This window comes from Gordonia phthalatica (assembly GCF_001305675.1).
Taxonomy (GTDB): domain Bacteria; phylum Actinomycetota; class Actinomycetes; order Mycobacteriales; family Mycobacteriaceae; genus Gordonia; species Gordonia phthalatica.
The window spans coordinates 1,996,592-2,111,934 of record NZ_CP011853.1; the positions used below are offsets into that span (position 1 = coordinate 1,996,592).

A 115,343-nucleotide genomic window follows, 5' to 3' on the forward strand; every position below is an offset into this window, starting at 1 on the left:
TCGCCTGACGGAACGGGACAAAAGTCCCTGTTCTACTACTGGATGTAGTAGTTAAATGGGCGCCTTGATCGTCTGGTGCAATTCGTCCTCGGACTCCTCCGGGGCGATGAAGACGAGCTCGTCTCCGCCCTCGAGCGGGTCGTCGGATTGGGGGACGATCACGCGGCGGCCGCGGATGATCGCGACGAGTGCCACGTCGCGCGGCAGCTTCAGCCGTCGGACGGCCTTGCCCGCAAGGGGAGTGTCGTCCGGGAGGGTCAGTTCGACGAGGTTCGCCTGGCCCTGACGGAAGGTCATCAGACGGACCAGGTCGCCGACCGTCACCGCCTCCTCGACGAGTGAGGCGAGCATGCGGGGCGTCGACACCGCGACGTCGATGCCCCAGTCCTCGTTGAACAGCCATTCGTTGCGGGGGTCGTTGACGCGCGCCACGACGCGGCTGACGGCGAACTCGGTGGTGGCGAGCAGGCTGACGACCAGGTTGGCCTTGTCGTCACCGGTCGCCGCGATCATCACGTCGAAGGTCTGCAGGCCGGCGGCCTCCAGATCGGACAGCTCGCAGGCGTCCGCGTGCACCCAGTTGGCGCCGGGGACGGCGACCGGGTCGATGTGCGTCCGGTTCTTCTCGAACAGGGTCACGTCGTGCTCGTTGACGAGGAGTTCACGGGCGATGGCCCGACCGACGGCGCCTGCTCCGGCGATGGCGACTTTCACGATCACTCCCGAGGCATCTCGGCGCCGGCGATGGCGCGCGCGTGGGCGGCATTGTTCCCCAGGACGGCGACGTACAGGACGTCCTCATCCTGGATCACCGTTCGTTGATCCGGGAGCACGATCTGGCCCATCCGGGACAGGAAGGCGACGCGGGCGCCGGTCAGCTCCTGGAAGTGTGCGGCGTCGGATCCGATCCACGACTCGTGGAACTCGATGACGGCCATCACCAGTTCGCCCGACGGGTCGTGCCACACCGGGGTGCTCGACGTCTCGCCGAGCGCCGCGACGAACCGCTGCGTGGTCCAGGGGACGGTGGCGACGGTCGGGATGCCGAGGCGCTCGAAGACGGCGGCGCGCTTGGCGTCGTAGATGCGGGCGACGACGCGATCGACGTCGAACGTCTCGCGGGCCACGCGCGCGGCGATGATGTTGGAGTTGTCGCCGGACGAGACCGCCGCGAAGGCGTCGCAGTCTCTGATCCCGGCCTCGCTGAGGACGTCGCGGTCGAAGCCGACGCCGGTGACGGTCCGGCCGACGAACTCGTCGCCGAGCCGCCGGAAGGCCGTCTCGTCGCGGTCGATCACGACCACGTCGTGACCGAGGTTCGACATGGCCCTCGCCAGTGCAGACCCGACTCGGCCGCAACCCATGATGATGACGCGCACGGTGTTCGACGTTACTGCAGGACGGGCAGTAATCGCACCCCGGTGGTGGGGCGGGGGTCTGTGGTCTTAGTGTTGCTGAGTGTCCACGATGTCGAAGGTGTCGGTCGCGACCAAGAGGCTCCTGCTCGGAAGGCCCTTCCGCAGTGATCGCCTCGGTCATACGCTCCTGCCGAAACGAATCGCGCTCCCGGTGTTCGCCTCCGACGCGATGTCGTCGGTCGCCTACGCGCCCCAGGAGATCTTCCTGGTGCTCTCCATCGCCGGCATCAGCGCCTACACCCTCGCACCCTGGGTCGCCGTGGCCGTCGCCGTGGTCATGGTGGTGGTGGTCGCGAGCTATCGGCAGAACGTCCACGCGTACCCGTCCGGCGGCGGCGACTACGAGGTCGCGACCGTCAACCTCGGCTCCAACGCCGGTCTCACGGTCGCGTCGGCCCTGCTCGTCGACTACGTCCTGACCGTCGCGGTGTCGGTGACCTCGGCCGCGGAGAACATCGGCTCCGCGATCCCGCTGGTGCACTCCAACAAGGTGTGGTTCTGCGTCATCGGCATCGCGCTCCTGGCGGCGGTGAACCTGCGCGGCATCAAGGAGTCCGGTGCCGTCCTGGCGCTGCCGACCTATGCGTTCATCGTCGGCGTCCTGCTCATGCTGGGCTGGGGAGCGGTGCAGATCTTCGTGCTCGGCGACTCGGTCGAGGCCGAGACCTCCGGGTACGGCATCGTCGCCGAGCATCCCGACATGATGGGGCTGGCGATGGCCTTCCTCGTCGCGCGATCGTTCTCGTCCGGCTGTGCGGCCCTGACCGGTGTGGAGGCCATCAGCAACGGCGTGCCGGCGTTCCGGAAGCCGAAGTCGCGCAACGCGGCGACGACCCTGCTCCTGCTCGGCTCGTTCTCGATCGCGCTCCTGCTCGGCATCGTGATGCTGGCGCAGAAGATCGGCGCCAAGTACGTGATGAACCCGGTGCAGGATCTGACCGGGCTGCCCGACGGGTACCAGCAGAAGTCGATCCTGGCGCAGCTGGCGGAGGCCGTCTTCCGCGGCTTCCCGCCCGGATTCTACTTCATCGCCGTCGTCACCGCCCTCATCCTGTTGCTCGCCGCCAACACCGCGTTCAACGGCTTCCCGGTGCTGGGCTCGGTCCTGGCGCAGGACCGCTACCTGCCGCGCCAGCTCCACACCCGCGGCGACCGCCTGGCCTTCTCCAACGGCATCGTCTTCCTCGCCCTGGCCGCGAGCGCCTTCGTCATCGCCTTCGGCGCCGAGGTCACCTCGCTGATCCAGCTGTACATCGTCGGCGTGTTCGTCTCCTTCACCCTCAGCCAGACGGGCATGGTCCGGCACTGGACCCGGCACCTGAAGACCGAGACCGACCCCGACGCGCGGAACCGCATGCAGCGCTCTCGCGTCATCAACGCCATCGGCATGGTGATGACCGGCACGGTCCTGATCGTCGTGCTGATCACCAAGTTCACCGCCGGCGCGTGGATGGCGATCCTCGCGATGGTCGGCCTGTTCATCATCATGAAGCTGATCCACCGGCACTACACCGCCATCGAGCAGGAGTTGGAGCTCGACGACGCCGACCTCGACGACGAGGTGCTGCCGAGCCGCAGCCACGCCGTCGTCCTCGTGTCGACGCTGCACCTGCCGACCCGCCGCGCCGTGCGCTACGCCCGGGCCACCCGCCCCGACGACCTCGAGGCCATCACCGTCAACGTCGACGACCGCGACACCCGGATCCTGGTGAGCGAATGGGAGGAGAGCGACATCACGGTGCCGCTCAAGGTCCTCGCCTCGCCGTACCGGGAGATCACCCGGCCCATCATCAACTACGTGCGACGGCTCCGCCGCGAGTCGCCGCGCGACGTCATCACCGTCTTCATCCCCGAGTACGTGGTCGGCCACTGGTGGGAGCAGATCCTGCACAACCAGTCCGCGTTCCGACTCAAGACGCGGCTGCTCTTCGAGCCCGGTGTCATGGTGACATCGGTCCCGTGGCAGCTGAACTCGTCGGAGAGCCGGGCGCGCCGCGCCGAGCTCAAGTACAACGCCCCCGGCACGCTGCGCCGCGGGTTCACCGCCGCGGCGGCGGCGCAGGCGGCGAAGGACCGGCAGGCGGCGCAGAAGAAGAACAACCAGAACAGTCCGCAGCAGAAGGGCGACGACGCGCGATGACCGGAACCGATGGCCTCGTGGAACTCGAGGTGACCGGCTATGCCAACGGCGGCGCGGGGATCGCTCGATCGGGTGGGCGCGTCGTCTTCGTCGACGGCGCGCTGCCCGGTGAGACGGTGCTCGCCGCCATCACCGACGACAAGCATGCGGCGTATGCCCGGGCGTATGCCGAGAAGATCGTCGTCGCGTCGGAGCATCGGGTGGAGTCGGCGTGTCCGGCGGCCGCCGCGGGCGCGGGCTGCTGCGACCTCAGCCATGTGACCGGTGAGCACGCGCGGGAGCTCGGCGCCTCGGCCCTCGCGGACGTGCTGCGTCGGATCGGCGGGTTCTCGCTCGACGAGCTGCCGGCACCCGCTGTCGAGGCTCTGGCACCGGAGTCGACCGGATGGCGCATCCGGACCCGCCTCGCCGTGGGTCGGGACGGTCGTGCCGGACTCCGCGGTCGACGGTCCTCGACGATCATCACCGAGCCGTGCGCGGCACCGGTCGCGGGCCTCCTCGACGACGTCGATGCGCTCGGCGCGAAGCCGGGCACCGAGCTCGTGCTCATGTCGGGAGCGGACGGCGACCGCCACGCGGGGGAGCTGGAGGTCCTCGCGACCGGCGGAGGACGCAGCGGGAACCAGCGCGGCGGTCGTCGCCGCAACGCCCAGCGGTCCCGGGGTGCGCGCAGCGGCCCGCGCGCGCTCCGCAATCTGGAGGGCGACGACCTCGTCACCCATCGGGTCGGCGACCGGTCGTGGGAGGTGCCGGTCACGGGATTCTGGCAGGCGCACCGCAACGCGCCGAAGACCTATGTGGACGCCGCGGTCACCATGCTGGCGGGTGTCGGCGTCACCGGACGGGTGCACGCCTGGGACCTCTACGGCGGCGCAGGCGTGTTCACCGCGTCGATCCTCGATCGCGGACCCGCCCACGGCTTCGAGGTGACCGGCGTCGATCTCGTCGACACCGATCCGGGCGCCCTCGCGGCCGCCGAGGTGACCCTGGCCGACGACGCGGTCCGCATCCATCGCGGAGCCGTCGCCTCCACGCTGCCCGGACTGGAGCACGCGCAGATCGTCGTGAGCGACCCGCCGCGGTCGGGTTCCGGTCTGGCCGTCGTGGACGCGATCGCCGCCGCAGGCCCCGACGCGGTGGTCCACGTCGGGTGCGACGCGGCGTCGTTCGCACGTGATCTCGGTCGCTTCGCCGCGAGCGGATACCGTGTCCGAGCTTGGCGGGCGTTCGACGCCTTCCCGATGACACACCACATCGAGGCCATCGCCGTGCTCACTCGCTGAGCGGGAGTCCGTAGACTGGACACATTGCGCGGTCGCTCGGGCCGCAGCCGTGTGAAGGAGGACGACGGATGGGTGTTCTGGATCGAGTGGACTCACCGGCGGACGTACGCGCCTGCTCGCAGGAGGAGCTGGCCGAACTCGCGGACGACATCCGGGGATTCCTGATCCAGAAGGTCGCCGCGACCGGCGGCCACCTCGGCCCCAACCTCGGCGTCGTCGAACTGACCCTCGCCCTGCATCGGGTCTTCGACTCGCCGACCGATCCCATCCTGTTCGACACCGGCCACCAGTGCTACGTCCACAAGATCGTCACCGGCCGCAAGGACCGCTTCGACACCCTCCGTCAGGAGAACGGGCTGTCCGGCTACCAGGACCGCGGCGAGAGCCCGCACGACTGGATCGAGTCGTCCCACGCGTCGGCGGCCCTCTCCAACGCGGACGGTCTCAGCAAGGCCTTCGAGATCCGCGGCGAGGATCGGACCGTGGTCGCGGTGGTCGGCGACGGCGCCCTCACCGGCGGCATGTGCTGGGAGGCCCTCAACAACATCGCCGACGGCGACCGTCCGGTCGTCATCGTCGTCAATGACAACGGACGGTCGTACGCGCCGACCATCGGCGGCCTCGCGCGCAATCTGTCCGCGCTGCGCCTGCAGCCGGGCTACGAACGCTTCCTCGAGTCCGGCCGCCGCACCCTCAAGAGCATGCCCATCGTCGGCGACGCCGCCTACGCCGTCCTGCACGGCATGAAGAGCGGCGTCAAGGACCTCGTCTCCCCGCAAGCCATGTTCGCCGACCTCGGCATCAAGTACGTCGGCCCCGTGGACGGTCACGACCTCGTCGAGATGGAGGGCGCCCTGCGTCGCGCGAAGGCCTTCGGCGGTCCGGTGATCGTGCACGCGGTCACCCACAAGGGCCACGGCTACGCGCCTGCGGAGAACGACATCGCCGAGCAGATGCACGCCACGGGCAAGATCGATCCCGCCACCGGCAAGGCCCTCGCCGAGTCGCCCGAGGATTGGACCTCCGTGTTCTCCGCCGCCCTCGTGGAGGAGGGACGTCGCCGTCCCGAGGTGGTTGCGATCACGGCTGCCATGCCCGGACCGACCGGCCTCGCGCCGTTCGGTGAGAAGTACCCGAAGCGGATGTTCGACGTCGGCATCGCCGAGCAGCACGGCATGGCGTCGGCCGCCGGCCTGGCGCTGGGCGGCATGCACCCCGTGCTCGCCATCTACTCCACGTTCCTCAACCGGGCCTTCGACCAGCTCCTGATGGACGTGGCGCTGCTGAAGCTGCCGGTCACCCTGGTCCTCGACCGCTCGGGCATCACCGGTCCCGACGGCCCCAGCCACAACGGCATGTGGGATCTGTCGCTGCTGAACATCGTCCCCGGCATGCGGGTGGCCGCCCCGCGCGATGCGCTCCGCATCCGCGAGGAGTTGAGCGAGGCGCTCGACGTGGCCGACGGCCCCAGCGCGGTCCGGTTCGGCAAGGGCAGCGTGCCGCAGGACATCGCGGCCGTGCGACGGCTCGACGACGGCGTCGACGTCCTCGTCGAGAACGAGGAGTCGATGGGCGGCGTGCTCATCGTCGCCGTCGGATCGATGGCTCAGGTCGGCATCGACACCGCCGCACTCCTGCGCGGTCACGGCGTCGGCGCGACCGTCGTCGACCCGCGGTGGGTGCTGCCCGTGCCCGACTCGATCGTCGACCTGGCTCGTGCGCACTCCGCGGTCGTGACGATCGAGGATAACGGTGTCGCCGGCGGCGTCGGCAGCGCCGTCGAGTATGCGCTCGAGCAGGCCGACGTCGACGTCCCCGTGCACCGCCACGGGGTGCCGCAGGACTTCATCGCGCACGCCTCGCGCGACGCGATCCTCACCGAGTGCGGTCTCACACCGCAGGCCATCGCCGACGCGATCGTCGGCGGGCCGTCGCGGGTCTCGCTCGTCGGCCCCGAGGAACCGGTGGAACTGGACCTGTCTGAGGTATCGAGCTAGAGGGGTATCGAGCTAGAGGGGTTTCGAGCTAGAGGGGTTTCGAGCTAGAGGGCCGCGTCGATGGGCGCGGCAGTCAGTTCGCGCTGCCACGGTCGGGCACCGTGCTCGGACAGCCAGCCGTCGACGGTCTGACCGTCGGCGAGGCCGTCCCAGCAGAGGTTCCGCACCAGATCGGGGGCGAGGAGGTTCTCCTGCGGCAGGCCGATCTCCTCGGCGAGGTCGTGCACGACGGGCCGCACGGCGGCGGCGCGGGCGGCGGCCTCCGGGTTGCGCTGCTCCCACCGGTTGTACGCGGGCGGACCCACGTGCGGCGCCTTCTTCGGCGGCAGGTCGGAGTCGGGGAGGTCTTGAGCGCGGGCGATCGCGCGCATCCACTTGTCGGCCTGGCGCCGTTGACGGGGGCCGCCGAACACCGGCAGCTTCGTCAGGGCGTGCGTGTCCGACGGATTGGCGGTCGCGGCGGTCACGATCGCCGAGTCGGGCAGAACGCGACCCGGCGCGATGTCCCGGCGCTGCGCGATCTCCTCCCGTGCCGTCCACAGTTCCCGGACCACCGCGAGCTGGCGGGCCGTGCGGAGGTTGTGGATCTGCGAGGTGCGGCGCCAACGGTCGACGCGCGGTGCGGCTGGCGGTCGTGCCAGGACTGCATCGAACTCCTGTGACGCCCACTCGTCGCGGCCGCGGTCACTCAGTTCCGCGGCCATCGCGTCGCGGAGCTCGACGAGGACTTCGACGTCGAGTGCCGCGTAGTTCAACCAGTCGGCGGGCAGGGGCCGACGCGACCAGTCGGCGGCGCCGTGCCCCTTCGCCAGACCCAGATGCAGGAACTCGGCGACCATGGCCGCCAGGTTGACCTTCGGATAGTTGAGGAGCCGACCGGCGAGCTCGGTGTCGAAGAGCGACGCCGCGCGGAACCCGAGTTCGCGGAGGCAGGGGAGATCCTGATCGGCGGCGTGCAGGATCCACTCGGGCCCGTCGAGCGCGTCGATGACCGGTGCGAGAGCCTCCGGGTGCTCGATCGGATCGATGAGGAAACTGCCCGAACCGGTGCGTTTGATCTGCACCAGGTAGGCGCGCTGCGAATAGCGGTAGCCGCTGGCGCGCTCGGTGTCGAGCGCGACCGGCCCGGTTCCGGAGGCCAGCAGGGCGGCGGCCTCGGCGAACTCGGCGGGGCTGGTGAGGACCGGAGGGACGCCGTCGCGAGGCGTCGCGAGCGGAACCGTCTCGGGCGCCCGGGTGTCGTCCGGCGACTCCGTCACGAGGGCTGAACCGAACCGAGCGAGGTGACGCCGGCGGGCGGCAGACCGGCCGCCGAAGCCAGGACCTCGCAGAAGGCCTCCAGGTGAGCGCTCAGATCCGAGCTGGTCGCCGTCCACGACGCACGCAATTCGAGTTGGTGTGCCTGGGGCGGTCCCGCGATGTCGCCGTAGCGGACCGACGTGGTCGCCGTGACGGTTCCGCCGAGCGCGAGGACGGCGGGGACGTCGCTGCCCAGCGGCGGCTGCGACTCGGTGGCTCCGTCCGGAACGCCGAGCGCTTCGGCCAGCCAGGTCCACGCGACCTGCGGCAGCAGGGGATCGGAGGCCAGGGCGGCCTCGACCTCGGCCTGGATGAACGCGACGAGGCGGAACGTGCCGTTCCAGGCCTCGTGTCCCGCCGGGTCGTACAGCAGGACGAGGCGCCCGAAGGCACTGCCCGCCGAGTCGACGGCGACGAGCGCCGGATCATCGATCTCGGGCGGACTCACCTCGACGCCGAGGGCGTAACTGTACGGCGCCAGTCTTTGCGGGGGACGGATCGAACCGATCTCGATCTCGCGGCGCACGACGGCGTCGTGAAGCGAGGCCACCGCGTCGCGGAATTCGGCCGGCTCGCTCGGAGCTCCAGATGTGGTCACGGCGCCAGATTAAGCCGCGAAATCACTCGGATGGCGGAGGCGCGCCGCAATTCGGCCGGCCCTGCGCCGGATGGCTTATACCCTCTCCAAAGTGGCACAGTTGTGGGCATGACTTCGATTCGAGGCCGACGTTCGCCGTCCCGGATGCCATTGATCGCCGCCGCCACCGGCGCCACCCCGTCACGCCGTCCCGTCTGGTTCATGCGACAGGCCGGCCGATCCCTGCCCGAGTACCGAGAGATCCGTGCCGGACGCGGGATGCTCGAGTCCTGCTTCGAGGCCGAGCTGGTCGCCGAGATCACCATGCAGCCGGTCCGCAGGCACGACACCGACGCGGCGATCCTGTTCTCCGACATCGTCGTTCCGCTGCGCGCGGCGGGTATCGACCTCGACATCGTCGCCGGTACCGGCCCGGTGATCGCCTCGCCGATTCGCACGGCCGCCGACGTCGCGGGAATGCCGCGACTGGACCCCTCCTCGGTCGGCGCGGTCACGTCGGCCATCGGCATGATCATCGACGAACTGCCGGACGAGAAGGCGCTGATCGGTTTCGCCGGCGCCCCGTTCACCCTGGCGTCCTACCTGATCGAGGGTGGACCGAGTCGGACCTACGAGCGCACCAAGGCGATGATGCTCGCCGAGCCCGACCTGTGGCACTCGTTCATGGGGCGGATCGCCGACATCACCATCGCGTTCCTGCGCGCCCAGCTCGACGCAGGCGTCGACGCGCTGCAGCTGTTCGACTCGTGGGCCGGTGCGCTCTCGAAGGCGCAGTACGACGAGTACGTGGCACCGCACTCGGCGCGCGTGATGGCCGAGGTCGCCGAATACGGAGTGCCGCGCATCCACTTCGGAGTCGGCACCGGTGAACTGCTGAACTCCATGACCGACGTCGGGGTCGAGGTGATCGGCGTCGACTGGCGGATCCCGCTCGACGAGGCCGCGGACCGCGTCGGCCACCGCGTCGCGATCCAGGGCAACCTGGATCCGACCGTCCTCCTCGCGGGCGACGACGCCGTCCTGGAACGCGAGATCGACAAGGTGGTCGCCGCCGGGGAGCGGGCGATCGCCGCCGGAACGCCGGGGCACATCTTCAACCTCGGGCACGGCGTCATGCCGAACACCGACGCGGGCGCGGTGACCCGGGCCGTCGAACTGATCCACGCGCTGTGAGCGCCGTCGACGCACCGCGGATCGCCGTCGTCGGCGCCGGAGTCTCCGGGCTCACGGCCGCGTTCCGGTTGCGTCGACGACTGGGAGTCGACGCGGTGATCGACGTCTACGACGCCGCCGAGCAGCCGGGTGGCCTCCTGTGCACGCGCACCGTCGGCGGAGCCGCCGTCGACGTGGGCGCCGAGGCCTTCATCGTCCGCAGGCCCGAGGCTCGCGACCTGGTCGCTGAGCTCGGCTTGGCCGACCGCGTCGTCGCGCCGGGCGGGATGCGACCGGCGATCTGGGCCGACGGCGGACTCCACCCGCTGCCGAGTCCGGCGATGATGGGCATCCCGCGCGGGCCCGAGCCCATGGTCGGTCTCGCCTCCGACGACGACCTACAGCGGATGGCGGCCGAGCCGGACCGGCCGCTGACCTGGTCGCCGGACGACGATCCGTCGGTCGGCGACCTCGTGGCCGACCGCTTCGGCCCGTCCGTGGTGGCACGCGGCGTGGATCCGATGCTGGGCGGCGTCTACTCGGCGCTCTCGAGCAGTCTCGGCCTGCGCGAGGCCATCCCGGCGCTCGCCCGTGCCTTCGACGATGGCGCCCCATCGCTGACGGCCGCGGTCGGCCGCGTGCTCGACGCCGGCGCGGTCGCCACCGGACCGGTCTTCGGCGCGCTGCGTGGCGGCTACCGCGAACTCGTCGATGCGCTCGTCGCCGCCGGGGGAGCGAACCTCCATCTGGGGACGCCCGTCATCGACCTGGAGGGCGGCCCTGGTCGCTACACGCTGCTACTCGACTCCTCGGTGGGTCCGAAGCCTGTCGACTACGACGCGGTGATCCTCGCGGTGCCGATCTGGATGGCCGCACGGCTGCTCGGCACGGTCGCGCCCGAGGCCGCGGCCGTGTTCGAGACCGTGGAACCGGCCGGATCAGCCGTCGTCGCCGTCGCCGTCCCCGCGTCCACCCCGTTGCCCGAGCACTCCGGCGTCCTCGTCGCCACCGACGCCGACCTGCACCTCAAGGCGATCACCCTCAGCAGCCAGAAGTGGCCGCACCTGCGCGATGGCGACGTCCACACGCTCCGGACCTCCTTCGGGCGGCTCGGCGATTCGGTGACGGCGTCGGACGACGAGCTTGTCACGCTGGCGAGCGAGGATCTGGCCACCGTCTTCGCGGCCGCCGGGGTCCCGGCGCCGGTGGTGGAGGATGCGGTGGTGCAGCGCTGGCCGGGTGGGATCCCGCACTACGGGCCGGGGCACCTGGCCCGTGTCCGGGCTGCGCTGGCCCTGCTTCCGGCGGGCGTCGGGGTCGCCGGATCCGGGTACAACGGGGTCGGAGTGCCCGCCTGCATCGGGACTGCCGGCGCAGCAGTGGGAAAGGTCACCGCGACCCTCACCACCTGACGGTCCGTCGGGTACGCGGCGGTGGCACGATGGGGGTTATGAGTCGTCTCGATTACGCCCAGTTGAATGCCACAGTTCGCTACCTGATGTTCTCGGTCTTCAAGGTCCGCGCGGGTCAGCTTCCCGAGAACCGCGACGAGGTCGCCGCCGACCTGGAGCGCTTCCTCGGTGAGGTGGAGGCCAAGGGCGTCGTCGTCCGCGGCATCTACGACGTCGCAGGCCTCCGCGCCGACGCTGACTTCATGTTCTGGTGGCACGCCGAGACCATCGAGCAGCTGCAGGACGCGTTCTCGTCGTTCCAGCGGACCACCATCCTCGGCCGCGTCTCCGACCCGTTCTGGAGCAGCGCCGCCCTGCACCGGCCGGCCGAGTTCAACAAGAGCCACGTCCCGGCGTTCATCGCCGGCGAGGACCCGGGCGCCTACGTCTGCGTGTACCCGTTCGTCCGCTCGTACGACTGGTACCTGCTGCCCGACGAGGACCGCCGCAAGATGCTCGCCGACCACGGCATGCTGGCGCGTCCGTACAAGGACGTCCGGGCCAACACCGTTCCGGCGTTCGCGCTCGGCGACTACGAGTGGATCCTCGCCTTCGAGGGCCCCGAGCTGGACCGGATCGTCGACCTGATGCGCGACCTGCGCGCCACCGAGGCACGACTGCACGTCCGCCACGAGATCCCGTTCTTCACCGGACCGCGGGTGGAGCCGGCGAAGCTGGCGAACGCGCTGCCGTGACGGCGGCCGCTACTGCTGCGGTTCGCCCTCGAATCGAAGGCTGATCGAGTTGATGCAGTAGCGCAGATCGGTGGGGGTGTCGTACCCCTCACCGGCGAAGACATGACCGAGGTGGCTCTGGCAGTTGGCGCAGAGCACCTCGGTCCTTCGCATTCCGAGGGAGTCGTCGACGCGTTCGATCACGTTGTCGCCGGCGAGCGGGGAGAAGAACGACGGCCACCCGCAATGCGAGTGGAACTTGGTCGTGCTGCGGAACAGCTCGGCGCCGCACGCGCGGCAACGGTAGACGCCCTCGGCCGTCGAATCGGTGTACTCACCGGTGAACGGCCGCTCGGTGCCCGCCTTGCGCAGCACCTGGAACTCCTGCGGCGTGAGGCGCTCGCGCCACTGCTCGTCGGTGAGGTCGCTGAGATCCGACGGATCCTCGACTGGCTGGGACTCGACTGGCTGGGATTCGGTCATACCGTCGAGGGTAGCGCTCAGGCGGTGGTCGCCGCCGTGGGACGTTCCGCGGTCGGTCCGCCGTCGACCTTGCGGAGATCGAGGAAGCGGAACAGCAGGACGCAGAAGACGGCGATCATCAGCAGGGACCAGCCCAGCGGCACCTTGTTGTACTCCAGGTAGCGACCGAACGGCTCCCACTTGTTGGAGGCGAAGACGTCGAAGGTCATGCAGCCGTAGACGCCGAGCCACGCGGGCCAGTTGCGCATCGTCGAACCGGGGAGGAAGACGGTCATCAGCAGCGGGAACAGCAGCATGGAGTAGTAGCCCTGTCCCAGCGAGCCCACCAGGAACGTGGTGCACAGCAGCACGCCGGACGACGTCGCCAGCCACAGCAGCTCATCGGTGCGGCGGTAGTGCCTGTACAGGAACCACAGCGAGAAGACCGCCATCGCGGTGAACGCGATGCGTAGCAGCCACGACAGCCACGAGTCGATGCCGAAGTACAGGGCGTTGCCGGTGATGGAGCTGTTGTAGTAGTCGCGGGACTCGCCGAGGTAGGGGACGGTCCGACGGATGAAGTCCATCGGATCCGCGGACAGCGGCCAGGCGAGGGCGTTGAGCACGGCGGGGATGCCGATCGCGGTGATCAGGATCTTCCACTGACGGTTCAGCAGCACCAGCAGCAGGATCGGCGCCAGGACGGGCTTCACGGCCAGGGTGAGGCCGATGAACACGCCGGCCCACAGGTCGTGGCGGCCGAGCATCAGCATCATGAACGCGAGGAGGCCCAGCAGCACGAAGCCGTTGAAGTTGGTGAAGATGAGCGTGTGCGCGACGGTCTCGGTGCTGAAGAAGAAGAACAGCACGGCTGGGAAGACCCACGAGTCGTAGGTGAACCCGAACATGCGGGTCAACAGGTAGGCGCACAGGATCAGGACCGCGACGCTCACGCCGATGAAGATCCATCGGTAGGTCTGCGGGTCCAGGATCGCCAGCGGCGACATCAGCAGGGTGCCCGACGGCGGGTACAGGTAGTGCGGATCGACGGTCGAGTAGTTCTCGTTGTAGACCGGATTCCGGTTCAGGAACGCCAGCGCGGCGTTGTAGACCGGGGTGAAGTCGTCGGTCCGATGACCGTTGACGCCCAGGATCACCGAGCGCTGGAAGATCATCATGATCGAGATCGGCCACAGGATCAGCGAGATGATCCGGCTCGGTTCGACGCGCGGAAACAGGGAGCGCTCAACAACGTTCACTCGCGTGACCATACTGCATTCTCCGATACTCCCTGATCCTGACACGTCGCGACGGCGAGATGTTCCGCAGGCATCAGACCGGGCACGAGCGTTGTGTCGGCTTTCCGAGGGGCTTGGGGCCGAGGTAGTCACCGATGAGCCCGGTCGCGCAGCGCGAGTGCGCGGCCACCGAGTAACCCAGGCCGTCCCAGGAGACGGTGGTCGGCTCGGTGTTGGCGGCCAGGAACAGCGGCGTCAGGTTGTTCGCCGCGTCGGCTCCGTTGATCGGATCGTTCTTGCCGACCAGGATCAGCGGCGCCACCGAGAAGCTGTCCGGCGCGGCCGGCGTGTCGGTGACGCCCCACCCGTCGCAGCGCACCAGGTCGAGTGCCGTCGTGACACCGGTCAGGGGGTTGCGACCGGACCAGTCCCGCGCCAGCCCGGCGATCTGGTCGGAGCCGGGGCGACCGCGGAGGTCGTTGCAGCGGGCCACCACCTGGCCGTCGTCGAGACGCAGGATGCGGCCCAGGTCGGCGAGCGTCTTCAGTGCCGCGGTGTCGCCGCGATCGGCGTCGGCGAGGGCCGATCCGAGGGCCTTGAGGCCGTCGGGCGACGTGTCGTCGACGGCGAGTGCGGTGGTGACGGCGAGGAGGACTTCGGTGTCGGAGAGGGCGCCGTCAGTGGGGGTGGCGCCCGCGGTCATCAGTCGGCCCAGGACGGCGGGACCGTCGGCCCCGATCGCGCAGCCGGCGCCGGCGCAGCGGCGGAGGAATGCTCCGAGGGCGGCCTGCAGACCGGCGGCGCGGGTCGCGGCGGCATCCTTGGCGTTGACGTTGTAGCCGACGGGGGAGTCCAGGATCAGGCGACCCACGTGGTCGGGGTGGGCGGCCGCGTAGGCCAGCGCCACCGACGATCCGCTGCCGACGCCGAGGAGGGCGAGCCGGTCGACGTCCCACCGGTCCCGCAACTGCTCGAGGTCGGTGGCGGCGGACGCTGCGGAGTAGTCGAGCTGGTCGGGGGTGAGGGTGTCGTTGCACTGGTCGGCGGCGCCGCGCGCACTGTCGGCGAGGCCGTCGACACGCGCGGGGAGGTCGCGCTTGCCGTCGGCGCCGTTGGTCCGGTACGCGGCGCGCTGCCGGGTGGTCATGCAGTCGATGACGCCGGAGGTGCCGGTTCCGCGGTGGTCCACGGCCACCACCGGTCGTGCGTCGAGGAGCGAACGGCCGTCGCCGTCGGCGAAGAGCAGGAGGGTGCGGGAGCTCGGCAGGTCGTCGCCGGAGGTCAGGACGAGGGGGACGGCGTCGTCCGGGGTGGCGGACGTGCGGGCACGGACCACTCCGATGCGGATGGTGTTGCTGGTGCTGTTGTCGGCGTTGACGGGGACGTCGTAGGTGGCGCAGTCGAGCTTCACGCCGTTCGGGACGGTGGTCTTGTACTTGTCGGCGATCTTGGCGGCGCACGGCTTCCAGTTGAGGTGCGACTTCGGTGCCGAGAGGCCGGGCTGTGCGGCAGTCGTGGGACCGGAGTGATCGCCGACGTCGCCGCGCACGATGTCCGGACCGGTGTCCGGTCCGACGGCGCACCCGGTGAGGAGTGCGAGGACGGCGATCAGCGCGACGATCGGGGCACCGGCCGCGGCGACTGGGGATCGGTGTCCGGCTGAGTGCATGCCCGCGAGCCTAGTCGGTGGACGCCGGCGGTCGCGGGACGGCACGCTCCCACAACTGGAACTGGAAGCCGTCGTCGTTGGCGAGTTGGTGGCGCAGTCGCATCCGGTTCGGTCCGTCCGGCTCGGCGCCGTGGGAGATCCGCGGCGCGGCGCCGCCGGTCAGGATGGGACTGACGGTGAGCGCCAGCTCGTCGAGCAGGTCGGCGGCGGCCACCGCGGCGAGGAACCGGGGGCCGCCTTCGCACAGGATCCTGGTGAGCCCGCGCTCGGCGAGCTGGTCGAGGAGGCGTCGGGGGTCGACGTCGTCGTCGCCGCAGTCGAGGAGGGTCGCGCCGGCGTCGACGAGTCGAGTGCGGGCGGCAGCTGGGGCGTTCGTGCAGGTCGCGACCACGACAGCGGGATCGGTCAGGGTCGTGTACTCGGCGGGGATGGTGAGGCTGCGTGACACCAGGACCAGCAGCGGGACACGAGACTGGCCGCGGGCGGACCGTGCGGCGGTGTCGTCGGTGGCGACCGTCGGCGGGTGGTAACCCTCGTTGACCGCCGTCTGTGCACCGACGACGATCACATCCGCGAGGCTGCGTTGCAGGTGGAAGATCCGGTGGTCGTCGGGGCCGCCGAGCGCGCCGGACTTGCCGTCTGCGGTGGCGGCGCCGTCGATGCTCGCGATCATGTTCGCGCGGATCACGGGCCGGTCGGAGGGCGGGAAGGCGTACGCCCGAGTCAGCTGGTCCGCTGTGACATCAGTCGCTTTCTGCATGAGGAACATGAGTCCATCATGCGGGTCCTCGTTACCCTTGACTGATGCTGGCACGACTTAGCGATCGGAACCCGGTCCTGGCACCCGACCAACTCATCGACGACATGGTGCCGCCGAGGATGTTCGACGAGGTGAGCTTCGACTCCTACATTCCCGACCCGAACGAGCCCAGCCAGACCGATGCGGTCAACGCCTGCCGTCGATTCGTGGAGCGGGCGTCGAAGATTCGGACCGGCGGCAAGCGGAGCTTCTTCCGCAAGTCGACGCCGCCGCAGGGCATCGGCGTGTACCTCGACGGCGGGTTCGGTGTCGGCAAGACGCATCTCCTCGCGTCCGTGTACCACTCCATGCCCGAGCCCAAGGCGTTCGCGACCTTCGGCGAGGTCACCAACGTGGTCGGAGCCATGGGCTACGTCGACGCGCTCGAGCGCCTGTCGGGTCACAGTGTCCTCTGCATCGATGAGTTCGAGCTCGACGATCCGGGCGACACCATGGTCGTCTCGCGTCTGCTGACTGAGCTCGTCGCGCGCGGCGTCTCCATCGTCGCGACGTCGAACACGCTCCCCGGCCAGCTCGGTGAGGGTCGTTTCGCCGCCCAGGACTTCCTACGCGAGATCCAGAAGCTGTCGGCGATCTTCGAGACTCTCCGCGTCGACGGTCCCGACTACCGCCACCGCGATCTGCCGCCGGCTCCCGAGCCGTCGACCAATGCCGAGCTCGAGGCGTTCGCCGAGAACACCGTCGGTGCGACCCTCGACGAGTTCGACGATCTCGTCGAGCACCTCGCCAAGATGCACCCGTCCAAGTACAAGGCGCTGGTCGAGGGCATCTCGCTGGTCTGCGTCAAGAACGTGCATCCGGCGCCCGATCAGGCTGTCGCGCTGCGGCTGGTGGCGCTCACCGACCGCCTGTACGACGCCGAGATCCCGGTCAGCATCTCGGGCGTCAAGTTGGACGAGATCTTCACCCCGGAGATGGTGGCGGGTGGTTACCGCAAGAAGTACCTGCGCGCGGTGTCCCGGTTGCTTGCGCTGAGTCGATTCGCGGGAGCGACCGACTGACATGCAGGGGCCGCTGATCCTGTTGTCCCTGGGCGCGGGTGCACTCACCGAGTATCTGCCCGCCGTTCAGGGAGAGCAGTACGTCCGGATCGGGTACATCGACGAGGCGCAGCGACACCTGCTCGACCAGCCCTTCACCGGGCCGGAGCGTGAGCGTCTGGTCCGGTTCGGCTACCACGTGGTGAACATCGACCTGCGGAAGAACGGCTTCGAGGACGATCTTGCGGGCGTCGACGCCGTCTACCTCAGCGGCGGCGACACCTTCGCACTGATGAGCGGTTTGCGCCGCAGCGGTGCCGACACGATCATCGCCGACCGAGTCCGCGACGGCATGCCCTATGTCGGTCTGAGCGCGGGCGCCGTCGTCGCCGGCCCCGACATCGAACCGGCGGCCCTGATGGACGATCCGGGCATGGGGCTGGATCTGGCTGACTTCCGCGGCCTCGGCCTCACCGACACGGTCGTCATCCCGCACGCCGACGGCCAGTTGCCGCCGTACCCGTCGGAACTGATCGACCGCACTCTCAACGAGTACGGCGACCGCTTCACCCTCCTGCCGCTCTACGACGACCAGGCGCTCATCGTCGACGACGAGGGCTCCCGCGTCGTGGACTCGACCGAGCCGGCCTAGCTGTGATGTCCTAGGAGACCTCGCGTCCGAGCACGAAGTCGTGCTCGATCGCACCGTTCATGTCGAACGTCTTCGTCCCGATCCGGGTGAAGCCCATCTTGGCGTAGAACTTCTGGGCGCGCTGATTCCCGGAGTGCACCCCCAGCCACGCGTACGACGAGCCGTGCGCGGCCGCCGCGTGGATCGCTGCCGTCATCAGCGCGTGGGCGGGCTTCTGCGCGTTGTGGGCGGCGTGGTGGTGGGGGAGGATGTACATCTTCGAGATCTCCGTGACGGCGCCGTTCGACATCGCCTTCGGTCCGCCCGATGCGGCGAGCACCGCGGCGCGGACGTCGTCGATCGTCGGCACCTCGTGGATCAGCAGCGAATAGCCGATGATCGGACCGTCGGCTCCGTCTCGGATGACGAGTACCTGCTTCACCGGGTCCTCGATGTGCTCGACGAAGCGAGCCGTGGACAGTTGCTGCCCGATGTGCGCGGCAATGTTCTCCGGCGTCGAGTGCGGCGGGCAGGCGAGCGGGAAGGTGACGGCTGCGACGTCGGCGATCGCAGCGGCCTGCGACGTGTCGGTGACGGTCTCGATGACGAGAACGGAGTCGGGGCTGGAAGCGGAGTCGGTATCGGAAATACTGGTCGCAGTCACCGTTCTATTCTTCCCGCAGTCGCTATCGTTGCGCTAGCAACCGACAGTCAGGATTCCCGTGGTACCTCTGCTCGTCTCACTGTTCCAGTCCAGGCGCGATCCCGCTCTCACCGTGCAGCGACTGTTCGAACAGATCCAAGCAGACTGGGGCGAGGCCCTGGACGAAGAGTTCGACTCGATGCGCCCGGAGACGCCCGAGGAGACCGCCGGGCCGAAGAAGCTCGTCGAGGCGATGGGGTTCCGGTTCGACGATCGGCGGGTGGTCGTCGCAGCCTTCGGCATCCCCTTCGGGTTCGACCCGGAGGTCGCAGCGGAGGCGAGCCCCCACTGGGATCAGGGGCTGCACCTGCCGGACATCGACGGGCCGTCGTACACCGTGACCGTGCTGCCGAACCCCGACGCTGGCGATGACGAGGACGAGTTCTACACCGCCGACGACCGCGACGTCCTCGGCGAGGCGATCCTGATCTCCCGCGTGGTCGCGTCGATTCAGGCGTGCACGGACACGGTGACCGCGGTGTTCGCGCATCCGTCGGACATGCTGATTCCGCCTGACGTGTATCGCGAGTCCGCGTTGAACGCCGCGCCCGGGCTGCCGCTGACGACGTGGGTCGACTTCCTGGTCGCGGACGAGAGCGGCACGACGTCGGGCGAGACGATCGGCATGACCGACCTGAGGCTGTACGACATCGAGATCCCCGAGAGCCGGATGCCCGCGGAGGCGGTGGTGCGGGTCCTCGCCGACACGGCAGTCCTGCAGTACGAGGAGGGCCCGATCATCGAGGACGGCATGACGCTCGAGAGCGAGTACGGCGACTTCCAGGCCGCGATCGTGCCGTCGAAGTACGATCCCGACTTCTGGGTGCTCCAGCTGACGGCGCCGGTCCTGGCCAATCGGGCGCAGCGTCGGGCCGCAGCGAGGCGAGCGAAAAGACGATGACCCAGATCACTCGATCGCGCGTAGCCTGGAGCATTGCACGATGTCGACGAGTGAATCGAGCGTTCATTGATGTCTTCAGCAGCTGAGTCGTTCGTCGCACCTGATCCGCGTCGCTGGAAGGCACTGGTCTTCATCTGTCTGGCGCAGCTGATGGTGGTGCTCGACGGCACCGTGGTCAACATCGCGCTGCCGAATGCGAAAGCGGATCTCGGCATCAGCGACGCCAACCAGCAATGGGTCATCACCGCCTACGCCCTGGCGTTCGGCGGTCTCCTCCTGTTCGGCGGTCGTATCTCGGACCTGTGGGGTCGACGGCGCGCCCTCATCATCGGTCTGGTCGGCTTCGCTGCTGCCTCCGCGATCGGCGGCGCCGCGGTCAACCAGGGGATGCTGTTCGGCGCCCGCACGCTGCAGGGTGCCTTCGGTGCACTGTTGGCACCGGCGGCGCTGTCGTTGCTGACGGTGATGTTCACGACGCCCGCCGACCGCGCCAAGGCGTTCGGCATCTTCGGAGCGATCGCCGGTGGCGGCGCTGCGCTCGGGCTGCTCCTCGGCGGACTGCTGACGCAGGCGCTCGACTGGCGCTGGACGATGTACATCAATGTCGTGATCGCGGCGGCCGCGCTGCTCGGAGCAGTCTTCGAGATCAAGGAGCCGCCCAAGCTCGGCGACCACGTCGTGAAGCTCGACATCCTCGGTGCCGTCCTCGCCGGCGCGGGACTCGCACTGGTGGTCTACGGCTTCAGCCGCGCCGCCGAAGAGGGCTGGGGCGACACGGGCACCATTGTGTGCCTCATCGCGGCGGTCGTGTTTCTGGCGGCGTTCGTCGCCTGGCAGCTGCGCACGTCGCATCCGCTGCTCCCGCTGCGCGTCGTGGTCGACCGTGCGCGCGGTGGCGCCTACCTGAGCGTCGGACTCTCGACGATCGCGATGTTCGGGTCGTTCCTGTTCCTGACGCTCTACATGCAGGATGCGCACCACTATTCGCCGCTGAGCGCCGGTGTCGCGTTCCTGCCCATGGTGCTCGGCATGCTGATCGGCTCCACCCAGATCGCGACTCGACTCATCACCCGCGTTCCGCCGCGCTTCCTGATCGTGCCGGGCGTGCTCGTCGGGGCGGTCGGCATGCTGCTGCTCAGCCGGGTGTCCGCTGAGTCGACCCACTACTGGTCGGCGATCTTCCCGGGTCTGCTGCTCCTCGGCGCCGGCATGGGAACGGTCTTCATGACGACCATCAACCTGGCGACGTACGGTGTCGAGTCGCGCGACGCCGGTGTGGCGTCGGCCATGGTGAACACGTCGCAGCAGGTCGGCGGCGCAGTCGGTACCGCGCTGCTGAACACGATCGCGGCGAACGCCGCGGCCCGCTACGTCACCGACCATGTCGGTGCCGTCCGCGGCCCCGCCGATGTCGCGACGATGAAGATCGCCGCGCTCGTCCACGGCGAGACGATCGGCTTCTACGTCGCCGCGGGGATCCTCGCTCTCGTCGCGGTCGTCGCCGGGACGCTGATCAACGTGCCCGAGCCGATCGGCGTGGAGCGTGAACCTGTGCCGATCGAGTAGCTCCGGCGCGCAGCGCTGTAGCGTCATTGAGATCGACTCATCCCGCAGAACTTGCCATCACGACGTGTCCAGATTTCCGGCGTGTCGCAACCCCTTGCTGGTCGAGTAGCTCGGGCGCGCAGCGCCGTTGCGTGATCGAGATCTGGCCTCCCGCAGAACCTGCCACCACGGCGTGTCGGATTCTTTCGGCGTGTCGCAACCCCTTGCTGATCGCGTAGCTCCGGCGCGCAGCGCCGCTGCGTCATCGAGATCGACCCTCCCAGGGAAACCTGCCATCACGGCGTGTCGGGTTTCCTCGGCGTGTCGTTGTCCGGCAGGTCAGCCCTCTATTCTCCGCATCCGAAAATGTCAGACCCCCTCACTACAATCGAATGTGAGTTCGATGACGGATTCGGAGGGTGTCATGGCAACGACAGCAGCAGAACGAACCGGTTCGACTCGTTCGTCGGTGGTGGTGACCGACGACGCGATCCAGGTGCGGATCCCGCGTCCGGACACGGCGGGACCGCAGTCGCCGGGCGCGGCCAAACTCGCGTTCGCCGCCCGGGCGGACTCCTTCCAAGGCCTGGTGCTGTGGCATCGGTACGAGGCCATCTATGCATTGTTGGTGGCGCGGATGGCGCAGGCCGACGCGAACGGTGCGAATACCGAGTACACGCGGGTCTACGACCCGCTGTGCCAGGTCGCCGCCTCGTACGCGGTCGTCGCCGGGGTGCGGCAGAAGTCGGCGGAGCACTTCGTCGAAGCCGCCCAGGCGTGCTTCGAGAAGATTCCGGCCGTGGGGCGTCTGCTGCGCGACGGACTGATCACCCCGGCGTGGTTCACCCGGGTCGTCGAACAGACCTCGCTGGTCATCGACCCGGAGTTGATGGCGTTCCTTGATGCGGAGATCGCTCACCGCCTCTCCACCCTCGGCGGGTTGACGGCCAAGCGGGTGGAGGACGCGGTGAAGGCGATCGTCGCCGAACACGACCCGGACGCGGTGATGCTGACCCGCGAGGAGGTAAAAGCGCAGAGGAACGTGATCGTGAACCCCCTCAACGAGGGCATGTCGGAGGTCATCGTCACCACCACCGCCGAGGACGCCATCCTCATCAAAGACGCCCTCGACGCGGTGATCGCCGGAGTCTGCCCGTTCGACGGCCGTTCTCGTGGGCAACTGCGCTCCGATGCCGCGGCCGCCCGCCTGACCGGTGCCCCGTTCGTCTGCCAGTGCGGCCGCGACGACTGCGCCGCCGAACTGTCCGACGAGGCTCTTGCCGCCCGCTGCGCCCGCGTCGTCCTGCACGTGGTCGCCCGCAAGGACACCCTCGACGGCACCTCGACGCTCCCGGCGCTGCTGGACGGCTACGGTCCGATCTCCGCCGACCATGCGCGTGAGCTGGCCGCGCGTCCGGACGCGGTTCGTCGGGAGTTGAACCTGGACGAGTTGCTGGATCATCAGGCCCAGCCCGGCAATCCGTATCGGCCGACGGCCGCCCTGGACACCGCGGCGCGCGCCGTCCACGGGACGTGCTCGTGGATCGGGTGCGATCGCCCCGCCTGGAAGTGCGACCTGGATCATTTGACCGAGTTCAATCACGCCGACCCCGCCGCGGGCGGCGCGACCTGTGCGTGCAACCTGAACCCGAAGTGCAAGTTCCATCACGGTTTGAAAACCCACGCGTCGGGCTGGCTCGATGATCAGATCGTCGGTGCGGACGGGGTGATCTGGACTGAGATCACGACTCCGGAAGGGCTGACGGTGCGGAAGCAGGCCGCCAACGGCTGGCTGATCCCCGAGTTGGGTTTGATGCCGTGCAGCCATGGTGCGGCGACACGCCCGGGTTCCGGACACGCCGAGAGTGCACCGGAACCGGAGCGGGCCAGGACTCGGTTGGAGGCCAAGCATCAGTACCGGATGCAGCGCCGGGCGGCGAACCGCCGCGCTCGTGAGGCCGCGATCGCCGCGATGGAGGCCGCCGACGGCCAACCCCCGTTCTGACTGTCGCTCACTGCCGAACTCTGTTCCAATGGGGAGGACAGCTACGCCAACGTGAGGAGCCGTCCCGTGTCGTTCCAGATCGTCACCCTGTTCCAATCCGCAGACGATCCCGACGTGACCGTCGACAGACTCGTCGACCAGATCCGAGACGACTGGTCCGAGCATCTCAACCTCGATCCCGCCGACATCAGACCGGACGACGACGCAGTGCCCGGGAAGGCGCTCACCGTTCGCTTCGGTCCGAAGCGGATCGGCGTCTTTCAGATGACCGGTCCATTCGAGTTCGACATCACCGCGCTCGTCGAGCAGAGTCGGCTGCTGGTGAACGGCGCTCCCGACACCGACGGGCCGTACATCGTCGTCTCAGTGGTGCCCGACGATGACGTCATCGACTCGCTCAACGAGGACGAGCTCGTCGAGCACAGTGAGCGAGACACCGGGGAGGAGGTCGAGGACGCCCTGCTGATCGGATTCGTTGTGGCGTCGCTGATCGCCTGTACCCACACGATCGATGCGGCGCTCTTCCACGCGGGCACGAACCTCGTGTCGGCGAACATCGTCCGCGAGACGACCATCGACTTCGCCCCGGTGCTTCCCGTGCTCCTGTGGGCCGAGTTCGGCGTGGGACCGCACCCCGACCTCGCCGACGAGTTCGGGGGCTACACCAATGGCTTGGACTCGCTCGGCCTCCGCGACATCGTCGTGCCGCGGTCCGGTGCAGACGGTCAGGCGACCGTCGAGCTGCTCATCGGGGTGGCGTTGAAAGAGTGCGCCGATCTGGCGCCGATCGACGCCGGCACCGTCCTGCAGACCGATATCGGTGCTTTCTCGGTCGGGTACGGCGCGCATCCGGACGAACCGGAGCGTCCCGACCTGATGGTCCTGACGCCGACCGGTTAGCGCTTCCTCTTGAACCAGCGACGCTTCTTCGGCTCCTCGACGGGGGCGTCGTCGTCGACCGGCGGCTCGAAGACCGGGAACTCCTGGCCGGGAAATTCCAGCGACAGCACGATCTTGTCGGTTTCCACCTGCGACGGTGCGTGGCGGACCACCACCTCCACCTCGTCCGTCTCGCCGATGCTGTGGCCGTCGCCGATGACGGGACCGTTCTCGAGTTGGTAGATCGACGTGTTGATGATCCGGCCGAAGGTGTCCTCCGCGGACTCGCGCGACGCGACGATCTCCACGTCCATCAGGCCCAGCATGTCCAGGCCCCGTGTGTGGCCGGTCATGATGCCATCGGGCCGGGGAGCGACATTGAGGGCCACCCACGCGGGCAGCATCGGCTGGGGCAGCGTCTCGATGGCGAGATCCCGGAACAGCGCCGGCAGGATCACATGATTCGCGCTGCCGAAGTAGACCGCGACGATCGTCTCGGTGAGGGCAACCGCCGAGGCGATGACCTTCGACATCAGTACTGCGTCGGCGATGGCCTCCACGTGCGTCTGCGCAGCGCCTGCGCGGACGACGGTCACGATGGTGTGTGCGCGGTAGTCGGAGGGAGCCGGGACGTCGTTGGGCCACAGGCGGCTGTACGCGGCGATCTCGCCGAGGTCGTCGCCGACCGGCTCGGCGAACGCCATCAACGAGATGACCTGATCTCCGTACGACAGCGACAGGGGCGCGTCGGCCTTCTTCGACGGCTCGACCCGCAGGAGAGCGGAGTCCAGGTCGGGGAAGTCGGTCAGCATCTGCGTGACGAGACGGTCTCCGTCGAGGGTGGGATCGAGGTGGCTCTGGAACAGCATCGCGAGACTGGGCACGACCACAATCCTGCCATGCGCCGAACCGGTGGATGAAAGTGAAGAAGCCCGCCAGATGACCGGCGGGCTTCTTCGAGGTGCGCGATACAAGGATTGAACTTGTGACCTCTTCCGTGTCAGGGAAGCGCTCTCCCACTGAGCTAATCGCGCAGGTATTGAGTTGTGGAACTTCGGTGGAGGTGGCGACGGGAATCGAACCCGTGTGCACGGCTTTGCAGGCCGTTGCCTCACCACTCGGCCACGCCACCGGGGTTTTCCGAGCGGATGACGGGATTCGAACCCGCGACCCTCACCTTGGCAAGGTGATGCGCTACCAGCTGCGCTACATCCGCATGCCGGTGAACACGTCTTGTGGACGCTGTCGCTCACCGGCGACAACAAACATTAACGTCCACCGAAGTGGAATTGCAAACCGGGGGACATATTGCGTCCGGAAACCCCCTGTGAAGTGCGAAGATTCGACGTTCGACGCGGATCGACGGGGTTGCGTCCAGGTGAACGGTCCGCCCACCGCTGCGCCAGTCGGGAGGTGCGAGGGGGAGTGGGCGCACAACGCGAGCGAGGCCCGGACGTATCCGGGCCTCGCTTGCGTTCATGGTGCGCGATACAAGGATTGAACTTGTGACCTCTTCCGTGTCAGGGAAGCGCTCTCCCACTGAGCTAATCGCGCAGGTATTGAATTGTCGTGGAGGTGGCGACGGGAATCGAACCCGTGTGCACGGCTTTGCAGGCCGTTGCCTCACCACTCGGCCACGCCACCGGGAGTGCTACAGAGCGGATGACGGGATTCGAACCCGCGACCCTCACCTTGGCAAGGTGATGCGCTACCAGCTGCGCTACATCCGCGTGCTTGTGAGCTGCCTTGTGGGCGTTGCTCACCAGCGAGAAGAACATTAGCGGCACAGCGTCGCAGAACACAAATCGGCAGGTCGGGGAGTTACAGGGGTGTAGTTCAGCTGCTTACCGGACTCCGATTCAGGAGTTCTGTGAGTGGAATCCAGTGGTCGAGGCTCGGCCTCGAGATGTGGCGAGTGCTCGGAGTGCGCGGGTGCCGTCGACCGAAGCGCAGCTGCGTTCGACGCCTGATCGAGGTTGCGGCCGGCGTCGCGAACCGCCGCAAATCTGGCCGCCGGGGGTGATTTGGTTGAACAGATGGTCAGTGTGTAATCTGACTTCTCGTGCGACAGCAGTCACTCTGCTGCGCAACAACTTCATACGGTCCCGTGGCTCAGTGGAAGAGCGTCCCGTTCACACCGGGAAGGTCGCTGGTTCGATCCCAGCCGGGACCACAAGATAACTACCAGGTCAGAGGCCCTTTCCGTTCAATCGGAGAGGGCCTCTCCTGTATCCGTGGACACGGTTTGGACACGCTCTAGTTCCGCGGCCCTCTGGGAGGCCAGCCGCGTGGCCACGGCCTCCAGGTCGTCCTCGAATAGGTCGGCGTACGTGTCCAGCGTCATCGACGCCTTGGCGTGGCCGAGCATCCGCTGGACCGCCTTGACGTTCGCCCCGGCCGAGATCGCCAAGGACGCGGCCGAATGGCGTAGGTCATGGGTAGTGACGGTGGGGAACTCCGGCGTGGTGGCGTGGCCGGTGAGGGCCGCCTCCTTGGCCCGGGTCTTGACGTTCCGCTCCACGACGGCCTCCACCGCCGGGGCCAGGGTCCGGTAGCGCCAGTTCGACGGCGTGACCACCGTCCCGCGCTCCGAGGTGAACACCGGATCCTCCCGCCCCTTACCGCGGACATGGTCGGCCATCACCTCGTCCAGGAACTCCGGATAGGGGACTGTCCGCCGCTCGTGGGTCTTGGGGGCCTTGTACCGCGCCGATCCGGCCTCGGTGACCGCCCGCTCCACGGTGATCTTCCGCCGCGCCAGGTCCACGTCCTGGGCCTGGAGTCCGGCCGCCTCACCGATCCGGAGGCCTGTGTACGCCAGGAACAGGACGAGATCTCGGCCGCGGTCCCCGGCCTCGGTGGCCAGTTCGTCCACCTGGGCGTGGGAGAGGTACCCGCGCGCCCGGTGGAGCCGCTTGGGGGCCGACACGTCGGCCGCTGGGTTGGTCGCCAGGTTCCCGTCCGCCACGCCCAAGGCCAAGATCTGCCGGAGGACGCCGAGGGCCGCCTCCACCATGACCGCCGAGCGGTCCGCGCCGATCATCTCGGAGACCCAGGCCTCCACGTGGCTCCGCTTGATCTTGCCCACCGGCGTGGAGGACCACCGCGGCTCCACGTCGTGGGAGTACACCGAGAGACGGTTCCTCTTGGTCTTGGCGGCCTTGGCGTCCAGGGACTTCTTCCACGACTCGGCCAGTGTGCCGACCGTGACCCGGCCCGCCGACGACTGGACGAATCCACCAGTGGACTTGGACACCTCGGTGGAGTGCATGAACGCGGTGGCGTCCCGCTTGGTGGTGAACCCGCGCTTACGCGTGGTCTGGCCGTTGGGGAGCCGGTAGCGGACCTCATACCGAGATCCGGCCTTGGTGTCGTACTTACTGATCGTTGCCATGCCTGGCAGCATAACCGTGGACACAGACATCGGGACGCGCATAACAATTCGGTAACGGTGCGATATGGCCTCTACCTGGGCATTGTGGACAACACTGTGGATAACTATGTCCACCAGCGTGTTTGTCTAGCGACCTGCGGATATAGGCCCTCGGTGTTGACGGGCGCCGTCAACACGGTTGACGGTCCGCGTCAACGTCGGTGCCCATTGGCAGACCTCGGACACGTTGGCACACAACCGATCTCGGTCTAACTTGGTGGACGTACACCGCACGGATACCTACCGGACATATGAAGCCCCACCAGGGGCGACCGTGAGGGGGCCGCGCATAGGCCCCGCTGGAGTACACCGATGGCTCACAAGCCCACCCTGAACACCCCCGAGGCCGCCGAGTACGTCAATTCGACGGTGGCCACCCTCAACTCCTGGCGATACCTCGGCCGCGGCCCCGCGTACATCAAGCTCGGCCGCCGCGTGGTCTACCGCGTGGCCGATCTGGACGCCTGGATGGACGCCAACACCGTCACGCCGAGCGCGTGACCCTGTCTGACACCAACCCGAGAGATCAAACTCCCTCTGTCAGACAGGATTCATCAACGTGACAACCATCCTCATCATCACCGTGGCCGCCATGGCCTGGCCGACCGGCTACGGCCTCGGCGTCATCCTCCGCCCGGAGGTGAGCGCGTGACCAAGGTGACTCTGGCCCACCCCGACAACCCCGGCGAGTCCGCGGACGTGTCCGGCGTCGTCGCCAAGGAGATCGAGTTCCACAAGGCCCAGACCAAGCGCGCCAAAGACGAGTTCCGCAAGCACAAGGCCAGCGTCTACGAGACCGAGAAGCTCCGCGACGAGGCGCGCGAACGGATCAAGGCCGAGAAGGCCCAGAAGAAGGCCGAGGCCGCCGGTATCGCCTCGGTCCGGGACCGGCTCATGTCGGTGGACGCGTTCATGGACGCCGAGGCACCGGACGCGCTGGTCAAGGATGTCCTGGACGGTGGCGGCCTCTCCATGCTCATCGGGCACCGAGGCACCTACAAGACCGCCATCGCGCTGGCCATGTCGCTGTGCATCGCGTGCGGCATCCCGTGGGGTGCTCACCGCACCGAGCGCGGCCGGGTCCTGTACCTGGTCGGTGAGGGTGGCGGCCGAGCGTTCGGTATCCGCCTGGAGGCCTGGCTCTCACACCACGGGATCACCCGCGACGAGATCCGCCCGTGGTTCATGGGCCTCAACGGTGCCGCGCCGTTCATGTCGGCCGCGTGGGACGAGCTGGTGGCCTACGCCAAGGAGTTCGGCCCGTCGCTCATCGTCGTGGACACGCTGGCGCGCCACCAGCTCGGCCTGGAGGAGAACAGCAACTCTGACGCGTCCGAGGCTGTGAACAAGGCCGACCACCTCCGAGCCCAGACCGGCGCGGCCGTCATGGTCCTCCATCACCCGCCCAAGGGTGGGACCAGCGGCCGCGGAGCCGGTGCCTGGGAGGGTGGCGCGGACTCGGTGTTCCACCTGGAGAAGGACGCGCCGGTGGACGGCCAGGTGGAGATGACCACGACGAAACAGAAGCACCGGCCGGAGACGGGACGATGGGCGTTCCGCATCGAACAGGTGGAGGTCCGGGAGAACGGCACCTGGCCCACCTCCATGGTCCCGGTCCACGCCGATCCGTTCGTGGTGGACGCGGCCGCCGAGGAGGCCAAGGCCGCCAAGGAGACCGCGCTCCAGGCCGAGGTTCTGGAGTACCTCCGAGGCCGCCAGGACGCGGACATGTCCCCGAACAAGACCGAGTTCCGCAAGCACTTCGAGGAGACCAAGCGACGGGAGGCGGCCCTGGGCGCGCTGGAGAAGCTCAAGCTCCGCGGGGAGGTCGAGTTCGTTCCAGGCAAGGGGCGCGCCGAGATCATCCGCGCCGTCACCGACGCCAAGATCCTCCCCTTCCAGGCATCGGCGGAGGGAGTCGATGCCTAGCTATCCGCGCTCTATCCGCGCAAACCATCCGCGCAACCGACGCGGACCTTAGCGCGGATAGATCACCCGTCTCACCAGCACAAACAACCCTATCCGCGTATCCACGCTTATCCGCACAACATCCGCGCAACTATCCGCGCTATCCGCGCGGGGTCTGTAAGACCCCGAGTGGTGGATAACAACGGTGGTGGATGACCAACCAGAAGGACAACCCCGTGAAGAACACCTACAACAACGTCATCCCGGCAGCATTGGGGACCACTGCCTACGTCCGGCGGACGGACGTAGCAGTTTCGTCCACCCACACCGTGGTGGCCTGGGCCTCGGTGAACGGCGGACCCATGGAGGCATTGATCGACGTGAACGGGACCGGTGAACTGACACCCGTTTCAGAGCTTCGGCAGACCACCGAGGACCTGTTCATCGACACGCCCGACGAGGACTGAACCATGACCACCTCCACCGACCCGATGACCCCGGCGGACTCCCACCAACAGATGGAGTTCAACGTGGCAGATCCCAACCGGGCCGCGGCCCGTATCGCGGCCAACCTCGCCAACGGCACCGTGCCTCGGGAGACATCCCGCTCGGGCCTCGGTGACCAGCTCGGCGTCGGCCGACCCCGACGACGGCGCGGCCGGTCCGAACAGTCCAAGGCCTTGGCCGAGCAGGTGATGGACCAGTGAGCGCCGAGCCTGCCCTCCCGTCGATCCCTGGCGTGGACCCCAAGCGCCGACACCGGGGAGATCCAGCGGCCGAGGAGGTCCTCGCCATCCGGGAGTGGGCCGAGGAGCTGGCCTCCATCGCGGACGCGTGGCTGGCTGGCCGGGAGGCTCTCCGAGCACGCCAGGCCGAGGAGGCCGAGGCCCGTGAGTACCGGGCAGCAACCGAACTATCAAGGAGCACACCGTGACCGAGATCAACCGACAGGCCTACCGCGACGCCATGGCCTACCTCTACTGCAAGATCCGCAACGACCAGGAGGGCATGGCCACCGTGGCCGCGGGCATGGACCCCGGTCCCACCCTGGACGCCATGGCCGACATGAGCCTGGGTATCGCGTCCATCGCCACCGAGGGCCAGCCCACCCTCTGGCTCAACGTGGTGAGGGACCAGCTCGACGCGCTGCTGGATGAGCTGGAGCGTGGTGGCCTTGCTTAGGCCATGCACGTCGTGCGGTGAGCCTCACGACGGCGCTGGCCGGTGCTCGGACTGCCGTCGTGAGGCCGACACGGCACGAACAAGGACCAGAGACTCCTCACGTGCTCATCAAGGGACCGCCCGGTGGACCCGGCTCTCGGCTCGGCTCCGCCGGTCCTCACCGTTCTGTGAGCGGTGTGGCTCCACCCGGAGCCTGGAGGTGGACCACGTCCTCCCCGTCGTGGAGTTCCCCGAGCTGGTCTACTGCCTGGAGAACCTCCGGGTCCTCTGCCGCCGGTGCAACCGCTCCCGTGGTCATCGGTGGACCCGTGAGGAGGCCGTGGTGGTCCTGGAGCGCCTGGAGAGCGCCTATCGACGCCGACCCACCCTGACCCTCCGGGAGGCCGTGAACGTCGCTCTCCGGGCCGCTGAGGGTGGGGAGGGACCCCATGCCGGACCCGGCCAGCCTCCGCCGGTTAGCCGCGAAACGCGTTACACACCCCCATGGGGTATAGCGACCAGGCAAAACGTAGACGCGTCTCATATAGTGGGACGCACAGACCAGGAGGTGAGAGCGTGAAGGCTGGACCCAAGGCCGCGGTGGACCCGACGCCGCTCCCGTTCCGACCGCGCAAGACCGGCGCGGCTCGGCTGGCCGCGTTCTGCCAGAAGTTCATCAAGACGCCGAAGGGCACCGGCGCGCTCAAGCCGATGAAGCTCCGGCCGTGGCAGATCGACCTAGTCGGCTCGGTCCTGGACGCCGAGGTCCAGCCCCGGACCGCTGGGTGGATGTTGCCGCGTGGACAGGGCAAGAGCACGCTCATGGCGGCCTGGGGAGTCTACGAACTGTTCACCGGCCCCGAGGGTGCCAACATCTGCGTGGTCGCCGTGGACGAGCGCCAGGCCGGGATCGTGTTCGGCATCGCGCGCCGCATGGTGGAGTTGGACCCCGAGCTGGCCAGCCGGTGCCAGGTGTTCAAGGAGCGCCTGGTCATTCCCGGCCGTAACGCCGAGTTCTCTTGTCTCCCAGCAGAACCCAAGCGCCTGGAGGGCCTGGACTACACCCTGGCCATCCTGGATGAGGGTGGCGTGGTCACCCGCGACACTTATGAGGTCCTCACCCTCGCCCAGGGCAAGCGGGAGCGGTCCTCCCTGGTGGTCATCGGCACGCCGGGACCCAACCCTCACGACAACGTCCTGGCCGATCTACGGACCTACGCCGCCGAGCACCCCGACGACAGCACGATGGTCTGGCGGGAGTTCTCCGCCGATGAGTTCATTGACCACCCTGTGGACTGCCGTCACTGCTGGGCCTTGGCCAACCCCGCGCTCGGGGACTACCTCCATGAGGACGCCATCGTGGCGCTCCTGCCTCCGAAGACCCGTGAGGCGACGTTCCGGCGCGCTCGGCTCTGCCAGTTCGCCACCGAGGAGGACGGCGCGTTCCTGCCTCGGGGACTCTGGGATGGCCTCTCCACCGGCGTCGGGGTCCCCGATGGCGTGGACGTGGTCCTGGCGCTGGACGGATCGTTCTCCGACGACACCACCGCGATCTTGGTCGGCACCGTGAGCCAAGAACCTCACTTCGATGTCGTGGCGACCTGGGAGCGACCGACCGGCGACGAGAGTTACCGCGTGCCGGTGGCCGAGGTGGAGCAGATGATCCGGGACTCCTGCAAGCGCTGGAAGGTCACCGAGATCATCGCGGACCCGTTCCGCTGGACTCGGACCCTCCAGGCCTTGGAAGCCGAGAGCCTCCCGGTGGTGGAGTTCCCTCACTCCCCGTCACGCCTCACCGCGGCCACCGGGGACCTCTACAGCGCGGCCACCAACTCCCGGATGACCCACTCGGGAGATCCACGCCTGGCGGCCCACATCGCCGCCGCGGTCATCCAGGAGGACGGCCGAGGGATGAGGTTGGCCAAGGCCTCCCGCAAGCGCAACGCCCGCAAGATCGACCTGGCCGCGTGCCTGGTCATGGCCCACTCCCGAGCGACGTGGCGGGCCACCCGTAAACCCAAGCGTCGCCGTGTCAGATCGTTTGCAGCATAAGGAGACTCACACCGTGAACGAACCCACCAACATCGAACTGGACCAGGCCCTCAACGTCCGAGCGCCCGCGCTCCATCGCCTCGGCCAGTACTACGCCGGGGAGCAACCTCTGGCGTACCTGTCCCCGGAGGCCCGTAAGTCCATCGGCCAGCGGTTCGACCGGATCGCGGTCAACCTCCCGCGGCTGGCCGTCTCGGCCATCGCGGAGCGCCTCCGGGTCACCGGATTCACCGACGCCCAGGGCAAGCGGGACGCCACCCTCTGGGACGCCTGGGTCCGCTCGGATCTGGACCAGACCTCTCCCTCGGCCCACCGTGAGGCTCTGGCGCTCGGTGAGGCCGCGGTCATCGTCTGGGCACGCCCGGACGGCAAGGCCTCGGTGTCCATCGAGTCCGGCCGCCAGGTCGCAGTTTTCCGGGACGCCGGTACCCGTGAGGTACTCGCCGCGGTCAAGCGGTGGACCGAGCTCCGCCCGGACGGCACCGAGGGAGCCACGCGGTGGGTGGTGTACCGGCCGGACCGCATTGAGCACCTCATCGGGGACGGCGCGCAGATCACCGCGGCCACGGTGGTCCAGACCGTGGACAACCCGATCATGGCCGTCCCCGTCGTCCCGCTCACCAACGCCGACCGTCCGCTGGACATGTTCGGGGTCTCGGAGTTCTCCGACTTGGTCCCGGTGGTGGACGGGATCAACAAGCTGACCGCGGACATGATGACCGCCTCGGAGTACGGCGCGCGTCCCCGACGATGGGCCACCGGCCTGGAGCTGGCCGAGGAGCCGCGTCTGGACGACAACGGGGACCCTGTCCTGGATGAGGACGGGGAGCCCATCGTGGACGTGGTGAACCCCGTCTCCGAGACCGACCGGATGATGGTCAACGAGGCCGCAGAGGGCAAGTTCGGCCAGCTCCCCGGCGCGGATCTCACCGGGTATGACGTGGCCATGCGGTCCTTGCTCCAGCAGGCCAGCGCGGTGAGCGGCCTCCCCGGCCACTACCTCGGCCTCAACTCCACGGTCCCGGCGTCGGCCGACGCCATCCGGGCCGCGGAGGCCGCGCTCACCGCGCGCGCCGAGGCCCGCCAGGCCGTGTTCGGCCGAGCCTGGGAACAGGTCGGCCGCCTCATCCTGGCCGTGGAGAACGGCGGAGAGGTCACCGACTACTCGCCGCGCGTCCAGTGGGCCGACCCCGCCACCCGCTCGGCGGCCCAGGAGGCCGACGCCGTCGTGAAGCTCTATCAGGCAGGCGTGCTGACTCTGGAGGAGGCACGGACCCGCCTCGGGATCGACAACCCCGACCAGGGACCCACCCAGGCACCGGCCGCCGGACCGACTCCGGCAACTGAGAGCGCAAACGTGACCGAGGAGGCCGCCGCGTGAACACCGACGACGACAAGACCACCGACCAGACCGAGGACCAGGGTCCCGACACCACCGCCGAGGCACCAGAAACCCCGGCCGAGGACCAGGAAAACCCAGGTCAGAGCCCCGAAAACGTCACTGTGACGGAACAGTCCGAGGCCTCGGATACCGAGGAACAGGCCGATGAGGACACCTCGGAGCCCGCCGAGGACGCCGACACGTTCCCCCGCGCGTACGTGGAGGAGCTCCGCAAGGAGTCGGCCGGGTACCGGACCCGCGTCAAGGACCTGGAGACCAAGCTCCACCGGCTCCAGGTGGAGCAGACCGGCGCGCTGGCCGACCCGGCAGACCTGGAGTTCGACGCGGCCCACCTGGAGAGCCCCGAGGCCCTCCAGGCCGCTATTGAGGAGCTCCTGGCCGCCAAGCCTCACCTCAAGGCGCGCCGGTTCGCGCCGGACGCCGCCGCCCAGGGAGCCAAGGCCTCGGCCTCCAGCGGGGTGGATCTGCTCGGGATCTTGCGCCAGAACGCCTAGACAGAGCCACCCAACGGTCCCCGTCCTCATTGCCGAGGACGGGGACCGTCTCATATAGTGAGACGTAACGCCCAGGTGGCGAGATTCTCACCGCAGAGCGGGCCAGGTGCTCCAGACGCGGAAACCGTTCCGTCCCTTCATATCTGGAGACATTCCCATGACTGAAACCACTGCAACCAACGGCGCACTCCTCAAGGAACAGGTCGCCAGCCTCCTGGTCCAACCTCTGGAGGCCGCCTCGGTGGTCCTGGCCGCCGGACCCAAGATCTTCGACTCCTCGGAGCCGCTGCGTATCCCGCGGGTGACCGCCGGTGCCTCGGTCGGCTGGGTCGGTGAGTCCGAGCTCATCCCCGCCGGAGACGTGGAGTTCGATGAGATCAACCTCATGCCCTCCACGCTCAAGTCGATCAAAACCCTCATCAGGTTCTCGAACGAACTGGCCCGCCAGAGCGTCGTCGGCCTGGACGCCGTTCTCCGCCAGCGCTTGGTCACCGACGTGGCCAACAAGCTGGACGACGCGCTCCTGGGTGGCGACGGCGCGGCCAACACCGTCACCGGCCTCATCAACCAGACCGGCGTCTCCACCGGCGTCCTGGACGTGACCGAGCCGGACTCGCTCCTGGACGCGCTGGCCGTCGCCGCCTCGCATGAGATCGCGCCGACCCACTGGATGATCTCCGGTGCCGACTTCTACGCCTTGAGCAAGATCAAGGACGCCGATGGCCGCTACCTCATCACGCCGGACCTCACGGCCGAGGGCAAGCGCACCCTGTTCGGCGTCCCGGTCATCGTCACCAACAAGCTGGCCACCGGCAAGGCCATGCTGGTGGACATGAGCAACGTGGCCGTGGTCCGCGACCTCCAGCCGAGCGTCACGGTCCTCTCGGAGCGTTACGCCGACTACGACGAGCAGGCCATCCGCGTGGTCACCCGCTACGATCTCGGCCTCCTGCACCCGGAGGCCGTCACGGTCCTCACCGCGGCCTGATCGGCCCATGAACTGGCCTCGGCCGGAGGTTGTCACGTTCCTCCGGCCGGGGCCTTTCCACTAGGAACAGGAGGCCGAGATGGCCGTCACCAACACTGATCTGGTCAAGTGGCTCGGGGCCGACACCACCGACACCGCGCTCATGGCCCAGGCCACCCAGGCCGTCACCATGGCCTTGGCCATGTGCGACGCCTACACCCGCGGAGCTCACCTCAAGGCCGATGGGTCCACCCGTCCCGGCGTGGACGCCGTGGTCCTCATGGCCTCGGCGCGCATGTTGGCCAACCCCGAGGGACTCAAGTACGCCACCGGCGTCGTGAGCTTCTCCGACGCGTTCAACGGGTTCACCCTGGCCGAGCTGGCCGTCCTCAACCGATACCGCCGGAGGGCCGCGTAATGCCTCGGCTACTTCTCCGGGACTCGGTCACCCTCAAGATCGGTGGAGGTCGGGACGAGAATGACGACCCGATCCCGACCCAGAACGTCCCCGTCCGGGCCGCGGTCATCCCGATCTCCGGCACCGAACAGGCCCAGCGCGGCCGGTCCACGTCGCTCACCACCTACCGGCTGGTGGTGGCCGACGCGCGCATTGAGCAAGTCACCACGGTCATCTGGCGGACCAAGACCTACACCCTGGAAGGTCTGCCCATGCCGTACCGCGTCGGCGGCCGACACCATCATTACGAGGTCCTCATGTCGCTTGGCCAAGGGTGAGATGATGTAGGCACAACTGAATCGGAGGCCGGAAGGTCTCGCCACGCTGACAAGGCCCGGACCTCATCGAGATCCGGGCCTTTGTCGTGGACACGTTCTGGACACACATTGTGTCCAAACGGGTCCAAAACCGTCTAACTCGGTCCAAGTGTTTGGCCAGGTCAGAGTACATATCGCCAGGTCCGCGCGGTGGCGTTTTCCCGTTCACACCGGGAAGGTCGCTGGTTCGATCCCAGCCGGGACCACAACGGAAAGGCCCGCAGGCGACTGCGGGCCTTTCCTCGTATTGATGGCCGGCTTGTATTCGTGGCCGGTTCGAATTCATGCGGCGGTTCAATAGTGAGCGCTGGGACCCTGCGGTCACGATCGCAGGGTCCCAGCGCTCACAGCAGTCCGGAGATTTGCTCGACCGGACTGTCAAAGGCCGGCGGAACGGGTTACGCGCCGATGCTCCGCGCGAGCTGCGGCCACGACTTGTGCAGCTGATCCTGCCAGTAGTGCCAGGAGTGCGAGCCCGCCGCGGGCCGGTCGACGGTGGCCGGGATGTGGAGGTCTGCGAGCTTGGATGCGAGCATCTCGGTGCAGACGCGAGTGGCGGCCTCGATGGTGCCGCCGACGACGATCTGATCACTCAGTGTGTCCGGGTCCGGGGTGTAGGCTGGCGTGTCGTACTTTCCGGGCACGCCGGTCGCTGCACTCAGGTAGAGCGACAGGCCCTTCAACTTCGCGGCGTTGACGATCGGATCGTGCTCCTTCCACTGACCGCCCTCGTACGGTCCCCACATGTTCTCGGGGTCGGCGCCGCCGCGGCTCTTGACGACCATGCGGATGTACATCATGCCCATGTCCGACGACGAGCTCGCGCAGCCGCTGTACGAGCCGACTGACTTGTAGAGGCCCTTGTGCTCGATGGCGAGGTTCAGGACCGACGTCGCCGACGAGGAGATGCCCGCGATCGAATTCTTGCCGTTCGTCTTGTACGTGGAGTCGACGACCGACGGAAGCTCCTTGCCGAGGAAGGTCGACCACTTGTTGACGCCGAGCTTCTTGTCGGCGTTCACCCAGTCCGTGTAATAGGTGTAGGCGCCCTGCATCGGCGTGATGACGTAGACGTTCTTGTTCGCGAAGAACTTCTTGATGTCGGTCTTGGCCTGCCAGCTGGCGGAGTCCTCGCCGCCTCCGGCGCCGTTGAGCAGGTAGAGCACACCCGCCGGTTTGTCGCGGTTCTTCGGCAGCAGGACCGACAGCGGGATATTGCGATTCATGGACGCGGAATGGACCACGATGTCCGCACTCTGTGCTCCGGTTGAGGTGGAGGAGACCAAGCTGGTTCCCGGTGCGGCCGAGGTGACGGCAGGGGACGCGGTGGAGGCGAGTAGGGCCGTTCCGGCAGCGATGGACACGGCTGCGGCGACGAGCCGACGAGGCGAACGAATCACGATGTTGTCAATTCCTTGGTGGTTTAACTGGCCCGGCAAGGGGAGTGGATCAAGTGTGCCGATGCCGACATATCGTGACATGTCGGTGATGTGAAGTACATTCGCGATCGTCGTTTGACACGGGACACACGGGTAGTTGGCACAAACAGAGGACACGGGGTCGAGGAGTGCTGTCCGGCTATTCCGGGGGAGACACCCCGTACAGCCGCGCGAACTCACCGCCGGCGGCGAGTAGTTCGTCGGCAGTTCCGTGCTCGATGATCCGGCCGTCCGCGAGCACGGCGATGCTGTCGGCGGTCGCGAGAGTGGAGTAGCGGTGCGTCACGATCAGGGTCGTCGTGCGATGCCGGAGCGCTTCCAAGCCGCGGCCGATGACCAGCTCTGTGCGGGGGTCGGCGGCGCTGGTGGCCTCGTCGAGAATGAGGATGTCCGGATCACCGGCGAGGGCGCGTGCCACAGTCAGCAACTGCTTCTCGCCGGCGCTGATGATGTCGTTGTCGCCGGAGACGTCGGTGTCGCGGCCGTTCGGGAGTCCGGCTAAGAGCAGGTCGATCATCCAGCTGTCTGGGACCCGCCCCTCCTTGGTGCCGAAGTCGACGTTCTCTCCCGCGGTCCCGCTGAACAGCCACGGGTCCTGGGTCACGACGGCGAGCTGCGCGCGCACCCGGCCCCGGGCCATGTCGGCGATGTCTTCGCCGTCGATCGTGATGACACCGGCCGACGGCTCGACGAATCGCTGCAGCAGGCTGGTGATCGTGGTCTTGCCGGAGCCCGTCGCACCGACCAGCGCGGTGGTGCGCCCGGCGGCCAACTCCAGGTCGACGCCCATCAAGACGAGCTTGTCGTCGTACCCGAAGTGCACGTCGTCGAAGACGATGCGCGGAGGCATGCGGTGGCGCCCGGGTGATGCCACCACGGGGTCGTCGACCGCGGGTCCGTCCTCCTCAGACTCGCCGAGGAATGCACGGACGCGCCCGAACGAGATGAACCCGGACTGGAGTCGGGGGAGAGTGCTGGTCAGCTCGGAGATCGGGGACGACAACTGCTGTGCGTACATGACGACCGCCTGCAGGACGCCGAGCGTGACCGCGCCCTCGAGCATTCGGAGGGCACCGAGCACTGCGATGACTACGAACACGATCGCATTGAGAAACGTGAGGGTCGGCGTCAGTGTGGCGCTCCACGTCTGTCCGGTCTGACCGGCACGTTGCAAGCGGTCGTTCAACTCGTCGAACTCGGCGGCCGTCTGCCGATCGCCGTCGTAGGCGGCGATCATGTCGCGGGCGCTGTAGACGTCCTCGACATGCGCCGTGATCGCGGCGGTCGTCTTCCACTGCCGCTCCATGTGAGGTTTCGCGAGGCGCAGCACGACGATCGCGAGGACCGTGGTGACGGGGATCGTCGCAAAGATGATGAGCGCGAAGAACGGCGAGATGACGAGCAGCATGGTCGCGACAGCGAGGATCGTCAGGATCAGAACGGGCAACTGGACGAAGATCGGGCCGATCACCGACGAGAAGTTGTCGACGTCGACGGTCATCGCGTTCAGCACCTCGCCGCGGCGCCGCCCTTCGAGCGCCGCGACGGGAAGCCGGTGGATCTTGTTCTCGACTCTCTCGCGGATGCGTCGGATTGCCCGCTGAACTGCGGTGTTGACGAGTAATCCGCCGCAGATCCGACTGGAGGTGAGGACGACGAGCGCGACACCCACGACGGCGGCGACCGCCCACAGGCTGTGCCAGTCGATTCCGACACCCGCGTGTGCGCCCAAGCGGTCGGCGATGTCGCCGAGGTCGCCGGCACCGTGGGCCAGCTTGGTGCCGACCACGCCCGAGAAGATGATGTCGGTCATCCGCGCCAGCAGCAGCGGAATGACGACCGACGTCGCCGCAGCGATCAGTGCAAGCACCAATGCGAATGTGAGACGCCGATCGGAACCGAGGAACGCGCGGACCTCGCGCACCGCTTGAACGACGTTCATCGCGTACCAGCCGGGGTCGACGCGGTCGGAGCCTGGGCGTCGGCGAACTCGCGGTACACGGCGCAGCGCTGCACCAGCTGTTCGTGCGTGCCGATGTCGACGATGGTCCGACCGTCCAGAACGGCGATCCGTTCAGCGGACCGAACGTTCTCGATCTGCTGGTCGGCGATCAGAATGGTCGCGTCGGGAAGTGTCTCGCGGACACCGCGGAGCACCGCGTCGGCGGTGCTCCGGTCCATCGCCGAGAAGGCCGCGTCCAGGCAGAGGACACGCGGATTGCGGACCAGAGCCCGTGCGATGGCGAGACGCTGCCGCTGACCGCCGGAGAAGTTGGCTCCCCCCTGAGCGACCTCCGCGTCGAGCCCGCCGCGGTCGACCACGGTCTCTGCCACCTGCGTCGCTTCGAGTGCTCGCCACAATGCGGCGTCGTCCGCCTCAGAGGCACCGAGTCGCAGATTCGAGGCGACGGTGCCCGCGACCAACGCGCGACCCTGCCCGACGTGTGCGACGGCCGCGCGCAAGTCGGCGAGCGGCCAGTCTCGCGTCGACAGCGCGCCCACGTCGACCGTCCCGGACGACGGGTCCAGGAGTCGCGGGACCAGGGAGATGAGGGACGACTTGCCGCTCGAGGTGCTGCCGATGATCGCCGACATCGATCCCGCACGACAGTGGAACGTCGCGAAAGCGACTGCCGGATGCTCGGCGCCCGGGTACTGCACGGACACGTCCCGGAACGAGAGTGGCAGGCGTCCGGCGCGGGCCAGGCGCCCCTCGTCGGGGAGGCCCGACGGCTTCTCGAGGACCTCGTTGAGGCGGTCGGCGCTGACCCGGGCCCGCGGGAAGACCGCGGCCAGGGTGATGAAGAGGGTGATGCCGACGACGATCTGGCTGAGGTACCCGGTGAACGCCGTCAGCCCGCCGATCGTGAGCTGCCCGTCCTCGATGAGACGGGCACCGAACAGGCTGGTCGCGACGATCGCCACGTTGGAGATCAAGAGGACGCCGGGCAGCAGCATCAACTGGATCGCGCCCACCCTTCGGGCGACGTCGGTGAGGTCGCGGTTGGCGTCGTCGAATCGCGCGCTCGCAGTGTGCTCCCGTCGGAAGGCGCGGATGATCCGGGTTCCGCCGAGTTGCTCGCGCAAGACGCGGTTCACGGTGTCGACGGCGATCTGCAGCTTCGACACGAGGGGAGTGACGAAGTTCACGAAGACGCCGACACCGATCCCGAGCACGATCGCCGTGACCACGATCACCGGAGCCAGGTCGACGGAGACCTGCAGGGACAGGATGACGGCACCGACGGTGATGATCGGCGCCGTGACCGCGACGCTGGTGGTCAGGAAGATGGCCTGGGTGACGACACCCGTGTCGAGGGACGTCCGGGTCAGCATCGTCGGGGTGCCGAGCTCCTGGTAGGCGGCGGTGGAGAAGTCGGTGGCACGCCGGTACACGCGACTGCGGAGGTCTGCGGCGGCGCGTGTGGACAGCGCCGAGCCCAGGGCGATCGCCGCGAGCGAGGCCACCAGGCCGCCGATCGCGACACCGAGCATCACCGATCCCATCCGCTCGATGTACGGGATGTCGCCGGCGATGACGCCGTTGTCGACGATCGCTGCGTTGAGCGTCGGCTGCGCGAGACTGGCCGCCATCGCGACCACCTGGGCGACCACCACGCCGACGAGCAGCTTCACGCGACCGCGGAGTGCGATACCGCCCAGTCGACGCAGCGAGCGGCTCTTCGGCCGGCGGTCGGCAGGGTGCTTCACGGCGTCGAACTCCCTTCAGACGCTGTCGTGCGAGCGACCGACACGGCGTCGGTACGTCGAGGATCGCGGAGACGGAACTCCACGGATGGAATGAACCGGTCCTCAGTCAGGATATTAGGGGTCCCGCACCGGTCACGTCGCCGGTCGGCCATGTCGTTCAAGCCGTATCATCACCGAGTGAAGATCAGCGGAGCGACGACGCGCTCGGTGACATGGTCGATGGTGGTTCTCGCGGCAGTGGGTGCTCTCCTGATCGTGGCGTGGCAGATCTGGGTGGTTCCGATCAACCATCCGGTCTACGGCTTGTTCAACATGAACATCGACACCCGCGTGTACCGCGGCGGTGCGATCGCCGTGTGGGACGGCCATCCCCTCTACAACCTGCCGGTGTACAAGGTGTGGCAGTTCACCTACACGCCCTTCGCCGCGATCATCCTTGTACCGCTCGCATGGATGCCCGAGCACACCGCGCAGTTCGTCTGGAACATCGGCAACGTCATGTGCCTGCTGGCCCTGGTCGGGGTGTCGCTGCGTTCGCTGCGATTCCGGATCGACGGTCGGTTCATCGCCTTCACCGTTCTGTTCGCGATCACGGTGATCGGCCTGGAACCGGTCCACACCACCTTCTGGAACGGGCAGATCAACCTGGTCCTGGCGCTGATGGTGATCGGCGACCAGATGCGGCGCAGTGAACGGCTGCGCGGCATCGGCATCGGCCTCGCTGCCGGAATCAAGCTCACACCGATCTTCTTCACCGCGTACCTCATCATCACGAAGCAGTGGCGCGCTGCGGTCACCGCCGTCACCGTCTTCATCGGAACGATCCTGATCGGTCTCTTCGTGCTCCGCACCGAGGCCTGGAACTTCTGGACGACGACCCTCACCGAGACCGGTCGGATCGGCCCGCTCGACCACCCCGCCAACCAGTCGCTGAACGGGTTCTTCGCACGCCTGGTCCCGATGGGGTTGGGGCACACACCGAGTTGGTTGTGGATCCCGACAGGCCTCGTCGTGGGCCTGCTCGGGCTGTGGGCGGCCTTCGCCGCGCACAAGGCGGGGCAGGAGCTCCTCGCCCTCACGATCACCGGCATGACCTCGTGCGCGGTGTCGCCGTTCTCGTGGGGACACCACTGGGTGTGGGTGGTGCCGCTGCTGCTGATCGCCGTGACGTACTGCGTCGAGCGGACCGACCGTCGTCGTCCGCTCACGTGGCTCTGGTGGGCGGCTCCGGTCGCCGTCATCGGGTTGACGTTCACCTGGTGGCATCGCGTCGTGACCGTGACGCCGAGCGGACACGAACGCCTCCGATTCACCTTCGGGGTGTTCCGGTTCATCCGGGCGCCGGAGGGCCCGGAGTGGGAACTGCCGTTCCGCTTGATCGGCAGCGGCGCCTACATCCTTCTCCTTCTGTTGGTGATCGCCGTGACGCTGTGGGTGTGCGACGGATGGCGCGCGATACGATTCAACGCGAACAGCACTCCGTCCACACCGGTGACCGAAGTGCAGTGAGTCGACCGTGACCACGGTCGGCGCAAACCACCCGTCGACATCGAATCGAGGAGCCACCGCCGTGCCCGACAACGTCGCGTCCGCTGAAAGAGTCCGCCTGCCCGAGACCATCCGGGTTCCGGCGGGCACTACCGCGGGCGCCGCGATGCGGGATGCCGATCTGCCCGACGGTGTGGAACTGCCGAACAAGGGCCCGCAGGCCATCGTCGTCGTGCGCGAGGCCGACGGCACGCTCCGCGACCTCTCGTGGGCGCCGTCCGTCGACACGCACGTCACTCCGGTCCCCGCCGACTCCGACGAGGGTCGCAGCGTGATCCGTCACTCGTGCGCGCACGTCCTGGCGCAGGCCGTCCAGGATCTGAACCCGACGGCGCACCTGGGCATCGGTCCGCCCATCACCGACGGCTTCTACTACGACTTCCAGGTCGAGGATCCCTTCACGCCCGAGGACCTCAAGGCCCTCGAGAAGCAGATGAAGAAGATCATCAAGTCGGGCCAGCGGTTCTCGCGCCGCGTCTACGAGTCCAAGGACGAGGCGCGCGGCGAACTCGCCAACGAGCCGTTCAAGCTCGAGCTGATCGACGACAAGGGTGCGGCCGACGACGACGAGATCATGGAGGTCGGCGGCGCCGAACTCACGGCCTACGACAACCTGAACCCGCGGACCGGCGAGCGGATCTGGGGCGACCTCTGCCGCGGTCCGCACGTGCCGACCACCAAGTACATCTCCGCGTTCAAGCTGACCCGCAGTTCCGCCGCCTACTGGCGCGGCGACCAGAGCCTGGCCGGCCTGCAGCGCGTGTACGGCACCGCGTGGGAGTCCACCGAGGCGATGGACCTCTACCTGGACCGGCTCGCCGAGGCCGAGAAGCGCGACCACCGACGCCTGGGCACCGAGCTCGACCTCTTCAGCTTCCCGGACGAGCTCGGGTCGGGCCTGCCGGTCTTCCACCCCAAGGGCGGCATCATCCGCAAGGAGATGGAGGACTACTCCCGCGAGCAGCACGCCGCCGCCGGGTACGAGTTCGTCAACACCCCGCACGTCACCAAGGGGCATCTGTTCGAGGTCTCCAAGCACCTCGACTGGTACGCCGACGGCATGTTCCCTCCGATGCATCTCGACGCCGAGTACAACGAGGACGGCACGGTCCGCAAGCCCGGCCAGGACTACTACGTCAAGCCGATGAACTGCCCGATGCACAACCTGATCTACCGGTCGCGCGGGCGCAGCTACCGCGAACTGCCGCTGCGGCTGTTCGAGTTCGGCTCGGTGTATCGCTACGAGAAGTCGGGCGTCGTCCACGGATTGACCCGCGCCCGCGGCTTCACGCAGGACGACGCGCACATCTACTGCACGCAGGAGCAGGTGGTCGAGGAGCTGACCGGCACCCTCAACTTCGTCCTGCAGCTGCTCAAGGACTACGGCCTCGACGACTTCTACCTGGAGCTCTCGACCAAGGACCCGGAGAAGTACGTCGGCTCCGACGAGGTGTGGGAGGAGGCGACCGAGACCCTCCGCAAGGTCGGCGAGGCGTCGGGCCTGGAGCTCGTGCCGGACCCCGCCGGTGCCGCGTTCTACGGCCCGAAGATCTCCGTGCAGGTCAAGGACGCGCTCGGTCGCACCTGGCAGATGTCCACCCTGCAGCTGGACTTCTTCGAGCCCGAGCTGTTCGAGCTCGAGTACACCGCGAACGACGGCACCAAGAAGCGCCCGGTGATGATCCACCGCGCACTGTTCGGGTCCATCGAGCGGTTCTTCGGCGTGCTGACCGAGCACTACGCGGGCGCGTTCCCGGTGTGGCTGTCGCCGGTCCAGGTGGTGGGCATCCCGGTCGCCGAGGCCTTCGCCCCGCACCTGCAGACCGTCGTCGGACGCCTCAAGAACCGCCGCGTGCGCGCCGAGGTCGACTACTCCGACGACCGCATGCAGAAGAAGATCCGCAACCACACCACCGCCAAGGTGCCGTTCATGCTGCTCGCCGGCGAGCGCGACGTGGAGGCCGGCGCGGTCAGCTTCCGCTTCCGCGACGGCACCCAGCTCAACGGCGTGCCGGTCGACGAGGCCATCGTCGCCATCGACGAGTGGGAGGAGTCGCGCCGCAACGACTCGCCGACCGCCGAGACCATGCAGCAGTTCCTGGACGCGGCCCGGAAGCGCCGATGACGGATCCGGATCACCTGCAGCGGCTGTGGACGCCGCACCGCATGAGCTACATCACCGCCGCCGCGCCGAAGAAGCCGGTCGACGGCGGTGAGCTCAGCGGGCACCCGTTCCTCGACATCCCCCGGATGTCCGACGAGGACGGTCTGATCGTCGCGCGCGGCGAGTCGGTGTACGCGGTGCTGAACCTGTACCCGTACAACCCGGGCCACACGATGGTGGTGCCGTACCGCCAGGTGGCGGACCTGGAGGATCTGACTCGCGCCGAGAGCGACGAGCTGATGGCGTTCACGCAGCGGATCATCCGGACCATCAAGGCCGTGTCGCGGCCCGACGCGTTCAACGTCGGCCTCAACCTCGGCGCTGCGGCGGGCGGCTCGCTGTCGGAGCACATCCACCAACACATCGTGCCGCGGTGGACCGGTGATGCGAACTTCATCACCGTCGTCGGCGACACCAAGGTGCTTCCGCAGCTCCTCCAGCAGACGCGCGGCCTGCTGGCGCAGGCGTGGAACGAACTCCACTAAAGGACCTCACATGCTCAGCATTCTCGGACGCGCCTCGGTCTCCAAGGTCACCGCGCCGATCGGCAAGGCGCTGATCAAGACCGGTCTGACCCCGGACGTCATGACGATCGTCGGCACCGTCGTGACCGTCGGCGCGTCGATCGCCCTGTTCTCGCAGGGCTACCTGTTCGCCGGCGCCCTGGTCACGTGGGCGTTCGTCATGTTCGACATGCTCGACGGCGCCATGGCCCGGGCCCGCGGCGGCGGCACGCGATTCGGCTCGGTGCTCGACGCCACCTGCGACCGCATCGCCGACGGCGCGATCTTCGGCGCGCTGGCGTGGTGGGCTGCCTTCGTGGAGCCCCACAAGCCGCTCGTGATCGCCACCCTGATCTGCCTGGTGACCTCGCAGGTGATCTCGTACGCCAAGGCGCGCGCCGAGGCGGCGGGCCTGTACGGCGACGGCGGTCTCATCGAGCGCCCCGACCGGCTGATCATCGTCCTGGTGGGAGCGGGCTTCACCGACTTCCCGGGGCTGCACTGGAGCTGGGCGATCCACGTCGCGATGTGGATTCTCGCCGTCGCCTCCGTCATCACCGTGGGGCAGCGGATGTGGTCGGTCTACACCTCGCCGGGTGCCCGCGACCTGATCCCGACGGTGAAGAAGCCGGGCGACGACGGCCCCGCAGACGACGCCGACGAGTCGACGAACGAGGGCTGAACCGGTGCTGGGAAAGCTCACCGACTACGCCGCCGACCTCGGCTACCGCGCCGGGTGGGCGGCGGTTCGCTACGCGCCCGAGCAGCTGGCACGGGGCCTCTTCGACGTCGTCGGCACCGCGGCGGGACGCCGCAATGGGGGACCGGACCAGCTCCGGAAGAACTTGGCGCGCGTCATCGGCACCGCTCCCGAGGACGTGCCGTCCGGGCTCGTCGAAGAGGCCATGCGGTCGTACGCGCGGTACTGGCGGGAGGCCTTCCGTCTGCCGACCACCGATCCCGCGGAGATCGTCGCGAGCGTCCGGATGTCGGACCACGACCGGCAGGTGGTCGACGACGTCTGCACGTCCGGCCGGGGTGTCGTCATGGCTCTGCCGCACTCCGGTAACTGGGACGTCTGCGGCGTCTGGCTGGTGGCCCACTACGGCCGGTTCGCGACAGTCGCCGAACGGCTCAAACCCGAGTCGCTGTTCGACCAGTTCGTCGAGTACCGCGAATCTCTCGGATTCGAAGTCTTCCCGCTGACGGGTGGCGAACAACCGCCGTTCCAACTGCTCGCCGAGCGACTCCGGGACGGCGGCATCGTCTGCCTGATGGGCGACCGGGACCTCTCGCACAGCGGAGTCCCCGTCGACCTGTTCGGCGAACGCACCCGGATGCCCGCGGGACCGGCGAAACTCGCGATCGATACCGGTGCGCACCTGCTGGCGGTGCATCACAGCTATGTCGACGAGAACACCTCGCTGCTGCGGTGCGGCACCCTCATCGACACCTCGGGCGGCGTCCAGGCGGCCACGCAGGCGCTCGCCGACGCCTTCGCCGAGGGCATCGCGTCGGCACCCGCCGACTGGCACATGCTGCAACCGCTGTGGGAGAGCGACTGGTCGCAGGCTCGTCGCGAGCGGCTGGGCGTCGATGGGAACACAGCGGACGACGACCCGGCCGACAGCGGGCAGGGCTAGGCCGCCATGAAGATCGGCATGATCTGCCCGTACTCGTTCGACGTCCCCGGCGGCGTCCAGGCGCACGTCATCGAGTTGGCCGAGGTGTTCATCCGTCGCGGTCACGAGGTCCGCGTCCTGGCACCGGCCGGTCCCGACGTGCGGATGCCCGACTACTTCGATTCGGCGGGGCCTGCGCTCGGCATCCCGTACAACGGTTCCGTCTCGCGAGTGACGTTCTCGCCCAAGGCGTATCACCGGCTCCGGCATTGGATCGAGGTCAACGAGTTCGACGTCCTGCACGTCCACGAGCCCAACGCGCCGAGCCTGTCGATGCTGTCGCTGATGGTTGCGACCGGACCCATCGTCACCACCTTCCACACCGCCACCACCAAATCCCTGTGGCTGACCGTCTTCGACTCGATGCTGCGCCAGTACCGCGAGCGGATCTCGGGGAAGATCGCCGTCTCCGAACTCGCACGGCGCTGGCAGATGGAGTCGCTCGGCAACGACGCCGTCGAGATCCCCAACGGCATCGACGTCGCGTCGTTCGCGAACGTGGAACCGCTCGACGGCTATCCGCGGCCCGGCCGCACCGTGATGTTCCTCGGGCGGTACGACGAGCCGCGCAAGGGCATCGACATCCTGATGCGGGCACTGCCGCAGATCGTCGAGGAGTTCCCCGACGTCACCGTCCTGGTGGTCGGCGGCGGCGACGAGAAGGCGCTCCGCCGTCGCGCGAAGGATCTCGCCGGCCACCTGCACCTCCTCGGCATGGTCGACGACGAGACGAAGGCGCGGGCGCTCGCCAGCGCCGACGTCTACGTGGCACCCAACCTCGGCGGGGAGAGCTTCGGCATCGTCCTCGTGGAGGCGATGGCAGCGGGCGCGGCGGTGGTGGCCAGCGACCTGGTCGCCTTCCAGCGGGTCCTCGACGGCGGCACCGCCGGACGCGTCGTCGAGACCGGCTCGCCGACCGCGCTCGCCGACGCCGTCATCGACCTCCTCGACGATGACGACGCCCGTCGGGCGCTCATCGCGCGCGGTCGAGCGCGCGCGGACCTGTACGACTGGTCGCGTGTCGCCGATCAGATCCAACGCGTCTACGACACGGTCACACTGGGCGCGGGCCCGGTCGTGGTGTCGGACTGAGGGAGACGACATGACGGTTCTCGCCGTGGTCGGCATCGTCGTCGGCGCCCTGGCAGGCGCCGGACTCCTGTGGCTCGCCATCCTGTCCGCGACGCGCGCCACCCGACTCGATCGCCTCAACGTGCGCGTCGACCTGGCTTACGAGTCCCTGGTGTCGGCATTGGAACGTCGTGCCGTCGTCGCGCGGACGATCGCCGCAGCCGATCCGGCGGCCGACGGTGCGCAGGCTCTCGCCGACGCAGCGACCAGTGCCGAAGCGGCCCCGCGCGCCGACCGGGAAGCCGCCGAGAACGAGTTGTCGGTGGCCCTCGCGCGGGCGTCGAGCGTGAACCGGGCACCCGCGCTCGTCGCGGAACTCGCCGACGCACAGACCCGGGTGACCATGGCACGGCGCTTCTACAACGACGCCGTCCGTGACGTGCGAGCACTCGGCGGGCGCCGCATGGTCCGCTGGCTCCGGCTGGGAGGCCATTCCACATTGCCCCAATACTTCGAGATCACAGAGCGGGTCAGCGGAACCCTCTGAACACCGGCAAGGGCCGATCGGGTTTACTTGGTGGGTCATTCGATACCACGAATAGGGAGATCAATCAGTGTCCACTGAGGCTCAGAATGCGGCTCAGAACGCACCGGCGACCGGTACCGCCCGCGTCAAGCGCGGCATGGCCGAAATGCTCAAGGGCGGCGTCATCATGGACGTGGTCACCCCGGAGCAGGCCAAGATCGCAGAGGATGCGGGCGCCGTCGCCGTCATGGCGCTCGAGCGCGTGCCCGCCGACATCCGCGCCCAGGGCGGCGTGTCGCGCATGAGCGACCCGGACATGATCGACGGCATCATCGAGGCCGTCTCGATCCCGGTCATGGCCAAGGCCCGCATCGGTCACTTCGTCGAGGCGCAGATCCTGCAGAGCCTCGGCGTCGACTACATCGACGAGTCGGAGGTCCTCACCCCGGCCGACTACGAGAACCACATCGACAAGTTCTCGTTCACCGTGCCGTTCGTCTGCGGCGCCACCAACCTCGGCGAAGCGCTGCGTCGCATCAACGAGGGTGCCGCGATGATCCGCTCGAAGGGCGAGGCCGGCACCGGCGACGTCTCGAACGCCACCACCCACATGCGCAAGATCCGCCAGCAGCTGCGTCGTCTCAGCTCGCTGCCCGAGGACGAGCTGTACGTGGCCGCCAAGGAGCTGCAGGCTCCGTACGACCTCGTCGTCGAGGTCGCCAAGGCGGGTAAGCTCCCCGTCACGCTGTTCACCGCGGGCGGCATCGCCACCCCGGCCGACGCCGCGATGATGATGCAGCTGGGCGCCGAGGGCGTCTTCGTCGGTTCTGGCATCTTCAAGTCCGGCAACCCGGAGCAGCGTGCCGCCGCGATCGTCAAGGCCACCACCTTCTTCGACGACCCCGATCAGCTCGCGCAGATCTCCCGCGGCCTCGGCGAGGCGATGGTCGGCATCAACGTCGACGACATCCCGCAGCCGCACCGGCTCGCCGAGCGCGGCTGGTAACAGCAACCCCCACGCTCATGCCGTATTTCCGTCCCGTATTCCGGGACGGAAGTACGGCATAAGCTGTCTCCGGGCGGTAGCCGCCCCGAGCGGATGACTGGGGAGGGCCTCGATCAGATACGCATCACGCGCATTGTGGCTGGTAGCAGCAGTGCTGAACGCCGCCTGGATCACCCATCTCCTGACCGGGCCGATCGACTCGTATTCCCTGGGTTGCGGCAAGACCTTCACGCTGGAGCGCTACGGCGGTGTGGCTGCCGACGCGACCTGCGAGACGTCGGTCTTCGACGCCTTGGACACGTCGATCTCGACCGGGATGATCGTCCTGCTCGTTGCGCCGGCCATCGTCGCCGCGCTGGTGAATCGGCTCTGGATGTCGGTGATCGCCGTCGCCGCGATCGTTCCCTCGATCGCGATCGGCCTGCTGCACTGGTCCGACTACTGGAGTCTGCTGGTCGCCGGCGGAGTTCCGATCCTGTGCATCTCGCTCATTCCGTTGGCGTTCCACCTGGGCCGCCGCTCCTACCTGAGTCGGCAGGCCGGGCGAGGCGACGCGCACCAGCACACGACTTCGCTGTTCGACGAGAACGGTCAGAACCGACTGTTCCGCGCCTAGCGCCTGGTCAGAAACCGAGTTCGGCGGCGACCGCGCGGGCCTGTTTGGCGGTGTTCTTGGGGACTTCCACGACCCATGCCGTGTCGTCCGCGAAGAGAACCGCGACGCGGGTCGACGTGACACCTCCGCCGACGGACATCGCACGAACCCGACTGCGCGGGACCCGCGCGACGACGTCCTTCGGCTTCAACGTGATGGCGCCGACCATGGACACCAGGACGATGTCGTCTGCGGTGACGGCCAGGAGGCCCACCCGGCCGAATGCGGGAGTGCTGTTCGTGGCGTTACGGCCGGACGCCTCCGCCACTGCGATGCCGAGGCTGCCGAGGGGGAGGATCTTGGCCGTCGAGCCCTTGCTCAGGACCCGGACTGCAGCGCGCTGCGGAGATCCGAGGAGGGTGGACGCATCGGTGGCCATGGTGGAACTCCGTTCACGGGGTGGGCGGTCGCACTGGTCGGACCATCGGTTGCACGGTCGCACCATCCCATCATGGATGTCCGATGCTCGGGGTGCCGATGGGCTTCTTCCTGGAAACGCTTCACAGCACTGAAAATCCGACGCACGCCAGGAAGGTCGGACCACGGGACCGTCGGCAGCGCGCGCCAAAGTACACTTGATTCGATATTGGTGTACGAGATGTCTGGCCAGACCCGCGAACCTCAGGTTCGCGGAGACGGCGGGGCTGGGGGAACGTCGAGCCTCCACGTCTGACATTCGATGGCAGGGAGCACGATGACCGAAGCGAAGATTCTGCGCGATGAAGCGGTGACCGGCCGCGACGAGGTGGCAGGCCTCGCCGTCGACTGGGCGGTGTTCTGTCACGTGGGTCGCGTTCGTGAGGCCAATGAGGACGGAGCGCTCGCGATTCCCGGTCGCTACATCGTCGCCGACGGCATGGGCGGACACGACAGCGGCGAACTCGCCAGCGAAGCCGCCCTGCTGACCCTCTCGGAGGTGCCGATCGGGGAGAACGCCGCGGACGCGCGCGCCCACATCACCGAGCTCCTGGAGACCGCCCAGGAACGGATCGGCGAGCTGGGTACGGAGACGGGCCGTCGAGCCGGCACCACGGCGACGGGCATCGTCCTGACGACGGACGAAGGCGTCCCGCACTGGGTCGCCTTCAACATCGGCGACTCGCGCACCTACCTCTTCTCTGCGGGCGAGCTCCGCCAGGTGAGCATCGACCACTCGCAGGTCCAGGAACTGGTGACCGCCGGCTATCTGACACCGGAACAGGCGCGGGTCGACTCCCGCCGCAACGTGATCACTCGAGCACTCGGCGCCGGCATGGCCACGCCGGTGGCCGACTACTTCAGCTTCGAAGCCAAGCCCGGCGACACCATCCTCCTGTGCTCGGACGGCCTCGACGGCGAGCTGACCGACGACGAGATCGCAGTGATCCTGGAGGCCTCACCCGACAACGAGGTGGCGGCCGCCGCCCTCATCGAGGCCGCGCTCGAGTCCGGTGCACACGACAACGTCACCGTGGCGATCGTGTCCGTCGAAGCACTGTCCGACGGCGACGAGAGCGCCGACGAGCCCGAGGCCTGATCAGCGTTGCCGCCCGAGATGTCGACGACGTTCGCCGAGTTCTGCGGTGAACGCTTCCCGGTGCTCTCCGGGCACCCGTTCTACATCGGGCGCGAAGCCACCCTCACGGTCGACGACAACCCGTACCTGCACCGCCGGTTCCTCGTCCTGCACGACGAGAACGGCATGTGGTGGCTCACCAACCTCGGCACCCATCTGTCCGCGACGGTGACGTCGGCGGACCTCGGTTTCAGTGCGACGCTGGGCCCCGGCGCACGCATGCCGCTGGTGTTCGGGCGCACCAGCATCGTCTTCACCGCGGGCCCCACCACGTACGAGGTCCAGGTGCAGGCAGGCTCGCCGAACGTGTCGGCGCCGACCGTCGAGCACCTGGTCGGCGGCGACACCACGCGCGGCGTCCCGAACTTCACCGACAGCCAGCGGCTGGCGATCCTGGTCCTCGCCGAGGCGATCCTCAAACGTGACGGCACCGGCGCCAGCGCCATCCCGAGTTCGGCCAAGGCCGCGGCTCGGCTGGGTTGGTCGCTGACGAAGTTCAATCGCAAACTCGACAACGTCTGCGACAAACTCGACATGATCGGTGTCAGCGGAATGCGCGCCGGCGGCGGCAAGCTCGCGACCAACCGGCGGCTCCGGCTGGTGGAGTACGCGCTCTCCACCCGACTGATCAGTCGTGGGGACTTGGGGCTCCTCGATGAGGAGTACGCGCGCAATCAGGGCTCTGACCTGCAGTGATGGCATGGGGAGTTCTCCCCATCGACGGACTCACAGGAAGGTCATAGCGTTCTCTTCAACAGCAGCGGAACACCGAGTTCCAGCGCCGAAGAAGGGATACCGAAGATGACCGTCACCGCTATCGCCCCCGCCACCACTGCCCGCACCGCAGCCGTCGGCGGCCCGCGTTCGGCATCGGCCGTCGACCGTCGTCGGCGCGAGGCGCTGGCCCGTCTCAGTGCACGTGTGATGCCGCTTCCCGGGCAGCCGGTGCGGACGGCTCCCGCGCAGCTGACGGTGGTCCGCGACGAGCCCGAGGCCCCCAAGCTGCCGCAGCCGACGCTGACCGAGCGCGAGGTGGAGGTCCTGCGCACCTGGCTGCTGCTGGACTCCAAGCCCGCCGTCGCCGAGGCGCTGTTCATCTCGCTGGGCACCGTCAACACGCACCTGACCCGCATCCGTGCCAAGTACGCGGAGCTCGGTCGCGCCGCGTCGACCAAGGCCTCGCTGGTGGCCCGCGCGATTCAGGACGACATCATCGACATCGACGAACTCTGACACGGACCGAGCACTGCTGCGAGAAGCCCGCCTCGAAAGAGGCGGGCTTCTCGCGTCGGGGCATCTAGCCGGTGAAGTGTTCGTCGGTGAGCATCGGGATGTCGAAGCAGACCTCGGGGACGCCGAAGGCGTCGATCAGCTCCCGGGCATGGGGCCGCAGGTCGCCGCACAGCTCGTTGACACCGCGCCGGATCGCCTTGGCGCGCTCGACGCTGACATGACGGTGCATCAGGAACCAGCCGAGGTCCTCCTCGAGCAGCGAGTAGACGAACAGGTTGCGGACCTTCTTCAGGACGTCACGCGTCTCGCGGTCCTCCACCCGGCCGATCACCTCGACGAAGCTCTCCAGCACGATCCGCTCGATGTGCGCCTCGCCGACCTTGATCAGGTGATCCTGCGTATCGGTGAAGACCTCCAGGGCCTCCGCATCGTCATCGTCCTGGGCGCGGCGCATACGGGCCGCCGCGGTCCGGGTCAGGTGCTCCTCCCGGTTGCGCAGCAGGCGGAGCTGCGTGCCGGGGTGGGTGAGGGCGCTGTTCTCGGGATCCTCGTCGGAGTCGTCGAGCAGCGTCTGCACCACCTGGCGGGCCGCGGTCTTCTCCAGCGCGATGCTCTTGGCCATGTTCGCGACGAAGCGCACCCACCCGGCGGCGTCCAGGCCCTGCACGTCGTCGGCGTACGAGGTGAGGGCCTCCTTGGCGACCAACTGCGTGAGGACCAGGTTGTCGCCCTCGAAGGTGGTGAACACGTCGATGTCGCCGCGCAGCAGGGGCAGCAGGTTCTCCGACATGTAGCCGGCACCACCGCAGGCCTCGCGGGCCTCGGAAATGGCCGTCTGCGCCAGGGCCGTGTGGCCTGCCTTGATGGCCGCAGCCTTGGTCTCGAGCTGGCGGAGATCCTTCGGGTCGACCGTCGCCGGGTCGGCGGTCTGCAGCTCGTGCAGTTCCGCGGTCACCTCGTTCTGGGCCACCGCGAACGCGTACGCCCGCGCGACGAGGGGGAGCAGCCGACGCTGATGGGTGCGATAGTCCAGCAGCAGGAGCTCGCCGTCGCCCCCGGGAGCCTGGAACTGGCGGCGCTGGAGGGCGTATCGGACGGCCAGGGCCAGCCCGAAACGGCCGGCGGCACCGGCCGACGCGCCGACGGTGACCCGCCCGCGGACCAGGGTGCCGAGCATGGTGAAGAACCGGCGGTTGTCGGACTCGATGGGGCTCGAATAGGTACCGTCCTCGGCGACGTCCGCGTACCGATTCAGCAGATTGGCGCGGGGGATCCGCACGCGATCGAACAGGATGCGGCCGTTGTCGACGCCGGGCAGGCCGCCCTTGTAGCCACAGTCGGAGGTGGTGACGCCGGGGAGGTCGTCGCCGTTCTCGTCGCGGATCGGAACGACGAAGCAGTGCACGCCGCGGCTCGCCGCCTCCTCGCCGGGCGCACCGGTGACCAGCTGGGCGAAGACCGCCGCGTACCGGGCGTGCTCGGCCGCCCCGCCGATGTAGTCTTTGCGGGACCCCGGAGTCGGGGAGTGGATCTCGAACTCGCCGCTGTCGGGGAGATAGGTGGCGGTGGTCTCCAACTGTTGCACGTTGGATCCGTGGCCGGTCTCGGTCATGGCGAAGCAGCCCAGGACGTCGAGGTCGATCAAGCCCTTCACGTACTGGTCGTGGTGCGCCTGCGTGCCGAGGTTCTCGACGGCGCCCCCGAACAGCCCCCACTGGACACCGGCCTTGACCATCAGCGACAGATCGCCGTAGCCGAGGGTCTCGATCGCGGTGACCGCGCTGCCGACGTCACCGGTCCCGCCGTGCTCGGGGCGGAATCCCGACGCCGGGAAGCCGAGGGGCACCATGTCCTTCATCTGGCCGAGCATGCGAGTCCGGTACTCGTCGAGCGTCAGTCCGGTCTGGGGGAGCAGTCGCTGCTCGGTGATCTGGCGGCGCACCACGTCGCGCGTCGGCCCCCACCTCCCGTCGAGAACTGATCGAAGTTGCAGTGTCAGGGCATTCGCAGTGATCTCGGCGGTCATGGTTTTCGACCCTACCTGTGAGTCGACTGTTCGGCTCGATGCGATAATCGGCGACGTGGCGAACATTGAAGACATCCTGGCCGTCGAGCGGATCGACAACGACATCTACCGCGGTGGATCGTTCCCCAGTCACCTGCGACGCACCTTCGGGGGACAGGTGGCCGGGCAGGCGCTGGTCTCGGCGACCCGGACCGTCGACGAGAAGTTCGCGGTGCACTCACTCCACGGCTACTTCCTGCGGCCAGGCAAGCCGGACATGCCCGCCGTGTTCCTGGTGGACCGGATCCGCGACGGCCGTTCGTTCGTCACGCGCCGCGTGACGGGAGTGCAGGACGGCGAGGCGATCTTCTCGATGTCGGCGTCGTTCCACATCACCGACGACCACGGCATCGAACATCAGGACACGATGCCGCCCGCACCCGATCCCGAAACCCTCTCGGACCGCACCGACTCGGCGACGCCCGCGCAGAAGATGCTGCTCGCCGAGTGGGAGAACTTCGACATCCGGATCGTCGATCAGGAGAACACGGCCAAGCTGCCGGGGTTGGCCGCGCAGCAGCGCGTCTGGTTCAAGTACCGCAAACCGCTGCCCGACGATCACCTGCTGCACGTGTGCACTCTCGCGTACATGAGCGACATGACGCTCCTGGGCTCGTCGTCGGTGATCCACCGCGACGTCAAGACGCAGAACGCTTCGCTCGACCACGCGATGTGGTTCCTGCGTCCCTTCCGCACCGACGACTGGCTGCTGTACGACCAGACCTCGCCGTCGGCGGGCGGTGGTCGGTCGTTGACGCAGGGCCGGATCTTCGACCGCAGCGGTCGCATGGTCGCCGCCGTCACCCAGGAGGGCCTGACCCGCAGCGGTGTGCCCGAGTCCGCCGCGTCGATCATGAGGCCGGTGGAGTGAGCGCCGCGGGAAGCGACCGGAGAATCGGCGTCCTGGCCCTCCAGGGCGACGTCCGCGAACACGTCGCGGCGTTGAACGCGTGCGGTGCGGAGGCCGTCCCGGTCCGGCGTCGCGCCGAACTCGACGCGGTCGACGGCCTGGTGATCCCGGGCGGGGAGTCCACCGCGATGAGCCGACTGCTGGGCGTGTTCGACCTGTACGAGCCCCTGGTGGGTCGGTTGCGTGAGGGACTGCCCGCCTACGGATCGTGCGCGGGCATGATCCTGCTCGCGTCGACGATCCTCGACACCCGGGACGACGCCCGACACCTGGATGCGCTCGACATCACGGTGCGGCGCAACGCTTTCGGCCGTCAGGTGGAGTCCTTCGAGACCGACCTCGCGTTCGCGGGCATCACCGATCTCCCGGACGCCGACCCCATGCGCGCCGTCTTCATCCGTGCGCCGTGGGTGGAGCGCACCGGGCCCGGCGTCGAGGTCCTCGCGTCCGTCCAGGACGGTCCCGCCGCGGGACGCGTCGTCGCGGTCCGGCAGGGCAACGTGATGGCGACGTCGTTCCATCCCGAGGTCACCGGCGACGTGCGGGTGCACCAGTTCTTCGTCGATATGGTCGGCGCAGCGTAGAATTTCCGGGTGCGCTGGACGGCTCTCCGTGCTGTCCGGTCGCCTCAACAGTTCAGAAGGGAACCACAATGAGCGGCCACTCCAAATGGGCCACTACCAAGCACAAGAAGGCTGCCATCGATGCCAAGCGCGGCAAGATGTTCGCCAAGCTGATCAAGAACATCGAGGTGGCAGCCCGCACGGGTGGTGGAGATCCGGCCGGAAACCCCACGCTGTTCGATGCGATTCAGAAGGCGAAGAAGTCGTCCGTCCCCAACGACAACATCGAGCGCGCGCGCAAGCGCGGCGGCGGTGAAGAAGGCGGCGGTGCCGACTGGCAGACCATCATGTACGAGGGGTACGGACCCAACGGAGTCGCCATTCTCATCGAGTGCCTCACCGACAACCGCAACCGCGCCGCCACCGACGTCCGCGTCGCGATGACCCGCAACGGCGGCAACATGGCCGATCCGGGCTCGGTGTCGTACCTGTTCACGCGCAAGGGTGTCGTGACCCTGGAGAAGGGTGACCAGACCGAGGACGACATCCTGATGGCCGTGCTCGACGCGGGCGCCGAAGAGGTCACCGACCTCGGTGAGTCCTTCGAGATCGTCAGCGAGGCCCACGACCTGATCGCCGTCCGCACCGCACTGCAGGAGGCCGGCATCGACTACGACTCCGCGGAGCCCGACTTCCGCGCATCGGTCTCGGTCCCGGTCGACGCCGACGGCGCGCGCAAGGTGATGCGGCTGGTCGACGCCCTCGAGGACTCGGACGACGTCCAGAACGTCTACAGCAACGTCGACATCAGCGACGAGGTCCTCGCCGAGCTCGACAACGACTGATCCTGACGTCGTCGACAAGGAGCCCGGCCCCGGCAACGGAGTCGGGCTCCTGCCGTTGCGAGGGCCGTCGCTGTGTCGATGCCCGTCGGGTCGGATCGCATGCGTTACAATCTCGAACAAGTGTTCTGTTCGGGCTTGCTGAGGCTCGGCGGGGATCGAGAGGTGAGCGGGAGTGCGAGTACTGGGCATCGACCCCGGCCTGACCCGGTGCGGCATCGCGCTCGTGGAGGCGGGGCAGGGGCGGAAGGTCACGGCCCTCGACGTCGATGTGATCCGCACACCCGCCGACATGGCGTTGGAGAAGCGACTTCTCGGCGTCTACCGGGCCGCGGTGCAGTGGTTCGACACGCATCACCCCGACGTGGTGGCCATCGAACGGGTCTTCGCACAACGCCAGGTCAGCACCGCGATGGGCGTCGCGCAGGCGTCCGGCGTGATCGCACTCGCGGCGGCCGAGCGGGATCTTCCCGTCGGCTTCTACACGCCCAGCGAGGTCAAAGCCGCGGTCACCGGATCCGGTCGCGCCGACAAGGCGCAGGTCACCGCGATGGTCACGCGCATCCTCGGGATGCAGACCCCGCCCAAGCCCGCCGACGCCGCGGACGCTCTGGCCCTCGCCATCTGCCACAGCTGGCGCGGGCCGGTGAACCGTCGCATGGAGGAGGCCGCCGAACGTGCGCGCGAGGCGCAGAACCGCCACCGCGCGCGGCTCAAGGCCGCCCAGGAGGAAGCCCGGATGATCACGGGCGGAAAGGCTGCATTGTGATCGCGTCGGTGTCCGGCGAAGTCATTCACATCGCACTCGACCACGCGGTGGTCGAGTGCGCCGGAGTCGGCTACCGGGTCCTGGCGACCCCGCCGACCCTCGGAACCCTGCGGCGCGGCGAGCACGTGCGCCTGCTGACCGCGATGATGGTCCGCGAGGACTCGATGACCCTGTACGGGTTCACCGACCCCGATGCCCGCGACCTGTTCGGGTTGCTGCAGACCGTCACCGGTGTGGGCCCACGGTTGGCGATGGCGACCCTCGCGGTCCTGGAGCCGGACAGTCTGCGTCGCGCCCTCGCCGACTCCGACGCCAAGGCGCTCACCGCCGTGCCCGGCATCGGCAAGCGCGTCGCCGAACGTCTTGTCGTGGAGCTGCGGGACAAGGTGACGGCGGTTCCCGGCGGAGTGCCCGCTGCGGGCGTCGCGGCACCGGCCGGCGTCGGCGCACAGGTGGCCGAGGCGCTCGTCGGACTCGGCTTCACCGAAGGCGCCGCGGAGAAGGCCGTCGCCGCCGTCCTCGCCGACAACGCCGACGCCGACTCGTCGACGCTGCTGCGCGCCGCCCTCAGCTCGCTCGGACCGCGTCGATGATGGACGAGGTAGACGACCGCGACTTCATGAGCGCATCCGTCGTCGACGGCGACCGCGACCTGGACGCAGGCCTGCGGCCGAGCAGCCTCGGTGACTTCATCGGTCAGCCGCGCGTCCGCGAACAGTTGGAGCTGGTCCTGCACGCGGCCCGTGCCCGCGGCCGCACCCCCGACCACATCCTCCTGTCCGGCCCGCCCGGTCTGGGCAAGACGTCCCTGGCGATGATCATCGCGAGCGAGATGGGCGCCGCCATCCGCATCACCTCCGGCCCCGCGCTGGAACGGGCAGGCGACTTGGCCGCCATGCTCTCGAACCTGGTCGAGGGCGATGTACTGTTCATCGACGAGATCCACCGCATCGCTCGCCCCGCGGAGGAGATGCTGTACCTGGCGATGGAGGACTTCCGCGTCGACGTCGTCGTCGGTAAGGGCCCCGGCGCCACGTCCATCCCGCTCGAAGTGGCGCCCTTCACCCTGGTCGGGGCCACCACGCGTTCCGGTGCCCTCACCGGCCCGCTCCGCGATCGCTTCGGCTTCACCGCCCACATGGAGTTCTACGAGACCGACGAACTGGTCCGGGTGCTCCAGCGGTCGGCGGGCATCCTCGGCATCCCGATCGACGCCGACGCCGCGACCGAGGTCGCCGGACGATCCCGCGGAACGCCGCGCATCGCCAACCGGCTCCTGCGCCGCGTCCGCGACTTCGCCGAGGTCCGCGGCAACGGCCACGTCGACCTCGCGGCGGCCCGTGCCGCCCTCAAGGTGTACGACGTCGACGACCTCGGACTCGACCGGCTCGACCGGGCGGTCCTCGGCGCGTTGGTCCGCGGCTTCGGCGGGGGACCGGTCGGCGTGTCGACTCTGGCGGTGGCCGTCGGTGAGGAGCCGGCGACCGTCGAGGAGGTGTGCGAGCCGTTCCTGGTCCGTGCGGGCATGATCGCCCGCACACCGCGCGGCCGCGTCGCCACCGCCGGCGCCTGGCATCACCTCGGGCTGCAACCGCCTGCCGGGGCCATCGACCAGGTCCACGGCGTCCGCGCCCGCGAAGACGACGCGGGCACCCTGTTCAACTGAGCCCCTCGTTCAACTGACGCCGTCGTTCAACTGACCCCGTCCGCACCGCGATCGCGCCGGAGATGTGTGCCTTCGGCGTGTCGGCGGACACGTTTCACCGGTTCGCGACGACCTGTACGTGGGGTCTGGCCCTCGGGCCTGGCACACTGGTCCCCATGCAATCGTCGTTGATCCTCCCGTTGATGCTCGCCGCCATGGCGGCCTTCATGTTCTTCAGCATCCGCAATCAGAAGAAGCGTGCCGCCGCCGTGACCGAGATGCAGAGCTCGCTCACCGCCGGTGCCCGGGTGCAGTTGCACGCCGGCCTGTTCGGCACCGTCGTCGATGCGGACCGCGAGGACATCGTCACCATCGAGATCGCCCCGGGTGTCGTCACCGAGTGGAACCGCATGGCCATCCGCGAGGTCGTCAGCCCGGATGCGGACGCGCCGTCCATCGAGTCGATCGACGACGCCGCGGGCGATGTCACAGGATCCGACGCCTCCGACACCGTGTCGCTCGACAAAGAGCAGAACGAAGAGAAGTAGAACAAACGCGTGACTAAACCCAATCTGCGTGGCGGGGCCGGTCGGCTCCGCCGTGAGGCTCCGCCGTGGCAGCCGCTCACGATCTTCTTCGTGATCCTCGGCATCATCTACGGTCTGGTCTTCTTCACCGGAGGCGGGAGCCCCACCCCGAAGCTCGGCATCGATCTCCAGGGCGGCACCCGCGTCGTCCTGACCGCGCGCACCGACAACGGCAGCGCGCCGTCGGCTTCGCAGCTCGACCAGGCCCGCCAGATCATCGACCAGCGCGTCAACGGTCTCGGCGTCGGCGGCTCCGAAGTCGTCGTCAACGGCAACACCATTGTCATCACCGTTCCGGGCGACGACGGTAAGCAAGCCCGCGACCTCGGTCAGACGGCTCGCCTGTACATCCGCCCCGTGGTGGAGCAGCAGCCCGCGCAGCCGCAGAAGAAGGACCCGAACGCCAAGGACGTCGTCAACATGACGCCGCAGGAGCAGTCCGCGGCCGTCGATGCCGCCCGCAAGGCGCGTCAGGCGCCCGCGAACGCCGACGAGGCCACCCTCGCCAAGCTGCGCGCCGAGATGGCCAAGGTCAACTGCTCGCCCGAGTACAGCGATCCGCTGGTCGGTTACGACAAGCCGAACGAGTACCTCGTCGCCTGCGGCAAGGACGACGGCATGGTGTACCTGCTCAAGCCCATGCTGATCGACGGCCGGGACATCGGGCAGGCCAAGTCCGGTCAGAACCAGACCGGCGCCTGGACCGTCAACGTCGACTTCAAGGGCGACGCACAGAAGACGTGGGCCGACTTCACCGGCAAGAATGTCGGCGTCCAGACCGCGGTCACCCTCGACACGCGCGTCCTCAGCGCACCGTCGATCAACCAGCAGATCCTCGGCACCACCGAGATCAGCGGCAAGTTCACCCAGTCGGAGGCCGAGGCGCTCGCCAACGCCCTGAAGTACGGTTCGCTGCCGCTGTCGTTCGCGATGTCCGACGCGCAGACGGTGTCGGCCACCCTGGGTCTGCAGTCGCTGAACGCCGGTCTCATCGCCGGTCTCGTCGGCCTGATCCTGGTCCTCATCTACTCGCTGCTCTACTACCGGGCGATGGGCTTCCTGTCGGTGCTGTCGCTGATCTGGGCCGGTGCCATGGTTTACGGCATCATCGTCCTGCTCGGCCGGTGGATCGGGTTCACCCTGGACCTGTCCGGCATCGCCGGTCTGATCATCGGCATCGGCATGACGGCCGACTCGTTCGTCGTCTACTTCGAACGCATCAAGGATGAGATGCGCGAGGGCAGAACGGTCAGATCGTCGGTCACCCGCGGCTGGCAGAGCGCCCGCCGCACGGTGTGGACCGGTAACGCGGTCAGCTTCATCTGTGCGGCCATCATCTACCTGCTGGCCGTCGGCGCCGTCCGCGGCTTCGCGTTCACCCTGGGTCTGACCACCCTGATCGACATCATGATCGTGTTCATGGTGACCCACCCGATGGTCGTTCTGGCCAGCCGGAACTCCTTCCTGTCGCGCCCGGCCGTCAACGGCCTCGGCGCGGTCTCGGAAGTGGCCCGTGAGCGTCGGAAGGCGCAGGCCGCGGCACGCTCGGCCGCCGGTGTCAGCGTCGACGCGTCCGAAGGAGGCAACCAGTGAGCGAACCGACGATCGACGACAAGAAGGCGACGACCGAATGGTCCGACGCCGACTACGTCGCCGACAATAACCACTCGTTCCTGTCGCGCCTGTACTCGGGCACCGGCGCCTTCGACGTGATCGGCAAGCGCCGCATGTGGTACGTGATCTCGGGCGTGATGATGGTGATCTGCATCCTCTCGATCGCGATCCGCGGATTCACGTTCGGCATCGACTTCGAGGGCGGCACGCAGATCTCGATGCCTGCCCGCGGGTCCATCACCACCTCGGACGTCTCGCGTGTCTTCGAAGACACCCTCCACCGGGCGCCGGAGACCGTTCAGGCCGCGGGTGCGGGCGACGCGGCGACGTTCCAGATCCGCACCGAGACCCTGTCTCGGGAGGAGACCGGCAACCTGCTGCACGCTCTGGGCACGGCCTTCCAGCCGGAGGTGATGCCGGGCGACGTCAGCTCGTCGGACGTCAGCTCCACCTGGGGTCAGGAGATCACCAGGAAGATGCTGATCGCCCTGGTCGTCTTCCTGATCGTCGCGTTCATCTACATCGCGATCAGATTCGACAAGGAGATGTCGGTGGCCGCGATGGCCTCCCTCGTCTTCGACCTCGTGGTGACCGCGGGCATCTACTCGCTCGTCGGCTGGGAGATGACGCCGGCCACCGTGATCGGCCTGTTGACGATCCTCGGCTTCTCCGTCTACGACACCGTCGTCGTCTTCGACAAGGTGGAGGAGAACACCAGATCCGTCCTGGTGACGACGCGTCGCACCTACGCGGAGCAGACCAACCTGGCGGTGAACCAGACGCTGATGCGCTCTATCAACACCACGGTCATCTCGGTGCTGCCGATCATCGCGCTGATGGTGGTCGCGGTGTGGATGCTGGGCGTCGGCACGTTGAAGGACCTCGCGCTGATTCAGCTGGTCGGTGTCGTGGTCGGTACCTATTCGTCGGTCTTCCTCGCTTCGCCGTGGTTGGTGTCGATGAAGGAACGGAACAAGGACATCAAACGCCATAACGCGAAGGTGATGGCACGTCGGGAGAGGGCCTCAGCATGATTCACCCGCGGCTGCGCCGTGCCGCAGCGATCATCGCGGCCGGTTCGGCCGCGGGTGCACTCCTCGTCGCCTGCGGGAGCGAGGACCGCGCGGACGTCGACTACATCGTCGACGCCCGCGTGGCGTCGTACAACGTCAACACCGTCGAGGGACACGCCGACGGTGCGATCATGGCCCTGTCCCGGGTGCTGCCCGGCTTCGCGATCGTCGGTCCGGACGGTCAGATCATGGCCGATCGCGACGTGGGTCGCGTGACCGAGGAGTCCGGCCGGTCGCTGACGCTGCGGTACGAGTTCGACAAGGCCGCCGTCTACTCCGACGGCAAGCCGATGACCTGCGATGCCCTCTTCCTCGCGGCGACGGCGATGAGCGGGACCACCAAGGGGTTCGACGCCGCGACCCATGCCGGATACGAGGACATCGAGCGGGTGGACTGCAAACCCGGCGACAAGGTCGCGACGGTGGTCTTCAAACGCGGCCGCGACTACGGCCAGTGGCGTGAACTCTTCGGCGCGGGCACGCTCCTGCCGCCGCAGGTCGTCGCCCAAGCGGCAGGCGTGCCCAACGTCGTCGACCCGATCCGCTCGGGCGACAAGAAGGCGATCGCCGCGATCGCGAAGGCCTGGAACACCGGTTTCGCACTGAAGCCGGGTGCGCCCGTCGACCAGAAGAAGTTCCCGTCGGCCGGCCCGTACCGCATCGACTCCTACACCGTCGACGGCGGCCTGAAACTCCTCGCCAACGACAAGTGGTGGGGTGCGGCGCCGACGTCCGACGAGATCACCGTGTGGCCGCGCGGCACCAACGGTGAATCGGCGCTCGACGGGTCGCGCGCCACGGTCATCGATACCGGTGAGCTGGCTCTCGCCGACAAGCTGAGCGGCGCGGAATCGGCCACGGTGCCGACCGACCGCACCACCGAACGCGAACCCGCACCGCTGGCCGTCACCCAGCTGGTCTTCGCGAGCAAGGGGATCGGCGCCGATCGCACGATCCGCCGGGCTCTGGCGTCGTGCATGCCGCGCGATGTCCTTGCCCGCCGCTTCGGCGCGAACGGGGTCACCTGGAACCTGCGCTCGGCGTCGCCCGCCGACCCGCTCGGACCGTCGCTGAACGTCCAGTACGGTCGCCGCTACCCGCGGACCGACCTCGCGCGCGCCAAGCGCCTGCTCGCCGATCGGGCCGACGCGAAGAAGACGCCGCCCACCGTGCGCATCGGCTACCTGGCGAAGTCCACCGAGAACGCGGCGATCGTCAAGACGATCGGCGACAGCTGTCGGCCCGCGGGGCTGACCGTCGAGGACGCGTCGTCGCCCGAATCCACCGTCGCCGGTCTGGGCGTCGAGTTCGACGCCGTCTTGATGTCGGACGGCAGCTTCGCCGCGTCGAGCACCGCCTCCGGTTTCCCGGAAGTGTTCTCCCTCGCCTCCGGGGATCCGCTGAACCTGTCGGGATTCGGGAGCAAGCAGGTCACCGACGCGATCGGCGAACTGGCCGGTACCGTCAGCGACAGCGCGCGCCTTCCGCTGCTGCGCACCATCGAGACCGCCGCGTGGGACGAACTGCCGACGATTCCGCTGTTCGGCACGGTCCGGGCACGGGAATCGAACAAGGTGACCGGCGTGGTCCCGGGTCTCGGCTCGTCGGGCACCGGCTGGAACATGGATCGCTGGGGCACTGCGTGATCACTGACGAGGCACAGTGCCTTCGGCGGGCGCAGGACGCCGTCGCCCGGCACGCCCGGCTGGTGCCGGACTTCCCGTCGCCGGGGATCGCGTTCAAGGACTTGACGCCGGTCCTCGCCGATCCCGACGGATTCGACGCCGTCATCGACGCCCTGGCGAGCGCCTGCACGGGCGCGGAACTGGTGGCCGGCGTCGACGCTCGCGGCTTCCTCCTCGGCGGCGCCGTGGCACGACAGCTCGGCGTCGGCGTGATTGCGGTCCGCAAGGGCGGCAAGCTGCCACCACCGGTGATCGGCGTCGACTACGACCTCGAATACGGCACCGCGCGACTGGAGATCCCCGCCGAGGGCATCCCGCTTGCCGGGCGTCGGGTGGTCGTGATCGACGACGTCCTCGCCACCGGTGGGACGGCCGTCGCCGCGGCTCGACTGCTGACTCAGGCCGGCGCCACCGTCGACGCGATCGCGGTGGTGATGGAACTCCAGGGACTGCCCGGCCGTCGATTCATCGCCGACGGCGTCGGTCCTGCCGTTCGGGTGCATGCCATCAGCCTCGGCTGAGTACGATCGCCCTATGAGCGATCCCGACACCAAGCGACCGGACGACGTCTCTCCGCTGAGTTCGCGCCGCGTCCGTGCGCGCCTGGCACGGCGGATGACCGCACCGCCCCGCAGCGGGATCGCACCCGTTCTCGAACCGCTGGTCTCGCTGCACCGCGAGGTGTACCCGAAGGCCGACGTCGCAGTCCTGCAGCAGGCCTACGCGGTCGCCGATCATCAGCACACCGGACAGTTCCGAAAGTCGGGCGACCCCTACATCACCCATCCGCTCGCGGTCGCGACGATCCTCGCCGACCTCGGCATGGACACCACTACCCTCGTCGCCGCACTCCTGCACGACACAGTCGAGGACACCGGCTACTCGCTCGAGCAGTTGGAGAAGGACTTCGGGTCGGAGGTCGCTCACCTCGTCGACGGCGTCACCAAGCTCGACAAGGTGGTCCTCGGCAGCGCCGCCGAAGCCGAGACGATCCGCAAGATGATCATCGCGATGGCTCGCGACCCGCGCGTCCTGGTGATCAAGGTGGCCGACCGCCTCCACAACATGCGCACCATGCGCTTCCTGCCGCCGGAGAAGCAGGCCCGCAAGGCCCGCGAGACGCTGGAGGTGATCGCCCCGCTGGCGCACCGACTCGGCATGGCCACGGTCAAGTGGGAGCTCGAGGACCTCTCGTTCGCGATCCTGCACCCCAAGAAGTACGAGGAGATCGTCCGGCTGGTCGCCGACCGGGCTCCCAGCCGCGACACCTACCTGGCGCGTGTGCGGTCGGACCTCAACAATGCGCTCAGCGGCTCCCGGATCACTGCGACCGTCGAGGGACGTCCGAAGCATTATTGGTCGATCTATCAGAAGATGATCGTCAAGGGGAAGGAGTTCGACGACATCCACGACCTGGTCGGCATGCGCATCCTGTGCGACGAGGTCCGCGACTGCTACGCGGCGATCGGTGTCGTCCACTCGCTGTGGCAGCCGATGGCCGGGCGGTTCAAGGACTACATCGCGCAGCCGAGCTTCGGCGTCTACCAGTCGCTGCATACCACGGTGATCGGCCCGGAGGGCAAGCCGCTGGAGGTGCAGATCCGCACGGTCGAGATGCACCGGACCGCGGAGTTCGGCATCGCCGCCCACTGGCGCTACAAGGAGGGGCGGAAGGGCAAGGGGCGCAAGGCCACCGACCTCGCCGAGGTCGACGACATGGCCTGGATGCGCCAACTGCTGGCGTGGCAGCGCGAGGCTGCGGACCCGGGGGAGTTCCTGGAGTCCCTCCGCTACGACCTCGCAGTCAAGGAGATCTTCGTCTTCACCCCGAAGGGCGACGTCATCACGCTGCCCACCGGATCCACGCCCATCGACTTCGCGTACGCCGTTCACACCGAGGTGGGCCACCGCTGCATCGGAGCCCGCGTCAACGGCCGTCTCGTGGCGCTGGAACGCGCCCTGGAGAACGGCGAGGTGGTGGAGGTCTTCACCTCCAAGGCCGAGACCGCCGGACCGAGCAAGGACTGGGAGAACTTCGTCGTCTCCCCGCGCGCCAAGGCCAAGATCCGGCAGTGGTTCGCGAAGGAACGTCGCGAGGAGACGCTCGAATCCGGCAAGGACGCGATCGTCAAGGAGGTCCGCCGCGGCGGACTCCCCGTGCACCGACTGCTGTCGGGGGAGTCGATCACGGCACTGGCCAAGGAGTTCGGCTTCGCGGACGTCGACGCGCTGTACACGGCAGTCGGCGCGGGGCACATCCCTGCCGGTCGCGTGGTGCATCGCCTGGTCGCGATGCTCGGCGGCGTCGATGCGGCCGAGGAGGAGATCGCGGCACGTGCCACCCCGTCGACGACGGCGCGGCGTCGGCAGACCGGGGACAGCGGCGTCGTCGTCGAGGGCGTCGACAACGTCCTGGTGAAGCTCGCCAAGTGCTGCACCCCGGTGCCGGGCGACGAGATCCTGGGCTTCATCACTCGCGGCGGCGGCGTCAGCGTCCACCGCTCCGACTGCACCAACGCCGACGATCTCCGGTCGCAGCCCGAGCGGCTGCTGCCGGTCAGCTGGGCGCCGAATCCGTCGTCGGTGTTTCTGGTCGCGATCCAGGTGGAGGCCCTCGACCGGCATCGCCTTCTGTCCGATGTGACGCGGGTGCTCGCCGACGAGCGGGTCAACATCCTGTCGGCGACGCTCACCACCAATCGCGATCGCGTGGCCGTGAGCAAGTTCACCTTCGAGATGGGCGACCCCAAGCACCTCGGCCACGTGTTGAACGTGGTCCGCAATGTGGAAGGCGTCTACGACGTCTATCGGGTGACATCGGCGGCCTGAGGCCCTGACACAACAGGCCTTGCCACAACGACAGCGGGGACACAACGACAGCGGGGCGGAACCGATCTCTCGGTCCGCCCCGCTGTCGTGTATCTGAGCCGACGTCAGTCCTCGCTGACCGACGCCTTCTTGATCTCGAGGGGAGTCTTCGGCGTGCCGTCCTCCGCGGAGCCGCGGGGACCCGGGTCGATGCCGCCGGCGACCACCTTGTCGATCACCTTCATGCCCTCGGGCGAGACCTTGCCGACGACGGCGAGGTTCGGCTGCAGTTCGGTGTCCTTGGTGACGATGAAGAACTGCGAGCTGCCGGTGTTGAACAGCTGCTGCTGCGCATTGTTGCGGTTCGCGATCGCGACCGTGCCGCGCGGGTACACAACGGTTCCCTGCATGCCCATCTCCACCATCTGCGGGCTGACGGGGGTTCCCTCCTTGAGGTCGGTGGGATCCTCGTCGGGGCTGCTCCAGCCCGGACCGCCCGAGCTGGTCAGGGTCGGATCGCCGCACTGCAGAACGAACACGCCGTTGCCCTGCGCCAGCCGATGACACTTCGTGTTGTCGTAGAACTTGTTGTCCGACAACGAGATCACGGCATTCACATTGCACGGCGCGGAGGCCCGATCGAGGGCGATCGGAACGTTCCCGAGGTTGGTGTCGAGCGTCCAGTCCACCGTTCCGGTGTTCAGCGTGCGGTCGCCGGGCTTCGGCGCGGTGCGGCCGAGCTTGGCGCCCTCCTTCAGCCTGGCGATGTACTTCTCGGCATCCGCGCGCTGTTCCGGCGTGATCTCGTTCGGTTTCGCGGCGTCGAGCTGCTTCTGGTAGTCGGCGGCGGCCTTGCCGAGATCGTGGTCGGCCTTGACGTACTCGCAGGTGGTGTGGCGCTCGTTGTCCCAGTGGCGGTAGTAGAAGTATCCGCCGACCGCCACGGCGGCCAGGACCGCGACACTGCACACCGAGATCAGGGCGAGCTTTCGCTGTCGGGCCGCCCGACGCTCGCTCTCAAGCCGTTCTTCCAGCTTGCGGCGGGCGGCTTCGCGACGCTCTTCGTTGGACGACACGCTGGTGGAACCTCCTGTATGGCGTGTGGGGCGGGTAGCTGTCGCTACAGCGGGCCCCATGCTATCGCAGGCGCCTGGAAGGTCGATGAGACAATGGGTTCCAACGTGTCGTCCGGGAATCGCGCCGGGCGCGAACGAGGAGGTGCGCCCCGTGCTGATCGCCGGATTCCCCGCGGGCATGTTCCAGACCAACTGCTATCTGGTGGCGGAGGACCGCGGCAGCGACGCGGTCATCATCGACCCCGGCCAAGACGCCGCACCGCGCGTGCGGGAGGCTCTCGCCGAATACGACCTGACGCCGGTGGCGATCTTCCTGACGCACGGGCACCTCGACCACACGTGGAATGCCACCGAGCTGGCCGACGAGTACTCGATCCCCGTCTACATCCACGCGGACGACCGCCCGATGCTCACCGACCCCGGCATGGGTCTGGGGAGCGCGCTGTCGTCGATGATCGGCGACATGACGTTCACGGAGCCGGAGAAGGTCATCGAGTTCGTCGACGGCGAGGACGTCGACGCCGCCGGGATCCGCTGGGGCGTCGATCATGCGCCCGGCCATTCGCGCGGCAGTGTGCTCTTGACACCGGACTCCGCGGAGGTCTGCTTCGCGGGAGACGTACTGTTCAATGGTTCCATCGGGCGCACCGACCTGCCCGGTGGCAGTCACCAGCAGCTGCTGGAGTCGATCGCCGCGAAGCTGATGACGCGCGACGACGACCTCGTGATCCTGCCGGGTCACGGACCACAGACCACCATCGGCGCCGAGCGGGCGGGCAATCCGTTCCTGCTCGACCTGCCGGGTGCAGACAAGAAAGGACGATTCGGACTGTGAGTGGAGAGTTTGCGGCGCCGAAAGGCATTCCCGACTATTTCCCGCCGGCCTCGGCCGACTTCCTCGCCGTCCGGAACGCTCTGACCGGAGCCGCGCACCGTGCGGGATACGGGCACATCGAGCTGCCGATCTTCGAAGACACCGCGTTGTTCGCGCGCGGCGTCGGCGAGTCGACGGACGTCGTCAGCAAGGAGATGTACACCTTCGCCGACCGGGGCGGTCGTACGGTGACGCTGCGTCCGGAGGGGACCGCCGGTGTGATGCGCTCGGTGATCCAGCACGGCTTGGACCGCGGCCAGCTGCCGGTGAAGGTCTGTTACGCCGGGCCGTTCTTCCGCTATGAGCGTCCGCAGGCCGGTCGCTACCGCCAGTTGCAGCAGGTCGGCATCGAGGCCATCGGCGTCGACGATCCGGCGCTCGACGCCGAGGTCATCGCCGTCGCGGACGAGGGTTACAAGAGCCTCGGGCTCAGCGGCTACCGGCTGGAGCTGACCTCGCTGGGCGACAACACCTGCCGGCCCCAGTACCGGGAGGCGCTGCAGGAGTTCCTGTTCGGGCTCGACCTCGATGAACCGATCCGCGAGCGGGCGAAGATCAATCCCTTGCGCGTCCTCGACGACAAGCGGCCCGAGATCAAGGAGATGACCGCCGACGCGCCGTTGATGCTCGATCACCTGAGCGACACCGCGCGCGAGCACTTCGACCTGGTCCGCACGAACCTCGACCGCCTGGGCGTCGAGTACGTCATCAATCCGCGCCTGGTCCGCGGGCTCGACTACTACACCAAGACGACGTTCGAGTTCGTCCACGACGGGCTCGGCGCGCAGTCGGGCATCGGCGGCGGCGGCCGGTACGACGGTCTGATGAAGCAGATCGGCGGCAAGCAGGACCTGTCGGGCATCGGCTTCGGCATCGGCGTCGACCGCACCGTCCTGGCACTCGAGGCCGAGGGCGTCTCGGTCGCGGGGGAGGGACGCGTGCAGGTCTACGGCGTCCCGCTCGGCGCTGCCGCCAAGAGCGAGCTCGTCTACCTCGCCGGGCAGCTCCGCGCCGCAGGCGTCAGCGTCGACCTCGCCTACGGCGACCGCGGCCTCAAGGGTGCGATGAAGGCCGCCGACCGCTCCGGCGCCCGCGTCGCACTCGTCCTCGGCGACCGCGAACTCGACGAGCGCACGATCGAGCTCAAGGACCTGTCGAACGGCGAACAGCGCAAGATCGCGCTCGACGACGTCGTCGCGGAGATCCGAGCCCTGCTCGCTCCCTGACGTTCGCTCACTTCGACCGCGTTCGCTTACTGACACGGCGCTCGCTCACCTCCGGAGGTGAGCGAGCGTCGTTGGCGTACGCGGATGCACGGTTCCGACAGATCTGTGGATAACGCGTGTGCGTATTTGTCCGAATCGCGATGCAATGGGGGCATGGGAGAGACACTGTGGCCACTCGACCGATACGGCATCGTTCACCGCGCGACCGCGCTCGCGGCCGGGATCTCTGAACGACGCCTCGCAGCGGCGGTGCATTCGGGTGAACTCATCGTCGTCGCGCGCGGCATGGCGATCCCAGCGCACCTACTCGTCGGTCGGATCGACGCCGGTCGAATCATCTACCGATATCGGTGTATCGCGGCGGCCATCGGCGCCGGCCGTCCCGTACTCAGCCACGAGTCGGCCGCCGTCGTCCACGGCATGCAGTTGCTCTACCCCGAGCAGCGGTACGTGCACGTGACGAACGGCAGGGACGGCGGTGGATCCACGCGCTCGCAGCGGATCATCCACTCGGGTCTGCTCGACGATGACGACGTCGTCGAGGTCGGCGGCCTGCTCGTGACCAGCCTTGAACGCACGGCTCTCGACCTGGCACTGAAGACGCAGAACCTGCCGCAGGCTCTCGCCGCCTTCGACACCGCCCTCCGAAACGGTGGGGACGCCGAAGACTTCGAGCGTCGCCTCCGTGCGAGTCGTCACGGGATCGCCCTCGCCCGCCACGCATTCGCCTTCGCGGACGGCGATTCGGAGTCGCCCGGTGAATCGTGGAGTCGCGCGCAGATGATCGAGGCCGACCATCCGCTTCCCGAGCTGCAGGTCGAGTACACGCTCGAGTCGGGACGGACGGCCCGATGCGACTTCGGCAGGGACGGACTCTTCGTCGGCGAGTTCGACGGCATGATCAAGTACCAGCGCGAGATGCGCGACGGCGAGGACGTCGAAGACGTCGTGATCCGTGAGAAGCTGCGCGAAGACCAACTGCGAGACCTCGGCCTCGATGTCGGCCGTTGGATCTGGGACGACCTCAGGGCCAAGACGATGATCCCGAAACTCGAGAAGCGGTACGACCGCCTCGGGATCCGCTACTGAGTTCGCCAACTTCAGCCGTGTTCGCTCACCAAAATGACGCTCGCTCACCTCCGGAGGTGAGCGAGCGTCGTTGAAGTGAGCGGATGTCGCTCAGATGAGCGGACTAGAGGTCGTTGGTCGCGAAGGTGTCGCAGCGGCGGGGGTCGCCCTTGTCGTAGCCGATCTGGAACCAGCGGACGCGCTGCTTCGCGGAGCCGTGAGTCCAGCTCTCCGGATTGGAGCCTGCACCCTGGATGGTGTCGTCGCCGATGGCCTTCGCGGACTGGATGACGGACTGGATCTGCTCGTCGGTGAGCGGCTTGAGCATGGCGTCCGGGCCCTTGTCAGCGTGGTACGCCCAGACGCCGGCGAGGCAGTCGGCCTGCAACTCGATGCGGACCGAACCCGCGTTGCCCATGCGCTGGCCCTTGGCGAGGACACCGGTCAGATTCTCGACGTGGTGGCCGAACTCGTGCGCGACGACGTACTCCTGGGCGAGCGGTCCGTCGGAGCCGCCCATTCGCTTCAGATCGGCGAAGAACGACGGGTCGAAGTAGGCCGTCTGATCCCCGGGGCAGTAGAACGGTCCCATCGCCGACGACGCGGCGCCGCAGGCCGTGTTGACGTTACCGCTGAAGATGATGGTCGCGGGCTGGGTGTATCCCTGCATCTGCTTGGACCACACCTTGTTCAAGCTGATCGTGGTCGCCTTGATCCGGCAGGCGTCGTCGGTGTTGGCCATCTCGACGGTGCAGCTGTCGAGGTGCTTCTGCATCTCCTCGTTGTTGGACCCGGAGTTGGATCCGGCCACCTGCTGGTTCGACGAGCCCCCGCCCCCTCCGAGGATGTCGCCGGGATTGATCCCGAACAGGAGTGCGACGATCGCCACGATGATGCCGGCGCCGCCGCCGAGCGCCATGCGCCCACCGCCGAAACCGCCGCCCCCTCCAGAACCGCCCGCACTGACATTCCCACCCTCGAGTGGTCCGCTCCCTTGAAACGTCATGCGCATACAGTAGCCGCGACCTGTCCCGTCGACCGTGACATCGATGCGCTTGTCGCTTTGTCTGCGGCGATCCGTAGAATTGACCGGAACAGCGTGAACCCTGGCAGCTTTGTGCTGCGCAGAAGGAAGGAACCCAGTGCTCCGCACTCATTTCGCCGGATCGTTGCGTCGCGAAGACGCGTCGCAGACCGTCACCGTCGTCGGATGGGTGGCGCGTCGGCGCGACCACGGCGGGGTCGTGTTCATCGATCTCCGGGACTCGTCCGGCCTGGTGCAGGTCGTCTTCCGTGACGAGAAGGTCGCCGAGGCGGCTCACCACCTGCGCGCCGAGTACTGCGTCCAGATCAGCGGCGAGGTCGACGTGCGTCCCGAGGGCAGCGAGAACCCCTCGCTGGCGTCCGGTGCCATCGAGGTCAACGCGCGGGAACTGGTGGTGCTGAACGAGTCGGCGCCGCTGCCCTTCCAGCTCGACGAGCAGCCGGGCGAGGAGGCGCGTCTGCGCCACCGCTACCTGGACCTGCGCCGGGAGGGGCCGGCGAAGGCCATCCGCCTGCGCTCCCAGGTCAGCGCCGCCGCTCGCGGAGTCCTCGGCGGGCACGACTTCGTCGAGATCGAGACCCCCACGCTGACCCGGTCCACGCCGGAGGGCGCCCGCGACTTCCTGGTCCCCGCACGCCTGCAGCCGGGATCGTTCTACGCGCTGCCGCAGAGCCCGCAGCTCTTCAAGCAGCTGCTGATGGTCGCGGGCATGGAGCGGTACTACCAGATCGCCCGCTGCTACCGCGACGAGGACTTCCGCGCCGACCGGCAGCCGGAGTTCACCCAGCTCGACATCGAGATGAGCTTCGTCGACGAGGACGACGTGATCGCCCTCGCCGAGGAGATCCTGGTCGCGTTGTGGAAGCTGATCGGCGTCGAGCTCACCACCCCGATCCCGCGCATGACCTACGCCGACGCCATGCGTCGCTACGGCAGCGACAAGCCCGACCTGCGCTTCGACATCGAACTCGTCGAGTGCACCGACTACTTCGCCGAGACGCCGTTCCGCGTGTTCAAGGCCCCGTACGTCGGCGCCGTCGTCATGCCCGGCGGAGCGTCGCAGCCGCGTCGCCAGCTCGACGCCTGGCAGGAGTGGGCCAAGCAGCGCGGTGCGCGCGGCCTCGCCTACGTCCTGGTCCAGGAGGACGGGACCCTCACTGGACCGGTCGCCAAGAACATCTCCGACGCCGAGCGCGAAGGCCTCGCCGCCCACGTCGGCGCGAAGCCGGGCGACTGCGTCTTCTTCGCCGCCGGCGCGGTCAAGAGCTCGCGCGCACTCCTCGGCGCTGCTCGCGGCGCGATCGCCGAGAAGCTCGACCTCATCAAGGACGGCGACTGGGCGTTCACCTGGGTCGTCGACGCCCCGCTGTTCGAGCCCGCCGACGACGCGACGGCCGCGGGTGACGTCGCCGTCGGCGCGGGTGCCTGGACCGCCGTCCACCACGCCTTCACCTCCCCGAAGCCCGAATCGCTCGACACCCTCGAGACCAACCCGGGCGACGCCCTCGCATACGCCTACGACATCGTGTGCAACGGCAACGAGATCGGCGGCGGCTCCATCCGCATCCACCGCCGCGACGTCCAGGAACGTGTCTTCAAGATCATGGGCATCAGCGAGGAAGACGCGCAGGAGAAGTTCGGCTTCCTGCTCGACGCCTTCTCGTACGGTGCGCCGCCCCACGGCGGCATCGCATTCGGCTGGGACCGCATCACCGCGCTCCTGGCGGGCGAGCCGTCGATCCGCGAGGTCATCGCGTTCCCGAAGTCGGGCGGCGGCATCGATCCGCTGACCGACGCGCCCGCTCCGATCACCCCGGAGCAGCGCAAGGAGACGGGAATCGACGCGAAGCCGCAGAAGCCCTCCGCCGAGGCGAAGGCACCGGCGGACGACTGAGGGAACCATGACCGCAATCGCTGACGAACGCATCTCGTCAGTCCTCGAGACCGCCGAGGGAGTCCTGTCCAAGCGGGCGGGATCCTCGGTGCAACTCGACGAACCCGAGGACCTCGGCGGCACCGGACGATCCACCGTCATCCGTGCCCGTGTGCTCGACAACCCCGTCTCGCTGGACCGGACGGTGGTCGTCAAGGCGTTCGACGATCAGACCGCGCCCTCGCAGGTGCTGCGGGAGATCGCGTCGTACCGCTACGCGACCGCGCTGCCGACCAAGTCGCGACCGGGCCCGCAACTGCTGGCCTCCGACTTCGAGGAGCGGCTCCTGGTCCTCACCGACCTCGGTCACGGCAGGCCCATGGTCGAATTGCTCGGGTCCACCGACATCGACGAGGTGGAACGCGGCGTCAGCGCCTGGGGCCAGGCCCTGGGGCGGATGCATGCGGCCACCCTCGGCGGCGAGGACGACTTCGACACGCTGATGCGCGTCAGCGGCAAGACGAAGGGCGGCAAGGGTCGCGTCACCGTCGCGGGCGGCGGCATCGGCGACGAGGCCGCGGCATCCGTGCGGGCCCACGCCGCCATGCTCGCGGAGATCGATGTCGACCTGCCCGCGAACTCCCGCGAGATCCTCGACAACGGCCTGAAACTGTTCGCGAGCGGGGACTTCCGCACGTTCAGCCCCGCCGACGTCGGTCCGGGCAACATCCTGATCAACGGCGACGGCGTCCAGTTCATGGATTACGAGTGGGGCGAGTTCCGCGACGCCACCCTCGACGTCGCCTACGCGCTCGCGACCTTCCCCGCACTGCTCTCCACGGATGTCGTGATGGACCGCCCGCGCCTCGAACGCGCGCTGGTCCACGCCTGGCGCGGCGAGGTGAAGCCGCTCTGGCCGTCGATCAACGATCGCAAACTGGCGCGCCGGATCTTCACCGCCCGCGCCCTCTGGGTCTGGCTCTCGACGTACTGGATGATCCAGGGCGACGCGACCGGTCACGACTGGGCGCTGCACACGACGGACGCGCGCGTGGTCCTGGCCCGGTGGGCCGACCTCGCGGACGCCGGCGAACTGGCGGGCGTCGACGAGGCCTTCGTCGACGGCGCCGACCGAGTTCAAGAGGCGCTGCGGATCTACTGGTTCGGATGACCGGCGTGGAGGACGGGCTCTTCGACACCGACGACGGCGGCGCCGAGGGCGCAGTACCGGAGAAGGGGACGCCGAGACCGCCCCTCGCGGTCCGGATGCGTCCGCAGTCACTCGACGAGATCGTCGGGCAGCAGCACCTGCTCGGCGAGCGCGCCCCGCTGCGCAGACTGATCGCCGGTTCCGGTGCGGCGTCCGTGCTGCTCTACGGTCCGCCCGGCACAGGCAAGACGACGATGGCGTCACTCATCAGCCAGGCGACCGGCGGTCGTTTCGAGGCGCTGTCCGCGCTGTCGTCGGGTGTGAAGGAGGTCCGGGTCGTCATCGACCTGGCCCGCCGCCGACTGGCGCAGGGGCAGCAGACGGTCCTGTTCATCGACGAGGTCCACCGGTTCTCCAAGACACAGCAGGACGCGCTGCTCGACGCCGTCGAGAACCGGATCGTGCTGCTGGTGGCCGCCACCACCGAGAATCCGTCGTTCTCCGTGGTCGCCCCGCTCCTGTCCCGATCGTTGGTGCTGCACCTGCAGTCCCTGACCGACGACGACATCAAGGCCGTGCTGCGCCGCGCCGTCGCCGACCCGCGCGGCCTGGACGGTGCGGTCACCGTGTCCGACGACGCGCTCGACCACCTGGTGGCCGTCGCGGGCGGCGACGCCCGCCGAGCCCTGACGGCACTCGAGGCCAGTGCCGACGCGGTCGAGGCCGGCGGCGAGGTGGCGGTGGCCGACGTGGAGGCGGCCATCGACCGCGCCGCGGTCCGCTACGACCGCGCAGGCGACCAGCACTACGACGTCACCAGCGCCTTCATCAAATCCATCCGCGGTTCGGACGTCGACGCCGCCGTCCACTACCTGGCCCGGATGATCTCGGCGGGGGAGGACCCGCGGTTCATCGCCCGCAGACTGATGATCCATGCGAGCGAGGACATCGGCATGGCCGACCCCACCGCCCTGCAGGCGGCGGTCGCCGCCGCCCAGGTGGTGCAGCTGGTGGGCATGCCCGAAGCCAAGCTGGCGCTCGCACAGGCGACCATCCACCTCGCGACGGCGCCCAAGTCCGGTGCGGTGACCTCGGCGCTCGGCAGGGCGATGTCGGACGTCTCCGCGGGCAAGGCCGGCGCCGTCCCGCCGCCGCTGCGCGACGGGCACTACGCGGGGGCGAAGAAACTCGGCAACGCCCAGGGCTACCGCTTCCCGCACGACGACCCGGACGGCGTTCTGGCGCAACAGTATCCGCCCGACGTCCTGGTCGGCGTCGACTACTACGAGCCGACCGACCACGGTTTCGAGCGGGAACTGCAACCGCGCGTCGGGCGGCTGCGGTCCATCGTCCGCGGCCTCACGTCGCGGAACCGATCCCGCAGGTAGACCGCTCCCACAGTCCCCGCGCGTGCGGGGCGTAAACTCGACTGCTGACTATCACCGACCTCGACAAAGGACATCGCCGCAGTGCAGACGCATGAAATCCGGAAGCGTTTCCTGGATCACTTCATCCGGGCGGGGCACACCGAGGTGCCCAGCGCCTCGCTGATCCTCGACGATCCGAACCTGCTGTTCGTCAACGCGGGCATGGTGCCTTTCAAGCCGTACTTCCTCGGCGACCAGACACCGCCGTTCGAGCGGGCGACCAGCGTGCAGAAGTGCGTGCGCACCCTCGACATCGAAGAGGTGGGCATCACCACCCGCCACAACACGTTCTTCCAGATGGCGGGCAACTTCTCGTTCGGCGACTACTTCAAGCGCGAGGCCATCACCTTCGCGTGGAAGCTGCTGACCGACTCCGTCGAGGACGGCGGCTACGGGATGGATCCGACCAAGCTGTGGCCGACCGTCTACCTGGACGACGACGAGGCCGAGAGCATCTGGCGCGACGAGATCGGCGTGCCCGCCGAACGCATCCAGCGGCGCGGCATGGCCGACAACTACTGGTCGATGGGTGTCCCCGGCCCCTGCGGTCCGTGCTCGGAGATCTTCTACGACCGCGGCCCGGAGTACGGCGTCGAGGGCGGGCCGGAGGCCGACGAGGACCGATACATCGAGATCTGGAACCTCGTGTTCATGCAGAACGAGCGTGGCGAGGGCACCACCAAGGACGACTACGAGATCCTCGGCCCGCTGCCGAAGAAGAACATCGACACGGGCATGGGCATCGAGCGCGTCGCCTGCCTGCTGCAGGGCGTCGACAACGTCTACGAGACCGACCTGATGAAGCCGATCATCGACCTCACGGCCGAGATCGCCGGCCGCGGCTACGCGGCGGGCAACCACGACGACGACGTCCGGTTCCGCGTCGTCGCCGACCACGCGCGCACCGCCGTCATGCTGATCGGCGACGGCGTGGTGCCGTCCAACGACGGCCGCGGCTACGTCCTGCGCCGCCTGCTGCGCCGCATCGTGCGCTCCGTCCGTCTTCTCGGTGGACACCAGGCGATGGAGCGGGTCATCACCGCGGTCATCGATCTGATGACCCCGTCGTACCCCGAGCTCGCCGAGCAGCGCGCCCACATCCTGTCGGTCGCCGTCGCCGAGGAGACCACCTTCTCGCGGACCCTGGAGTCCGGTTCCAAGCTGTTCTCCGAGGCCGCCGACGCCACCAAGCAGGCCGGCAGCACGTCGATCAGCGGCACCGACGCCTTCACCCTCCACGACACCTACGGGTTCCCGATCGACCTCACGCTGGAGATGGCGTCCGAGGCCGGCCTGTCCGTCGATCGCGACGGTTTCGCCGAGCTGATGAACGAGCAGCGCCAGCGCGCCAAGGCTGATGCCCGCGCCCGCAAGTCGGCGCACGCCGACCACCACGTGTACCGCGAGTTCCTCGATCGTGGACCCACCGAGTTCACCGGCTTCACCGAGCTGGTGTCCGAGGCTCGGGTCTTGGGCCTGGTGTCCGACGGCGAGCGCGTCCGGTCGGCCGCACCCGGCGCCGAACTGGAACTGATCCTGGATCGCAGCCCGCTGTACGCCGAGTCCGGCGGCCAGATGGCCGACCACGGCACCATCACCACCAGCGACGGTGTGCGTCTTCGCGTCAACGACGTCCAGAAGGTGGGCAAGAAGGTCTGGCTGCACAAGGTGGTCGTCGACGAGGGCGAGATCGTCGAGGGCGACCAGGTCCTCGCAGCAGTCGACGCCGGCTGGCGTCACGGTGCGACGCAGGGCCACTCGGGCACTCACATGATCCACGCCGCCCTCCGCCAGGTCCTCGGACCCACCGCCACCCAGGCCGGTTCGCTGAACCGCCCCGGCTATCTGCGCTTCGACTTCCATTCCGGCACCGGTCTCACCGAGTCCCAGCGCACCGAGATCGAGCAGATCGCCAACGAGGCCGTGGAGGCCAACTACACGGTCAACACCTTCGAGACCGACCTCACCAAGGCCAAGGCCATGGGCGCCATGGCGCTGTTCGGCGAGAACTACGGTGACCAGGTGCGCGTCGTCGAGATCGGCGGACCGTTCTCGATGGAGCTGTGCGGCGGCACCCACGTCGCGAGCTCGGCGCAGATCGGCCCGATCACGGTGATCGGCGAGTCGTCCGTCGGCTCCGGCACTCGGCGCGTCGAGGCCTACGTCGGCATGGACTCGTTCCGCTACCTCTCGCGCGAGCGGGCCCTGATGGCAGGACTCGCCGCATCGCTGAAGGTGCCGTCCGAAGACGTTCCCGACCGCGTCGAGCAGCTGGTCCACAAGCTGAAGGAGGCGGAGAAGGCCGTCGAGTCGCTGCGCGCCGAGCAGGCGCGCGCGGCCGTCGCCGGGCTGATCGACGAGGGCGTCACCGTGGGCGACACCCTGGTGGTGGCGGCACGGGTGGGCGACGGCGTCGACGCCAACGGTCTGCGCAGCCTGGTGACCGATCTGCGCGGTCGCGTCGCCGATCGCAACGCGGTGATCGCGCTGTTCTCCGCAGGCGACGGCAAGGTCCCGTTCGCCGTCGGCACCACCGATGCGGCCCGCGGCGCAGGCATCAAGGCCGGCGACCTGGTCCGCGAGGTGGCCCCGCTGGTCTCCGGCCGGGGCGGCGGCAAGCCCGACCTGGCCCAGGGCTCGGGGACCGACGCCGCGGGCATCGACGGCGCGCTGGCGCGTCTGCGCGAGGTCATCGGCGCACGGTGATCACCCCGCGCGGACGGCACATCGCCGTCGACGTCGGCAGTGTCCGTGTCGGGGTGGCCGTGTGCGACCCCGATGGGATCCTCGCCACGCCGGTCGAGACCATCCGCCGAGCCAAGGACGGCTCGGACATCGCCCGGCTCATCGAGATCATCACCGAGTACGAGGCGATCGGCGTCGTCATCGGACTGCCCCGCACTCTTCGCGGCGAGGAGGGGCCTGCGGTGCGTGCCGCGCGCTACTTCGGTCGGCAGCTGACATCCGAGTTCGACGGTGTCTCGATCGAGTTCTACGACGAGCGGCTCACCACTGTGACTGCGACCCAAGCGTTGCGTGCGTCAGGAGTGAAAGCGAAAGACGCGCGTGCCGTCGTGGATCAGGCGGCCGCGGTCGCTATCCTTCAGGGATGGCTGGACGCGCAGCGATGAGCCACGCCCCGACGAGGAGGAGTTTCCCACGTGTCTGATCAGGACGACCCGCGCAGTGAAAGCGCCGGTGACCGCCAGCCCCGAGAGGGCGACGAGCGCCGCCGCTATTTCACGGAGTCGATGGGATTCGGACAATCGGGCAATCGACATCGTCGCCGTCGTGCACCCGGCGATCCGACGACGACCGGCAGCATCCCGATCGTGCGCACCGGCGATTCCCTGCCCGATCCGACGATCGAGTATCGGACGCCCGAACGCCCGGCGGGGGAGCCGTCCCCGTACTTCCAGGTGCAGTACCGGCCGTCCGAGGTGGAGGGTCTGAGCTTCACCGAGCCGCGCACCTCGCCGTATGCGAGTGAGCCGCCTACCGTGGTCAATCCGCCCGTGCGACACCAGCAGCCTCCGGCGCAGCAGCCTCCCGCCGCCGCGAGTGAGCCGACCGGTCTGTTCGACATCCTCGACGCGACCCAGGAGGAGTCCGCGCGGCCCGCCCCCGCTGCTGCGACCCCGGCCCCCGCCGCTCCGGCTCCGATCCCGTCTCCGGAACCGAGTCCGGCACCGGTGGCCGCCGGGATCACCGATCCGAACCTGGGTGCGCCGGTCCCGACGCCCGCGCGCGTCGAGTCGGCCGCGGAGCCCGCGCACGCGGCGCCGGCCCGGGTCACTGCCGCCCCCGACTACCTCGACGATGAGACCGATGACGACGTCGACCGGCCGATGCCCGCACGGAAGAGGAATCGCAAGGTCCTCCTGACGTTGCTGATCCTGGCCGTCGTGGTGGTCCTGGTGCTCTCGGGCATCGCGTTGAAGGCGCTCGGCGTCTTCGATTCGTCGAAGGACTACGACAGCACCACCGGACACGGTGCGGCGCTGGTCCACGTGGCGAGCGACTCGTCGATCCGCGACATCGGGGACACGCTCGCCGATGCCGGCGTGGTCGGCAGTCGCAAGGCGTTCGTCGACGCCACCGGCACTGAGACCGTGGCGGCCGGCTTCTACAAGCTGCCCAAGGGCATCTCCGCGGCTACGGCGGTGCAGAAGATGCAGGGGCCGGAGAACCGCGTCGGGTCCATCTCGCTCCCGGAGGGCCGACAGCTCGACTCGAAGAAGGGCGCCGACGGCAAGACGACGCCGGGCGTCTTCGAGATGATCGCCACGGCGACGTCGGTCAAGACCGACGACGGGACGTACGGCGTCACCGTCAAGCAGTTGACGGAAGCCGCAAGCGATGCCAGTGCCGACGAGCTCGGCATCCCGGCCTGGGCTCGCGAGACCTTCGACAAGCTGGGTGGCGACCACCGTCGTATCGAAGGGCTGATCGCCGCGGGCTCCTGGGAGAACATCGATCCGCGTGAGGACGCCACCCAGATCCTGCGGTCGTTGATCACCGCGTCCGCCGACCGGTTCACCGCGTGGGGGATCGAGTCGGACACCAACACCGGTCTGACCCCGTACCAGACGCTCGTCACCGCCTCCATCGTGGAGCGGGAGGCGTTTGACGCCGCCGATTTCCCGAAGGTGGCTCGCGTCATCCTCAACCGCCTGAAGGTGGACCAGCGTCTGGAGATGGACTCGACGGCCAACTACACGGCCGACATCCAGAACATCGACCTGGGTGGTGCCGCGTACAAGGACGAGAACGCCTGGAACACCTACCAGCACAAGGGACTGCCGATCACGCCGATCGGGACCGTGGGAGAGCGCGCGCTGAACGCGACCATCGACCCGGCGAACGGCGACTGGCTGTACTTCGTGACGGTCGACAAGGACGGCAAGACGCTCTTCTCGAAGACCTTCGAGCAGCACAAGAAGAACCGGCAGGTGGCGTGCAAGAACAAACTCCTGGTCACCGGCTGCTGATGACGGGGACGGCACGCAGAGCCGCGGTGCTGGGATCACCGGTCGCGCACTCCAAGTCTCCCGCCCTGCACCGGGCCGCGTACGCGGCGCTCGGACTGGAGGGCTGGACGTACGACGCCCTCGACACCGACGCCGACCAGCTGCCGGATCGCGTCGGGAACGCCGGATCGGAGTGGATCGGTTTCTCGGTCACGATGCCGTGCAAGTTCGCCGCCCTGGCGTTCGCCGATGAGCGGACCCGACGCGCGGAACTGGTCGGATCGGCCAACACCCTGGTCCGGATCGACGGCGGGTGGCGCGCCGACTGCACCGACATCGACGGCATGACCGGAGCGCTGGTCGAGGTCGGGGTGCCCGCGACCGCCGACCGCGCGGTCGTCATCGGGGCGGGCGGCACCGCGCGTCCGACGATCGCCGCGCTCGCCGACGCCGGGATCACCGAGGTCGCGGTGGTGGCGCGCAGCGCGGACCGGGCGCGGGGCGTGCTCGATCTGGCGGGTGAGTTCGGCATCACCGCCCGGGTCATCGGCTTCGAGTCCGGGACGGTGCTGCGTGACGCGTGCACCGAGGCCGACGTGACGGTCTCGACCGTTCCCGCGCCCGCGGCAGCGGTGCTCGCACCGTCGGTGTCGGCGGCCGCCCGATTCGTCGACGTCATCTACGACCCCTGGCCCACGCCGCTCGCCGCGGCGGTGGCGGAGGCCGGCGGAACCGTCGTCGGCGGTCTGGTGATGCTGCTGAATCAGGCGTACAGCCAGGTGGAGCAGTTCACCGGTCTCCCGGCGCCGAAAGCGGCGATGGCCGCGGCCGTTGGACTCTGATCAACGGCTCTGACCAGCAGTTCCGCAGATCTGTGGACAACTGTTTTGCCGTCCTCGGCCTCGATGGCGGAGCGTTGACGGCATGTCGCCGGTCCTGCTCGTCGTCGCCATCGCACTGATCGCCGGGTGGCTGCTTGCCGTCGCCGTGATCGATCAGCGCACCGGACGGATTCCGAACCGACTGGTGCTGCCCGCCGTCGCGGGCACCGCGGTCGTCGCCCTCCTCGTCCCGGCGGTCGGTCTCTCGGCCTGCGTCCTGGCCGTCCCGTACCTCGCGGCGTTCGCCTGCGGCACCGTCGGCGGGGGAGACGTGAAGTTGGCGGTGCCCTGCGGCGGCCTCCTCGCCGATCCGGTGACCGCGGTGCTCGCGGCACTCCTGGCGGCGGTCGGGACGCTGCTGGTGTCGCTCGCCACGAAGCGGTCTCGACATCCGCACGGACCGGCTCTCACCATCACCACTGTGTTACTAATGATGCTCAAGTGACTAATGATGCGTACGGCTCATGTCTCGACCGGAGGACCGACCACACCATGACCATGACCCGACGTGCGTTTCTGACCGGAACGGTGGCGCTCGGCGCCGCGGGCCTGACGACCGGCCTCGCATCCGGGCACGCGTCGGCGCTGGGTTCCTCCGACCTGCCGCCGAGCGCTGCGGACACCGACTTCGGAACGCTGCTCGACTACTCGGCAGGAGTGCCGGCGGCGCCCGCGATCGCCGCGGCCGGATACGCCGGAGTCATCCGGTATGTCTCCGATCGACGTCCGGACGCCGAGTGGATGCGCGGGAAGCCGTTCACGAAGGCGGAGGCCGACGCCCTCCGAACCGCCGGCCGGTCCATCGTCTCGTGCTACCAGTTCGGTCGTGCGGACACCGCGGACTGGCTCGGCGGCTATGCCGCAGGCGTCGAGCACGCGCGACGCGGAGACGCGATCCATCGAGCCGCCGGAGGGCCGCCGACGGCACCGATCTACGCCTCCATCGACGACGATCCGTCGCCGATCCAGATCTACACCCAGGTGCTTCCGTATCTCTTCGGGTGGCGGTCGGTGATCGGCGCGGCCCGCGTCGGCGTGTACGCGAACGCTCCGACCATCCAGACGGCGTCGTCGCTCGGGGCGGCGTCCTGGTTCTGGCAGCACAACTGGGGCACCCCGACCGGGTACCGTCACCCGGCTGCTCACCTGCAACAACTCCGAGGTCAGCAGGTCGTCGACGGTGTCCTGGTGGACCTCAACGCGATCCGACAGGCCTCGTACGGGCAGTGGTGACCGACGCCGCCGTCCCTGCCTGTGCTCTTCGCCGCGCCTTCTGGAACAATTGTTCCTTGTGTTGCGCTGGATAACTGCCGGAGAATCCCATGGCCCGGCCCTGGTGGCCCTTGTCGAGGGCATGGTCGCCGGAGTGGAGATCACCTCGTCCGAAATCGCTGAGCAATTGGCTCGGCGTCGTCTCGGCTACGGCCGCGGCGCCCGCATGAAGTTCGAGGCCGACAAGGTCACGATGATCGGCGGCGTCCGACACGGCCTGACGATGGGCGGCCCCGTCGCCGTCGAGATCGGGAACACCGAGTGGCCCAAGTGGGAACAGGTGATGTCGGCTGACCCCGTCGACCCAGAGGAACTCGAAGGCAGCGCCCGTAACGCGGCGCTCACCCGGCCGCGACCCGGGCACGCCGACTACTCCGGCATGCTCAAGTACGGGTTCGACGACGCCCGGCCGGTCCTCGAGCGCGCGAGCGCCCGCGAGACCGCGGCGCGCGTCACCGCGGGCACCGTCGCCCGGAACTTCCTGCGTCAGGTCTTCGGCATCGAGGTGGTGTCGCACGTCATCTCGATCGGCGCCAGCGATCCGTACACCGGTCCCGCACCCGAGTACAGCGACCTGGCGGCGATCGACGCCAGTCCGGTCCGGGCCTTCGGGAAGGACGCGGAGCGGTCGATGATCGACGAGATCGAGGCGGCCAAGCGCGACGGCGACACCCTCGGCGGCGTCGTCGAGGTGATCGTCACCGGCGTTCCGGTCGGACTGGGCTCGCACGTCAGCGGCGAGGCACGCCTGGACGCCCGTCTGGCGGGCGCTCTGATGGGCATTCAGGCCATCAAGGGCGTCGAGGTGGGCGACGGCTTCGAGACCGCCCGCAGGCGCGGCAGCCAGGCCCACGACGAGATGGTGCCGGGCGCGGACGGAGTCCTGCGCTCCACCAACCGCGCGGGCGGCCTGGAGGGCGGCATGACCAACGGCGAGAGCATTCGCGTGCGCGCTGCGATGAAACCGATCTCGACCGTGCCGCGTGCGCTGGCGACCATCGACATGACGACCGGCGAACCCGCGAGCGCGATCCACCAGCGCAGCGACGTGTGCGCGGTCCCGGCCGCCGGCGTCGTCGCCGAATCGATGGTGGCGCTCGTGGTGGCCCAGGCGGCCCTGGAGAAGTTCGGCGGCGACTCGGTGTCCGAGACCGCAGCCAACCTCCGCGGCTACCTCGACGCCATCGCGGCTCGCCCGGCTCACCCCGCGCCGTGACGGCAGGCAGCCGACCCGTCGCAGTACTGGTCGGCCCGATGGGTGCGGGCAAGTCGACCGTCGGGGCGGCGCTGGCCCGGTCCTGCGGCGTCGACCTGTGCGACACCGACGAGGAGATCGTCGACCGATCCGGTCGGAGCGTCCCCGCGATCTTCCAGGAGGACGGCGAGGCGGGGTTCCGCACGCTGGAAGCCGAGGTGGTCGCCGACGTGGTCGCGACGCACTCCGGTGTGGTCTCGCTGGGCGGCGGCGCGGTGATGACCCCGGCGGTGCGCGAGGCGCTCGTCGGCCACACCGTCGTGTACCTCCGGATCGGCGCCGAGGCGGGGTTCGCGCGTGTCGCGCACTCGGATCGCCCGCTGCTGGCGGCACCGAATCCCGCAGAACGGTACGCCGAGGTGCTGGCCGACCGTGAAGAGACGTATCGCGCCGTCGCGTCCCTCGTCGTGGACGCGGACCGCGATCCCCAGGTCGTCGTCGACGACATCCTGGCTCGCCTCGCGAGCCGGACCGAGTCCGAACAGGAGTGAGGACAGTGACAGTGACGGGAGTGAGCAGGCATGACTGATCCGGTGAAGGTGGCGGTCCGGGCCGCGAGTCCGTACGAGGTGACCATCGGGCGAGGGTTGCTCGACGACGTCGCGGAAGCCGCGAAGGGTGCGGACCACCTCACGATCATCTACCAGCCGACGCTCAAGGCGACCGCCGAGCAGATCCGGGACTACTTGGAGGAGAAGGGCTTCGACGCCCACCGCCTCGAGATCCCAGACGCCGAAGAGGGCAAGGACCTGTCGGTCGCGGCCTTCTGCTGGGACGTCTTCGGGCGCATCGGCATGGGCCGCCAGGACAAGGTCATCAGCCTCGGCGGAGGCGCGGCGACCGACCTGGCGGGCTTCGCCGCGGCCACCTGGATGCGCGGTGTCGGCGTCATTCACATCCCGACGACGCTGCTGGCGATGGTCGACGCGGCCGTCGGCGGCAAGACCGGCATCAACACCGACGCAGGTAAGAACCTGGTCGGTTCCTTCCATGAGCCGGACGCCGTTCTGGTGGATCTCGCGACCCTGGAGACGGTTCCGCGCAACGAGATCGTGTCGGGTCTGGCCGAGGTCATCAAGACCGGGTTCATCGCCGATCCGGAGATCCTCGACATCATCGAGGCGGATCCGGAGGCGGCGCTCGACGCCTCGGGCACCGTGCTCCCGGAGCTGATCCGTCGCTCCGTGCAGGTCAAGGCCGACGTGGTGTCGGCGGACCTGAAGGAGTCGTCGCTGCGCGAGATCCTGAACTACGGTCACACGCTCGGTCACGCCGTGGAGCGCCGGGAGCAGTACAAGTGGCGCCACGGTGCGGCCATCTCCGTCGGCATGGTCTTCGCCGCGGAGCTGGCGCGACTGGCGGGTCGGCTCGACGACGCCACCGCCGATCGTCACCGCAGCATCCTGGAGCTGGTCGGCCTCCCGACCACCTATGACGAGGACGCGTTCCCCGACCTGCTGAAGTTCATGGCGGGCGACAAGAAGAACCGTTCCGGCATGCTGCGCTTCGTGGTGCTCGACGGTCTCGGCAAGCCGGGCCGCCTCGAGGGCCCCGATCCGTCACTCGTCGCCGCGGCCTACTCGGCGATCGGTGCCAGTGCTCCCAAGGGCGGCGGAGCGATCATGCTCTGACCCCGCAGTCCGCGGGATGAAACACGTCGGGCCGGGAACCGTTGAGGTTCCCGGCCCGACGTGGTCAGAGTGTGAGTGGAACTATGCCGTGGCGAGCTGCTGGGTCTGCGCTTCGGCGGCCTCTTCCGCGGCGAGCTCAGCCTTGCGCTGGTCGCGGCGGACGAAGAAGCGGCCGCCGCTGACGCCGAAGAACGCGGGCAGGTAGGTGATGAGCGTGATGAACGAGACGCCGGCGGTCATCTCGATCCAGAACGCGGCCTGGCCGACGCCGTTGAGCCAGAAGGTGCCGAGGATCCAGCACACGAGGCAGGACACGACGGCGGCGAAGACGCCGACCTTCAACCAGCGGATGGTGAGATCCTCGTAGTCGTCGGGGTCCGGATGCGCCCGCGCGTCGCGGATGCCGTCGAGACCGCCCCAGATGAGGGCGACCAGGATCACGGCGATGACCGAGAGCCACCGTCCGATCGGAGAGGACAGGGGTGCATTGATCACGACGACACCCAGAATGATTCGGGCCGCGATGTGCACAATCGACATCACGACGCCCCGCAGTAGCCACGAACTCATGGGAGCACCATACCGGGGAGGAACATGTTCAACAACGCTGACATGCAGAAAGACGACGCGACGATGCCTCTGAACCACCCGACAGCCGCCCGCCGGAGCCGCCTGAGCGCGGCGTTGGACGCGCTTCCAGACGCCGACCGAGTGGACGCGATTCTGGTATCGAACCTGGTCAACGTGCGTTACCTCACAGGATTCACCGGAAGTAACGGGGCCGTCATCGTGTGGGCGAGCGGCGGTGAACCCGGCGACGACACGATTGCGACCGACGGGCGCTACACCTCGCAGGTGGCGGAGCAGACCCCGGACCTGCCCGCGGTCATCGAACGCGACGTGGCGACGGCGCTCTTCCGTCTCGCCGACGCCGCGCGGTCCTCGAGTGGCGGCGGGTCGCTGCGTCTGGGGGTCGAGGCCCAGGCGATGACGATCGCCGCGTTCGCCGGACTCCGCGGCCTGGCCGCGGAGCACGACGTGACGCTTGTGCCGCTGTCGGACACGGTGGAACGACTCCGCGAGGTGAAGGACGCGATCGAAGTGGAGTCCATCACGTCCGCCTGTGCGATCGGGGACGCGGCGTTGTCCGCCCTCATCGACCGAGGTGGCGTCGCACCCGGGCGCACCGAACGGCAGGTGGCGCGCGACCTGGAGTGGGAGATGTTCGCGCGGGGCGCCGATGCGATCGCCTTCGAGACGATCGTGGCGACGGGTGCGAACTCGGCGGTCCCGCACCATCGGCCCACCGATGCGGTTCTGCAGGTCGGAGACCTGGTCAAGATGGATTTCGGCGCCGTCAGCGGGGGATACCACTCGGACATGACGCGGACCTTCGTGCTCGGTGAACCGGCCGCGTGGCAACGGGAGATCTACGACATCGTCGAGGCCGCTCAGCGTGCGGGCCGGGAGGCCCTCGCGGTCGGTGCGGACCTCGCCGCGGTGGACGCCGCGGCCCGCGACGTGATCGTCGATGCGGGGTACGGCGAGTACTACGTGCACGGCCTCGGTCACGGTGTGGGCCTGGAGATCCACGAGCGTCCGGGCATCGGAGCCGCTGCGAGCGGTACACTGCCTGACGGCGCAACGGTCACCGTCGAGCCGGGGATCTATCTTCCCGGACGCGGTGGCGTGCGGATTGAAGACACCCTGGTCGTCACCGATGCGGCTCCGCGCCTGCTGACGACCACCCCCAAGGCGCTCCGCGTCTTGTAGACACCGACTTCCCGAGGAGAACACAGATGGCGTCGACCGCCGACTTCAAGAACGGCCTCGTCCTCAAGATGGATGGCAACCAGCTCTGGCAGATCCTGGAGTTCCAGCACGTGAAGCCGGGCAAGGGCCCCGCATTCGTGCGCACCAAGATCAAGAACGTCGTGTCGGGCAAGATCGTCGACAAGACCTTCAACGCCGGCGTCAAGGTCGAGACCGCGACCGTCGACCGTCGCGACATGACCTACCTGTACAACGACGGCACCGACTACGTGTTCATGGACGCGGAGACCTTCGACCAGATCACGATCGTTCCCGAACTGATCGGCGAGGGCGCACGCTTCCTCCTGGAGAACATGACCGTCCAGGTCTCGATGCACGAGGGTGCGCCGCTGCAGGTGGAGCTCCCCGTCTCGGTCGAGCTCGTCGTCAAGCACACCGATCCGGGCCTGCAGGGCGACCGCTCCACCGGCGGCAACAAGCCCGCCACCCTGGAGACCGACGCCGAGGTCCAGGTCCCGCTGTTCATCAACACCGGTGACACCCTCAAGATCGACACCCGCGACGGCAGTTACCTCAGCCGCGTCAACAACTGACCCTCCCGTCAGCCACCAGTCGACCCGATCCCTGAAGGCCCCAGAGAAGCACGTGAAGAAGCCCGGTACTCGCCATAAGGCGCGCAAGCGCGCGGTGGACCTCCTGTTCGAGGCGGAAGCCAAGAACATCAAGGCCACCACGCTGATCGCCGAACGGCGCGAGATCTATCCCACCGACGACAGCGTCGGCACGATGTACGAGTACACCGTCCACGTCGTCGAGGGTGTCACCGCAGACGCCGCCCAGGTCGACGCGGTGATCTCCTCGCACCTCGAGAACTGGAAGCTGCATCGCCTCCCGGCGGTCGACCGCGCCATCCTGCGGTTGGCTGTCTGGGAGCTGCTCTACGCGAACGACGTCGACATCGACGTGGTGCTCGACGAGGCCGTCGAGCTCGCCAAGGAGCTCTCCACCGACGAGTCGCCGTCGTTCGTGAACGGCGTCCTCGGGAAGGTCGCCGAACTGGCACCTCAGGTTCGGGCGGCCGCCGCGGCGGAGTAGACTCTCCCGCGGAACAAAAAAGAACATCGAAGATTTTCCTTTAACGACCCGTCCAGTGAGGCGGAGAAGGAGGTCGACTTGGCATCGCCGGTCGATGGTGCGCGCCCACAGCGCGTGTTGCTTGACGCGTCTGACGTCAGCCGCACGGTGGCGCGCATGGCCCATCAAGTCATCGAGAAGACCGCATTGGACGGTGACGACGCGCAGCGCGTCGTCCTGATCGGCATTCCGACTCGCGGCACCTCCCTCGCTCTCCGACTCGCCGGCCGCATCGCCGAGTTCTCCGGCGTCGATGTTCCGACCGGTTACCTCGACATCACCCTGTATCGCGACGATCTCCGCGACAAGCCGCACCGCCCGCTGGAACGGACTCTGGTCCCCGAAGGCGGCGTCGACGGCGCGCTGGTGATCCTGGTCGACGACGTCCTCTTCTCCGGCCGCACGGTGCGCGCGGCCCTCGACGCGCTCCGCGACCTCGGACGCCCCGCCGCCGTGCAGCTGGCGGTCCTGGTCGATCGCGGCCACCGCGAACTCCCGCTCCGCGCCGACTACGTCGGCAAGAACGTCCCGACGTCCCGCGACGAGGACGTTCAGGTGCACCTCGACGAGCACGACGGGATCGACGAGGTGGTCCTCCGATGAAGCACCTGCTCTCGGCCGCCGACCTGACGCGCGACGACGCGATCGACATCCTCGACGAGGCGCAGCGCTTCGAGCAGGCCCTCGCAGGCCGCGAGGTCCGCAAGCTCCCCACGCTCCGCGGCCGCACCGTGATGACGGTCTTCTACGAGAACTCCACCCGCACCCGCGTCTCCTTCGAGGTCGCCGCCAAGTGGATGAGCGCCGACGCGATCAACATCAGCGCCTCCAGCTCGTCGGTCAACAAGGGGGAGTCGCTCCGCGACACCGCGAAGACCCTCCGCGCCATCGGCGCCGACGCCCTGATCCTGCGCCACCCGGCCTCCGGTGCGGCCGCCCAGATCGCCCGATGGACCAACGACGGCACCGACGTCACCGGCCTGCCGACCACGGGCCCGTCGGTGATCAACGCGGGAGACGGCACCCACGAGCATCCGACTCAGGCGCTGCTCGACGCCTTCACCATCCGCCAGCGACTCGGCGGCCTCGACGGTCGACGGATCGGCATCGTCGGCGACATCCTGCACTCGCGCGTCGCGCGGTCCAATGCGATCCTGCTGTCGACCCTCGGCGCCGAAGTGGTGCTCATCGCGCCGCCGACGCTGCTCCCGACCGGGGTGAGCACCTGGCCGGTTCGCATCGCCACCGACCTGGACGCCGAACTCCCGGCGCTCGACGCGATCATGATGCTCCGCGTGCAGGCCGAACGCATGACCGGCGGCTTCTTCCCGAGCACCCGCGAGTACTCGGTCCGCTACGGCCTGTCCGACGCCCGCCTCGCGATGCTCCGCGACGACGCGGTGATCCTGCACCCGGGTCCGATGCTGCGCGGCATGGAGATCGGTTACAAGGTCGCCGACGCACCGCAGGCCACCGTCCTGGAACAGGTGCGCAACGGCGTTCACGTGCGCATGGCCGTTCTCTTCCGCCTCATCGCGGGTGCCGAGGGCACCTCGGCACCCGTCCATCACGCCCCGCCGGAGACCCATCCGGCCGAGGCTCGCCCGACAGAAACTCAAGGAGAGCAGTAGTGCCCGTCACCGAATCGGTCCTGATCAGCAATGTCCGGCCCTACGGTGACGGTGATCCGGTCGATGTCGTCGTTCTCGACGGCGAGATCGCCGAGATCGGCACCGGGCTCACCGCCCCCGAGGGCGCCGAGACCGTCGACGGCCGCGGAGGCGTGCTGCTGCCGGGATTCGTCGACCTGCACACCCACCTGCGGGAGCCGGGCCGCGAGGACACCGAGACCGTCGAATCCGGATCCCGTGCCGCCGCCCGCGGCGGGTACACCGCGGTCTTCGCGATGGCGAACACGGCGCCGGTCGCCGACAACGCCGCCATCACCGACCACGTGTGGCGCATGGGACAGGAGGTCGGCCTCGTCGACGTCCACCCGGTCGGCGCCGTCACGGTCGGCCTCAAGGGAGAGAACCTCGCCGAGATGGGCATGATGGCCGACGGCGTCGCGAAGGTGAAGCTCTTCAGCGACGACGGCAAGTGCGTCCACGACCCGGTCATCATGAAGCGCGCCCTCGAATACGCCAAGGGCCTCGGCGTCCTGATCTCGCAGCACTCGGAGGACCCGCGCCTCACCGTCGGCGCCGTCGCGCACGACGGACCCACCGCGGCGCGGCTGGGCCTCGCCGGATGGCCGCGCGCCGCCGAGGAGTCGATCGTCGCCCGGGACGCGCTCCTGGCCCGCGACGCCGGCGCCCGCGTGCACATCGCACACGCCTCCACCGCGGGCACCGTCGAACTCCTCAAGTGGGCGCGCGGACAGGGGATCGACATCACCGCCGAGGTGACCCCGCACCACCTGCTGCTGGACGACTCCCGACTGGAGACCTACGACGGTGTCAACCGCGTGAACCCGCCGCTGCGCGAGGAGAGCGACAAGATGGCGCTCCGCACCGCGCTCGCCGAGGGCGTCATCGACTGCGTGGCCACTGACCACGCACCGCACGCGTCCCAGGAGAAGTGCTGCGAGTTCTCGCAGGCCCGCCCCGGCATGCTCGGACTGGAGACGGCGGTCTCGATCGTCGTCGAGACCCTGGTGAATCCGGGACTGCTGGACTGGCGCGGCGTGGCCCGCGTCATGAGCGAGCGACCCGCGCAGATCGTCGGCCTCGACGACCAGGGCCGCCCGATCGCCGTCGGCGAACCCGCCAACCTGACGATCATCGACCCTCACAGCACGTGGACCGTGGACGGTGAGGGCCTCGCCAGCCGCTCCTCGAATACGCCGTTCAACGCGATGACCCTGCCGGGCGTCGTCCTGGCGACGGTGCTCCGCGGCCGGGTGACCGCCCGACGAACCGAACCGTCTGATCTCGAGGCGATGGGGGCGTGGGCGTGAGCAGCTGGGGATTCAACCTGATCATCGCGCTGGGTGCGTTCATCGTCTGGCTGATCCTCGTGACCGCGGTGGTGCGCGGCTGGCGCAACCGCGGACGACGACAGGAGGCGGTCGTCGGTGCCATGCCGACCGCCCCGTCGGACCTCGGCGAAGCGCTGCGCGGACCGCACACCGGCCTGTACCTCGGCAGCACGCTGGCGCCGAGCTGGCAGAACCGCATCGCGGTCGGCGACGTCGGCGACCGTGCAACCGCGACGATCACCGGGTACGCCGCAGGCATCGAGATCGCACGGACGGGAGCGTCGACGATCTGGATTCCCGAGGAGTCCATCGTCGCGGTGCGCACGGAGAACGGGATCGCGGGCAAGGCGATGGGTCGCGACGGCGTCCTGGTCGTCCGCTGGGCCCTCCCGTCGGGTACGCAGATCGACTCGGGACTGCGCGGCGACGACCGGACCACCTACGCGGAGTGGACGCAGGCCTACTCCGAGATCACCGAGAAAGCCTTCCGCGAGCTGGAGCTCGCAGATGAGAACAGAACTAGCACCGGAAAGACCGATGAGAAGGGCAACAAATGAGTAGAGCGGTAATGGTGCTGGAGAACGGCCAGGTCTTCACGGGCCAGGCATTCGGCGCGACGGGCCAGACCCTCGGGGAAGCGGTGTTCTGCACTGCGATGACCGGGTACCAGGAGGCACTGACCGACCCGAGTTACCACCGGCAGATCCTCGTGGCCACCGCGCCGCAGATCGGCAACACCGGCTGGAACACCGAGGACAGCGAGAGCCTGCTGGGCAAGCGCTCCGCCGTCCGCTGGTCGGCCGACTTCATCGACCACAAGGATCCGGGACAGATCTGGGTCGCGGGCTACGCGGTCCGCAACCCAACCCGACGCGTCTCCAACTGGCGCGCGGGCTCGTCCCTGGAGGACGAGATGATCGGCCAGAACATCGTCGGCATCGCGGGCATCGACACCCGCGCCGTGGTCCGCGTCCTCCGCGAGAGCGGCGCCATGCGCGCAGGAATCTTCTCCGGTGACGCCCTCGGCACCGTCGACGAGATGGTCGAGACCGTCCGGTCGCAGCCGTCGATGGCCGGCGCCGACCTCGCCGCCGAGGTCAGCACCACCGAGACCTACGTGGTCGAGGCCGCGGGCGGAGAGGCCAAGTTCACCGTCGCCGCCCTGGACCTCGGTATCAAGGCCAACACCCCGCGCATGCTCGCCGCCCGCGGCGTCGAGGTCCACGTGCTGCCCAGCACCGCCACCTACGACGACATCCGCGCCATCGGCGCCGACGGCTTCTTCCTCTCGAACGGCCCCGGCGACCCGATCACCACCGACCGCGTCGTCGGACTGACCAGCGAGGTCATCGACGCCGGCCTGCCGACCTTCGGCATCTGCTTCGGCAACCAGATCATGGGCCGCGCCTTCGGCCGCAGCACCTACAAGCTGAAGTTCGGCCACCGCGGCATCAACATCCCGGTCCTCGACACCACCACCGGTCGTGTCGCGATCACCGCGCAGAACCACGGTTTCGCTCTTGAAGGCGAGGCCGGCGAGGAGTTCGACACCGACCTCGGCCGCGCCCGCGTCTCGCACGTCTGCGCCAACGACGGCGTCGTCGAAGGCGTGGAACTGCTGTCCGGGAAGGCCTTCTCGGTCCAGTACCACCCCGAAGCGGCCTCCGGGCCGCACGACGCCGCCAACCTCTTCGACAAGTTCGTCGCCACCATGGAAGGGAACCTCGCCTGATGCCCCGCCGTACAGATCTCTCCCACGTCCTGGTGATCGGCTCCGGGCCGATCGTCATCGGCCAGGCCTGCGAGTTCGACTATTCGGGCACCCAGGCCTGCCGCGTCCTCAAGGCCGAAGGCCTGCGCGTCTCGCTGGTCAACTCCAACCCGGCCACCATCATGACCGACCCGGAGTTCGCCGACGCTACCTACATCGAGCCGATCACCCCGGAGTACATCGAGAAGGTGATCCAGGCCGAGGCCGCCGCAGGTCACCCGATCGACGCCGTCCTCGCGACCCTCGGCGGACAGACCGCGCTCAACGCGGCCGTCGGTCTCCACGACCAGGGCATCCTCGCCAAGTACGACATCGAGCTGATCGGCGCCGACTTCGACGCCATCCAGCGCGGTGAGGACCGCCAGATGTTCAAGGACATCGTCGACAAGGTCGGCGGCGAGAGCGCCCGTTCCAAGGTCTGCCACACCATGGAGGAGGTCCACGCCACCGTCGCCGAACTCGGCTACCCGGTGGTCGTGCGCCCGTCGTTCACCATGGGCGGACTCGGCTCCGGCATGGCCTACGACGAGGACGACCTCGAGCGCATCGCCGGCGGCGGCCTCGCCGCGTCGCCCACCGCGAATGTCCTCATCGAGGAGTCCATCCTCGGGTGGAAGGAGTTCGAGCTGGAGCTGATGCGCGACAACAAGGACAACGTCGTCGTCATCTGCTCCATCGAGAACGTCGACCCGGTCGGCGTCCACACCGGCGACTCGATCACCGTCGCCCCGGCCATGACCCTGACCGACCGCGAGTACCAGGTGATGCGCGATCTCTCGATCGCCATCATCCGCGAGGTCGGCGTCGACACCGGCGGCTGCAACATCCAGTTCGCGACCAATCCGCGCACCGGCAGGATGACGGTCATCGAGATGAACCCGCGCGTGTCGCGGTCGTCGGCTCTCGCGTCCAAGGCGACCGGCTACCCGATCGCGAAGATGGCCGCCAAGCTGGCCATCGGCTACTCGCTCGACGAGATCACCAACGACATCACCAAGGAGACGCCGGCGGCGTTCGAACCCGCGCTCGACTACGTGGTCGTCAAGGCACCGCGCTTCGCGTTCGAGAAGTTCCCCGGCGCCGACGACACCCTCACCACCACCATGAAGTCGGTCGGCGAGGCCATGAGCCTGGGCCGCAGCTACGCCGAGGCCTTCGGCAAGGTGATGCGATCGCTGGAGACCAAGGCCGCGGGCTTCTGGACCGAACCCGACCGCGAGGACCCGGCGACGGTCGACGTCGACGCGCTCCTCAAGGAGGTGTCCGTCGCCAAGGACGGCCGCATGTACAAGATCATGCTTCTGCTGGAGGCCGGCGCCACCATCGAGCAGATCTACGACGCGACCGCCATCGACCCGTGGTTCCTCGCCGAGATCGACGGCATCCGCGCCATCGGTCACGAGGTCCGCGACGCCGAGACCCTTGACGAGGAGCTCCTGCGCGTCGCCAAGAGCAACGGACTGTCCGACCGGCAGATCGCAGCCCTGCGCGGCACCGACGAGGACGCGATCCGCGCCCGCCGCATCGAGCTGGCCGTCCATCCCGTCTACAAGACCGTCGACACCTGCGCCGCCGAGTTCGAGGCCAAGACGCCATACCACTACAGCAGCTACGAGCTCGACCCCGCCGCCACCAGCGAGGTGGCGCCGCAGACCGAGCGTCCCAAGGTGCTGATCCTCGGTTCGGGCCCCAACCGCATCGGTCAGGGCATCGAGTTCGACTACTCGTGCGTCCACGCGGCCCTGACGCTGTCGGAGGCCGGGTACGAGACCGTCATGGTCAACTGCAACCCGGAGACCGTCTCGACGGACTACGACACCGCGGACCGCCTGTACTTCGAGCCGTTGACCTTCGAAGACGTTCTCGAGGTGTACCGCGCGGAGACCCTCTCCGGCACCGTCGCCGGCGTCATCGTCCAGCTCGGCGGGCAGACGCCGCTCGGCCTGGCCGCCCGCCTGGAGGCCGTCGGCGTCCCGATCGTCGGCACCAGCCCGGCCGCCATCGACCTCGCCGAGGACCGCGGCGAGTTCGGCAAGGTCCTCACCGCCGCGAACCTGCCCGCACCGAAGTTCGGCACCGCCACCACGTTCGAGGGCGCCCGCGACATCGCCTCCGACATCGGCTACCCGGTGCTGGTGCGTCCGTCGTACGTCCTCGGCGGTCGCGGCATGCAGATCGTGTACGACGAGCAGGGACTCGCCGACTACATCGCGCACGCCACCGAGATCTCCGACGACCGCCCCGTCCTCGTCGACCGCTTCCTGGAAGGCGCCGTCGAGATCGACGTGGACGCCCTGTGCGACGGCACCGACGTCTTCATCGGCGGAATCATGGAGCACATCGAGGAGGCGGGCATCCACTCCGGCGACTCGGCGTGCGCCCTGCCGCCGATCACCCTCGGCTCCGATGTCATCGAGCGGGTCCGCACCTCCACGACCGCCCTCGCCAAGGGGCTCGGGGTCCGCGGCCTGATGAACGTCCAGTACGCGCTCGCGAACGACGTTCTGTACGTCCTCGAAGCGAATCCGCGCGCCAGCCGCACCGTGCCCTTCGTCTCGAAGGCCACCTCGGTGTCGCTCGCGAAGGCCTGCGCCCGGGTCATGCTCGGCCGCACCATCGCGGAGCTGCGCAGCGAGGGCCTGCTGCCCGCCGAGGGCGACGGCTCGACGACACCCGCCACTGCGCCGGTCGCCGTCAAGGAGGCGGTCCTGCCGTTCAACCGCTTCCGGTTGGCCGACGGCAAGGGCGTCGACACCCTGCTGAGCCCGGAGATGAAGTCGACCGGTGAGGTGATGGGCCTGGACGCCGACTTCGGTCGCGCCTTCGCCAAGTCGCAGGCCGGTGCGGGCGGCGCGCTGCCCCTGAAGGGCTCCGTCTTCGTGTCGGTCGCCGACCGCGACAAGGCGTCGATCATCTCGCCCGTGAAGCGGCTCGCGGACCTCGGGTTCCGCGTCCTCGCCACCGGCGGCACCGCTGACGTGCTGCGCCGCAACGGGATCGAGGTCGAGACGGTCCGCAAGTACTTCGAGGCCAAGGAAGGGGAGCGGACGGTCATCGACGCGATCCGCGGCCGTGAGGTGGACCTGATCATCAACACCCCGTTCGGCACTGCCGCACCGCGCGTCGACGGCTACGAGATCCGGGCGGCCGCCATCGCGGCGACCGTGCCGTTCATCACCACGGTCCAGGGAGCGGGCGCCGCCATCCAGGGCATCGAGGCCGCGTTGAACGCGACCATGGGCGTCCGGTCCCTGCAGCGCTGGCACTCCGAGCTCAAGGCCGCCCAGTGACGGACGCCTCGGTGCCCGACGACTCGGTGACGGACGCGACCTTCGCGAGCCGGTACCGGGCCGTCGTCGCCGACCGCGGTCGGCTGTGCGCAGGCATCGATCCGCACGCGGCGCTGCTGGAGCAGTGGGGTCTCCCGGTGTCCGTCGACGGCCTGCGGGCCTTCGCGGACGCCGCGGTGACCGCGCTCGGACCCACGGCGGCGGTCATCAAACCGCAGGTCGCGTTCTTCGAGGTCTTCGGGTCGGCCGGCTTCGCGGTCCTCGAAGACGTCATCGCCCGCGGTCGGGAGGCCGGCGCCCTGGTGCTGGCCGACGCCAAGCGCGGCGACATCGGCTCCACCATGGCCGCTTACACCGGCGCCTGGCTCGACGACGCCTCGCCGCTCTGCTCGGATGCGGTGACGGTGTCGCCCTACCTGGGCTTCGGCTCCCTGGACCCGGCGGTTGCCAAGGCCAAGGAGACCGGTCGGGGAGTGTTCACCCTGGCCCGCACGTCCAACCCCGAGGGCGGGGCGCTGCAGACCGCCGACACCGGCGGACGGACGGTCGCGCAGTCGATCGTCGACGCCGCCGCCGAGGTCAACGGCGACGGCTCCGGGACCGTCGGTGTCGTCGTCGGAGCGACGCGCGAGCACGGTCTGGACCTGTCGGCCCTGGCCGGCCCGGTCCTCTCGCCGGGGCTCGGTGCGCAGGGCGCGACGGCGGCCGATCTGGCCCGCATCTTCGACGGCAGCGACCTGTCGTGGCTGCTGCCCGCGGCCAGCCGCAGCATCTTGAAGGCCGGTCCGGACGTCACGGCGCTCGTCGCCGCCGTCGAGGCGACGCGCGACGAGATCGAGGCCGCGTTGTAGACCGGGCTCCACGTCGACGTCTCCCGCCGGGCACCGCGTGTGCCTGCGGGAGACGTCGTGCGTCAGACCTCCTGAATCCGCTTCCGGAACGCGTCGATCGCCGGCCAGGTGTGCGCTTCGGCGACAGCACCGGTCAGCAACCCCAGGTGACTGGTCTCGACGGTGTGGAACTCTGTGTGCACCGAGTCGGCGAACAGCGTGAGACCGTGCTTCGCGGCACCGTGACTGACGATCGCGTCACGGTGTGAGCCGACCATGAACACCGGTGCGGTGATGGACGCGATGTCGACGGTGTCGGCTCCGAAGTGGAGCGTGCCGCGCGAGATCTCGTCCCGCAGGATCAGGTTCACCAGCATCTGTTCGCTGACCCGTCCCGGATACCCGGGGAGGGAGTTCTGGAAGCGGTCGATCACCTGCATCCGGATCAGGGCCTCGGTATCGCGCAGATTCTGCAGGATGTACTTCGGCTTGAGCAGCTCACGATCCAAGGCGGTGGCCTTGTACACCAGGCGGACGGCCGGTGCCGGAATCCCGCCGAGAGCCCGCATCAGGTAGGTGATCGGACGGCCGCCGGTGGGGCGCAGCAGGGCGCGGACCAGGGGATACGGCTCGACCTTCTTGTAGTCCAGCGGGGTGCCGACGGTGATCACCGAACGGATCGGCAGCTCCCGGTGGGCGCCGGCCGTGAGCAGCGACAGCGTGCCGCCGAGGCTCCATCCCATCAGGTCGACCGCGTCGGGCGCCGACCGGAAGTCGTCGACCACATCGGTGATGGCGCGCGGCACGATCCGATCGAAGTAGTCCTCGAAGCCCATGTGCCGGTCGCTGTACGAGACGTCGCCCAGGTCGATGACGTAGGGGATGGTCCCGGTGCTCAAGAGGAACTCGACGACGGAATTCGCCGGCTCGGCGCCGGGCGCGAGGTCGTAGCAGTGCGCGGGAACCGCCAGCGGGGGAACCAGCAGGACAGGCACCTGACCGGAGGCACGGGCCGCCTCGAGCTGTTCCACCGTGCCGTAGCGAACCAGCCGGGCATGCGCCCGTTCGGAGAGGACGGTGCTCTCCGTGGTGGTCTTGGGTGCCAGATCATCGGTCAAGACCCGCGCCAGGGTCCGGAGATCGCTCAACATGCAGCGGAGGGTACCTTGTTCGACGGGCCCGCCGATAACAGCGTGGCGCGCCGGTCCGGATGACCCGTCCGACAGCCGGTAGCGGGTAGCGTTCGTGCTGGTCCGATTGCATGGGACACGGCACAGAGCGCTAGGCTGGAGCCGATTCGCTCGTAGGGGGCCTGCCCCCGAGGCGGAAAAACACGAGATGTTCGTATAGCGTCGCGTGGACAAACCGAACTGTAGACACGAAAGACGGAGGAACCGTGGCTCTTCCCCAGTTGACCGATGAGCAGCGCGCAGCAGCACTCGAGAAGGCGGCTGCCGCTCGCCGTGTTCGCGCCGAGCTCAAGAACCGTTTGAAGAGCGGCGGCACCAACCTGCAGCAGGTGCTGGCCGACGCCGAGAACGACGAGATCCTCGGCAAGATGAAGGTCTCGGCGCTCCTCGAGGCACTGCCGAAGGTCGGCAAGGTCAAGGCGCAGGAGATCATGACCGAGCTGGAGATCGCTCCGACTCGTCGTGTGCGCGGCCTGGGCGACCGTCAGCGCAAGGCTCTGCTCGAGAAGTTCAGCGCCTGAGAGTGACTCGGGAACAAACCCGACGGAGGGGCCGACTGGTTGTACTGGTCGGCCCCTCGGCCGTCGGAAAATCGACCGTCGTCGCACGTTTGCGCGACCTGGTGCCCGACCTGTGGTTCAGCGTCTCGGCCACCACGCGCGATCCGCGACCCGGTGAGGTCGATGGACGCGACTATCACTTCGTGAGCCGCGACCGGTTCGACTCGATGATCGATCAGGACGAGCTCCTGGAGTGGGCCGACATCCACGGCGGGCTGCAGCGATCGGGTACGCCCGCCGCCCCGGTCCGGGAGGCGCTGGACGCCGGGTCGCCCGTACTGCTGGAGGTGGACCTGGTCGGCTCGCGGAACGTGGTGACCGCGATGCCGGAGGCCGTCACGGTCTTCCTGGCCCCGCCGAGCTGGGACGTCCTGGTGCAGCGACTGACCGGTCGCGGCACCGAATCCGCGGCTGCGATCGAGCGTCGACTCGAGACCGCGCGCACCGAAATGGCGGCGCGCGACGAGTTCCAACACGTCGTCGTGAACGACGATGTCGACGCAGCCGCACAACAATTGGTAAACTTGCTGGTTGGGCCGCCTTCGCATGAGACAGCCCAGGCCGAGACTTCGCAGGAGAGTTGAGTGAGCACTCAGACCGAGATCGATAACAACGACGTCGTGGACGAGCCCGTGTACGACACGCCGCTGGGTATCACCAATCCGCCGATCGACGAACTGCTTGAGCGCACGTCGTCGAAGTACGCCCTGGTGATCTACGCAGCCAAGCGCGCACGCCAGATCAACGACTACTACAACCAGCTCGCGGACGGCATCCTCGAGTACGTCGGCCCCCTGGTGGAGCCGGGCGTGCAGGAGAAGCCGCTGTCGATCGCGATGCGTGAGATCCACTCGGACCTCCTCGAGCACACCGAAGGCGAGTAGGCACCAACGGTGTCCACAGCGCACATCGTCATCGGTGTGGGCGGCGGGATCGCGGCATACAAGGTGTGCTCGGTCATCCGCCACTACACCGAGGCGGGGCACGACGTCCGCGTGATGCCGACGCGCAACGCCCTGAACTTCGTCGGTGCCGCCACCTTCGAGGCCCTGTCCGGGAATCCTGTCACCACCGAGGTCTTCGACGACGTCGACCAGGTGGCGCACGTCGCCCTCGGGCGGCAGGCCGACCTGGTGGTCATCGCGCCGGCGACCGCCGACCTGCTCGCGCGTGCCGCGAGCGGTCGTGCCGACGACCTGCTGACCGCGACGCTGCTCACGGTCAGCTGTCCGGTGCTGCTCGTTCCCGCGATGCACACCGAGATGTGGGAGCATCCCGCGACCGTCGCCAACGTCGCCACCTTGCGCAGCCGCGGCGTCACGGTGATGACGCCTGCCGTCGGTCGTCTCACCGGCGCCGACACCGGTGCCGGCCGGATGCCCGAACCGACGGAGATCGCCGCGCTCGGCGACCTGTTGCTGGATCGTCCCGACGCCCTGCCGTACGACCTGTCCGGCGTTCGGATGGTCATCAGTGCGGGCGGAACCCGCGAGGCGCTCGATCCGGTCCGCTATCTCGGCAATCACAGTTCCGGGAAGCAGGGCTACGCCCTCGCCCGCGCAGCTTCGCAGCGCGGCGCCGACGTGACCCTGGTGTCCGGTGCGACGTCGAACCCCGGCGACCCGGCGTCCGTGCGGATCGTGAACGTCGACTCGGCGCGCGAGATGCAGCGCGAGATGAGCGAGCGCGCCGTCGACGCCGACGTGGTCATCATGGCGGCGGCCGTGGCCGACTTCCGGCCCGTCTCCGTGGCCGACGCCAAGATCAAGAAGGGCGACGACGGCCCCGCGCCGATCGTGCTCGACACCAACCCCGACATCCTGGCCGGCCTGGTGCGCGACCGCACCGACGGCAAGATCGCGTCGGACACGGTCATCGTCGGATTCGCCGCCGAGACCGGCGACGAGCACGGCGGCGTCCTGGACCACGGCCGCGCCAAGCTGCGCCGCAAGGGCTGTGACCTGCTGATCGTCAACGCCGTCGGCGGCGGGAAGGCCTTCGGAACCGAAGACAACACCGGCTGGGTGCTGTCCGCCGACGGTCGCGAGACCGGCCTGCCGTTCGGATCAAAGACGTTGATGGCGAGCAGAATCCTTGACGAAGTCGCCCAACTCGTGCCAGATGGACGAGTGCACCCGGCCGATTGACCGGTGCGGCGACACATTTACCGACCATTCCGCGGGGGAGAAACCCCGTTCCCGCCCCAACCTGATCCATCGCGGATCAATCACGAGAGGAACCGATGAGCGCCTCAGCGTCCCGTCTATTCACGAGCGAATCCGTCACCGAGGGTCACCCCGACAAGATCTGTGACGCGATCAGCGACTCGATTCTCGACGCGATGCTGGCGAAGGATCCCCACGCGAAGGTGGCCGTCGAGACCCTGGTCACGACCGGACAGGTCCACGTGGCCGGCGAGGTCAACACCACGGCCTATGTCGACATCCCGACCATCGTCCGCGAGAAGATCCTCGAGATCGGTTACGACTCGTCGACCAAGGGCTTCGACGGCGCGTCGTGCGGCGTCAACATCGCCATCGGCGCACAGTCGCCGGAGATCGCGCAGGGCCTGACCGATTCGCACGAGAAGCGCACCGGTGAGGGCGACGACGACATCGACGCCCAGGGTGCAGGCGACCAGGGCCTCATGTTCGGCTACGCCTCCGACGAGACGCCCGAGCTGATGCCGCTGCCGATCGCGCTGGCGCACCGCCTGTCGCGCCGCTTGACACAGGTCCGCAAGGACGGCATCCTCCCGTACCTGCGGCCCGACGGCAAGACACAGGTCACCATCGAGTACGCGGGGGACACCCCGGTCCGTCTTGACACGGTCGTCGTCTCCACGCAGCACGCCGCCGACATCGACATCGACGGCATGCTGGCCCCCGACATCCGCAAGCACGTCCTGGAGCCCGTCTTCGACGAGCTGCGCCTGCCGGTGAAGCTCGACACCTCCGATCCGCGGCTGCTGGTGAATCCGACCGGCAGCTTCGTGCTCGGCGGCCCGATGGGCGACGCCGGCCTCACCGGCCGCAAGATCATCGTCGACACCTACGGCGGCATGGCCCGCCACGGCGGCGGTGCCTTCTCCGGCAAGGATCCGTCGAAGGTGGACCGCAGCGCCGCGTACGCGATGCGCTGGGTCGCGAAGAACGCGGTCGCCGCAGGCTTCGCCAGCCGCATCGAGGTCCAGGTGGCCTACGCGATCGGCAAGGCGGCGCCCGTCGGCCTGTTCGTCGAGACGTTCGGCACCGAGAAGGTGGATCCGGGAACCATCCAGAAGGCCATCTCGGAGGTCTTCGACTTGCGGCCCGGCGCCATCATCCGCGATCTGGACCTGCTGCAGCCGATCTACGCGCCGACCGCCGCGTACGGCCACTTCGGCCGCACCGACGTCGACCTTCCGTGGGAGCGCACCGACCGCGTCGACGCCCTGCGCAAGGCCGCGGGCCTGTAGTAGCCAGAGTTTCATCAGCGGTGTTCGACGTGACTGCGGGTTGGTCACGTCGAACACCGTTGGTTTCTGCGTATCTCGGCGTGTCCGCTTCGTCGGCGTGTCGCCACACCGTGCGAGCATCGGGCAGGAGTTCGCGGTGTTCGAGCCGCCGGTCGACAGGCTGACGTCACCGTCGAAGCCCCTCTCACAGAAACTGTGCATCGCGGCGTGTCGTGATGTTCGGCGTGTCGCGCAGTCGATATATCCGGCATCACCGACTGATGGTTGATCACCGACGAGGCCTCGCCAGAGGGCAGGGAGTCGAAGCCCACTAGGAGCGTCGAGCTGGCCGTCCGCGGCATTCATCGACTGCAACAGGCTGACTCTTCATCAGCAGTGTCTTCATCAGCGGTGTTTGACGTGACCACCGGCTGGTCACGTCGAACACTGTGGTTTCTGTGCATCCCGGCGTGTTGCGTTCGTCGGCGTGTCGAAACCCAGCAACGAAACGCAAGCAGCGCAGCACACGTCGGTGCCGCGATGCGAACCCACTGCGAACCCGAACCACCACCACTCAGTACCCAGAACCAAGCGCCAGTCCGAGCGGCGGCTGCCCGTCGGAGGCCGCCATCCCTGGAGGATTGGGATCCACCTGCCTCGGGGCGCGGGATCCGCATTTCGATCGCATCGTCGGTCACCACCACCGTCGAGCGGGTCGAGCCGGTTCGGTCAGCTGTTTGTGTTGCCATGACACCCTCAGGATCTGTTATCGAACCCGCAGTCGATCACAGTGAGAGGGGCTGACAATTCCGGCCGACGGACGACCGGTTCGGGGAGGCGACCTGATCGTGGTCGATCGCGCTGACTCGCTTACCCTTCTGATGTGACTGTCGAGGACCGGCCGGCGGCGAAGCCTGCGCGCAACGAACGGGTCGCGGCCGCGCACCGACCCGTCGCGCGGGTGCTTCCGATGCTCGGTCTGGCCCACCTCGACCACACCTTCGACTACCTCGTCGACACTAAGATGGACGCCGACGCGCAGCCGGGGGTGCGGGTGCGCGTCCGCTTCTCCGGGCGGCTGGTCGACGGCTACCTCCTGGAACGGATCGACGACAGCGATCACCGCGGCAAGCTCTCGTGGCTCGACCGGGTGGTGTCGCCGGAACAGGTCCTGACCGCGGAGATGGCAGCACTCTGCCGCGCCGTCGCCGACCGGTACGCGGGCACGATGACCGACGTCCTCCGCTCCGCCGTCCCGCCGCGGCACGCCCGCGTGGAGAAGGAGGACTGCAGCCAGGACGTCCTGCCCGCGGTGGCCGCGCCCGGGCAGACCGGTTGGGACGTCTATGACTCGGCCGAACGATTCATCGACGAACTCCGCGACGGGGGACGACCGCGCGCGGGTTGGCAGGCACTGCCGGGCGAGGACGTCGCCGCGCGGCTCGCGGAACTCGCCGCGATCGCGGCGGCCGCGGGTCGCGGCGTCGTGATAGTCGTGCCGGACCAACGCGACCTGGATCGACTGGAGGCGGCGTGCGCTCCGCTGCTCGGCGACCAGTGCGTCACCCTCGCCGCCGGACTGGGGCCGACCGCGCGGTATCGCCGTTGGCTGTCGGTGCTGCGCGGGCGCGCGAGCGTCGTGATCGGCACCCGGAGCGCCGTGTTCGCGCCGGTCCGGGACGTCGGCCTCATCGTCGTCTTCGACGACGGCGACGACAGCCTCGACGAGCCGCGCTCACCGTATCCGCATCCCCGCGAAGTGGGCGTGCTCCGCGCGCACGCCGCGGGCGCGGCACTGATGGTCGGCGGCTTCTCGCGGACCGCGGAGGTGCAGGCCCTCGTGGAATCCGGGTGGGCGTTCGACATCGTCGCACCGCGCACGACGGTCCGGGAACGCATGCCCCGCATCGACGGGATCTCCGACGAGGACCGGCGCATCGCTGGCGATCCGCTGGCCCGATCAGCTCGGATCCCCGGCATCGCGTTCGACGCCGCCCGCCGCGCACTGGCCGCCGACCAGGCGGTCCTGTTCAGCGTGCCGCGGCGCGGGTACCTGCCGTCCGTGTCGTGCGCGCGCTGCCGGACCCATGCGCGCTGCCGCGCCTGCAACGGACCGCTGCAGATGAACGACCGCGGAGACTTGGCCTGTCGCTGGTGCGGACGCCCCGAGAACCGCTTCGTCTGCCCGGTGTGCGCAGGCACGACGGTCCGCGCGCTGATGGTGGGCGACAAGCGGACCGCCGAAGAGCTCGGCAGGGCCTTCCGCGGCGTCCCGGTCATCACGTCGGCGGGGGAGAAGATCGTCGACGAGATCCCGGCGGGTCCCCGCGTCGTCATCGCGACGCCCGGCGCCGCACCGCACGCGCCCGGCGGCTACGGCGCCGCCGTCCTGCTCGACACCTGGGCCCAGCTCGACCGCGAGGACCTCCGCGCCGCGGAGGAGGCCGTCCGCGCGTGGATGGCGGTGGCGACGCTGGTCCGCCCGCGCGGGGAGGGCGGCCGCGTGGTCGTCGTCGCGGACGCTGCCGTCGCCGCCGTCCAGGCGCTGATCCGTTGGGACCCGGTGGGTTTCGCATCCGTGGAACTCGCCAGTCGGGTGGAGCTCGGCTTCCCTCCCGCGGTGACCATGGCCTCCGTAGACGGTCCGCCGGACGCCGTCGCCGCCTTCTTGGACCTGCTCGCGATGCCGGCCGGCGCCGAGGCGCTGGGACCGGTTCCGCTGCCCGCCGGGGTGCGTCGCCCGGCCGGTCTGGACGACTCGGGGGCCGTCGACCGCATGCTGCTCCGCACGCCGCGCGCGGTGGGGCGGGAGCTCGCCGAGGCGCTCCGGGCGGCACAGGCGCTGCGCAACGCCCGCCACGACGACACCGCGGGCATCAGGGTCCAGGTGGATCCCCCTACGATTGGTTGACATGAGGCTGGTGTTCGCCGGCACGCCCGACGTGGCGGTGCCGACCCTGCAGGAATTGATCGACTCCGACGACCACGAGGTGGTCGGCGTCATTACCCGTCCCGACACGACCGCCGGTCGCGGTCGCAAGCTGGTGCGGTCCGACGTCGGGGTCCTCGCCGACCAGCACGGCATCGAGGTCCTGACGCCGCGGAGGATGTCCGACCCGGAGGTCGCCGAGGCACTCGGCCGCTGGAACGCGGATCTCGGCGTCGTCGTCGCCTACGGCGGACTGATCCCGCAGAACGTGCTGGACATGCTCCCGCACGGGTGGGTGAACCTGCACTTCTCGATTCTTCCGGCGTGGCGCGGTGCGGCACCGGTCCAGGCGTCCATCGCGGCGGGGGACGAGTTCACCGGCGCCAGCGTCTTCCTCCTGGAGGCGGGTCTGGACACCGGCCCCGTCTACGGCACGCTCACCGAGCGCATCCGAGACACGGACACGTCGGGTGATCTCCTGGGCCGCCTCGCGATCTCCGGCGCAGGGCTTGCGAAGGCGGTCGTCGACGGCATCGAGGCGGGCGAGTTGATGCCGGTCCCGCAGGACCGCGACGGCGTCTCGCACGCCGCCAAGATCACCACCGACGACGCGCGCGTCGCCTGGAACCTGCCGTCGCACATCATCGGCCGGACGGTCCGGGCGCACACGCCGGTACCCGGAGCGTGGACGATGCTGGGCGACGCCCGCATCAAGCTGGGCCCGGTGACGCCGGTCGACGGCGATCCGGCGGTTCCCGCCGACCTGGCCCCGGGTGACCTCGGCGTCACCAAGAAGGCCGTGTTCGTCGGCACCGCCGGCGGGGCGGTCCGGCTCAGCACGGTGCAGGCGCCCGGTAAGAAGGCCATGAACGCCGCCGATTGGGCCCGCGGCAGTCGATTCGACGGAACGGAGCAATTCGCATGACCGGTCAGCCGGATCGCCGACGGGGTGGAAACCGTCAGGGCGGGACCAACAAGTACCGCGACAAGGATCTCGACCCGGCGCGCATCGTCGCCCGCGACGTCCTGCGCGCCGTCCGCGAGCGCGATGCGTACGCGAACCTGCTGCTGCCCAAGCTCCTTCGGGAACGCAAGATCTCCGGGCGCGACGCAGCCCTGGCCACCGAGCTCACCTACGGCACCGCGCGGTCGACGGGTTTCCTCGACGCGGTCATCGCGGCTGCGGCCGGGCGGCCCGCCGACGAGATCGACGGCAAGCTCCTGGACGTCCTCCGGCTCGGCGCCTACCAGCTGCTGCGCACCCGGATCGGTTCGCACGCCGCCGTGTCCACCTCGGTCGACATCGCGCGCAGCGAGAACGGCATGGGCCCGTCCGGTTTCGTCAACGCCGTGCTCCGCAAGGTGAGCCAGCGCGACGAGGAACTCTGGATCGACGAGCTGGCGCCGTCGATGATGGACGACCGGATCGGCAACCTCGCCTTCACCTATGCGCACCCGCGGTGGATCGCCGAGGTGTTCTACGAGTCGCTGGGCCGCTCGACCGGCGAACTGCAGGCCGCGCTCGCCGCCGACGACGATCGGCCGATCGTGCACCTCGTCGCCCGTCCCGGGCAGATCACGGGGGAGGAGCTGGCCCTGATCAGCGGCGGCGACGAGGGTCGCTACTCGCCGTACTGCGTCTACCTGCCCGAGGGCGACCCCGGCAAGCTCGACGCCGTCCGCGAGGGCTTCGCCGGCGTGCAGGACGAGGGCAGCCAGCTGGTGGCCCTCGCACTCAGCCGCGCCGACGTCGCCGACGACGCGGGCCGCTGGCTCGACCTGTGCGCCGGTCCCGGCGGCAAAGCCGCCCTCCTCGGCTCCCTCGCCCTGGTCGCCGACGCGCACCTCGATGCCGTCGAGATCTCCGAGCACCGCGCCGAGCTGATCGACAAGGTGGTCGACGGCCTGCCCGTCACCGTGCACGTCGCCGACGGCCGCGAGTCCGGTCTGGAGGCGGGTTTCGACCGCATCCTGGTCGACGCCCCCTGCTCCGGTCTCGGCTCGCTCCGCCGCCGCCCCGAGGCCCGGTGGCGCCGCAAGCCGACCGACGTGCCCGAGTTGGTGACCCTGCAGAAGGAACTGCTCACCGAGGCACTGCGGCTGGTGAAGCCGGGCGGCGTCGTCGTCTACTCCACCTGCTCACCGCACCTCGCCGAGACCGTCGACGTCATCGATGCGGTGCTCGACGCCGTCGACGACGTCACCCAGATCGACGCCCGCCCGCTCGCGGCCGGCGACGTCTTCGATCCCGCGACCCTCGGCGACGGCCCGCACGTCCAGCTGTGGCCGCACCGACAGGACACGGACGCGATGTTCCTGGCGGCGCTGCGGAAGGACTGAGCGCACCTCTCGTAGACTCGTCGCCATGTGCAATCCCGGCCGCCCGGCTCCCATGATCGCCCCGTCCATCCTGTCCGCGGACTTCGCGAACCTCGCCGCGGAGGTCGCCGCGGTGGGCCCGTCCGACGTCGACCCCGGCGTCGACTGGGTCCACGTGGACGTGATGGACAACCACTTCGTGCCCAACCTGACCCTCGGCATGCCGGTGGTCGAGAGCCTGCTGAAGGCCACCGACATCCCGCTCGACTGCCACCTGATGATCGAGGACCCGGGCCGCTGGGCGCCCGCCTACGCCGAGGCCGGCGCCTACAACGTGACCTTCCATGCGGAGGCCACCGACGATCCCATCTCGGTCGGCCGCGACATCCGCGCGGCGGGCGGCAAGGCCGGCCTCGCGATCAAGCCCGGCACCCCGCTCGAGCCCTACCTGGAGATCCTCCGCGAGTTCGACACCCTCCTCGTGATGAGCGTGGAACCGGGCTTCGGCGGCCAGAAGTTCATGCCGGAGGTCCTCGACAAGGTCCGGGCCATCCGCACCAAGATCGACAGCGGCGACCTCCGGCTGCTCGTCGAGATCGACGGCGGCATCAGCGCCTCGACCATCGAGGAGGCCGCCGAGGCGGGGGTCGACTGCTTCGTCGCCGGCTCCGCGGTCTACGGCGGCGACGATCCCGCCGCCCGTGTCGCCGACCTACGACGCCTCGCGACGCAGGTCCGCGAGAACCAGTAGTCCGGTGAACCCCTCGATCGACGAGGCGATGCGCCGGGCGATCGCAGCGTCCGCGGGCGCGCTCGGCGTCAGCTCCCCGAACCCGGCGGTCGGGGCGGTCATCCTGGACGCCGACGGCGCCGTCGTCGGCGTCGGGCACACCCAGCCGCGCGGGCAGGCGCACGCCGAAGTGATGGCCCTGCGTGACGCGGGCGACCGAGCCCGCGGCGGCACCGCCGTCGTGACGCTGGAGCCGTGCAACCACACCGGTCGCACCGGGCCGTGCGCACAGGCGCTCATCGAGGCCGGGATCAGCGCCGTGCACTACGCGGTCGCCGACCCCAACCCGTCCGCGGCCGGGGGAGCGCAGACGCTTCTGGCCGCCGGGGTCGACGTCACCGGAGGCGTCCTGGCCGACGACGCGCGGCGCGGTCCCCTGCGGTACTGGCTGCATCGCATCGCCCACGACCGCCCGTTCGTCACCGCGAAGGTCGCCGCAACGCTCGATGGACGGATCGCGGCCCCGGACGGCACCAGCCAGTGGATCACCGGACCGGAGGCCCGCGAGCACGCTCATCGGCAGCGAGCGCGGCTCGACGCGATCGTCGTCGGCACCGGCACCGTTCTGGCCGACGATCCGTCGCTGACCGCCCGCCGGGCCGACGGCAGCCTCCGCGAGCACCAGCCGGCCCGCGTCGTCCTGGGCCGTCGAGACCTGCCCGCCGACGCGAGACTCCGCGACGGCACGGCGCCCCTGGTCCATGTCCGCAGCCACGACCCGCACGACGTCCTCGCCGCCCTGCCCGACGCGCTGCACGTCCTCGTCGAGGGCGGACCCGCGATCATCGGCGCCTTCCTGGCGGCCGGGCTCGTCGACGAGGTGCAGGCGTACCTGGCACCGACGATCCTGGGTGCCGGGAGCGCCGCCGTCGACGATCGATCCGTCGCGACACTGGCCGACGCTCACCGTTTCCGGCGGATCCACACCGAGCCGCTCGGCGACGATCTGCTGCTGGTCCTGGAGTCGGCCCGCTGACCTGGACAGGTTTTGCGCGCCCTGCGCAGAAGGGGCGGCCCGCGCCTGACGTCGGATGTCCCGACTGCCGGGACGTCGGATGCGCGGCGGTTGCACGCCGCGTGCTAATTTCGTAAGTGAGTTCTCGGGGCGGGGTGAAAGTCCCCACCGGCGGTAATGCTTTCGCAAGAAGGACGAGCCCGCGAGCGCCCGCGCAGCAGTGCGGGGACGAGCAGACTTCGGTGCGATCCCGGGGCCGACGGTCACAGTCCGGATACGAGAGGACGACAGCGGCACCCGCCGACTGTCTCTCCCGAGTGCACGGTGCAAAGGAGAGACGTTGTTCACGGGAATCGTGGAGGAGCGTGGCGAGATCACCGCCCGCGACGACCTCACGGAAGCCGCACGTTTTCGAATCCGCGGCGCGCTGGTGACCAGCGATGCGTCCTTCGGCGACTCGATCGCCGTCAACGGAGTCTGCCTGACCGTCACCGAGCTCGCCGACGATGAATTCACCGTCGACGTGATGGCGGAGACCCTCAAGCGCAGTTCGCTGGACCGACTCGGCGCGGGCGCCACGGTCAACCTCGAACGCGCGATGGCGGCGGGCGGCCGCTTCGGCGGACACATCGTGCAGGGCCACGTCGACGGCGTCGGCGAGATCCGGGCGGTGTCTCCGAGCGAGAACTGGACCGTCGCCCGTGTCGCCGTGCCTGCGCACCTGGCGCGCTACGTGGTCGAAAAGGGGTCGATCACCATCGACGGCATCTCGCTCACGGTCTCGGCCGTCGGAGTCGATCGGGAATACGGGGACTGGCTCGAAGTGTCTCTCATACCGACCACTCTCGCCGAGACGAATCTCGGCGACGCCGCCCCAGGCGTGCGCGTGAACTTGGAAGTCGATGTCATCGCGAAGTACGTCGAGCGCCTCACCGGCGCCGGTCGCACCGCGAACGCTGATGTGGAAGGCAGTGAGCCGAATGAGTGAGACCGGCAGCAATGAGGCCGCAGTGAAGGACGACTCGGTGACGGATGCGGCGGAGAAGGTCGTGTTCGACACCGTCGAGCGCGCCATCGCCGACATCGCCGAAGGCAAGGCCGTCGTGGTCGTCGACGACGAGGACCGCGAGAACGAGGGCGACCTGATCTTCGCCGCCGAGAAGGCGACACCGGAACTGGTCGCGTTCATGGTGCGGTACACCTCCGGGTACCTCTGCGTGCCGATGACCGGCGACAACTGCGACCGGCTGGGCCTTCCGCCGATGTACTCGGTGAATCAGGACAAGCACGGCACCGCCTACACGGTGACCGTCGACGCCCGCGAGGGCATCGGGACCGGCATCAGCGCCGCTGACCGGGCGACCACCATGCAGAAGCTCGCCGACCCGACGTCCAACGCCCACGACTTCACCCGTCCCGGCCACGTGGTGCCGCTGCGCGCCAAGCCGGGCGGCGTCCTGCGTCGTCCCGGCCACACCGAGGCCGCCGTCGACCTGGCGACCGCCGCCGGTCTGGCCCCCGCGGGCGTGATCTGCGAGATCGTGAGCCAGAAGGATCCGGGCCACATGGCCCAGACCCCGGAGCTGCGCGTCTTCGCCGACGAGCACGACCTGGCGCTGATCTCGATCGCCGATCTGATCACCTGGCGTCGTCACCACGAGAAGCACGTCGAGCGCGTCGCCGATGCCCGGATCCCCACCGCCCACGGCACGTTCCGCGCCGTGGGCTACCGGAGCTCGTTCGACGACGCCGAGCACGTCGCCCTCGTGATGGGCGACATCAGCGGTGCCGACGGCAAGGGCGAGGACGTCCTGGTGCGCGTGCATTCCGAGTGCCTCACCGGTGACGTCTTCGGCTCGCTGCGTTGCGACTGCGGGCCGCAGCTCGACGCGGCGATGGAGATGGTCGGCCGCGAGGGACGCGGCGTGGTCCTCTACATGCGCGGCCACGAGGGACGCGGCATCGGGCTGATGCATAAGCTGCAGGCCTACCAGCTGCAGGACGACGGCGCCGACACCGTCGACGCGAACCTGGAACTCGGCCTGCCCGCCGACGCCCGCGACTACGGCCTCGGAGCACAGATCCTCGTCGACCTCGGCGTGCGATCGATGCGACTGCTCACCAACAACCCGGCCAAGCGCGTCGGCCTGGACGGCTACGGCATGGAGATCGTGGAGCGCGTGCCGATGCCGGTGCGCGCCAACAAGGAGAATCTGCGGTACCTGCGCACCAAGCGCGACCGCATGGGCCATGTGCTGGAGGGACTCGACGACTTCGAGGCCGGCAACACCGACGGTGCAGGAGAAGGCGCATGAGCGGCAGCGGCGAACCCACCCTGGAACTGCAGGACGCCGGCGCGCTGACCGTCGCGATCGTCGCTTCGCAATGGCACCAGGAGATCTGCACGGCCCTCCTCGACGGCGCCGTGCGCGCCGCCGCGAGCAGCGGCATCAACGATCCGACGGTCGTGCGGGTCGCGGGCGCCATCGAACTGCCGGTCATCGTCCAGGCGTTGGCCCGCAATCACGATGCGGTGGTCGCGCTCGGCGTCGTCATCAAGGGGGAGACCCCGCACTTCGAGTACGTGTGCGACGCGGTGACCGCAGGCTTGACCCGCGTCTCGCTGGACGAGTCGACACCCGTCGGCAACGGTGTCCTCACCACCCTCACCGAGGAACAGGCCCTCGCCCGCGCCGGACTGCCGGGATCCTCGGAGGACAAGGGTGCGCAGGCGATGACCGCGGCCCTCGCCGCCGCGCTGATCCTGAAGGACCTCGGATGACCGACGCGGCGAGCGGCGGTGCGACCGACGGGGACTGGGAGTACGTCTACCGGCCCCGCTGGATGAAGCGTGCCGCGCTGGTGGCCGTCGCGATCGTGATGATCATCCACGTGACCTTCGGCCTCCTGCTCGACATCTCGTACACCGGCGTCAACGTCGACTGGGCGGACAAGCTGTCGTTGATCGGCGTGGGCGTGCTCATCAGCGCCGTGATCCTCTACCTGACCCGAGCGCGAATCCGCGTGGGCCCGCAGGGGATCGGCGTGCTGAATCTGGTGTCGGAGCGGGTCTTCGGCTGGGACGAGGTGCTCGGTCTCGAGTACCCGGAGAAGGGCTCGTGGGCCCGCCTGGTGTTCCCGAGCGACGAGCACATCCCGGTGATGGCGATTCAGGCGCGCGACGGCGAACTGGCCGTCGACGCGATGAACCGCATCCGTGAGCTCGGCGCCCACTACGCGCCGGCGCGCAAGGCGGACTGACTCCCCCACCACTTCGCGCCTTGTCGCACCAGGTCTGTCTCCGGCACTCGGTCGCGACTGAGTGCGGGAGACAGAACTGGTGCGACTGGTCGACAAGTGGTTCGGCAACATCCCACTGTGAATCAAAGATCTAGGCGCCGATGGTGATCTTCGCCGCGAGGCCGAGCCGAGCCGCGAGGTCCTGGACGGCCGCGAGGACTGTCGGCTCCGTGCCCCGCGGCAGGGTGAGGAAGAAGCTGGGCTCGGTCAGCGGCGTCTGTGAGCTGGCCCGGCAGTGCACGGGCTGCCTGTCGGGCGGCAGGGCCGCCAGCAGGTCCCGGTACGGGGCCAAGGCGTCGAGACGGTCGCCCGCATCCCACTGCAGGTGGCAGTCCCCGCCGCTCACCGCCAAGCGCACGAGCCCGTCCGGTCGCATCGCGACGAAGCGGTCGAGCCGCTCGGCGAGCGGATACGCCGCGGCGGTCGTATCGGCGTGGATCGAATCCGACCACAGGTCGAGTGCCGTGATCGACGAGTCGGCTGCGACCAGTGCTCTGGTCCGCTGCACCCAGCCGAGCACCGTCGAGGGATCTCCGGTGCGCGGGTTCTCCGATCCCGGGATCACGATCACTGTCACGTCCGCGGCCGCGGTCGCACCGTTGACCGAGGGGAACGACACGCGGATCCGACTCGTGACGCCCGCGCCAC

108 protein-coding genes, 7 tRNA genes and 1 riboswitch (1 of these 116 cut by a window edge) are annotated in these 115,343 nt (G+C 68.6%); of the genes, 88 read left to right on the forward strand and 27 right to left on the reverse strand.

Annotated elements, in window-relative coordinates; translation table 11 throughout:
- Positions 1–51: 51 nt before the first annotated feature.
- Complete coding sequence (locus ACH46_RS09355) at positions 52–714, reverse strand: potassium channel family protein (RefSeq protein WP_062395203.1); 663 nt, start codon at positions 712–714, stop codon at positions 52–54.
- Between the two features lie 2 nt (positions 715–716).
- Positions 717–1,379, reverse strand: a complete 663-nt coding sequence (locus tag ACH46_RS09360) for a potassium channel family protein (protein ID WP_062392665.1) — start codon at positions 1,377–1,379, stop codon at positions 717–719.
- A 79-nt stretch (positions 1,380–1,458) separates the two neighbouring features.
- Between ACH46_RS09360 and ACH46_RS09365 the strand changes: the two genes are divergently transcribed.
- The 3 genes from ACH46_RS09365 to dxs all read left to right on the forward strand — a co-directional run bounded on the left by ACH46_RS09365 (position 1,459) and on the right by dxs (position 6,838).
- On the forward strand, positions 1,459–3,558 hold the full coding sequence (locus tag ACH46_RS09365) for an APC family permease (RefSeq protein WP_226995822.1): 2,100 nt from the start codon (positions 1,459–1,461) through the stop codon (positions 3,556–3,558).
- On the forward strand, positions 3,555–4,841 hold the full coding sequence (locus tag ACH46_RS09370) for a class I SAM-dependent RNA methyltransferase (RefSeq protein WP_062392666.1): 1,287 nt from the start codon (positions 3,555–3,557) through the stop codon (positions 4,839–4,841). The genes ACH46_RS09365 and ACH46_RS09370 overlap by 4 nt, the downstream gene beginning before the upstream one ends.
- A 68-nt stretch (positions 4,842–4,909) precedes the next feature.
- Positions 4,910–6,838 carry a 1-deoxy-D-xylulose-5-phosphate synthase gene (gene dxs, locus ACH46_RS09375; protein WP_062392667.1) on the forward strand — a complete coding sequence of 643 codons (1,929 nt, stop codon included), beginning with the start codon at positions 4,910–4,912 and terminating at the stop codon, positions 6,836–6,838.
- A 44-nt stretch (positions 6,839–6,882) separates the two neighbouring features.
- Here dxs and ACH46_RS09380 read toward each other — a convergent pair whose 3' ends face one another.
- Together ACH46_RS09380 and ACH46_RS09385 are read right to left on the reverse strand one after the other, a co-directional pair.
- Positions 6,883–8,097: an HRDC domain-containing protein gene (locus ACH46_RS09380; RefSeq protein ID WP_062392668.1), complete on the reverse strand. Its 1,215-nt coding sequence runs from the start codon at positions 8,095–8,097 to the stop codon at positions 6,883–6,885.
- Positions 8,094–8,735 carry a DUF3000 domain-containing protein gene (locus ACH46_RS09385; protein WP_062392669.1) on the reverse strand — a complete coding sequence of 214 codons (642 nt, stop codon included), beginning with the start codon at positions 8,733–8,735 and terminating at the stop codon, positions 8,094–8,096. Before ACH46_RS09385 ends, ACH46_RS09380 begins: the two co-directional genes overlap by 4 nt.
- A gap of 144 nt (positions 8,736–8,879) precedes the next feature.
- On the opposite strand from ACH46_RS09385, the gene hemE reads away from it, so the two are divergent.
- From hemE to hemQ, 3 genes are read left to right on the forward strand one after another with little or no spacing between them, the layout of a single operon-like run.
- The gene (hemE, locus tag ACH46_RS09390; protein WP_062392670.1) at positions 8,880–9,908 is read left to right on the forward strand and encodes a uroporphyrinogen decarboxylase; all 1,029 of its coding nucleotides are present in this window, start codon (positions 8,880–8,882) and stop codon (positions 9,906–9,908) included.
- Entirely contained in the window at positions 9,905–11,299 is a 1,395-nt protein-coding gene (gene hemG / locus ACH46_RS09395; RefSeq protein ID WP_062392671.1) for a protoporphyrinogen oxidase, read from the forward strand. The genes hemE and hemG overlap by 4 nt, the downstream gene beginning before the upstream one ends.
- Positions 11,300–11,337: 38 nt before the next feature.
- On the forward strand, positions 11,338–12,033 hold the full coding sequence (hemQ, locus tag ACH46_RS09400; protein ID WP_062392672.1) for a hydrogen peroxide-dependent heme synthase: 696 nt from the start codon (positions 11,338–11,340) through the stop codon (positions 12,031–12,033).
- A gap of 9 nt (positions 12,034–12,042) precedes the next feature.
- Here hemQ and msrB read toward each other — a convergent pair whose 3' ends face one another.
- The 4 genes from msrB to ACH46_RS09420 form a co-directional block, all read right to left on the reverse strand.
- On the reverse strand, positions 12,043–12,495 hold the full coding sequence (gene msrB, locus ACH46_RS09405; protein ID WP_062392673.1) for a peptide-methionine (R)-S-oxide reductase MsrB: 453 nt from the start codon (positions 12,493–12,495) through the stop codon (positions 12,043–12,045).
- 17 nt (positions 12,496–12,512) lie between these two features.
- Entirely contained in the window at positions 12,513–13,745 is a 1,233-nt protein-coding gene (locus ACH46_RS09410) for a glycosyltransferase family 87 protein (protein ID WP_417935287.1), read from the reverse strand.
- 61 nt (positions 13,746–13,806) lie between these two features.
- Complete coding sequence (locus ACH46_RS09415; protein ID WP_062392674.1) at positions 13,807–15,381, reverse strand: alpha/beta fold hydrolase; 1,575 nt, start codon at positions 15,379–15,381, stop codon at positions 13,807–13,809.
- A gap of 10 nt (positions 15,382–15,391) precedes the next feature.
- Positions 15,392–16,141, reverse strand: a complete 750-nt coding sequence (locus ACH46_RS09420) for a dihydrofolate reductase family protein (protein WP_226995823.1) — start codon at positions 16,139–16,141, stop codon at positions 15,392–15,394.
- Between the two features lie 44 nt (positions 16,142–16,185).
- Here ACH46_RS09420 and zapE point away from each other — a divergent pair, with 44 nt between their 5' ends.
- Positions 16,186–17,202: a cell division protein ZapE gene (zapE, locus tag ACH46_RS09425; protein WP_062392676.1), complete on the forward strand. Its 1,017-nt coding sequence runs from the start codon at positions 16,186–16,188 to the stop codon at positions 17,200–17,202.
- A 1-nt stretch (position 17,203) separates the two neighbouring features.
- Positions 17,204–17,833 (forward strand): Type 1 glutamine amidotransferase-like domain-containing protein, encoded by a 630-nt coding sequence (locus tag ACH46_RS09430; protein WP_062392677.1) that lies wholly within the window; start codon positions 17,204–17,206, stop codon positions 17,831–17,833.
- Positions 17,834–17,843: 10 nt separating this feature from the next.
- Here the strand turns inward: ACH46_RS09430 and ACH46_RS09435 are convergent, their stop codons facing one another.
- Entirely contained in the window at positions 17,844–18,476 is a 633-nt protein-coding gene (locus ACH46_RS09435; RefSeq protein WP_226995824.1) for a GNAT family N-acetyltransferase, read from the reverse strand.
- Positions 18,477–18,534: 58 nt separating this feature from the next.
- Between ACH46_RS09435 and ACH46_RS09440 the strand changes: the two genes are divergently transcribed.
- From ACH46_RS09440 to ACH46_RS09455, 4 genes are all read left to right on the forward strand, one after another.
- Positions 18,535–19,416, forward strand: coding sequence for a DUF4261 domain-containing protein (locus tag ACH46_RS09440; protein WP_062392678.1), 882 nt, complete (start codon positions 18,535–18,537; stop codon positions 19,414–19,416).
- A 69-nt stretch (positions 19,417–19,485) separates the two neighbouring features.
- Positions 19,486–20,982 carry a DHA2 family efflux MFS transporter permease subunit gene (locus ACH46_RS09445; protein ID WP_062392679.1) on the forward strand — a complete coding sequence of 499 codons (1,497 nt, stop codon included), beginning with the start codon at positions 19,486–19,488 and terminating at the stop codon, positions 20,980–20,982.
- A gap of 403 nt (positions 20,983–21,385) precedes the next feature.
- Entirely contained in the window at positions 21,386–22,966 is a 1,581-nt protein-coding gene (locus ACH46_RS09450) for a DUF222 domain-containing protein (protein WP_062395208.1), read from the forward strand.
- Between the two features lie 66 nt (positions 22,967–23,032).
- Positions 23,033–23,866, forward strand: a complete 834-nt coding sequence (locus tag ACH46_RS09455) for a hypothetical protein (RefSeq protein WP_062392680.1) — start codon at positions 23,033–23,035, stop codon at positions 23,864–23,866.
- Here ACH46_RS09455 and ACH46_RS09460 read toward each other — a convergent pair.
- The 7 genes from ACH46_RS09460 to ACH46_RS09490 form a co-directional block, all read right to left on the reverse strand.
- A complete protein-coding gene (locus ACH46_RS09460) occupies positions 23,863–24,729 on the reverse strand; it encodes a DUF4261 domain-containing protein (protein ID WP_062395209.1) in 867 nt (288 codons plus the stop codon). The two genes, ACH46_RS09455 and ACH46_RS09460, sit on opposite strands and share 4 nt — an antisense overlap.
- 78 nt (positions 24,730–24,807) lie before the next feature.
- Positions 24,808–24,879, reverse strand: a tRNA-Val gene (locus tag ACH46_RS09465).
- 24 nt (positions 24,880–24,903) lie between these two features.
- Positions 24,904–24,977, reverse strand: a tRNA-Cys gene (locus ACH46_RS09470).
- 11 nt (positions 24,978–24,988) lie between these two features.
- Positions 24,989–25,061 (reverse strand) — tRNA-Gly (locus ACH46_RS09475).
- A 263-nt stretch (positions 25,062–25,324) separates the two neighbouring features.
- Positions 25,325–25,399 (reverse strand) — tRNA-Val (locus tag ACH46_RS09480).
- A 16-nt stretch (positions 25,400–25,415) separates the two neighbouring features.
- Positions 25,416–25,489: transfer RNA gene (locus ACH46_RS09485), tRNA-Cys, on the reverse strand.
- Between the two features lie 13 nt (positions 25,490–25,502).
- Positions 25,503–25,575, reverse strand: a tRNA-Gly gene (locus ACH46_RS09490).
- Positions 25,576–25,946: 371 nt separating this feature from the next.
- On the opposite strand from ACH46_RS09490, the gene ACH46_RS09495 reads away from it, so the two are divergent.
- Positions 25,947–26,018: transfer RNA gene (locus ACH46_RS09495), tRNA-Val, on the forward strand.
- A 33-nt stretch (positions 26,019–26,051) separates the two neighbouring features.
- On the opposite strand, the gene ACH46_RS09500 is transcribed toward ACH46_RS09495, so the two are convergent.
- Positions 26,052–27,239, reverse strand: coding sequence for a tyrosine-type recombinase/integrase (locus ACH46_RS09500; RefSeq protein WP_157851033.1), 1,188 nt, complete (start codon positions 27,237–27,239; stop codon positions 26,052–26,054).
- Between the two features lie 351 nt (positions 27,240–27,590).
- Between ACH46_RS09500 and ACH46_RS09505 the strand changes: the two genes are divergently transcribed.
- The 12 genes from ACH46_RS09505 to ACH46_RS09565 all read left to right on the forward strand — a co-directional run bounded on the left by ACH46_RS09505 (position 27,591) and on the right by ACH46_RS09565 (position 35,997).
- Positions 27,591–27,779, forward strand: coding sequence for a helix-turn-helix transcriptional regulator (locus ACH46_RS09505; RefSeq protein WP_062392682.1), 189 nt, complete (start codon positions 27,591–27,593; stop codon positions 27,777–27,779).
- A 147-nt stretch (positions 27,780–27,926) separates the two neighbouring features.
- Entirely contained in the window at positions 27,927–29,207 is a 1,281-nt protein-coding gene (locus ACH46_RS09510; RefSeq protein ID WP_062392683.1) for an AAA family ATPase, read from the forward strand.
- A 191-nt stretch (positions 29,208–29,398) separates the two neighbouring features.
- Positions 29,399–29,653 (forward strand): hypothetical protein, encoded by a 255-nt coding sequence (locus ACH46_RS09515; RefSeq protein WP_062392684.1) that lies wholly within the window; start codon positions 29,399–29,401, stop codon positions 29,651–29,653.
- A gap of 3 nt (positions 29,654–29,656) precedes the next feature.
- Entirely contained in the window at positions 29,657–29,893 is a 237-nt protein-coding gene (locus ACH46_RS09520; protein WP_062392685.1) for a hypothetical protein, read from the forward strand.
- A 223-nt stretch (positions 29,894–30,116) separates the two neighbouring features.
- Positions 30,117–30,368 (forward strand): hypothetical protein, encoded by a 252-nt coding sequence (locus tag ACH46_RS09530; RefSeq protein WP_062392687.1) that lies wholly within the window; start codon positions 30,117–30,119, stop codon positions 30,366–30,368.
- The gene (locus ACH46_RS21950) at positions 30,340–30,927 is read left to right on the forward strand and encodes an HNH endonuclease signature motif containing protein (RefSeq protein WP_082399554.1); all 588 of its coding nucleotides are present in this window, start codon (positions 30,340–30,342) and stop codon (positions 30,925–30,927) included. Before ACH46_RS09530 ends, ACH46_RS21950 begins: the two co-directional genes overlap by 29 nt.
- Positions 30,924–32,399 (forward strand): terminase large subunit domain-containing protein, encoded by a 1,476-nt coding sequence (locus ACH46_RS09540; RefSeq protein WP_062392689.1) that lies wholly within the window; start codon positions 30,924–30,926, stop codon positions 32,397–32,399. Before ACH46_RS21950 ends, ACH46_RS09540 begins: the two co-directional genes overlap by 4 nt.
- A 13-nt stretch (positions 32,400–32,412) precedes the next feature.
- Entirely contained in the window at positions 32,413–33,780 is a 1,368-nt protein-coding gene (locus ACH46_RS09545) for a phage portal protein (RefSeq protein WP_062392690.1), read from the forward strand.
- Positions 33,777–34,295, forward strand: a complete 519-nt coding sequence (locus ACH46_RS09550) for a hypothetical protein (protein WP_120298713.1) — start codon at positions 33,777–33,779, stop codon at positions 34,293–34,295. The genes ACH46_RS09545 and ACH46_RS09550 overlap by 4 nt, the downstream gene beginning before the upstream one ends.
- Positions 34,296–34,452: 157 nt before the next feature.
- Positions 34,453–35,283 (forward strand): phage major capsid protein, encoded by an 831-nt coding sequence (locus tag ACH46_RS09555; protein ID WP_045538003.1) that lies wholly within the window; start codon positions 34,453–34,455, stop codon positions 35,281–35,283.
- A 79-nt stretch (positions 35,284–35,362) separates the two neighbouring features.
- Complete coding sequence (locus ACH46_RS09560; RefSeq protein WP_062392691.1) at positions 35,363–35,680, forward strand: hypothetical protein; 318 nt, start codon at positions 35,363–35,365, stop codon at positions 35,678–35,680.
- Positions 35,680–35,997 carry a head-tail adaptor protein gene (locus ACH46_RS09565; RefSeq protein ID WP_045537999.1) on the forward strand — a complete coding sequence of 106 codons (318 nt, stop codon included), beginning with the start codon at positions 35,680–35,682 and terminating at the stop codon, positions 35,995–35,997. Before ACH46_RS09560 ends, ACH46_RS09565 begins: the two co-directional genes overlap by 1 nt.
- 437 nt (positions 35,998–36,434) lie before the next feature.
- Here ACH46_RS09565 and ACH46_RS09570 read toward each other — a convergent pair whose 3' ends face one another.
- From ACH46_RS09570 to ACH46_RS09580, 3 genes are all read right to left on the reverse strand, one after another.
- Positions 36,435–37,436 carry an alpha/beta hydrolase gene (locus ACH46_RS09570; protein ID WP_062392692.1) on the reverse strand — a complete coding sequence of 334 codons (1,002 nt, stop codon included), beginning with the start codon at positions 37,434–37,436 and terminating at the stop codon, positions 36,435–36,437.
- A gap of 178 nt (positions 37,437–37,614) precedes the next feature.
- The gene (locus tag ACH46_RS09575; protein WP_236995117.1) at positions 37,615–39,345 is read right to left on the reverse strand and encodes an ABC transporter ATP-binding protein; all 1,731 of its coding nucleotides are present in this window, start codon (positions 39,343–39,345) and stop codon (positions 37,615–37,617) included.
- A 68-nt stretch (positions 39,346–39,413) separates the two neighbouring features.
- The gene (locus ACH46_RS09580; protein ID WP_226995825.1) at positions 39,414–41,186 is read right to left on the reverse strand and encodes an ABC transporter ATP-binding protein; all 1,773 of its coding nucleotides are present in this window, start codon (positions 41,184–41,186) and stop codon (positions 39,414–39,416) included.
- A gap of 177 nt (positions 41,187–41,363) precedes the next feature.
- Here ACH46_RS09580 and ACH46_RS09585 point away from each other — a divergent pair, with 177 nt between their 5' ends.
- From ACH46_RS09585 to ACH46_RS09625, 9 genes are all read left to right on the forward strand, one after another.
- Positions 41,364–42,695, forward strand: a complete 1,332-nt coding sequence (locus tag ACH46_RS09585) for a glycosyltransferase 87 family protein (protein WP_226995826.1) — start codon at positions 41,364–41,366, stop codon at positions 42,693–42,695.
- Positions 42,696–42,756: 61 nt separating this feature from the next.
- Positions 42,757–44,859, forward strand: coding sequence for a threonine--tRNA ligase (thrS, locus tag ACH46_RS09590; protein WP_062392694.1), 2,103 nt, complete (start codon positions 42,757–42,759; stop codon positions 44,857–44,859).
- Complete coding sequence (locus tag ACH46_RS09595) at positions 44,856–45,383, forward strand: ATP adenylyltransferase (RefSeq protein ID WP_062392695.1); 528 nt, start codon at positions 44,856–44,858, stop codon at positions 45,381–45,383. Before thrS ends, ACH46_RS09595 begins: the two co-directional genes overlap by 4 nt.
- A gap of 10 nt (positions 45,384–45,393) precedes the next feature.
- Entirely contained in the window at positions 45,394–46,083 is a 690-nt protein-coding gene (pgsA, locus tag ACH46_RS09600; protein ID WP_062392696.1) for a phosphatidylinositol phosphate synthase, read from the forward strand.
- Positions 46,084–46,087: 4 nt separating this feature from the next.
- Positions 46,088–47,044 (forward strand): phosphatidylinositol mannoside acyltransferase, encoded by a 957-nt coding sequence (locus ACH46_RS09605; protein ID WP_062392697.1) that lies wholly within the window; start codon positions 46,088–46,090, stop codon positions 47,042–47,044.
- Positions 47,045–47,050: 6 nt separating this feature from the next.
- On the forward strand, positions 47,051–48,175 hold the full coding sequence (locus ACH46_RS09610) for a glycosyltransferase family 4 protein (protein WP_062392698.1): 1,125 nt from the start codon (positions 47,051–47,053) through the stop codon (positions 48,173–48,175).
- Between the two features lie 10 nt (positions 48,176–48,185).
- Positions 48,186–48,701, forward strand: a complete 516-nt coding sequence (locus ACH46_RS09615; RefSeq protein ID WP_062392699.1) for a LemA family protein — start codon at positions 48,186–48,188, stop codon at positions 48,699–48,701.
- 136 nt (positions 48,702–48,837) lie between these two features.
- Positions 48,838–49,686, forward strand: coding sequence for a pyridoxal 5'-phosphate synthase lyase subunit PdxS (pdxS, locus tag ACH46_RS09620; RefSeq protein ID WP_236995131.1), 849 nt, complete (start codon positions 48,838–48,840; stop codon positions 49,684–49,686).
- A 151-nt stretch (positions 49,687–49,837) separates the two neighbouring features.
- Positions 49,838–50,302 (forward strand): hypothetical protein, encoded by a 465-nt coding sequence (locus ACH46_RS09625; RefSeq protein WP_062392701.1) that lies wholly within the window; start codon positions 49,838–49,840, stop codon positions 50,300–50,302.
- A gap of 7 nt (positions 50,303–50,309) precedes the next feature.
- Here the strand turns inward: ACH46_RS09625 and ACH46_RS09630 are convergent, their stop codons facing one another.
- On the reverse strand, positions 50,310–50,720 hold the full coding sequence (locus ACH46_RS09630; protein WP_062392702.1) for a hypothetical protein: 411 nt from the start codon (positions 50,718–50,720) through the stop codon (positions 50,310–50,312).
- Between the two features lie 315 nt (positions 50,721–51,035).
- On the opposite strand from ACH46_RS09630, the gene ACH46_RS09635 reads away from it, so the two are divergent.
- From ACH46_RS09635 to ACH46_RS09645, 3 genes are all read left to right on the forward strand, one after another.
- Entirely contained in the window at positions 51,036–51,857 is an 822-nt protein-coding gene (locus ACH46_RS09635) for a PP2C family protein-serine/threonine phosphatase (RefSeq protein ID WP_062392703.1), read from the forward strand.
- Positions 51,858–51,875: 18 nt separating this feature from the next.
- On the forward strand, positions 51,876–52,592 hold the full coding sequence (locus ACH46_RS09640; protein ID WP_193392960.1) for an FHA domain-containing protein: 717 nt from the start codon (positions 51,876–51,878) through the stop codon (positions 52,590–52,592).
- Positions 52,593–52,697: 105 nt separating this feature from the next.
- Positions 52,698–53,129 carry a helix-turn-helix domain-containing protein gene (locus tag ACH46_RS09645; protein WP_062392705.1) on the forward strand — a complete coding sequence of 144 codons (432 nt, stop codon included), beginning with the start codon at positions 52,698–52,700 and terminating at the stop codon, positions 53,127–53,129.
- Positions 53,130–53,193: 64 nt separating this feature from the next.
- Here the strand turns inward: ACH46_RS09645 and ACH46_RS09650 are convergent, their stop codons facing one another.
- Positions 53,194–55,155, reverse strand: a complete 1,962-nt coding sequence (locus tag ACH46_RS09650) for an acyl-CoA dehydrogenase family protein (protein ID WP_062392706.1) — start codon at positions 55,153–55,155, stop codon at positions 53,194–53,196.
- A gap of 55 nt (positions 55,156–55,210) precedes the next feature.
- On the opposite strand from ACH46_RS09650, the gene ACH46_RS09655 reads away from it, so the two are divergent.
- The 12 genes from ACH46_RS09655 (at position 55,211) to ACH46_RS09710 (ending at position 67,711) form a co-directional block, all read left to right on the forward strand.
- A complete protein-coding gene (locus ACH46_RS09655; RefSeq protein WP_062392707.1) occupies positions 55,211–56,065 on the forward strand; it encodes an acyl-CoA thioesterase in 855 nt (284 codons plus the stop codon).
- A complete protein-coding gene (gene pdxT / locus ACH46_RS09660) occupies positions 56,062–56,688 on the forward strand; it encodes a pyridoxal 5'-phosphate synthase glutaminase subunit PdxT (protein ID WP_062392708.1) in 627 nt (208 codons plus the stop codon). The genes ACH46_RS09655 and pdxT overlap by 4 nt, the downstream gene beginning before the upstream one ends.
- A 68-nt stretch (positions 56,689–56,756) precedes the next feature.
- Entirely contained in the window at positions 56,757–57,512 is a 756-nt protein-coding gene (locus tag ACH46_RS09665) for a YebC/PmpR family DNA-binding transcriptional regulator (protein ID WP_062392709.1), read from the forward strand.
- 172 nt (positions 57,513–57,684) lie between these two features.
- A complete protein-coding gene (gene ruvC / locus ACH46_RS09670) occupies positions 57,685–58,278 on the forward strand; it encodes a crossover junction endodeoxyribonuclease RuvC (protein WP_062392710.1) in 594 nt (197 codons plus the stop codon).
- Positions 58,275–58,871, forward strand: coding sequence for a Holliday junction branch migration protein RuvA (gene ruvA / locus ACH46_RS09675; RefSeq protein ID WP_062392711.1), 597 nt, complete (start codon positions 58,275–58,277; stop codon positions 58,869–58,871). The genes ruvC and ruvA overlap by 4 nt, the downstream gene beginning before the upstream one ends.
- Positions 58,868–59,944: a Holliday junction branch migration DNA helicase RuvB gene (ruvB, locus tag ACH46_RS09680; RefSeq protein WP_062392712.1), complete on the forward strand. Its 1,077-nt coding sequence runs from the start codon at positions 58,868–58,870 to the stop codon at positions 59,942–59,944. Before ruvA ends, ruvB begins: the two co-directional genes overlap by 4 nt.
- 155 nt (positions 59,945–60,099) lie before the next feature.
- Positions 60,100–60,471 (forward strand): preprotein translocase subunit YajC, encoded by a 372-nt coding sequence (gene yajC / locus ACH46_RS09685; RefSeq protein ID WP_062392713.1) that lies wholly within the window; start codon positions 60,100–60,102, stop codon positions 60,469–60,471.
- Positions 60,472–60,480: 9 nt separating this feature from the next.
- Positions 60,481–62,103, forward strand: a complete 1,623-nt coding sequence (secD, locus tag ACH46_RS09690) for a protein translocase subunit SecD (protein WP_062392714.1) — start codon at positions 60,481–60,483, stop codon at positions 62,101–62,103.
- Complete coding sequence (secF, locus tag ACH46_RS09695; protein WP_062392715.1) at positions 62,100–63,158, forward strand: protein translocase subunit SecF; 1,059 nt, start codon at positions 62,100–62,102, stop codon at positions 63,156–63,158. Before secD ends, secF begins: the two co-directional genes overlap by 4 nt.
- On the forward strand, positions 63,155–64,843 hold the full coding sequence (locus ACH46_RS09700) for an ABC transporter substrate-binding protein (RefSeq protein ID WP_062392716.1): 1,689 nt from the start codon (positions 63,155–63,157) through the stop codon (positions 64,841–64,843). Before secF ends, ACH46_RS09700 begins: the two co-directional genes overlap by 4 nt.
- On the forward strand, positions 64,828–65,403 hold the full coding sequence (locus ACH46_RS09705) for an adenine phosphoribosyltransferase (protein ID WP_062395214.1): 576 nt from the start codon (positions 64,828–64,830) through the stop codon (positions 65,401–65,403). The genes ACH46_RS09700 and ACH46_RS09705 overlap by 16 nt, the downstream gene beginning before the upstream one ends.
- A 13-nt stretch (positions 65,404–65,416) precedes the next feature.
- The gene (locus tag ACH46_RS09710) at positions 65,417–67,711 is read left to right on the forward strand and encodes a RelA/SpoT family protein (RefSeq protein WP_062392717.1); all 2,295 of its coding nucleotides are present in this window, start codon (positions 65,417–65,419) and stop codon (positions 67,709–67,711) included.
- A gap of 104 nt (positions 67,712–67,815) precedes the next feature.
- Here ACH46_RS09710 and ACH46_RS09715 read toward each other — a convergent pair whose 3' ends face one another.
- Positions 67,816–68,766 carry a peptidylprolyl isomerase gene (locus tag ACH46_RS09715; protein WP_062392718.1) on the reverse strand — a complete coding sequence of 317 codons (951 nt, stop codon included), beginning with the start codon at positions 68,764–68,766 and terminating at the stop codon, positions 67,816–67,818.
- Positions 68,767–68,917: 151 nt separating this feature from the next.
- Between ACH46_RS09715 and ACH46_RS09720 the strand changes: the two genes are divergently transcribed.
- The 3 genes from ACH46_RS09720 (at position 68,918) to ACH46_RS09730 (ending at position 71,955) form a co-directional block, all read left to right on the forward strand.
- A complete protein-coding gene (locus ACH46_RS09720; RefSeq protein WP_062392719.1) occupies positions 68,918–69,601 on the forward strand; it encodes an MBL fold metallo-hydrolase in 684 nt (227 codons plus the stop codon).
- Positions 69,598–70,866, forward strand: coding sequence for a histidine--tRNA ligase (gene hisS, locus ACH46_RS09725; protein WP_062392720.1), 1,269 nt, complete (start codon positions 69,598–69,600; stop codon positions 70,864–70,866). Before ACH46_RS09720 ends, hisS begins: the two co-directional genes overlap by 4 nt.
- A 153-nt stretch (positions 70,867–71,019) precedes the next feature.
- Positions 71,020–71,955 carry a type IV toxin-antitoxin system AbiEi family antitoxin domain-containing protein gene (locus ACH46_RS09730; protein ID WP_226995828.1) on the forward strand — a complete coding sequence of 312 codons (936 nt, stop codon included), beginning with the start codon at positions 71,020–71,022 and terminating at the stop codon, positions 71,953–71,955.
- 103 nt (positions 71,956–72,058) lie between these two features.
- Here the strand turns inward: ACH46_RS09730 and ypfJ are convergent, their stop codons facing one another.
- Positions 72,059–72,940, reverse strand: coding sequence for a KPN_02809 family neutral zinc metallopeptidase (gene ypfJ / locus ACH46_RS09735; RefSeq protein WP_062395217.1), 882 nt, complete (start codon positions 72,938–72,940; stop codon positions 72,059–72,061).
- 136 nt (positions 72,941–73,076) lie between these two features.
- On the opposite strand from ypfJ, the gene aspS reads away from it, so the two are divergent.
- From aspS to aroB, 12 genes are all read left to right on the forward strand, one after another.
- On the forward strand, positions 73,077–74,873 hold the full coding sequence (gene aspS / locus ACH46_RS09740; RefSeq protein WP_062392721.1) for an aspartate--tRNA ligase: 1,797 nt from the start codon (positions 73,077–73,079) through the stop codon (positions 74,871–74,873).
- A 7-nt stretch (positions 74,874–74,880) separates the two neighbouring features.
- On the forward strand, positions 74,881–76,023 hold the full coding sequence (locus tag ACH46_RS09745; protein WP_062392722.1) for a hypothetical protein: 1,143 nt from the start codon (positions 74,881–74,883) through the stop codon (positions 76,021–76,023).
- Complete coding sequence (locus ACH46_RS09750; RefSeq protein WP_062392723.1) at positions 76,020–77,390, forward strand: replication-associated recombination protein A; 1,371 nt, start codon at positions 76,020–76,022, stop codon at positions 77,388–77,390. The genes ACH46_RS09745 and ACH46_RS09750 overlap by 4 nt, the downstream gene beginning before the upstream one ends.
- Before the next feature lie 81 nt (positions 77,391–77,471).
- Positions 77,472–80,135, forward strand: coding sequence for an alanine--tRNA ligase (alaS, locus tag ACH46_RS09755; RefSeq protein ID WP_062392724.1), 2,664 nt, complete (start codon positions 77,472–77,474; stop codon positions 80,133–80,135).
- On the forward strand, positions 80,132–80,560 hold the full coding sequence (gene ruvX / locus ACH46_RS09760) for a Holliday junction resolvase RuvX (protein WP_062392725.1): 429 nt from the start codon (positions 80,132–80,134) through the stop codon (positions 80,558–80,560). Before alaS ends, ruvX begins: the two co-directional genes overlap by 4 nt.
- A gap of 30 nt (positions 80,561–80,590) precedes the next feature.
- Positions 80,591–82,420, forward strand: a complete 1,830-nt coding sequence (mltG, locus tag ACH46_RS09765) for an endolytic transglycosylase MltG (RefSeq protein ID WP_062392726.1) — start codon at positions 80,591–80,593, stop codon at positions 82,418–82,420.
- Positions 82,420–83,241 (forward strand): shikimate dehydrogenase, encoded by an 822-nt coding sequence (locus tag ACH46_RS09770; RefSeq protein WP_062392727.1) that lies wholly within the window; start codon positions 82,420–82,422, stop codon positions 83,239–83,241. The genes mltG and ACH46_RS09770 overlap by 1 nt, the downstream gene beginning before the upstream one ends.
- Positions 83,242–83,323: 82 nt before the next feature.
- Entirely contained in the window at positions 83,324–83,725 is a 402-nt protein-coding gene (locus ACH46_RS09775) for a prepilin peptidase (protein ID WP_062392728.1), read from the forward strand.
- A gap of 47 nt (positions 83,726–83,772) precedes the next feature.
- Complete coding sequence (locus ACH46_RS09780) at positions 83,773–84,513, forward strand: DUF1906 domain-containing protein (RefSeq protein ID WP_062392729.1); 741 nt, start codon at positions 83,773–83,775, stop codon at positions 84,511–84,513.
- 40 nt (positions 84,514–84,553) lie between these two features.
- On the forward strand, positions 84,554–85,768 hold the full coding sequence (gene aroC, locus ACH46_RS09785; RefSeq protein WP_062395219.1) for a chorismate synthase: 1,215 nt from the start codon (positions 84,554–84,556) through the stop codon (positions 85,766–85,768).
- A complete protein-coding gene (locus ACH46_RS09790; protein WP_062392730.1) occupies positions 85,765–86,298 on the forward strand; it encodes a shikimate kinase in 534 nt (177 codons plus the stop codon). Before aroC ends, ACH46_RS09790 begins: the two co-directional genes overlap by 4 nt.
- A gap of 30 nt (positions 86,299–86,328) precedes the next feature.
- A complete protein-coding gene (aroB, locus tag ACH46_RS09795) occupies positions 86,329–87,438 on the forward strand; it encodes a 3-dehydroquinate synthase (RefSeq protein ID WP_062392731.1) in 1,110 nt (369 codons plus the stop codon).
- Positions 87,439–87,519: 81 nt separating this feature from the next.
- On the opposite strand, the gene ACH46_RS09800 is transcribed toward aroB, so the two are convergent.
- Positions 87,520–88,008 carry a B-4DMT family transporter gene (locus ACH46_RS09800; RefSeq protein WP_062392732.1) on the reverse strand — a complete coding sequence of 163 codons (489 nt, stop codon included), beginning with the start codon at positions 88,006–88,008 and terminating at the stop codon, positions 87,520–87,522.
- A gap of 63 nt (positions 88,009–88,071) precedes the next feature.
- On the opposite strand from ACH46_RS09800, the gene ACH46_RS09805 reads away from it, so the two are divergent.
- From ACH46_RS09805 to pyrF, 10 genes are all read left to right on the forward strand, one after another.
- Complete coding sequence (locus ACH46_RS09805) at positions 88,072–89,211, forward strand: M24 family metallopeptidase (protein ID WP_062395220.1); 1,140 nt, start codon at positions 88,072–88,074, stop codon at positions 89,209–89,211.
- 26 nt (positions 89,212–89,237) lie between these two features.
- Entirely contained in the window at positions 89,238–89,804 is a 567-nt protein-coding gene (efp, locus tag ACH46_RS09810; protein ID WP_062392733.1) for an elongation factor P, read from the forward strand.
- Positions 89,805–89,856: 52 nt separating this feature from the next.
- Positions 89,857–90,306, forward strand: coding sequence for a transcription antitermination factor NusB (nusB, locus tag ACH46_RS09815; RefSeq protein ID WP_062392734.1), 450 nt, complete (start codon positions 89,857–89,859; stop codon positions 90,304–90,306).
- 156 nt (positions 90,307–90,462) lie between these two features.
- On the forward strand, positions 90,463–90,948 hold the full coding sequence (gene pyrR / locus ACH46_RS09820; protein WP_236995118.1) for a bifunctional pyr operon transcriptional regulator/uracil phosphoribosyltransferase PyrR: 486 nt from the start codon (positions 90,463–90,465) through the stop codon (positions 90,946–90,948).
- Positions 90,945–91,976, forward strand: coding sequence for an aspartate carbamoyltransferase catalytic subunit (locus ACH46_RS09825; protein WP_062392736.1), 1,032 nt, complete (start codon positions 90,945–90,947; stop codon positions 91,974–91,976). Before pyrR ends, ACH46_RS09825 begins: the two co-directional genes overlap by 4 nt.
- On the forward strand, positions 91,976–93,304 hold the full coding sequence (locus ACH46_RS09830) for a dihydroorotase (RefSeq protein ID WP_062392737.1): 1,329 nt from the start codon (positions 91,976–91,978) through the stop codon (positions 93,302–93,304). The genes ACH46_RS09825 and ACH46_RS09830 overlap by 1 nt, the downstream gene beginning before the upstream one ends.
- A complete protein-coding gene (locus ACH46_RS09835; protein WP_062395222.1) occupies positions 93,301–93,882 on the forward strand; it encodes a PH-like domain-containing protein in 582 nt (193 codons plus the stop codon). Before ACH46_RS09830 ends, ACH46_RS09835 begins: the two co-directional genes overlap by 4 nt.
- A complete protein-coding gene (gene carA / locus ACH46_RS09840; protein WP_062392738.1) occupies positions 93,879–95,057 on the forward strand; it encodes a glutamine-hydrolyzing carbamoyl-phosphate synthase small subunit in 1,179 nt (392 codons plus the stop codon). The genes ACH46_RS09835 and carA overlap by 4 nt, the downstream gene beginning before the upstream one ends.
- Complete coding sequence (carB, locus tag ACH46_RS09845) at positions 95,057–98,386, forward strand: carbamoyl-phosphate synthase large subunit (protein ID WP_062392739.1); 3,330 nt, start codon at positions 95,057–95,059, stop codon at positions 98,384–98,386. The genes carA and carB overlap by 1 nt, the downstream gene beginning before the upstream one ends.
- 26 nt (positions 98,387–98,412) lie before the next feature.
- A complete protein-coding gene (gene pyrF, locus ACH46_RS09850) occupies positions 98,413–99,237 on the forward strand; it encodes an orotidine-5'-phosphate decarboxylase (RefSeq protein WP_062395223.1) in 825 nt (274 codons plus the stop codon).
- A 62-nt stretch (positions 99,238–99,299) separates the two neighbouring features.
- On the opposite strand, the gene ACH46_RS09855 is transcribed toward pyrF, so the two are convergent.
- The gene (locus ACH46_RS09855; RefSeq protein WP_062392740.1) at positions 99,300–100,367 is read right to left on the reverse strand and encodes an alpha/beta fold hydrolase; all 1,068 of its coding nucleotides are present in this window, start codon (positions 100,365–100,367) and stop codon (positions 99,300–99,302) included.
- 245 nt (positions 100,368–100,612) lie between these two features.
- Here ACH46_RS09855 and mihF point away from each other — a divergent pair, with 245 nt between their 5' ends.
- The 14 genes from mihF to ACH46_RS09925 all read left to right on the forward strand — a co-directional run bounded on the left by mihF (position 100,613) and on the right by ACH46_RS09925 (position 114,656).
- Positions 100,613–100,927, forward strand: coding sequence for an integration host factor, actinobacterial type (mihF, locus tag ACH46_RS09860; protein WP_062392741.1), 315 nt, complete (start codon positions 100,613–100,615; stop codon positions 100,925–100,927).
- Positions 100,928–100,929: 2 nt separating this feature from the next.
- Complete coding sequence (gene gmk / locus ACH46_RS09865) at positions 100,930–101,550, forward strand: guanylate kinase (RefSeq protein ID WP_082399558.1); 621 nt, start codon at positions 100,930–100,932, stop codon at positions 101,548–101,550.
- The gene (rpoZ, locus tag ACH46_RS09870) at positions 101,551–101,850 is read left to right on the forward strand and encodes a DNA-directed RNA polymerase subunit omega (protein WP_062392742.1); all 300 of its coding nucleotides are present in this window, start codon (positions 101,551–101,553) and stop codon (positions 101,848–101,850) included.
- A gap of 9 nt (positions 101,851–101,859) precedes the next feature.
- The gene (gene coaBC, locus ACH46_RS09875; RefSeq protein WP_062392743.1) at positions 101,860–103,113 is read left to right on the forward strand and encodes a bifunctional phosphopantothenoylcysteine decarboxylase/phosphopantothenate--cysteine ligase CoaBC; all 1,254 of its coding nucleotides are present in this window, start codon (positions 101,860–101,862) and stop codon (positions 103,111–103,113) included.
- A 95-nt stretch (positions 103,114–103,208) separates the two neighbouring features.
- A complete protein-coding gene (metK, locus tag ACH46_RS09880; protein WP_062392744.1) occupies positions 103,209–104,423 on the forward strand; it encodes a methionine adenosyltransferase in 1,215 nt (404 codons plus the stop codon).
- 949 nt (positions 104,424–105,372) lie between these two features.
- On the forward strand, positions 105,373–107,313 hold the full coding sequence (locus ACH46_RS09885) for a primosomal protein N' (protein WP_062395226.1): 1,941 nt from the start codon (positions 105,373–105,375) through the stop codon (positions 107,311–107,313).
- 1 nt (position 107,314) lies between these two features.
- Positions 107,315–108,256 (forward strand): methionyl-tRNA formyltransferase, encoded by a 942-nt coding sequence (fmt, locus tag ACH46_RS09890; RefSeq protein WP_062392745.1) that lies wholly within the window; start codon positions 107,315–107,317, stop codon positions 108,254–108,256.
- Positions 108,253–109,671 carry an RsmB/NOP family class I SAM-dependent RNA methyltransferase gene (locus tag ACH46_RS09895; RefSeq protein WP_062392746.1) on the forward strand — a complete coding sequence of 473 codons (1,419 nt, stop codon included), beginning with the start codon at positions 108,253–108,255 and terminating at the stop codon, positions 109,669–109,671. The genes fmt and ACH46_RS09895 overlap by 4 nt, the downstream gene beginning before the upstream one ends.
- A gap of 25 nt (positions 109,672–109,696) precedes the next feature.
- Entirely contained in the window at positions 109,697–110,401 is a 705-nt protein-coding gene (rpe, locus tag ACH46_RS09900; protein WP_062392747.1) for a ribulose-phosphate 3-epimerase, read from the forward strand.
- Between the two features lie 28 nt (positions 110,402–110,429).
- Positions 110,430–111,416 (forward strand): bifunctional diaminohydroxyphosphoribosylaminopyrimidine deaminase/5-amino-6-(5-phosphoribosylamino)uracil reductase RibD, encoded by a 987-nt coding sequence (ribD, locus tag ACH46_RS09905; protein ID WP_062395228.1) that lies wholly within the window; start codon positions 110,430–110,432, stop codon positions 111,414–111,416.
- A 116-nt stretch (positions 111,417–111,532) separates the two neighbouring features.
- Positions 111,533–111,685, forward strand: a riboswitch (FMN riboswitch).
- 50 nt (positions 111,686–111,735) lie between these two features.
- Complete coding sequence (locus ACH46_RS09910; RefSeq protein ID WP_062392748.1) at positions 111,736–112,383, forward strand: riboflavin synthase; 648 nt, start codon at positions 111,736–111,738, stop codon at positions 112,381–112,383.
- Positions 112,376–113,710, forward strand: coding sequence for a bifunctional 3,4-dihydroxy-2-butanone-4-phosphate synthase/GTP cyclohydrolase II (locus tag ACH46_RS09915; RefSeq protein WP_062392749.1), 1,335 nt, complete (start codon positions 112,376–112,378; stop codon positions 113,708–113,710). The genes ACH46_RS09910 and ACH46_RS09915 overlap by 8 nt, the downstream gene beginning before the upstream one ends.
- Positions 113,707–114,177 (forward strand): 6,7-dimethyl-8-ribityllumazine synthase, encoded by a 471-nt coding sequence (ribH, locus tag ACH46_RS09920; RefSeq protein WP_062392750.1) that lies wholly within the window; start codon positions 113,707–113,709, stop codon positions 114,175–114,177. Before ACH46_RS09915 ends, ribH begins: the two co-directional genes overlap by 4 nt.
- Positions 114,174–114,656, forward strand: a complete 483-nt coding sequence (locus ACH46_RS09925; protein WP_062392751.1) for a PH domain-containing protein — start codon at positions 114,174–114,176, stop codon at positions 114,654–114,656. The genes ribH and ACH46_RS09925 overlap by 4 nt, the downstream gene beginning before the upstream one ends.
- Positions 114,657–114,786: 130 nt before the next feature.
- On the opposite strand, the gene ACH46_RS09930 is transcribed toward ACH46_RS09925, so the two are convergent.
- On the reverse strand, positions 114,787–115,343 hold the 3' portion of the coding sequence (locus ACH46_RS09930; protein WP_062392752.1) for a hypothetical protein. Its footprint extends 280 nt past the window's final position; only the last 557 of its 837 coding nucleotides appear in the window; its start codon lies off the right edge, out of view; it ends in the stop codon at positions 114,787–114,789.

What these genes read in the sequence shown, in the direction of transcription:
- ACH46_RS21950 (WP_082399554.1), top strand. Translation starts at nt 30,340, where the DNA reads ATGAGCTGGAGCGTGGTGGCCTTGCTTAGGCCATGCACGTCGTGCGGT.
- ACH46_RS09420 (WP_226995823.1), bottom strand. Translation starts at nt 16,141, where the DNA reads ATGCAGAAAGCGACTGATGTCACAGCGGACCAGCTGACTCGGGCGTAC.
- ribD (WP_062395228.1), top strand. Translation starts at nt 110,430, where the DNA reads ATGCGCCGGGCGATCGCAGCGTCCGCGGGCGCGCTCGGCGTCAGCTCC.
- ribH (WP_062392750.1), top strand. Translation starts at nt 113,707, where the DNA reads ATGAGCGGCAGCGGCGAACCCACCCTGGAACTGCAGGACGCCGGCGCG.
- ACH46_RS09745 (WP_062392722.1), top strand. Translation starts at nt 74,881, where the DNA reads ATGACCGCAATCGCTGACGAACGCATCTCGTCAGTCCTCGAGACCGCC.
- ACH46_RS09645 (WP_062392705.1), top strand. Translation starts at nt 52,698, where the DNA reads ATGACCGTCACCGCTATCGCCCCCGCCACCACTGCCCGCACCGCAGCC.
- ACH46_RS09730 (WP_226995828.1), top strand. Translation starts at nt 71,020, where the DNA reads ATGGGAGAGACACTGTGGCCACTCGACCGATACGGCATCGTTCACCGC.
- ACH46_RS09665 (WP_062392709.1), top strand. Translation starts at nt 56,757, where the DNA reads ATGAGCGGCCACTCCAAATGGGCCACTACCAAGCACAAGAAGGCTGCC.
- ACH46_RS09370 (WP_062392666.1), top strand. Translation starts at nt 3,555, where the DNA reads ATGACCGGAACCGATGGCCTCGTGGAACTCGAGGTGACCGGCTATGCC.
- ACH46_RS09410 (WP_417935287.1), bottom strand. Translation starts at nt 13,745, where the DNA reads ATGGTCACGCGAGTGAACGTTGTTGAGCGCTCCCTGTTTCCGCGCGTC.
- ACH46_RS09595 (WP_062392695.1), top strand. Translation starts at nt 44,856, where the DNA reads ATGACGGATCCGGATCACCTGCAGCGGCTGTGGACGCCGCACCGCATG.
- ACH46_RS09915 (WP_062392749.1), top strand. Translation starts at nt 112,376, where the DNA reads ATGAGTGAGACCGGCAGCAATGAGGCCGCAGTGAAGGACGACTCGGTG.
- ACH46_RS09700 (WP_062392716.1), top strand. Translation starts at nt 63,155, where the DNA reads ATGATTCACCCGCGGCTGCGCCGTGCCGCAGCGATCATCGCGGCCGGT.
- ACH46_RS09555 (WP_045538003.1), top strand. Translation starts at nt 34,453, where the DNA reads ATGACTGAAACCACTGCAACCAACGGCGCACTCCTCAAGGAACAGGTC.
- ACH46_RS09430 (WP_062392677.1), top strand. Translation starts at nt 17,204, where the DNA reads ATGCAGGGGCCGCTGATCCTGTTGTCCCTGGGCGCGGGTGCACTCACC.
- pgsA (WP_062392696.1), top strand. Translation starts at nt 45,394, where the DNA reads ATGCTCAGCATTCTCGGACGCGCCTCGGTCTCCAAGGTCACCGCGCCG.
- ACH46_RS09450 (WP_062395208.1), top strand. Translation starts at nt 21,386, where the DNA reads ATGGCAACGACAGCAGCAGAACGAACCGGTTCGACTCGTTCGTCGGTG.
- ypfJ (WP_062395217.1), bottom strand. Translation starts at nt 72,940, where the DNA reads ATGACGTTTCAAGGGAGCGGACCACTCGAGGGTGGGAATGTCAGTGCG.
- ACH46_RS09640 (WP_193392960.1), top strand. Translation starts at nt 51,876, where the DNA reads ATGTCGACGACGTTCGCCGAGTTCTGCGGTGAACGCTTCCCGGTGCTC.
- ACH46_RS09630 (WP_062392702.1), bottom strand. Translation starts at nt 50,720, where the DNA reads ATGGCCACCGATGCGTCCACCCTCCTCGGATCTCCGCAGCGCGCTGCA.
- ACH46_RS09610 (WP_062392698.1), top strand. Translation starts at nt 47,051, where the DNA reads ATGAAGATCGGCATGATCTGCCCGTACTCGTTCGACGTCCCCGGCGGC.
- ACH46_RS09650 (WP_062392706.1), bottom strand. Translation starts at nt 55,155, where the DNA reads ATGACCGCCGAGATCACTGCGAATGCCCTGACACTGCAACTTCGATCA.
- hemE (WP_062392670.1), top strand. Translation starts at nt 8,880, where the DNA reads ATGCCATTGATCGCCGCCGCCACCGGCGCCACCCCGTCACGCCGTCCC.
- ACH46_RS09565 (WP_045537999.1), top strand. Translation starts at nt 35,680, where the DNA reads ATGCCTCGGCTACTTCTCCGGGACTCGGTCACCCTCAAGATCGGTGGA.
- ACH46_RS09855 (WP_062392740.1), bottom strand. Translation starts at nt 100,367, where the DNA reads ATGTTGAGCGATCTCCGGACCCTGGCGCGGGTCTTGACCGATGATCTG.
- ACH46_RS09515 (WP_062392684.1), top strand. Translation starts at nt 29,399, where the DNA reads ATGACCAACCAGAAGGACAACCCCGTGAAGAACACCTACAACAACGTC.
- yajC (WP_062392713.1), top strand. Translation starts at nt 60,100, where the DNA reads ATGCAATCGTCGTTGATCCTCCCGTTGATGCTCGCCGCCATGGCGGCC.
- ACH46_RS09925 (WP_062392751.1), top strand. Translation starts at nt 114,174, where the DNA reads ATGACCGACGCGGCGAGCGGCGGTGCGACCGACGGGGACTGGGAGTAC.
- ACH46_RS09505 (WP_062392682.1), top strand. Translation starts at nt 27,591, where the DNA reads ATGGCTCACAAGCCCACCCTGAACACCCCCGAGGCCGCCGAGTACGTC.
- ACH46_RS09520 (WP_062392685.1), top strand. Translation starts at nt 29,657, where the DNA reads ATGACCACCTCCACCGACCCGATGACCCCGGCGGACTCCCACCAACAG.
- metK (WP_062392744.1), top strand. Translation starts at nt 103,209, where the DNA reads ATGAGCGCCTCAGCGTCCCGTCTATTCACGAGCGAATCCGTCACCGAG.
- ACH46_RS09770 (WP_062392727.1), top strand. Translation starts at nt 82,420, where the DNA reads ATGACGGGGACGGCACGCAGAGCCGCGGTGCTGGGATCACCGGTCGCG.
- ACH46_RS09710 (WP_062392717.1), top strand. Translation starts at nt 65,417, where the DNA reads ATGAGCGATCCCGACACCAAGCGACCGGACGACGTCTCTCCGCTGAGT.
- dxs (WP_062392667.1), top strand. Translation starts at nt 4,910, where the DNA reads ATGGGTGTTCTGGATCGAGTGGACTCACCGGCGGACGTACGCGCCTGC.
- ACH46_RS09560 (WP_062392691.1), top strand. Translation starts at nt 35,363, where the DNA reads ATGGCCGTCACCAACACTGATCTGGTCAAGTGGCTCGGGGCCGACACC.
- ACH46_RS09445 (WP_062392679.1), top strand. Translation starts at nt 19,486, where the DNA reads ATGTCTTCAGCAGCTGAGTCGTTCGTCGCACCTGATCCGCGTCGCTGG.
- ACH46_RS09750 (WP_062392723.1), top strand. Translation starts at nt 76,020, where the DNA reads ATGACCGGCGTGGAGGACGGGCTCTTCGACACCGACGACGGCGGCGCC.
- fmt (WP_062392745.1), top strand. Translation starts at nt 107,315, where the DNA reads ATGAGGCTGGTGTTCGCCGGCACGCCCGACGTGGCGGTGCCGACCCTG.
- rpe (WP_062392747.1), top strand. Translation starts at nt 109,697, where the DNA reads ATGTGCAATCCCGGCCGCCCGGCTCCCATGATCGCCCCGTCCATCCTG.
- ACH46_RS09805 (WP_062395220.1), top strand. Translation starts at nt 88,072, where the DNA reads ATGCCTCTGAACCACCCGACAGCCGCCCGCCGGAGCCGCCTGAGCGCG.
- efp (WP_062392733.1), top strand. Translation starts at nt 89,238, where the DNA reads ATGGCGTCGACCGCCGACTTCAAGAACGGCCTCGTCCTCAAGATGGAT.
- ACH46_RS09825 (WP_062392736.1), top strand. Translation starts at nt 90,945, where the DNA reads ATGAAGCACCTGCTCTCGGCCGCCGACCTGACGCGCGACGACGCGATC.
- ACH46_RS09885 (WP_062395226.1), top strand. Translation starts at nt 105,373, where the DNA reads ATGCTCGGTCTGGCCCACCTCGACCACACCTTCGACTACCTCGTCGAC.
- ACH46_RS09500 (WP_157851033.1), bottom strand. Translation starts at nt 27,239, where the DNA reads ATGGCAACGATCAGTAAGTACGACACCAAGGCCGGATCTCGGTATGAG.
- ACH46_RS09895 (WP_062392746.1), top strand. Translation starts at nt 108,253, where the DNA reads ATGACCGGTCAGCCGGATCGCCGACGGGGTGGAAACCGTCAGGGCGGG.
- ACH46_RS09780 (WP_062392729.1), top strand. Translation starts at nt 83,773, where the DNA reads ATGACCATGACCCGACGTGCGTTTCTGACCGGAACGGTGGCGCTCGGC.
- hemQ (WP_062392672.1), top strand. Translation starts at nt 11,338, where the DNA reads ATGAGTCGTCTCGATTACGCCCAGTTGAATGCCACAGTTCGCTACCTG.
- ACH46_RS09775 (WP_062392728.1), top strand. Translation starts at nt 83,324, where the DNA reads ATGTCGCCGGTCCTGCTCGTCGTCGCCATCGCACTGATCGCCGGGTGG.
- pdxS (WP_236995131.1), top strand. Translation starts at nt 48,838, where the DNA reads ATGGCCGAAATGCTCAAGGGCGGCGTCATCATGGACGTGGTCACCCCG.
- carA (WP_062392738.1), top strand. Translation starts at nt 93,879, where the DNA reads ATGAGTAGAGCGGTAATGGTGCTGGAGAACGGCCAGGTCTTCACGGGC.
- ruvB (WP_062392712.1), top strand. Translation starts at nt 58,868, where the DNA reads ATGATGGACGAGGTAGACGACCGCGACTTCATGAGCGCATCCGTCGTC.
- zapE (WP_062392676.1), top strand. Translation starts at nt 16,186, where the DNA reads ATGCTGGCACGACTTAGCGATCGGAACCCGGTCCTGGCACCCGACCAA.
- ACH46_RS09800 (WP_062392732.1), bottom strand. Translation starts at nt 88,008, where the DNA reads ATGAGTTCGTGGCTACTGCGGGGCGTCGTGATGTCGATTGTGCACATC.
- aroB (WP_062392731.1), top strand. Translation starts at nt 86,329, where the DNA reads ATGACTGATCCGGTGAAGGTGGCGGTCCGGGCCGCGAGTCCGTACGAG.
- msrB (WP_062392673.1), bottom strand. Translation starts at nt 12,495, where the DNA reads ATGACCGAATCCCAGCCAGTCGAGTCCCAGCCAGTCGAGGATCCGTCG.
- ACH46_RS09415 (WP_062392674.1), bottom strand. Translation starts at nt 15,381, where the DNA reads ATGCACTCAGCCGGACACCGATCCCCAGTCGCCGCGGCCGGTGCCCCG.
- ACH46_RS09615 (WP_062392699.1), top strand. Translation starts at nt 48,186, where the DNA reads ATGACGGTTCTCGCCGTGGTCGGCATCGTCGTCGGCGCCCTGGCAGGC.
- pyrR (WP_236995118.1), top strand. Translation starts at nt 90,463, where the DNA reads ATGGCCCATCAAGTCATCGAGAAGACCGCATTGGACGGTGACGACGCG.
- ACH46_RS09635 (WP_062392703.1), top strand. Translation starts at nt 51,036, where the DNA reads ATGACCGAAGCGAAGATTCTGCGCGATGAAGCGGTGACCGGCCGCGAC.
- carB (WP_062392739.1), top strand. Translation starts at nt 95,057, where the DNA reads ATGCCCCGCCGTACAGATCTCTCCCACGTCCTGGTGATCGGCTCCGGG.